The following is a 115343-nucleotide window of genomic DNA, read 5'->3' as shown; positions in this document are numbered from 1 at the left end:
GGCGGCGTTTGCGGCGTTTTTGATTCTCGGTACCGGCCCATCGGCCGCGCGCGATTATCCGTTTTGCAGGAAGGCTGAGGCGGGGCCGGGCGATTGCCGGTATGATACATACGAGCAGTGTCTGGCTGCGGTCTCCGGCACGGCTGGTTACTGCCAGCAGAATTTCTGGCTCGCGCCCGCAGGGCAGGGAAGTCAGCCGCGCCGCGCGCGCCCCGTGCCCCGATAGCAATACCGCTATCTTGCCAAAGGAGACGGCGAGGCGTGTAAACGATGCGCCTTGTTGATGCGTCCGCCCGTTATACATGTCACGGCCGGTTAAGCTGAATTTTCCCCTAACGCGCTCGAACCATGCGTGAAGACACGGCGCTGTTGCCGGTGTTTGCGCAGCTTTTCCCCGTACGCTCAACCGGCGCTCGGGTGCAGCCAGCTGTGGGTCCAATCTTAACTGTGTCATTTTACTCAAATGAAATCTCCGCATGTGCTTATGGCGGCAGATGCAGAAGCGCCGTGATGAAGGACCAGCAAGAACGATGACCTCGCGGTCCATCAACCATTTCGGAGCGAGCCTGCAACGGATGAAAAGCCGGTTCGTGCGCAGCATGCCGTGCGGCAGCGACCACAGCCTGCGCCGCAAGCTGCTGATCGGCACCGGCGTTGCTCTCATCTGCACCGCGATCCTTGCCGTCAGCGTGATCGGTCAATCGCTCGATGATTATCGCCACGCCCGGCAGAATCTTCGCGGGCTGGAAAGTTTCCGGCTGATCCTCGATACCGCCAATCTTCTGTCGGCCGAGCGGGGGCCGTCGAACAGCGTGCTGGGCGCGACCGCCGCGGAGCATGGTGTGCTCCGCGAACGCCTGACCGCATTCCGCGCCCGCTCGGACGCGATTCTCGATCAGCTATCCACGGAGGCCGGTGTTCCGCCGGAATTGCTCGATGCGACAAGGGCGCAGCTTCGGAAGGGTCGGCAGGAGGTAGACCGGGTCGCAGCCATTCCGCGCGATCGCCGCCGGCTCGAAGACGTGCAGTCGGTCATCGAGAACATGTTCGAGGTGGTCGATATCTTTCAATCCGTGGTCACATGGAAAGCCGGCGACCTGACGACGCAGAATCCCGAACTGGCGGCGCCTGTCATGGTCGGGCGGATTTTCGGAGAGCTGCGGGAGTATGGCGGCAGGATCGCGTCGCAGATCATGGCGCCGATCGCCGTCAGTCAGCCCTTGCAGTTGAAACACCTCGTGGACAGCAACCGGACGCGTGGCCGCATTCTGGAGCTGTGGCGGCTGGCCGGGAATCAGAAAGTTATCGGCATCCACGATCCGCGCCTTGCGTCTGATCTGGGCGATGCGGAACTGATGTTTTTCGGTGAAGGCTTGGGCATACTCGACGGGCTGATTGTGGAGGGCCGGAAATCGGGCAACTACTCCATGACAGCCGACGAGTTCACCGTCCGCTTCGTGAAAACCCTGAAGCCGCTGGAACGTCTGCGCGGAGATTTCCTCGACGTCACCATTGAGCGTTTGACCGAACTCCGCAACGGCGCTCTCGCGATCCTTGCGGTGACGATCACGATCACGATGGTTATCCTGGCCATTCTCGCCGGACTGCTGATCGCGGCCCAGCGCTTTGTGTTCGGTCCGTTGATGCGGGCGCGGGAAGCCGTGATCGTGCTGGCGGAAGATCGGCCCACCGTGCCGTATCAGGAGCCGCCTCATCACGCCACCGAAATGCGACGGCTGTTCGACGCCATCGCGATCCTGCGCGACAGTCTGGCCGAGCGCGCCTCGCTGACAAAGAAGCTCAAGCAGCAGGCGGAGACAGACGGCCTGACCGGTCTGATGAATCGCCGCGCAATCGATATGATCGGCGAAAGTCACACCAGCAGTCAGGTGATGGCAGACGGCGCCTGCCTGATTCTGATGGATATCGATCACTTCAAGTCGATCAACGACCGTTACGGTCATCTCGAAGGCGATCACGTTTTGAAGGAGAGCGTGCGGCTGGTGCGCGCGATGCTTGGCCCGAACGATATCTTCGCCCGGTTTGGCGGCGAGGAATTTGTCATCCTGATTCCAGGGCATGATCTTGGCGAGGCGAATGCGCTGGCGAAGCGGATTCGCGCCGCGCTGGAAACGCACGAGATTATCCTGTCCAACGGCGCCGCACTGAGCGTGACGGCGAGCTTCGGCGTTGCCAGAGGCAATCTCGGTCAGCTCGCATGGCGGCGGCTGGTCGAGGCCGCCGATGCCGCGCTCTACCGTGCAAAATCCGACGGCCGCAACTGCGTGCGTCATGCCCTGACATCGCAGCCGACATTGGTGCCGGATCTGCCGGAAGAAGGCGCTCTGAATTTGTCGCGTGAAAATGCGCCGCAGACGCTTGCCATCGTTGGAGGAGCGCCTGCGGCGAAGCGTTCGTAGCGAGCCGTCAGCACATCACGGCGCGTTCGGCGCCCAGATCTTGACGGCGGCAGTGTCCAGCTTTTTCGGAATCAGACCCTCGCCGAGGAACGCATCGGCGATTTTCTGCTGCTCGCTGAGGCCCGCAGGCGTGACCGCACCAACGCCGTAGCTGCGGTGGCTGTTGGCTTCCTCGACGGTCGCGGCGTCGATGCCCCACAGTCCGGCCAGCAGCGTGGCAGCTTCCTTCGGATTGGCCTTCACCCATTTGCCGGTATCGCGCAGCTTGGCGAACACGATGTTCAGCACGTCGCTGCGGCGGTCTGCGAAGCTTTCCGAGGCGAGATAGTAGCGCTTGTAGCTCGCAAGGCCGCCGCTGCCGTCGGTGAGAATGCTCGCGCCGGACTGCCGCTGCGCGCTGGTGAGGAAGGGATCCCATGCCACCCAGGCATCGACATTGTTGCTGACGAACGCCGCGCGGCCGTCCGCCGGTGCAAGATAGGCGGGCGTGATGTCCTTGAAGTTCAGTCCAGCCTTGCCGAGTGCTGCGAGCAGCAGATAGTGGCTGCCGGCGCCCTTGGTCACCGCGATCTTCTTGCCCTTCAGATCCGTCAGCGTCTTGATCGGCGAATCCTTGGTGACGAGGATCGCCTGTGCTGCGGGGGACGCGCTTTCTTCGGCCACATAGGCGAGTTTCGATCCCGCCGCCTGCGCGAAGATCGGGACGGTGTCGGCGACATCCGCACCGAAGTCGAGATTGCCGACGCCGAGCGATTCCAGCAGCGGAAGACCGCTGGAGAATTCATGCCATGAGACCTTCACGTTGAGCGGGGCGAGCGCCTTGTCGAGTTCGCCGTTGGCACGCAGAACCGCAATCAGCGTCGATGATTTCTGCAAGCCAATGCGGATCTGATCGGCGGGCTTGTCCTGCGCGAGCGATGCCGTCGCTGCGAGCATGATCGATGCGGCAGTGAGCGCACCGGAAAGCAATCTGGAACCGGATAATCTGAAGCGTTGCGTCATCGTTTCTTGATCCTTGGCATGGGTTGATCCGCTGATCTTGCTTGGGAAGCGCAATCATGACGGCCTCTGGCGAGAGACTGTAGAAAACAAGCCGGACAATGAGTTGCCAAAGTTCCGATACCCGCCGCGCGTTTCATTCTCAATTTCAACGGCGGCGTGAAATGAATGCGCGACGACAAATTGTTGTTTGTTGTGCGCGCATGAGGGATCAGGGGCTTCAAGGCTGTGTCTTGTTCGGCTCACCCCGGCGTGATGAAAATCGATGCAGAAAAATCAATCTGCGTTCTGTGTGCTTTCTGAAACATTCGTGTTGAGCGCGCGCATAACGGCAGCGCAGGCATCGCTATTTTTGTGGAGCACTCGACACCCCCAATTCGCATGATCATCATTCCAGACAGCGAATGCAGGTATGTGCGGGAGATCTGGAATGAAGCGGCGAGAATTTCTGAAACTGTCGACGGCGGTCATCGCCGCTGCGGCGTCGCCGGTGGCGACGTTCGCGCAGTCAGCGCCGAGAGAAGTTCGCATTGGCTATCAGAAGACCGGCGTTCTGGTGATCGCGCGCCAGCAGGGAACTATCGAGAAGCGATTTGCCGCCAGCGGTGTGTCGGTCAAGTGGATCGAGTTTACATCGGGCCCGCCATTGCTCGAAGCCATCAGCAACGGTGCGGCGGATTTCGGCGCGGTGGGGGATTCGCCGCCGATTTTCGCGCAGGCCGCGAATGCCAATATCGTCTATGCGGCGGCATCGCCGATCAGCAACGGGCAGGGCATTCTGGTTCCGCCCGGCTCGTCCATCCGCACCATCGCCGATCTGAAGGGCAGGCGTGTCGGCTTTACCAAGGGTTCAAGCGCACACAACATTGTCGTACAGACCCTCGAGAAGGCAGGGCTTACCTATGAAGACATCACTCCTGTCTATCTGACGCCGCCGGACGCGGGACCCGCGTTTGCCAATGGCAGCATCGATGCATGGGCGGTGTGGGACCCTTACTTCGCGATCGGCGAGAAGAAGCAGAATGCCCGCATTCTCATCAACGCGTATGAGGTCGCGAAAACCAATGCCTTCTTCATCGCCAATCGTGACTTTGCCAGCAAGCAGCCGGGACTGCTGCGCGAAGTGATAGCGGGCCTGGCGGTGGCCGCGGATTGGGCGGAGAGCAATCGCGACGCAGTGGCAAAATCCCTGCATGAAATCACCGGCGTGCCGCTCGATATTCAAGCGCTTGCTGCGAGCCGCGCGTCGTTCGCCATCGGTCCCGTGACCGACGGCATCATCGAAACCCAGCAGGGTGTTGCCGATCGCTTCCACAAGCTCGGACTGATCCCGAAGAAGATCGCCGTCCGGGACATCGTCTGGAAGCCGGCGCAGACCTGATGCGTCATCACCATTCTCCTTCAAAGGATATTTCCATGCACACCCGTCGCGCGTTTACGAAGCTTGGCCTGATGGCCTCTGCCACGGCAGCGTTGGTGCTTACGGCGCTCCTGCCGGCTGCTCCGGCTCAGGCGCAGGACAAGGTCGTCCGTATCGGTTTTCAGAAGTACGGCAAATTGGTGCTGCTGAAGAGCAAGGGCTCGCTCGAAGCCAAGCTGAAGGCGCTTGGTTATAACGTCGTCTGGACCGAATTTCCGTCCGGTCCTCCGCTGCTCGAAGCGCTCAACGTCGGCGCGATTGATTTCGGCAACACCGGGGAGGCGCCGCCGATTTTCGCGCAGGCGGCCGGCGCACCGATCCAGTACGTCGCCTATGAGCCGCCCGCGCCGCAAGGCGAGGCCATCCTTGTTCCAAAAGACAGTCCGCTGAAATCGATCGCCGATCTGAAAGGCAAGAAGGTCGCGCTGAACAAGGGTTCCAATGTTCACTACCTTCTGGTGAAGGCGCTGGAAAAGGCCGGGGTCAAGTACAGCGAGATCACACCGGTGTTCCTTGCGCCGGCTGACGCCCGCGCAGCCTTCGAGAAGGGCGCGGTCGATGCCTGGGTGATCTGGGACCCGTTCCAGGCAGCGGCGGAAGTGGCGACGCAGGCGCGCACGCTCGCGGACGGCACCGGCATCGTCTCCAACTATCAGTTTTATTTTTCATCGCAGAAATTTCTCAATGCCGACCCGAAGGTCGTCGATCTGGTTCTCGCGCAACTGAGCGAAGTCGACGACTGGGCGAAAGGCGACATCAAGGCGGTTGCCGAGCAGCTCAGTCCCTCGGTGGGATTGCCGGTGCCAGTGCTCGAACTGGCGCTGAAACGTCAGTCCTACGGCATCAAGCCGATCAGCGACAACGTGATTGCCGAGCAGCAGCAGGTTGCAGACACGTTCTTCTCGCTTGGCCTGATCCCGAAGGCCATCAAGATTTCCGACGTTGCAAGAAAGTCCGGATCATGAGTGCGAATACGACTCCCGCCAACGTTCTCTGGTTTCTGCCGACGCACGGCGACAGCCGCTATCTCGGCACCACCACCGGCGGACGCGAAGTGAATTTCAACTATCTGCGCCAGATCGCGCAGGCTGCCGATCAACTCGGTTACTTCGGCGTCCTGCTGCCGACCGGGCGAAGCTGCGAGGATTCGTGGGTCGTGGCATCGGCAGTTGCGCCATGGACAGAGCGACTGCGCTATCTCGTCGCCGTGCGTCCCGGTCTGCAGTCGCCGAGCGTGGCGGCGCGCATGACCGCGACACTGGATCGCGTCTCGAACGGACGGCTGCTGATCAATGTCGTGACCGGCGGCGATCCGGTCGAGAACAAGGGGGATGGCATCTTCCTGGGTCACGATGAACGCTACGCCGTGACGCGCGAGTTCCTGAACGTCTACAGCGATCTGCTCGCGGGCAAGACCGTCAACGTGAAAGGCAAGCATATCTCGATCGAGGACGGGCGGCTGCTGTTCGAACCGATCCAGTCGCCGCGTCCGCCGCTCTATTTCGGCGGTTCGTCGGACGCCGGCATCGACGTCGCCGTCGATACCGTCGACAAGTATCTCACCTGGGGCGAGCCTCCGGCGCAGGTCGCCGAGAAGATTGCGCGGGTGAAGGCCGCTGCCGACAGGAAGGGCCGCAAGCTCTCCTTTGGCATTCGCCTGCATGTGATTGTGCGCGAGACCAACGAAGAGGCGTGGCGCGCAGCGGACGAGCTCATTCAGTACGTTACGGACGACACTATCGCCGCGGCCCAGAAGATTTTCTCGCGGATGGATTCCGTCGGCCAGCAGCGCATGGCGCAGCTTCACGGCGGGCGCCGCGACAAGCTCGAGATCAGCCCAAATCTTTGGGCTGGTGTCGGTCTCGTTCGCGGCGGCGCGGGCACCGCGCTGGTCGGCGATCCGCAGACGGTGGCGGCGCGGATCAAGGAATATCAGGACGTCGGTGTCGATACCTTTATCCTCTCCGGTTATCCGCATCTCGAAGAGGCCTATCGCTTTGCCGAGCTGGTGTTCCCGCTGCTCAACCTGAACCGGTCCAACGTTGCGCACCTGCGCGTCAACACCGGACCGTTCGGAGAGACCATCGGCAACGATTTCCGCCCTCAGAAACAGGCCTCGTCGTCATGAGTCTCGCCGAATCCCTGTCACAGGCGCGGTCGCGCAGCTTTCGCATTCCACGGGCCGATGGCCTGACGCAGTGGATCGTCCCGCTGGTCATTCTGCTGGTCTGGCAGGTGGCCTGCGTCACCGGTTTCGTATCCGCACGTGTCCTGCCTGCGCCCTCTGATGTTGCGGTGGCGGGGTGGAAGCTGCTGCTGTCCGGCGAACTCGTCCGTAACATCTGGGTCAGCTTCTGGCGCGCGAGCGTCGGCTTTCTGATTGGCGGCGGCATTGGATTCATCTTCGGCTTGGCCAACGGGCTCTCGGAGCTCAGCAGCAAGCTTACCGACACCACCTTGCAGATGGTGCGCAATGTCCCGCATCTCGCGCTGATCCCGCTGGTGATCCTGTGGTTCGGGATCGACGAGTCGGCCAAGCTGTTCCTGGTCGCCCTCGGGGTGTTCTTCCCGATCTATCTCAACACGCTGCACGGCATCCGCACGGTCGATCCGCAACTGATCGAAATGGGCCGGATTTACGGGATGGGCAACGGCGAGCTGTTTCGCCGCGTGATCTTTCCGGGTGCGCTGCCGTCGATCTTTGTGGGCCTGCGCTTTGCGCTCGGCATCATGTGGCTGACATTGATCGTGGCGGAAACCATCGCGGCGTCGTCCGGGCTCGGTTACATGGCGATGCAGGCGCGCGAGTTCATGCTGATCGATGTCGTTGTCCTGAGCATCCTGATTTACGCCTTGCTCGGCAAGGTGGCGGACTCAACCGCGCGCGTGCTGGAGCGGTTTACGCTGTCCTGGCACCCGGCGTTTCAGAAACATTGAGGCTCTCATGCAGCAACTTGTCCGGCTTGTGCCCTCGAGCGCCGAAAGTTTGCAGGCTGCGGAACTGATCCGCCGCGCGGCATTCGTTCGGGAAGACCGGCGGGAGCCCGTCGCGTCCCGCGCGTTATCGTTGACCATTCGCGGTGTTCGCAAATCCTTCGGCGACAACGAAGTGCTGCGCGGCATCGATCTCGATATTCCGGCGGGGCAGTTTGTCGCCATCGTGGGAAAGTCCGGTTGCGGCAAGAGCACGTTGCTGCGTCTGATCGCGGGACTGGACAAGCCGACGGCGGGCAAAATCGAGTTCGGCGATCATGAGGGCAATCCCGGCGATCATGTTCGCGTCATGTTTCAGGAGCCGCGGCTGCTGCCGTGGGCGCGGGTATTGTCGAATGTCGAGGTCGGGCTCGGGCGCGACCGCGACACCACCGACGCGAAGACGCGGGCGGATGAGGCGCTGATCGAGGTCGGACTCGATGACAAGCGGGAGCAGTGGCCGGCTGTTCTGTCGGGCGGGCAGAAGCAGCGGGTGGCGCTGGCGCGTGCGCTGGTCAGCCATCCGCGGGTTCTGGCCTTTGACGAGCCGCTCGGCGCGCTTGACGCACTGACGCGCATCTCCATGCAGCGGCTGCTCGAACGCGTCTGGCGCGATCAGGGGTTCACCGCGATCCTGGTAACGCACGACGTGTCGGAAGCCGTGGCCCTGGCCGATCGTGTGCTGGTCATCGACGACGGCCGCATTGCACAGGATATCGATGTCGATCTGGCGCGCCCGCGCGAGCGCGGCTCGGCGGAGCTCGCCGCGCTCGAAGGCACTATCCTTCGCGAGTTGCTCAGGGAAACCGGCGAACCTGCCGGCGCATGAGGCTGTCATGAATTCGGTGGTCCGGAATATTCGCGAAAGCAGGATCGAAGCGTCGGCCGATAATTTCCGGAGCGCGATGCGCTCGCTGGCGGGCGGCGTCAGCGTTATCACGGCGGGGCGGGGGAACGATCTCTCCGGCATGACCGTGACGTCGGTGTCGTCGCTGTCGGTTGAACCGGCGACGCTGATCGTCAGCATCAACCGCAAGGCGTCGTCATGGCCGTTGCTTCAGCGGCATGGCGTGTTCGGCGTCAACATCCTCAGCTCCGATCATATCGACATCGCGGAGCGGTTTTCCGGAATCGGCGGGCTGAAGGGCGCGGAGCGCTTTGCCGGCGCCGAGTGGATCAGCCTCGTTTCCGGCGTGCCGTTGCTGGCCGGCGCGCTGGCTGCGTTCGATTGCGAAGTCGAGCATGTCGTCGAGCGTCATTCGCATGCCATTGTGATCGGGCGTGTGCTCGATCTGAGAGTCTCGCCGGGTAAACCCGCGCTGACCTACTGGCAGGGCCAGTATGTCGCTCTCGACCAGAATGAGGACGCGGCGCGGCTCGCGGAAGTGAGTTTCCCGACGTCGCGGGCACTCTGGCAGATCTGACGGCCGCGCGCCTGTCGATGAGCCGCCTATATCGAGCGCCTGCAAATCCTATGAAATGGCTATATTCGCGGCAGCGCTTCCCTCTCGAATTCCAATGACGTTTCGCTCATCTGGATAGCGTGACCATGCGTGGTCGCTATCGAGAGGAGGCCGCCATGTTATTCCATCTCACGCACGCCGAACGGCTGGACAGAGCCGCGGATCGCTTGCAGTCCACCGATGTGGTGACGGCCGCTCTTGTGTCGGAGATCATCGCGGAATGCTGCGATCGCCTTCCGGTTTCGGGTCAGGGCCGCGCCGCTGCGCACCTTCGCGAGCTGATAGAGGCCGGCGCCTGGACTGACGCGGTCGTGATGCTCATGGAGACAGAACTGCCGCGATGGAGGCTGCGTCGCCTGGTGTATGACGAGGGCGAATGGCACTGCGCGCTCTCCCTCCAGCGCGATCTTCCTGATTGGCTGGATCAGGCAGTCGAGACCAGCCATTCCGAGTTGCCGCTGGCTTTGCTCAAGGCATTCGTCGAAGCGAAGAGGCGCGATGGCGAAACTGCCGAAGACGCGCGCCGTGCCACCGGTCTCGGTGTCTCGCCGCAGCAGCCTTCAGTTTCCTGCGAGAATTTCACCTGAATCGCGGTAGCTGCGTGAAGGTGTTCGGGCTGGATCCAAAGAAACGCTTCCAAGACATGGCGCAGTCACCCAACACGCCGAACGGCGCGATATCCGTGCAAGTGTTTGTCCGGTTCTGTTTGCGGATCGTCGTCCTCTGCGTCTTCGCGACGCTGGGAAGTGTCGGTTTCGGCAGGAGCCTTGCGGCGCTGTTGTGGTTCTCGACGATCCTGTGCACCCTCGCTGCGATAGTGCGCAGAGAATTGCCGTTGGGTTCCACGCTGACGCACTGGGATGAGGGCGCCGCTTATGGCGCCCTCTACTGCCTGACGCTGACCATCAATCAGGCGAGCGGCACCTGACCCGCAACTCGCAACCCCCATCCTCCATTACTTTACTTTCCCTATGAGACAGCCATGGCTCTGTTCTCGAATTCATATGCCGGTGATCGGATATTGGCGGAGTGAAACTCCACGGGATTGCCCTCAGGCAGTCCTCCATCTCTCCAACAAGGCTCTCATCAGGAGACGAATCGTGAAGCAGACTGAACCTCCGTCGTGTCGCTCCGGACTTGTATTTGTCGGTAAAAACAGTCGCGGCAACTGGGTTGCCCAGGAAGAGCACGGTCTTTTCGGCGGCCTTTTCATTAACCGCGCCGAGGCGATTCGATATGCACTGTTCGAGAATGGCCACCGGCCCGAGGCCGTGGTGACGGCACCAAATGGACTCGAGATCGACATGGGCCGGACGCCACACCCCTCTGATCTCGCGCCGGCACGCGCCAACGACGAAAGCGCCGCTCAGCGGCGGGCCGCGTGAGGCATCGTTTCAACCCTGCCAGTCAGGACATGACAATGCTTAAGCCAGTATCAGATCCCGCGCGCGAGCAGATCATCCGAACCATGATCGAACTCACACGCCCGTCCAGCCTTCACCGGATTGCCGTCGCCGGCAGCGAGAGTGCGGAAATCGATCTTGAACTGCGGCGCCGGGGCTATTTCCGGGTCGCGACGACACTCACCTGTGTGCCACGGGCGCAGTATTCGATTGGCCTCGTCGTCGGTCAACATTCGCTTCACGCCCTTGAAACCGCGTTGACCCAGATTTCTCATTTTCTGAGTGCCAACGCGACGATCGCCGTCGTGATCGATTCCTGTGAGAAAGGCCTTGGCCTGAAGGTTCGGGACAGGCTGGAGCAGCTCGGCTTTCGAATCCAGGCCGGTGTGAAATGCCATCGGCAATTCGTGCTCGCGGCGCACCGGCACGGTTTCAGCCACATGGCCAAAGCGGCGTAAAAAATGCCTTCGATGATGAACCATCCGGCTCCCTGGTTAGCCGGCTACATCGCCGATCTGCCGACACCGTTCGACGACAACGACGAAATCGACGCGGCCGCGTTCAGGCAATTGTGCGAGCGTCAGATCGCGGCCGGCGCGAAAGCGCTTGTGGTCGGAGAAACGACCGGCGAAGACTCGACGCTGTCGCCGCCGGAGCATTCGGCCCTTGTTCGTATCGCAGTCCGGGCTTCACGCGGCCGTGCGGCGGTCATTGCCGGCGCGGGCTCCAACTCAACGAGCCAGGCCATTGAGTTGTCCAGGCGGGCCGAGGCGGACGGCGCCGACGCCGTGCTGTCCGTGGTGCCTTACTACAACAAGCCGACGCAGGCGGGCATCTATGCCCACTTCCGGACCATCGCGGATTCGACGCGGCTGCCGATCATTCTGCATGATGTTCCATCCCGAACGGTCCGCGAGTTGGCGGATGACACTCTCGTACGGCTGGCTGAGTCGGATCAGTTCATCGGCGTGAGAGATGCAACCGGCGATGTTGCGCGCCCGTTGCGTTTGCGGCCGCTGGTTCGGCCGGATTTCCGGCTGCTGTCGGGAGACGACAGGACCGCGCCGGCCTTCCTGGTTCACGGAGGCGACGGATGCATGTCGGTGACATCGAACGTCGTGCCGGAACTCTGCCGGCAACTGTATCTCAATTGCAAGCAGGGTGAATTGCGATTTGCGCGGCATTCCGCATTCCGGATCGGGCAACTGACGGATGCATTGCTGCGGGAGGCTACTCCCGCTCCGCTGAAGTATGCGCTCAGCCTGTTTGGCCTGATGTCGCCCCGTCTCCGTCTGCCGCTTGTTGAACTGACAGAGCCGGCAAAAGCGGAGGTTGCGCGGGCCGTAGCGCTTGTCTGCAACGGCGCGAGGCCTGTGTCGTTGAACTGCGGCTGAAGCGTATGACAGACACCGGCGAGCACAATGAGAAGCTGGTACAGTCCTGGCTGTTGGCGGTGCTGCGATTTGCGGTCACGCTGGATAACAACGACAGGCTGGCGGTCCATGCAATCGCGACCGAGATCGACGGGCGGGACGCGCGATCAACCGGCTTCAGTTTCTTCCGCAAGACCAGTGCGGAACTCTGTAATGCGATCGCCGATCCGCAGCACGCATCCAGTCCTGCCATTCTGCAGCGTCATCTCGACCGGATGGGGAGCGGCCGCCTGAAACAGGCTTTCGCCGCTACCGTTGGGCTTTGTGGTCCACAGCCAGGATCGAAGCTGAAGCCGGCTGGACCGGACGGGCGGCATGATTTGTGGAAAGGGCTTCCGGCGCGATCCCGGTCACCACGACAAGCAATGGTCCCGGCAAAGTCATAGAGCAATTCCGGCCAAATCCAGAGCAATCGGGACGCAGCTTATTGCTGTTCGGAGTATATACGGCCTTTGCGGTGCCGGCCGGCCGATACAGCAGTGGGGCAACGGAACCCACGGAACCTTTATAAGATTCCTATAACGTCGCGTTCCCGCCCATCTCGAAACTCTATGGCGCAGATGCCATTCCATCCCGTGCAGAAGCTGCGGGATGTGCTCGTGCTTCGGTTGAGACACATGAGACAGCGCCGGCATCGATGGTGCCGTCGCACCGCAAGGAGCATTCAATGTTGGACGTCATCATGCTGGCCCTCGGACTGGGCTTCTTCGTGTTGTCGGTGGGCTACGCCTACGCCTGCGACAGACTCTGAGGGAGAACGATCATGATCTTCGATTACGCACTCGCCGGCGTCGTTTCCGCCGGGCTGCTGTTTTACCTGACCTACGCGCTGCTGCGGCCTGAACGGTTCTAAGCGCCGCTTCCTCGAGCGAACAGGCGCGCAATTTCACGAAAGCACACGACCATGACTGTCATTGGCTGGATTCAAATTCTGTTGTTCTGCGCGATTATCGTCGCGCTGGCGAAGCCGCTCGGCGGCTATATGACGCGCGTCTTCAATGGCGAGCGTACGTTTCTCTCGCCGATCCTGCGCCCTGTTGAGGCAGGGCTCTACTGGATCGGCGGCGTCGATGAGAAGCGTGAGCAGCATTGGCTGACCTACACGGTCGCGATGCTGTTCTTTCACGTCGGCGGTTTCGTGATTCTCTATGCGCTGATGCGCTTCCAGGCTGTTCTGCCCTTCAATCCGATGGAGCAGTCCGCCGTCGCGCCGGACCTGTCGTTCAACACCGCCGTCAGCTTCATCACCAACACCAACTGGCAGAACTACGGCGGCGAGACCACGCTGTCGTATCTGACCCAGATGCTCGGCCTAACCCATCAGAACTTCCTGTCGGCCGCGACAGGCATCGCGATCGCCGTGGCGCTGATCCGCGGCTTCGCCCGCTCGTCCGTGCGCACCGTCGGAAATTTCTGGGTCGATGTCACCCGCACCACGCTGTACGTGCTGCTGCCGATCTGCGTTGTGTACGCGCTGTTTCTCGTCTGGCAGGGCATTCCGCAAACGCTCGGCGCCTATGTCGACGCGACCACGCTCGAGGGCGCCAAACAGACCATCGCGGTCGGTCCGGTCGCGTCGCAAATTGCGATCAAGATGCTGGGCACCAACGGCGGCGGCTTCTTCAACGTCAATGCCTCGCATCCGTTCGAGAATCCGACGGCCTTGTCAAACTTCGTGCAGATGCTTTCGATCTTCACGATCGGCGCGGCGCTCACCAACGTATTCGGCCGCATGGTCGGCAACCAGCGCCAGGGCTGGGCCATTCTGGCCGCCATGGGCGTGCTCTTCATTGCCGGCGTCGCCGTCACCTACTGGGCGGAGGCCTCGGGCACGTCGATCATGCACGCGCTCGGCCTGACCGGCGGCAACATGGAAGGCAAGGAAGTCCGCTTCGGCATCGTTGCATCGTCGCTGTTCGCCGTCATCACCACTGCGGCCTCCTGCGGCGCGGTAAACGCCATGCACGATTCGTTCACCGCGCTCGGCGGCATGATCCCGCTGATCAACATGCAGCTCGGCGAACTGATCATCGGCGGTGTCGGCGCCGGTCTCTACGGCATGCTGCTGTTTGTCGTGCTGGCCATCTTCGTTGCCGGTCTGATGGTCGGGCGCACGCCGGAATATGTCGGCAAGAAGATCGAGGCGCGTGAGGTCAAGATGGCGATGCTCGCCATTCTGATCCTGCCGCTGATGTATCTGGGCTGGACCGCGGTCGCCGTCGTTCTGCCGTCGGCCGTCGCCTCGATGGCCAATGCAGGGCCGCACGGTTTCAGCGAGGTGCTCTATGCCTTCACATCCGCGACCGGCAACAACGGCTCGGCGTTCGGCGGCCTCACCGGCAACACGCTGTTCTACAATCTGACGCTGGCGTGCTCGATGCTGGTCGGCCGCTTCTTCATGATCGTGCCCGCCATGGCGCTGGCCGGATCGCTCGCACAGAAGAAGTCGATCCCGCCGTCCGCCGGCACGCTTCCCACAACAGGCGGTCTGTTCGTTGGGCTCGTTGTCGGCGTGATCCTCATCGTTGGAGGCCTCACGTTCTTCCCGGCGCTCGCGCTCGGGCCGATCGTCGAGCATCTGGCGATGACCGCGAACACCCTGTTCTGATCGATCCCTTTTGGAGTGACACTCATGGAAACCTTGAAACTGCAAAAGCGGACGACGGGATCGGCAATGCTCGATCCGAAGATTGTCCTTCCCGCGATCTGGTCGGCTTTCGCCAAGCTCGATCCGAGGGCGATGGTCAGAAATCCGGTGATGTTCGTGGTGGAAGTCGTCGCCGCGCTGACGACGGTTATCTTTCTGCGCGCGCTGCTGACCGGCGGCGACGACCTCGGCTTCACCTTCCAGATCATTCTGTGGCTCTGGTTCACGGTGCTGTTCGCCAACTTCGCGGAAGCCGTCGCCGAGGGCCGCGGCAAGGCCCAGGCCGAGTCGCTCAAGAAGACCCGCACCGAAAGTCAGGCCAAGCTGCTGACCGGCTCGGGATCGGACCGGACTTATCACCTGGTGCCCGGCACCAGCCTGAAGGTCGGCGACATCGTGCTGGTGGAGGCGGGTGACAACATCCCGTCCGACGGCGAAGTCATCGAAGGCGTTGCCTCGGTCAACGAGGCGGCGATCACCGGCGAATCGGCTCCGGTGATCCGCGAGTCGGGCGGCGATCGCTCGGCGGTGACCGGCGGCACGCAGGTTCTGTCCGACTGGATTCGCGTCCGCATCACCGCGGCGCAGGGTTCGACCTTCATCGATCGCATGATCAAGCTGGTCGAAGGCGCCGAGCGGCAGAAGACGCCGAACGAGATCGCGCTGAACATCCTGCTTGCGGGTCTGACCATCATCTTCGTGTTCGCGACGGTCACGATCCCAAGCTATGCCGCCTATGCCGGCGGATCGGTGTCGGTCGTCGTGCTGGTGGCATTGTTCGTCACCCTGATCCCGACCACCATCGGTGCGCTTCTGTCCGCCATCGGTATTGCCGGCATGGATCGGCTGGTGCGCTTCAACGTGCTGGCCATGTCGGGTCGTGCGGTCGAGGCCGCGGGCGACGTTGACACGCTGCTGCTCGACAAGACCGGAACCATCACCCTCGGCAATCGCCAGGCGACGGCGTTCCGTCCCGTGCACGGCGTGACCGAGCAGGAGCTTGCGGATGCTGCGCAGCTTGCGTCGCTCGCCGACGAGACGCCGGAAGGCCGCTCCATCGTTGTTCTCGCCAAGGAGAAGTATGGCATCCGTGGCCGCGACATGGGCGAGCTTGGTGCCACCTTCGTTCCGTTCACGGCGCAGACCCGCATGAGCGGCGTCGATGCCGGCGGCTCAGCCGTGCGCAAGGGCGCAGTTGATGCGATTTTGAACTATATCAACGGCGGCTCGCGCGCGGCAGTTGCCTCGGGCGGCGCGGTTCGTGCGATTTCTCCCGCGGTTGGCGCCGACGCCGTCCGGGAAATCCAGACGATTGCCGATGAGATCGCGAAATCGGGCGGCACACCGCTGGCGGTCGCGCGTGACGGCAGGCTGCTGGGCGTGATTCACCTCAAGGATATCATCAAGGGCGGCATTCGTGAGCGGTTTGCCGAATTGCGCCGCATGGGTATCCGCACCGTGATGATCACCGGCGACAACCCGATGACCGCGGCGGCCATCGCTGCCGAAGCGGGCGTGGATGATTTCCTCGCCCAGGCGACACCCGAGGACAAGCTGAAGCTCATTCGCGACGAGCAGGCCAAGGGCAAGCTGGTGGCCATGTGCGGCGACGGCACCAATGACGCGCCGGCTCTGGCGCAGGCCGATGTCGGCGTGGCGATGAACACCGGCACGCAGGCGGCCCGCGAGGCCGGCAACATGGTCGATCTCGATTCGAACCCGACCAAGCTGATCGAGGTCGTGGAAATCGGCAAGCAGTTGCTGATGACGCGCGGCGCGCTGACCACGTTCTCGATTGCCAACGACGTGGCGAAGTATTTCGCCATCATCCCGGCGATCTTCCTTGCGTTCTATCCGCAGCTGCAGGCGCTCAACATCATGAACCTGTCGAGCCCGCAAAGCGCGATCCTGTCGGCGATCATCTTCAACGCGATCATCATCATCGCGCTGATCCCGCTCGCGCTGAAAGGCGTCGCCTACAAGCCGATCGGGGCTGGCGCGCTGCTCAGCCGCAACCTGCTGATTTACGGCGTCGGCGGCATCATCATTCCGTTCATTGGCATCAAGGCGATCGATCTGATCGTGACCGCCCTGCATCTCGCCTAGCGCATGATCCCGAAAGCCGGACCACCGGCTTTCGGGAGCACCGTGCGCAAGAATCTCGAAGGAGAGACACCATGTTGAAAGAAATCCGGCCCGCATTCTTTATTCTCGTCGGCCTCACGCTCATCACCGGCCTGGCCTATCCGCTCGCCATCACCGGCATTGCCGGCACGATCTTTCCATATCAGGCGCAGGGCAGCCTGATCGAGAAGGATGGCAAGACGATCGGCTCGGCGCTGATCGGGCAGGAGTTCAAGGAAGACAAGTATTTCCACGGTCGTCCGTCCGTGACGACGGCGGCGGACCCCGCGGATTCGACCAAGACCGTTCCGGCGCCCTATAACGCCGCGAATTCGTCGGGATCGAATCTCGGCCCGACCAGCAAGGCGCTCAGCGACCGCATGAGCGAGGATGTCGCCAAGCTGAAGGCCGAGAACCCGTCGATGCCGGTCCCGGCCGATCTGGTCATGAGTACGGGCAGCGGCCTTGATCCCCACATCACGCCGGAAGCCGCGCTGTTTCAGGTCCCCAGGGTCGCGACCGCGCGCAAACTGCCGGAGGATGCGGTGCGCAAACTGGTTAACGACAACGTGGAGGGCCGTTTTGCAGGGCTGCTCGGCGAGCCGCGCGTGAATGTGCTTGCGCTCAATCTGGCGCTGGATCGCGCGGCGAAGTAACCTGCATGTCTGATGGCAACCATCCGCGATCCTGAACAACGGCCCTCACCGGAAGCGCTGCTTGAGGCGGCCCGCCGTGAAAACGGCGGCGGCCGTCTCAAGATCTTTCTTGGCGCGGCTCCCGGTGTCGGCAAGACCTACGAGATGCTGCAAAGCGCGCATGCCAAGGTGAAGGCCGGCGTGGACGTGGTGGTCGGGGTTGTCGAGACCCATGGCCGGCTGGAAACGCAGGCGCTGCTGCACGGTCTTGAAATTCTTCCCCGCAAGGCGCTGGCCTACAAGGGCCAGACCCTCGACGAGATGGATCTCGATGGATTGCTGGCACGGCGGCCGAAGCTCGCCATCGTCGACGAGCTCGCGCATACCAATGCGCCGGGTAGCCGCCATCCGAAGCGCTACATGGATGTCGAGGAACTGCTGGACAACGGCATCGATGTCTACACCGCCGTCAATATCCAGCACATCGAAAGCCTGAACGATGTCGTGGCGCAGATCACGCGCGTGCGCGTGCGCGAGACCGTCCCGGATTCCATCATCGACCGCGCCGACGACATCGAACTGGTCGATCTGACGCCGGGCGACCTGATCCAGCGGCTCAAGGAAGGCAAGGTCTACGTTCCCAGGCAGGCCGAGCGCGCGCTCGAGCATTACTTTTCGCCGGGCAATCTGACCGCGCTGCGCGAACTGGCGCTGCGGCGGACCGCCGAGCGCGTCGACGAGCAGCTGCTCAATCACATGCAGGCCAATGCGATTTCAGGGCCATGGGCCGCGGGCGAGCGGATTCTGGTTTGCGTCAGCGAAGACCCGCGGGCCGCCGGCCTGATCCGTTACACCAAGCGCCTCGCGGACCGGCTGCATGCGCCGTGGACGGCCATCTGCATCGAAACCCGGCGGAGCCTGCAGCTCAGCGATGCCGAGCGCGACCGGATTGCGACCACGCTGCGGCTTGCGGAGGCGCTGGGTGCCGATGCCCTGACGATCCCGGCCGTCGAACGCCGGATTGCCGACGACATTCTCACCTTCGCGCGTGCCAACAATGTCACCCAGATCGTGATCGGGAAAGCTACCCGTTCCTGGTGGTTCGAACTGGTGCGCGGTTCGGTGGTTCACGATCTGGTGCGGCGCGCCGGCAATATCAGCATCCATGTCATCGCCGGTGACAAGCTCGATCCGGAGACATTCGCGGCTAAGGGCGTGCGGACGGCGGAGCGCGCGGAAGTCGCCGACCCGGTGCCGTATATCTGGTCTTTGGGGCTTGTTGCAGTCGCCCTCGGAATCAGCGAACTGATCTTTCCGTTTCTCGGCATCGAGAACGTCGACCTCGTGTTCCTGACTGTCGTTGTCACCGTGGCGGTCCGGTTCGGTCTGTTCCCGTCGCTGGTCGCCAGTGTCGCGGCGTCGCTGTGTTACAATTTCTTTTTTCTTCCGCCGGTTTATACGTTCACCATCACCGATCCGACCAATGTTGCGGCGTTCTTCTTCTTCATGCTGATCGCAGTGATTGTTTCCAACGTCGCGGCGCGGGTGCGGACCCAGGCCGTGATGGCGACGGGCAGGGCGCGCACGACCGAGTATCTTTATTCGTTCAGCCGAAAGCTCGCCGGAACGGCGACGCTGGACGATGTGCTGTGGGCGACGGCGTACCAGACAGCGCTGATGCTGAAGGTGCGCGTTGTGCTGCTGCTGCCCGAGCACGGTCTGATCACGGTCAAGGCGGGGTATCCGCCGGAGGACGAACTCGATCAGGCCGATCTCGCGGCGGCCAACTGGGCGTGGAGCAATGATCGTCCGGCGGGGCGCGGCTCGGACACCTTGCCCGGCGCGAAGCGGCTGTTTCTGCCAATGCGGACGGGCCGTGGGCCGATCGGCGTCATCGGAATCGACGACGATCGTACTGGCCCCATCCTCACGCCGGACCAGACCCGCCTGCTGGACGCATTGATGGATCAGGGCGCGCTCGCGATCGAGCGCGTGCGGCTCGTGGAAGATATCGATCACGTCAAGCGCGTGGTGGAGACCGACCGCCTGCGGTCGGCGCTGCTGACCTCGATCTCACACGATCTCAAGACACCGCTGTCGTCTGTGCTCGGGTCCGCGAGCACCCTGCGCGATCTGTCGGGTCAGTTGACCGATGCAGAGAAGGGCGATCTGCTCGCAACGATCATCGATGAGTCCGAGCGCCTCAACCGCTTTATCGCCAACCTGCTCGACATGACCAAGCTGGAGTCCGGTGCGATTGTTCCGAATTCAGCGCCACACGATCTCGGCGAGGTGGTCGGCAGCGCATTGCGGCGGGCGAGCAAGATTCTGATCCGGCATCGCGTCGATCTGGAACTGCAGGCCGATCTGCCGATGCTCGATCTCGATGCGGTGCTGTTTGAACAGGTGCTGTTCAATTTGCTGGACAATGCGGCGAAGTATGCGCCTGCCGGCAGCTTGATCCGGATTCAAAGCTGGCGTGAGAGCGATTCCGTCTGTCTCCAGATTTTGGACGAGGGCGACGGCATTCCGCCGGACGAACTGGAGACCATCTTCGACAAGTTCTACCGCGTGCAGAAGGGCGATCATGTCAGGCCGGGCACCGGCCTCGGCCTTGCCATCTCGCGCGGATTTGTGGAGGCCATGCACGGCACCATCTCGGCGGCGAACCGGTCGGACCGCAGCGGCGCCGTTCTGACGATCCGGCTGCCGATTCCGAAAATCACCGAAACACTGGATACCGCCGCATGAGCCCCGCGCCGCTGAAGATTCTGGTGGTCGACGACGAGCCGCCGATCCGCAAGCTGTTGCGGATGGGCCTGAGCACGCAGGGCTATGACATCCTCGATGCGCCCAACGGCAAGACCGCGCTTGAGCTTCTGGACAACAAGCCGGACCTCGTGATCCTCGATCTCGGCCTGCCCGATATTCAGGGTCACGATCTCCTGCGCATGATCCGTGCGCGCAATGAAAGCGTGCCGATTGTTGTTCTGTCCAGCCGGGGCGACGAGGCCGGCAAGGTTCAGGCGCTCGATCTCGGCGCCGACGATTATGTCACCAAGCCGTTCGGCATGGATGAACTGCTCGCGCGCATCCGGGCGGCGCTGCGTCACCAATTACAGGTTCATGGCGAACGTCCGGTTTTTCGCACCGGCGATCTGTCGGTCGATCTGGTCCGGCGCATCGTCAAGGTCGGCGACAGGGACATCAAACTGTCACCGAAGGAGTATGATCTGTTGCGCGTGCTGGTTCAGCATGCCGGCAAGGTGCTCACCCACAAGTTTCTTCTGCACGAATTGTGGGACGAACTGACCGACGCGCAGTATCTGCGCGTCTACGTGCGGCAGCTCAGGCAGAAGATCGAAGGCGATGCGGAACGGCCGCAATATGTCCTGACCGAAACGGGCATCGGCTACCGGCTGCGTGCACCGGACTGAAAGAGCGTCACATCCCGGCGCACGTCGTACATTCCTGGATCACTTATGAAGATTTCCGACTTTCTCGCTCCGGCCGACGTCGTTATCGACATGCGGGCGCCAAACAAGCAGCAGCTCTTGCAGGATCTGGCGCGCAAGGCAGCCGCGAGCCTCGGCCTGCAGGCGGACTATGTCGCGTCCGAGCTGCTGAAACGCGAACAACTCGGGTCAACCGGGATGGGCAATGGCGTGGCGATTCCGCACGCGCGGTTGCCGGTGGTGAAACGGCCTTACGGCCTCGTCGCGCGGCTGAAACCGCCGGTCGATTTCGACGCGATCGATGGCCGGCCGGTGGATCTGGTGTTTCTGCTGCTGCTTCCGCCTCCGCCCGAGGCCGATCAACTGACAGCACTGGCCCTTGTCGCCCGGACATTGAAGGCGGCCGGCATGCTCGAACGCATGCGGCGCGCCAAAAGCGCGTCCGACTTTTTCGCGACGGTGACCGGATAGGTCTGGGTCTGATGAAGAATGGCGCACCCGACACGATTCGAACGTGTGACCTTTGCCTTCGGAGCAATTTAAGCTGCCCTACGAAGAAAATCGATGGGTTACGTAATGGCGCGCTATACTACTGAAGTAATTGATAAAATTGAAATCCTGGCCCCCTCGATATATCCTGCGCTACGCCCTGATTTCGCTCCAACTGCTTACGTGGTGCTTACGCGAGAGAGGGGCATCAAGTCGGAGAATCCCCGTGGCTAAGCTCACCAAGAGAGTGATCGACGCTGCTGAATTGCGCGTGAAAGATTACGTCATCTGGGATGATGATCTACCCGGATTCGGTCTTCGCGTGTTCGCGTCAGGCAAGCGCAGCTATCTGATTCAATATCGATCCGCTGGTCGTTCACGTCGCTATACCATTGGGCTGCATGGCGTCTGGACGGCGGAGCTTGCAAGGAAAGAGGCCAAGGTTCAGTTGGGCAGAGTTGCGCAGGGGGACAATCCTGCCGAGGAACGACAACTTGATCACAAGGCGATCACCGTCAAGGAACTGTGCGATCTCTATCTCACCGACCTGAAAGCGGGCCTCATCCTCGGAAAGGGTGGACGCCCTAAGAAGGCGACCACCATTGTGACCGACACCGGACGCATCCACCGTCATATCGTGCCGCTAGTTGGCACGCGTCGAGTGAAGGATCTCAGCAAAGCCGACGTCAACAAAGTACTCAAGGACATCATGGCCGGGAAGACGCGCGTCAGCGTTAAGACCAAGAAGCTTCGCGGCAAGGCGATTGTGCGGGGCGGGGCCGGAACGGCGACGCGCACCGTTGGTCTACTCGGCGGCATCCTCACCTATGCTGTCGAAGCCGGCATCATTGAACGAAATCCCGCCCATGGAATCCGAAAGCCGAAAGATAACGTTCGCAATCGTCGTTTGACCGAAGCTGAGTATCGCACGCTTGGAAAAATCCTGCGCAACGCGGCGAATGACGACAAGTACCAAATGACTGTCGACATCATCCGCCAAATCGCGCTCAGTGGATGCCGTCGCACGGAGATGATCAAGCTGCAGTGGGTCGAGGCTGATACCGACGCGAGTTGCCTGCGGCTGGTCGACAGCAAGGAGGGGGCCTCAACCCGGCCGATTGGCTTACCCGTCGTCGAGTATCTGGAAAGCAGGAAGGCTGCTGGCATCGGTACCTACGTCTTCCCCGGTCAGGGCGACGATAATGCATTCGGCAGCTTTCCCAACTATTGGGAAAAGATTTTCGACGATACGCCGCTCGCCGACATCACCCCGCATGTGCTGCGCCACAGCTTTGCAAGCATCGCGAACGACCTTGGATTCACTGAGGTCACGATCGCGGCACTTGTCGGTCACGCGAAGGGATCGGTCACGAGCAAGTATATCCACACACTGGATACCGCCCTCATCATGGCTGCCGATACTATCTCGGGCCACATCCAGGGGCTGCTCGACGGAATCGAGTTTAGGCAAACTACCTACGCTCTCGATCGCGATTCCCGTAAAGCGGCACTTGCCCGCTTCCTCAGCAAAGCAGCCGGCGAGCAGGATGGAGCGATCGAAAGAGAGGAGCGCCTTGCGGCTTAGACGCATTCGGGACCTCCTTGCGCTCTGCTGACCTGCAGTATTTCTGCACGGCGCTCTGCACCTTTATCGTGGCACTACCCTCGGCGCGGCATTACCGTTCCGTATGGTCCTGTGCGCCCGAATCATTTCCGAACCGCCGCCTCGCTTCCCGCCCTCTCGCGGCTGGAAGTGCCATTGCACGACTGTTATCGGGCGAGACCCACAGGCTGCCGAGATGCCGCTGCCCAATGACGACGATATGGTCTGAGAGTGCTCATGTCGTTATTGGCCGCCACTCAAATTCCAAAACCAACTGACGAGCAGGCCTTCGAGCGAGCGAGCGTGCCGCTCTGGCGGAGCCTTCTCAAGGATCCCAATGTCCAACGAAATGCAAGGCGCGGACAGGGTCAGGACGGCGTTGATCTGTATGGGATGCGGGATCGCGATCCCGATCAGTATGTCGGCATCCAATGCAAACTGAAGGGAGAAGGCAAAGAGCTTTCGGAGAAGGAGGTCCGGACCGAGGTTGAGAAAGCGGTCAAGTTCAGGCCCGCGTTGCGCGAATACTTCATCGTCACCACGGCAGCTGACGATGGCGAGATGCATGAGCTTGCGCGGGTCATCACCGCCGAGCTTCGCGCCAAGGGCCACCAGATGTTAGTTTACATCTGGGGTTGGAACACCTTGGAAGAGAAGATCAGCGAAGACGACGCCGCCCGTAAAGCCTTCGATCCCAGCTTTGGGCCGTTTACCGGGCAGATTCTCGAAAACACGCAGGAGCTTCTCCTCGGTCAGACAGAGACACAATCTGGTCTGGCCCAAGTTCAGGCGACGCTGACGCAGATAACCGCCACACTCAGCCTCCCTCCGGGCGACACGACAACAGCCGGTAATGCGTTCGAAACCCACCTCGACGCCGACATCGACACATATCGCGAGCTTGCGAACTCAGGAAAGCCAAGAACGGCGCTCCCCCTTCTGGAAGGTCTACTGGCCCGCATCGGCTCGAAAGCTTCGGGACGCATTCTCTTCCGCGTCAAGGCCAATATCGGCTCCTGCCTACTCGCCCTCGGCGAGCAGGAGCGGGCAGCCGCGATGCTCGCCGAGGCTTATGCCCATGCGCCAACCGAACCGAAGGCGATCGCAAACAAGGCGTTTTCGCTCTTGCTTCAGGGCAGGTGGCAGGAGCTACTGCCCTGGGGCCGTGAGGCGCTCGTTGCCGATCCCACCAATGAAGGGCTGGCGGGCTATGTCGTTCAGGCCGCTCGCTTCGATCCAGAGATCGCGGAACCCCTCGATATTATACCAGACGGCCTGAAGGGGTCGGCCGCAGTCGCTATCGGCCGTGTCGACGTTCTACGGCATCGCGGGCTGATGCCGGCATGGTGGCAAGCTGCCCATGCTGCGCTCGCCACCCATCCCGGCGATCGTCACGCCCGCCAGTTCGCGGCGGAGGCTGATCTCGATGAGATACTGCGAGACCCGGCATTCCAGCGCACGCACAGACTCGCGCAGAAGCAGCGCGAGCGGATTACCGCAGCAGCCGAACTGCTGCGCAGTCAATGGGATGAAGCGCGAGCGAGTGAAGGGGTGATCAAGCCCGAGGACGCCGCGATCTGCAGCAACATCATCGTCGCCTATCATGCGCTTGATGATCTGCCCGTGGCAATCGAGGTGGCGCGCCAAGGTCTCGCTCTTGCGCCGAGCGATGTCGAAATCGCCAACCGCGCGGCCGTCGCAGCGATCGACGGTAATGACGAAAAATTCGCTGAACAGCTGCTTCACTGTCTCCCCGCTGGGCCCGACGCCACAGTGCTCGGCTTTCGCTTTTACTCCGCCCGCGCCGACTGGAAGGAAGTCGCCCGAATTTACCGTGATCAGGCCGACCATATCCCCCTTGTCGAACGCTCGCTCATCGTCACGGCGGGTCGGCTTGCCGAGATCAAGGTGGCGCAACCCGATGATCTTGAGAAGCGGATTGCGGCGATCGCTGAGGAGGTTATCGACGACCCCCGCGCCAGCATTGTCGTCGCGGATTTTGCTCGCACGGAAGGCTTCGAAAATCTCTCCGAGGCTCCCTATCGGGCGGCCCTGAAGTGCATCGACGCTAATAGCCACATTGCGCCGCGTATGATGGTAGCGATGCACGCGTCCCGGCGCGGAGAGGCAAACGTTGTAGCAGACCTGCTCGATGGTTATGTCGCTGATGACCACGATAACGAAGCGCTTCGTGTACTGGCGCGCGCCTTCGTTAATGATAGCCCGATCCGCCGGCGCGCAATCCGATTCTTTGAACGATTGCCAGCATCGATCAGGACGTTGTCGTTCTATCTCCATGCTGAAGGCCTGCTTCACTTCAATCGCGGGGCTCTGAAACAAGCCGAGACCTGTTTGCGAAACGCGGTCGTGGTCAGCCCTGATCTGACCAACTATCTCGCTCTGTTCTCGACCTTGCGGCGCAGCGACCGTCGTGACGAAGTCAAACCCATCCTCGAAACCCTCGATCTTGCGACCGTGCAAGGTACACCGGCGCAGAAGATGTATCTCGCGCAGGAACTCCTCGCCGCAGACCTGCCAAAGATTGCATTCGCGTTTGCTTACGATGTGCTGCAGGCCGCCAGGAATGACCCCGACGCCGCGCTGCGTTACTTCGGGCTGATGATGCTCGATCCCAATGGCCGGAAGACGCCGCGATCACGGGTCGTGGGCCTGGACGCCTGGTTCAGGCTTGAGGGATCGCACGGCGAAACTCAGAGCTTCCTTATTGCTGATGGGCCTGATCGGCCGGCTGACGGTCAGGTCAGCGTCAGCCATCCGCTCGCCGCTGCGGCGATGGGCCTGAAGGTCGGTGACGAATTCACGATCAAGGCGGCGCTTGGTGACGACACAACTTGGCGCGTGGTGGAGATCAAGCACAAATATCTCCACGCTCTCCACGACGTGATGGCGAATTTCCAGACCCGGTTTCCGGATGCAAAGAGCTTCTACACGATCAAAATGAAGGAGGGCGACGTCCAGCCAGCCCTCGATCAGGTCAAGAAGGTATCCGAAAGCAACCGCAAGCTCGCGGACCTCTATTTGCTTCAGCATCTGCCGATGACAATGGTCGCATCACGCCTCGGACGTGATGCTGTCGGCTTTTCCGAATACGTGCGGTCCCTCGATCATGACATCGAGACGTGTATCGGCAACGCGCCAGAACGGGATGCTGCGCGCGAAATTATCAACCGTCACCGCGCAGCGGGTGCCGTGTTAGACACTTACACCGCATGGACCGTTGCGACGATGGACGCTTTCGACGTCCTTCTCGCTGTCTTTGGCAAGCTGGTGATACCGCGCTCCAGTATCGACGAGCTGCGAAGTTTGCGCGACAAGGACGATCTTGGCGGCAATGGGCGATCAATGACGATCGCCTGGCACAATGGACAGTACATTCGCCAGGAGTTCACGCGTGAGGATATGCAGGCACGCGATCGCTTCATCGCCGATCAGATCGAGAAGATCGAGAAAGCCTGCGAGATCGTTCCAGGCGCCGCACCCGACATGCCGTCTGAACTGGCGGCGATGCTCACGGAGACCTTCGGGTCTGATGTACTCGATCCGCCATACCTCGGTAGCGAGGGCTACGTCCTCGTATCGGAGGATCTCTATTACCGTCAGATCGCGTCAGCGACGGTTGGCCCCGGGCTCAGGAGTGTATGGCTTCAACCCGTCATCGCGTTTGCGCGCGACCTGGGACTCATTGATCACGCGCGCCAAGCGGAGATTACGGTCAGACTGGCGTGGCGTCGGCATAGCCATGTGTCAATCGACGCTGAAACACTCTGGCAAACGTGGCAGGCGGACGGCAGTGACGATCTTCGTGATTTCCGTGCCCTCACGGTATTCATCGGAACCCGGAACGCTGAACTTATGTCGCATCTTTCGGTCGTTTTCGCATTTTTCGCCCGCATCTGGGCTGAAAGCGGCTCAGTGGACCTACGAACCATGAAAATCACCGGCATCGTCCTGGAACAACTCATCCGATTCAGGGAAAAGGACTGGGCCATGGTTCTGGCGTTGGTGGCCGACGGCACCTCTTGGAGACTTCGCGAATATATTGACCAATGGGTGGTCGGCCATTTTCTGAGCTTGTCGCAACTTCGTGAAGCCGAACAACAAGTGATCGCGATTCGCGCGCGCAATCACATGACCGCGACGTCAAGAGGGCGACGCAGAGCGCGAGGCATGACGGCGATTCTGGGCGGACCACGATCTCAATGAGAACGAGCGAGAATATGTTCGCTGTCAGTCGTTCCGTCGCGGGCCGCAGGATAGCCGTTCGCGATGCGTCACCAGTAAGCGCTCGAAAGTACTGGTGATCTCCATGACCGCCCGTCTCCAACATCGACCGAGATCTAAGCTGGGAGGACCTCATGGTTACGCCAGACATCGAACTGAACCATAGCGAGGGCGCGCTCCTGGCGCAGATCGAATTCGACTGGGACCGCCACACTCCGGAAGATTACAAGAGAAATAGTGAGGTCGCCGCCGCGTTGACCAAAAGCCTGCTCGCGCGCAAGGCCGTACCCGAACAACGCATGAAGTATTTCACCGACCCAGCCTACAAGCCAGGAAGACTCAAGGGATCACACCGCGACCTGTTTCACCGTAATAACAACACCGACGAAGAAATGATTCGGCATGTGCACTTCCTGCCGTATCTCTACTACTTTATTTTCGGCCCGAAATTGCCGGAAAGCGCGAAAGGTCGCTTTCGCGAACAGGTGAGGCGATGCGGCCAAGTATCCTCAGGTGACGCGATTCCCTTAGCAAAGTTTGCACGAGCTGAGACCCGCGCTATGGGCTTAGTGCCACATGAAGCAGCTGAGGAGTATTTCAAGCTGGCGCTCGATTGCGGACTCTGGATTAGCTACGCGCTCCACATTCGGGACTATGTGAACAAGACACGCTGACTCCAGAACTACACTATTGCGAAGACGAGTCGTCGCAATTGAAATGGGCTAGTCATTCGCATTCGGACCAATCATGAGTCGCATCGACGCCATCGCCTTGATGACGTCCTTCGTGATGACGACCCGCTTTATCATGGCAGCTGCTGAAGCCGAGGATCCGGTGGCGTAAATAGCTCGCGTATCGTGCAGGTTACGAGCTCGAAGGGGGCTAGAAACATCGCAGGATTCAATACAGCGTCACTGCCGTGTGCGAACATATTGCGAAGTGTGCTTAGACCATTTACCTCCGCCGTGATGAGGCCTTGGGCCTTAGCGGCTCTAAGCAATTCGTCGAGCATAGGCGGCTTCCGTGCTTTGCCCTTCCTGTCCACCCTACCAGAAAATTGCACGCCAACGCGCTCTCGTAATGCCAATTCAAGGCATGGGAATGTCTGGGCTGCGGCGAGGGTCAACAAGTCGTATGAGAAATATGAGTAGATATAGGCATGGCGCAGCGCATCGTGGCTGCGTCGGATACCCTCTGGAACGCTCGTCGGAAGCTCAAGTTTGCTCATGTCAGCATGAAGGGCTTCGAGTGTGCTGCCGACAAAGCCCGCGGCGGCGGAAAAATAAGGGTCGGGCGCTCGCAGCTCACTCGCATGTTTGAGCATATGGTGGGTTCCGTTCGCTGCCCAAGTTCGTCGAGAGATGCTTCATTGTACGCACTTGCGCGGCGTAGCGGGCAGCGCAACGAAACCGGCCGCCACCGAAGCATAGAATCGATGGACGCCGTTTAGAACGCGATGTGAAAACGGCGCCTTCGATATGTCCGACAATGATGGAAGGATGAGAAGCGGTACCGGCGGCAAAGCTGCGCCCACAGAGATGCCAGACAGTATGTCGATCATCCGTTTACGATCGAACCCACGGAAATCTTTCTGGACCTCCGGCCACCGAAACGGCGGCTCTATATCCCGCAGGGCAACGGTGTGTGTTGCCTCGCCTGTCGATCGGTAAGTTGGCCCATCAGGCGAGAAGTTCGACATGCCGGCTTCAATCCACCAATCGTCGGGGATCTCGAATTCGGCCGGCAAGAGCGGATAGGCGAATCTCATTGTTACTCCAATTGGTGATGGGCCGATCTTCCTGCGGCCCCTGCAACCGCGGTATGGATAGCCGCAGTTAGGGATCAGCAAGGAGTGCAGTTGTCCAAGCCGACGACAGCTCCATCTCCGTGCATTGCAAACGTTCAAAGCCGCTGCGTTTGGGTTCCATTAGCTTCAACACACGCTGTTCCATATCGTAGGCGTCGATCGACGTCTTCCAAGGCTGCTTCAAGTAGATTGACCATTGCTCGTTAAGCACCTCGACGGGCACATGCTGGTTTACCGCTGCGAGGCGGGCCTTAATGTCCTCGGCGTGACCAATCTTGAAGACATTCCGCTTGCCGAACCGCAGTGCGTAGGTCGAGGCGGCATTTTGCGCGGAGCGTTCAACGCTATATGCCGCGTCATTGGGCCTTGGCCCGGTCGTCGGGCGGAGGATCTCATTCAGCCGACGCATACGCGCCAGCGAGGGAAGCTCAGGCAACACGAGCCGCTCTGCTGTCAGCGCCAACACGCGCTGGACATCCGAAGCATCGAGCTCCTCAACGCCCGGCGTCGCGAGCATGGTGAGCTGGTCAGATAGCGTCTCGGTGAGGAGCGGCTGAGTAACGAAGCGCCACGCTTCGGTAAGGGCGACAGCGTGCGGGAATTTGTAGTTTCCGCGCTCATCGAAATCGCGCTCGTCCAGTTCGGCATGTCCCACAATCTCGAGAGTGCGCAGTGGTTCAAAACCGATCTCTCCCATCCCAAGCAGCCGTCCTTGAAGCGCAGGCGGCGTTCTATCGGTCTTGGTGCCCACGAACACAAGGCGGTCACCCCGCTGTGCGAGCTTGAGCAGACGATTAAGGTGCCCTTCGGATCCGAAGGTTGCGATTGGAATCCGCTCGAACCCAAGGCCCCAGACGCGGGTTGCGAAGATTTTCATGACGTCGTGTCCAAGGCGCGTCTCCCTTTCTAGCCCCTCGGTGTCAGCCGCCGCCGGATCTGGCTGCGGCGGTCGAGTAGGAGCATTCCGTCGCGGCCCGGCGATAGCTCGGCGCCGCGTTTGCTCTCATAAAATTCGGCACGGCCCGCCAGAATTCCGAACACCTCGTCGAGCCGCTGCCGCCGCATCGTCACATCATCGGGCCGATCGCGCATAATGTTGAAGACCTTCCGGTCGAGGGCGAAGAATACATCTTCATCAATCTCTCGGCCGACAAATCCTTCGCCGACTTCGTCGGACAAGTCTCTCGGCTCAATGTCGAGGAAGAAGGAATACGCCTTTGAGAGTGCGTCGAATTGATCAAACGTCACGGAGACGCCGTCGCCCGTGCCGGGCGGATCGATGACGCGACCCTCGGTACCCGCATCCCGCAGCATGAAAAAGGTGGCGCAGCGTGTCGTTGGCGCTACGCCATTGGCCAGTTGAAGCTTCGACACCTGGCCAAGTCCTTTGCTCACGGTGGCATTGCTTGGCTTCCTGATCCGTCCCTTGCTCTCGAACACATGACGCTCTGTGCGCCGGATTCCGATAAAGTCCGGCCGGCTCTTGTCTGAAGGAGGCATGGCTCCAGCTTTCAGCGGAGCCGGCACGCTCACGCTTGACCATATGCAACTCGTAAGGCCGGCGACGTGGACGAGAAATTCGATGTGCATTCGATCCTGCGCGTACCAATGAGTGAATGCCTCGCCTAGGAGAAACGAAACTCCGACCTTCTCGGATTGCTCAAGATTGCGAAAATACCGAGTAGTGCCCAGCTTGCCGTCGAGATAGCCGGTCGCCATGGCGACCAGAAGCCTTTCACGCCACTTCCCGACTAACTTTATTGCCGCCTTGCGGCTGGGATACCCGACCGTCAGGAGTGATCGAATGATATCGACCCTGGTCGCCGCGATGGGAGCCGATCCGTTGAGACTCGCAAACAACCCTGAAAAGCCCTCAGAGGCAACATTGCCCGCCATTCTCCAATCTACCTTTCCCTCATCTTATTATCGGCGCCGAAGTTGCCTGAGTTGGGCGACTACACCTACTTTAGGTCTCGTGATAACACGTGACCATGAGCATGCAGTGGCTATTGGCTAGGGCCCCCGGCTTCGCCAACTTAACGGACGAGGAACGGAGTGCCATTATCGATTTCTCGTTGCTTTGGAGCTTGTTCGAGGCTCGGATACTTCACAACGCAGGGACCGCCAACAGCATTCGTACGGCAGTCGGCGCATGGCATCAGGCGGGGACCCTTCAGGCCGAGGCATACGATCAGCAATTAGCTTATTTCCGACAGCGCTATTTCGCGGATAATGCTTTCACTTATCACTTCGATCATCTGCACTTGCGGCCAAACGATCGACCGCCGATGATCCGATCGATTATTGATGGAAGTAGCAATGATCCAAGCGACCGGGTCGCGGCGGTCTTCACAATCATCCTTCGTTACAGGAACAATCTTTTCCACGGCATGAAATGGCAGTATGAGATCGCTGGTCAGCGAGACAATTTCACGAACGCCAACAACGCTCTCATGATAGCTCTTGAACATCACGGCCAGCTACAAGGCTAAGCAGCTCGGAACCAGAATATTGCGGCGCCATAAACAGCCCGGCTGGAAGCCACCATTTTCCCGAAGTGCCCTACGTCAAATCAAATCTTGCAATAGCACATCAGCCAGACTCTCTTCGGCGATCGACAACTGATGCCCTTGCATAGCGACGGTCAGGCCTCCATCCCATGATGCGCCGGCTTCCGGACCAGACAATGCAAGTCCCGGGCGGGGCGCTCGCGCAACCGCGTCCAGATAGTCGGCAGTGTAAAAGCGCCATGGTCGTGCACCGCATTCGCGCATGACGTAGTTGCCAATGCGCACACCAGCCCAATCAAAGTCTCCATGATAGCGCAATCGAGCACCGGCAGTCGCCAGTTGCCGCAATATAACGCGTTGCGCGGCGGCCGGCATTCCATCGGTGCACACCATCGGCGCGCAGTTGCTTCCTCCCCTATCAGCTGCAATGCCCAGGAGGTTTGCGTTCTCGCAGACATAAATGTCCTGTCCGGTTACATCCCAGGAAGGGCTTGATCGTAGCAAGAAGCGAAGTGAGGCGTAGGTTGGCTCGCCAGTGACAATCGGCAGCGTCGAGCGGCCCTTGATATTGAGATTCAGGAATAGAGCTGGCCGCGCAAGTTCGTTAACCAGTATGCCGACCCTTGCCCATACGTCACGAACTCGCTCGTCACCGATTTCGCTGTCGACGCTGAGTGGGTCGTCATCATGAGCGGCGTGCGTCGAGGCCGTCTTCTCTCGCCACACAGCAAGAACCAGTGCGGCCGCGGCTCGCCCGGTATCGAGCGCATGCGCGTCGCCCAGAGTCGTCGCCGCTAGTTGGGCGCGGGTCATACCTTCAGCCGGTAGCGCATGGAGCACAACGCTAGCGCTGCGGCACAATTGGGCGGCAGCATCGGGTTTTCCGTTCGACAGGCGCTTCAAAAGACCGAGCCCGGAAGGTACCTGAAGAAACGCTGAAAGGTCTGCGTCGCTAACGACGGAAACAGCTCTTGACCACGCTGCCTGCATTTCGGTGCGAGCGGTCTCCGCATGAACAATAGGGCCGTCGATGAACTCGAGTGCCTCTCGAAGCGATGTAGCAATGCCTGCTCTATTCAAGGCCTCATCAATCAACGGAATATCAATCTGCATGGAGCTTGAGAAACGCACGCTTCGACCCATGAGCCCCGCAAGAGCCGCGTGCTCGTCCATCCCGAGATTGGCAAGACGTACGCTTTCCAGCTTTCCATCTGCGGGCCCTCGCTCAAAGCGCTGACGAAGCCGTTTTCTGAGTGAAGAAAGCGACGCTCCGCCAAGAAGACGCTGAAGACGACCATCGTCATGCATCATGCGTCAGCAAACCTTCGATTCGGATCGCTCTCGCGCCGCTTGGCACGGCCATCCCATGTCCAACGGGACACGTGTATGGCGTCGATGTTTTCAAGCCTTTGCAGATGGCAGATGGACACGCCCGGTAATTCAGCATAGCAGCCCCACTCGCGTTCGCTTGTTACGACGAAGTCGAGATCGAACTCGCGGATCAATGCCATGCAATGAGCCCGCGCAGCATCGTCGATGCCTGCGAATACCTCGTCCAGCAACACCAGGCGTGGCGAGTGTGGATTACCGCTCTGGCTGTAGAAGCTCGCGACTGCCGCGAACAGGGGTACGGTGAGACCCAGCGCCCGCTCCCCGCTCGAAGCGGGACCCGATAATTTTACCCATTGCTTGTCTTGCCAGCGCTGCACCGTGAACCGATGCCAGTGACGATAGTCAAGAGCCCGGCTTAACTGTTCAAGCAGGCTTCCGCCCGTGGCGGCATCGGCATTTACTCGTTCAATGTTTATCCGCTCCTGCAACATCGCGCCGACAACGCTGCGATCCTCGGGGCTCCAAAGATCGGCGTTGGTATTTAGTAGGCGCTTGCGCGCGGCTGCGAGTCCGATCGGCGCCCCGCCGATCCCCTCGGGAAGTGGCTGCCAATCCAGACGAAAGCGAACGCCCGTCGAAGTTGGACGCTTGTACAATTCCGCATTGATCGCCTCGACCTTCCGGTCCGCGTCCTGGAGCAGTCTTTGAATGGCAGCGGCAATTTCCGCCTGAAGATGATTCTCCAAAACCTCTCTTTCACGCGCCGTCAGCAATTCGCGGCGCTGCGCAATTTCCGCTTCGAGCCGTTCGGTCAGGCGATCAGGGCGTTCTGCGCGATTCTGATAAATAACCGTTACGACCAGACCGTAATCGGCCGTCTGGTCCATTTGGGCTTGATGACCGAGGGCGGTGAGAGCCCGACCGAGGTCAGTATAGTCTTGCGAAAGTTGCCCCTGAATCTTCCTCCATGCCTCATCGTCGTGTGGGGTATCTGAAAGCAGCTGCTCGGCACGGCGCGCAAGCGTCAGCGCCGGCTCGATGGTCCATGTGATGCGCAGATCGGGAAGGTCAGTCTCGGGTAATGCAACGGAGAGCAAGTCCGTCGCGGCGAAGCCCTGAAGCCGAGCTATCGCTTGCTGCCGCGCTACCGCTCGTTCTTGCAGGGTATCATCCGCAGAAGTCACCTTTTGTTCGGCCCGCGCACGCTGCTCGCCGGCAAGATTTGCTGCCTTTTCCTTTGTCTCTAGGTCCGCGTCGCTAAGCTTGACTGCGGCCCGGGCCGCAGCAAGCTTCTCCTGCAATTCCGCCACCTTCGCGCCGACCGATTCCTGTAGTGTTTCCAGCCGGACCTTCGCTTCGCTAGCCTGCCGGGCTCGCTCGAACGCGTGCGCGACACTTCTTTCCATGTCAGCTTGAGCATCCTGCTCGCGTTGTCGTTGACGCACCAGCTCGGATTGCGCCTGTCGCAGATCTCGCCCGGCGTGGACAAGCGCCAAGACTTTCTCGATCAGTTGCGACAGCGCTGCATCGACCACGTCCAATGCCGTATTGGAATCTGGCAGGCGCAAGTCTTGTGCATCACGAGCAAGTACCGACCGTGCCTCGTTGACGGTTTCAACGGCATTCGCCAACTGTTGTGCGGCCTGCTCAAGGCGATCTGATGCCGTACGAAACTCACGCGCGGCTGCTGCTGCGTCAGCATGCGATGCGCGTAGGCGGTCATCGGCAGGCGCGTTGCGCCACTCTGCGGCGGCGCGCTCCTGGTTGCGCGCATGTCCCGCGAAGCGGGCGTCGAGATTTTCATGCGCTTCCGCCAGCTCGGCGATCCGAGCCGAAATAGCCTTGAGCCTACGCGCGCGGGCATCAGCGCGAGCGGCATAGCCGATATAGACCGCAACTGGCTTAGCCCACGCGCCGGCGAGCGCGCCAATTCGAAACTCGCCAGCCGGCGACAGCCAGGTTTCTGCTTGGCCTCCATCTTTGGCGGTGCAACTCATACCTTCGAGTAGCTTGGCAACAATGGCACCTGCAACTTGGCTGCCCGAAGGCTTCAGCCACCCTGCTAAGGTCTCCGACTGAGGCGCTCGTTCAACCAGCTTCGCATCATGAAGCGGTGGAGCGCCTTCAGGCATTTGCATCCGCCCATCTGGATCAACCCACGCGTCAAGCAAGCCAGACGCCTCGAGGGCGGCTTCCAGACCGGCACGTTGAGCTGCGTCAAGTCCGTCGTGAAATTCGACAAGTTGCCATAGCGGTGCGCCGACACGATCGACGCGGGCGTCGGGCGCTCGGAATGGCGGGACTGGTGGAGTACCATCCTCACCTTTCTCAAGACGCTGTCGTTCAGCCGTTAAATCTGCTTCTTCTGCCGCGAGTGCCTCTCGCTCGAATACAAGCGAAGATTGCTGTCGTGCGAGACGTTCGCTGGCTAGCTGTTGTGCGATCTGCAACGAACTACGCGCTGGATTTTCTCCTTGTAGCGTTACCACCCATGACGCCAATTCACGCAGAGGCTGTTCCGTATCTGGCAGGTTTAACTGCTGCAACGACTCAAAATGCGCTTCCCAGCCTTCGAGGAGCGCTCTTCCTTCCTGTTCGACTGCCAGATCCGCAGCGTCGCGACGCGTTCGTGCCGCTTTCGCTTCGTCATGCCGCTCTTGATGCGCGCGAACTTTGATATCATGCACTCGTTCAGCTTCGTCCATCGCTTTGCGTCGTTGTCGCACGAGTGCGGCTTGCTCACGGCGCCGTTCGATTAGGGAGCGTAAATTGTCTTTTGCGGAATCGAAACTCTTCTCATCAAGTGCGACGAGCTCAGAAGCGCCTGCTGCGATGAGTGGGCTATCGCTCCATTGGCGATCGAGTCCGCTTGCCTCGGAGAGAGGAGCGGCGGCCATTCTGATGCCGAGCAGCGAACGTTCAGCCTCCGCAACCCGCTTTCCGCGTTCGATTGTCGCGCTCGATTCTCTGGACAATCGGTTCCGCGAGTCGGTCGCACTGGTCTCGGCTTGTTCGGCATCGCGCCGCCTATCGTCAGCATCCTTGGATGCGATGTCTAATCGGTTCGCATCCTTATTAACCGGATCGGATTGTAGAACCTCAAGACGAGTGCGGGCCGTCCCCAAGGTCTCCTTAGCCGCAAGCTGAGCTATCTTCGCTTCTTCTTCGACCGCTTGCGATTTCTCAAGCTCTGAATGTGCGTCATTCAAGGCCCGACTGGCACTATCAAAACCGGTCTGCGCACCGCGAAGCCCTCGAGCCTGCCGTCGCGTCTGAGTTTTCGCATAAAGTTTGTAGCGATCGGAGAAATGGCCAACACTTCGGGCGAGAGCTTGATATTCTTGCAGTTGACGACGGTCTTCCTCAAGCTGGTTAAATGCATCGGCCACGTCGGTAAGTAGGTCGGTCGAAAGTGGCGGGAGCGCCTCAGTCAGCGCGGCGGACAAGCTGGCCTCATCCGGCTTCTTCGAAAGCTGCGGCTGCCGAAGCTGAATCAGCGTGTCCATCAAAGCCGAGTAACGCGCACTTCCCAGTTGAAAAAGGTGCTCGTCTATGGCGCGACGGTAGCTCGCAGCGGTCTCAAAAACCTGACCATGGTCCGCCAGCGCTTCTTTCAGCTTCTCCTTTGAGAGCACCATCCTTTGTTGGTTCGTGAGCCATACGTCTTCGCCGACACGCCAGCCTTCAAGAATAAAGAACCAACTATCGACGTTGTTGCGGGCTGCGGCGGCCGACAAACCGCTGCCTAAGGTCAGAAACTGAGGTTGCCCGTCGGCCCCGAGGCGACCGAGCTCGATCCACGCGTATCCCATCCGGCGATCATGTTTGCCGAGCAACAAATTCCAAGACATTTTCTTCGAAGCATCGCCGTCGGGTTCTATCCGCGATGATTTGAGCTGCGCATCAAAGAGAAATGGCAGCGTTAAGGACAGAACCTTGGACTTCCCGGTCCCGTTGTTTCCACGAAGCAACAGATGACCATCTCTAAACCAAAACTCCTCGCTGTCGTAGTGGAACAGGTCAACCAAGCCCAGGCGAAGCGGCTGCCATCGTTCGCGACTTGGAGCAGGCAAATCTGGCTTTCGTCCATTAACGCGCATCGGAACTCCGCCCAGACCTCAGCTTGCGCGCACTTCCTGCTTCACGGACTTCTGCCGGCCCAACGGCGAAGCGACTAATTGCTGGTAAAGGCCGAATTCCGTCCGGCGATAGCGTGATCAATCGAAGCTTACGCAATCGTTCTAATGCGATCTGAGCCAGCTCACGCTGTGTACCAGGCTCTCGTGCAGATCGGCGCCAATAGCGACCATATCGCTCCCGGGCTTGATCAATGAAGCGCGCGATATCAGTCTCAAACAATCTTTCGATAGGCTCTCCGCCTACCTGCAGCTTGCTGGAGAGAAGTTCGGCGACCAACAGCGTGATATGCGCCTCGGTGCCTTCGGCTGGCATCGAAACATCGGTGAGCGTTCCCGTCTCGTCGACGAGCGCCAAACCTTCTGCGCGTTGCTCGGCAACAAGTCCAGCCGCCTCCGAGAGACGGGCCGCCATTGTGCCGCGTTGGTTCAGAAAGTAGGCGCGGGTGCTTGCATCGAGCGAATCGGCATAAACGACTGGGTCGTCAAGCAGACGACGCGATAAATCCCGGCGCACCCCAGCCCGATGACCGTCTTCGCTGTCTGGAACATGTTCGGCGGTGAGGGCTTGTAGCTGCCGCTCTATGTCGGCCGGCGCTTCGTCTGCGGCCCAAGTGGACGGTCCTCGTACCGCCGCAAGGACTCCTGCAAGCACGCGGCGTTGAACGTCATACAATGCGTCATGCAGGTGTTCACCATTCTCTGATGCATGATGAACGAAACCTTCCTCCTCTCCCGCAACTCGAACCAGAATGCCGAGGTCGAGAAGATGATGGCAAACAGCGACGAGCTCGCGCCTCTCGTGATGTGATTCAAGCTTGAAACTGAACCCAAGCGCATTCAATGTAGGTTCGGTAGCCAGGGCCAGCAGCCGGTCGCCCAGAACGCGAAGCGTGATCTGCGGGTCGGCGCGTTCAAGTACGGCGCACGCCAAGCAGAACAGTATATAGCGGCGCCGATCGTAATCAGGAAATCCTCGGGTCGAATCGAGAAGATCGGCGGGGCGCTTGAAAAGCCGCGCACAATCCCGTTCCACGTGAAGGACCCATCCGGTCTCACGGGCGAACCATTCCCTGAGATTCTCGGCGTGGCGCCGCACTGCGGCGAATTCAGAATGCACGGAGGTCATCAACGGGGTCATCAAGAGCGCACGCAAGGCGGTCGAGAATTCCTCCCGGAGGTGCTGAGCCTGATGCAATCCAATGTTTTGTGCACCAACGCGTGGGGACCGTCCGTCGATCTTTTCGCCTCGTGCCGTTTCGTCACCGCGCACACCGAGCACGCTATTCATCTCTCATCTCCATCGAGGTCACGGTGAGAAGATGATCACGACCAGTGAACAAACCAGTGTCCGTCAGGATCTCAGCAGTAGAGTCGGCACCAAGCGGCTCCAGGCGCACGCGGAGTAGGCCATCGCCAGTTTGCCGCTCAACGGCATCATCAGGATTTGTCTGTGCGGGAAGCGTTTCACCCAGCAAATGCAGAAATAGCTGAAATCCATGTCGATCGAGTTGGCCGAGATCGGACAGACGCCTCGGCTCGCCGTTCGCAAGCCGCGCGCGAGCGGCTTGAATTTCACGATCTTCCTCCGTCAACTGTGCTTCGAGCCGTTCTCGTTCAGCTTGGCGATCCTGTACACGAGGGAGCGGACCACGTGGAGCTGCCTCGCCGTATTCACGCAAGCGTGGATGAATCCGGACCGGCGGAGCATCCGCCCACCGCGTCGTCGCTGGCAGCTCCGGTATCTCCTCCCCAACTAGGAAATGGCGAGCAGGATTGAGGGCGAAGGCAGCGCGCGCAAGACGGTGCGCGTCGGCGTCGTTCTGACAACCAGCAAACCAGTGGGCAAGTGTCCGAAAGTCGGCGGAACGATCGCTACGGCCGCTACGCCGTTCATTCAACGCAGCAATAACCGCAAGCAGGTGCGGGATAGCGGATCGGGCTCTTGATCTTAGAACTTCGGCCTGTGGCGGCTCATGCCCGGCACTGACAAACCAACCCCGCAAACCCTTCCAACGCTCGGTCCAAGCCTGATGAGACCTAGAGAGCGCATCATCCTGCTCGCTTTTTTGATCGGGCGCTGCGTCGCGTGATTCGCGGTGTGAGGCCTGCAATAGAAGCGGCTGAATGACAGGCTCAAGCGCCACAATATGCTGCGCAATGCCGCCCGAGCGACTGACGAGATCACCGATGAATCGGTCCAGGTAGTCGATCAATCGTCTTTTGTAGGCAATGATCGAAGTCGTGTCTGAGTGCTGAAGCTCGATGCTGCGGCCAATGTTCACCATGAATGCCTGAGCGTTCTCCGCCAAGCCTTCGAATACGCGTACCAAATCTCTCAGAGTTTCGTGAATCTTCGCTGCATCGGAAATGGGCTCTTCCGCGAGATTGCGGAGAACCTGAAGCTGCTTCGCGATGTCTTCGAGCGCAACACTCTGCAGCTCGGCACGTCGCTTCAATGCCTGAGTGAACACGCTGAGTGCGGATTCGACCGCTTCTCCACCCTCGGAAAGGCGATAAAGGAAGCGCGCACGATAGAAGTCGCTGATGCTCGCAACGCGTGCCGTATCGGGTTGTGATTGAAGGTTGCCCCACTCGCTCAGTTGCGCAAGAGCAGCTTGCAGCTCTTCTATCTTTGGCGGAGAGCCTTCCCACTGCGCTTCGGCCAATACTTCATCTGGCCTTAGGTGGAGGCGGAACTGGCGCTTGGCTGCGGCGAACGCATCCATGATGTCGCGGTACAGGCCAGATTTCTCGGCGCTGACATGCCGGAAGAGTTCACGCGCATCAATTCGCATGGGGTCCCCAAGTGTAAAAGGCTAGTCCGTTTAAGCTAGCCCCGGAACAATTAGTGAACAACTGCAACTTTGCGGCGTATCGTGTGCCAAGACTGCCCTAATTTTGGCCAAAAGTGCATCGCTGCGTCCGGGGATTGTGCCTTTTGAAGCTTCTCTTCCGCTTACAATTCTCTCTGCGCGCCAAATCATATTGAGGTTATCATTTTTGATAACTAGTATGAGACATATATGAAGAGAAGCGACCTCATCAAGAAGCTGATGCAGGCTGACGCGGCAGGCGTCTGGGCCTTTACGGCTCCGAGTTTTTCGGCGCTGATGGGCGTCGCTGACCCAGCTTATCTGAAGCTCATGATGAAGCGGCTCTCGGACCAGGGCGTGCTGATCCGCGCAGCGCGCGGCGTGTACGTTAATCCCACGGCCCGTTCGAGCCCGGCGGATATTCGTCGCGGCCTCCTGCGGTTCCTCCGGCCCCGCGAGATCAACTACATCAGTCTGGAATCGAAGCTGTCAGAGGCAGGGGTCATCTCGCAGATTACGACCGCGCTGACCTGCATGACGACCGGATCGCCTGGACGATTCGATACGCCCTGGGGCGCCGTGGAGTTCACCCATACAGATCGTAAGATCGAGATTGGGACCGACGTCGTCCTGAACGACGGAACGCTGGAAGCCACGGTCCGTACGGCCATTCGTGACCTGCGCCGTGTCGGCAGAAATCTCGACCTGATTGACGAAGAAATTCTTGCGGACGCTATTTCGGAGGAAGAGAGCCTAGATGAGCAACAAAGCGAGCGGGCTTAAAAGCGCAATCGATGCCTTTATCCAGCGCCGCGGCATCGAAGCGGGCATGGACCAGAATTTGATGAAGGAAGCCATCCACCTTCATCTTCTGTCCGCGCTATCCGAAGCTGGCGTCCTGCAACACGTCATTTTTCAGGGTGGGACCGCTCTGCGTCTATGTTATGGTGGCGAGCGATACAGCGAGGATCTCGACTTCGTCTGCGGCAAGGCGGGCGCATATCTGAAAGACGTCGAGTTCGACGACCTCGTTGATAAGGCGCTCGAAACCACGAAGCGAACTCTGCAGCGTGACTTCGACATCGATGCTGCGCAGATTGCTCTGAAGCGTCCAGCACAACCGGAACTCGTTAAAGGAAGCGACGTCAACGTCGCCGCATGGCAAATCGTAGTGCCAGTCAATCCGACTCCCAAGACGCCGAAGTCACGCATCAAGATCGAGTTCGCGAACGTCCCATCCTACGACTCAAAGCCATTAACGGTCAGTGCAACGCCGGGGTTGGTGCAGATTCAAGATGTGATTCTCAATGCCGAAACCCCGAACGAGATTCTTGCAGACAAAGCCGTCGCGTTGACCGCAAGGGCGGCTCTCAAATTTCGCGATGTGTGGGACGTCTGGTTCCTCTTCAACAAGCTCAGTGCGACACCTGATCGCGAGATGGTTCTGAAGAAATTTGCCGATTACGGCACACTCGATATTGCGGTGAAGGCAGCGGCCCGTCTCGATGAACTGGCAAAAGATGCGACAGCGACAGCATTCTACGCCGAGATGAAACGCTTCCTCCCGTCGGCGCGGGTCGCGCAGATGGCACAAATGAATTTGCAGCGCACGATGCTTTCGGATAGCGCCGATCTTATTCGGAAGACTGTTGTGTAAAGATCAACGACTTCATGCTGGATAACGTCGCCTCTGCAGGTGACACGGAATTCGGTCTGATTCTGGGGTAAACACCGGCGGCGGACTTGACACAACAGATATGTTGTGTCGAACTGCCGGAAATGATTGCTGGAACTTTCATATCTACGGAACGTCAGGCCCGCGAAGCGGAAGACGCAATCGCTGAGCTCGATCGGGCGCTGTCTTCAGAGCAGGTGCTGAAATCCATCGTGGAAGGGCTTCCGCGGGAAGTCGTCGACGGCGTGCGACGGTCCTTGGCAACCGAACGTAGAGAACGAGCTGAACTCCTTGTCGCGTATCAAAAAGCGCGTGCAGGTGATTTCTCTCTTCTCAGAGAGCAGGCCGGCAACGATCCGGGCGCTTTCCTAATCGTTGCCCGAATCATCCGAGGATTCTCGCAAAAAGATCTGGCCCGCAAACTTGGATTGCGCGAGCAGGCCATCCAGCGATGGGAAATCGAGAAATACCGCTCGATCAGTCTATCGAACTATCAAAAAGTGGCCCAGACCTTGGGCGTCCGCTGGAAGATGAGCGACATCGCTCTGATCGACGGCCAAAGCCCCCCCATCTACGATGTCGCGCGGGATGACCTCACGAAAGTGCTCAGGCATGCTCGCGACAACGGATGGCTCGAAACTGCCGAAACGTCCGACGAAAATGCCATCGCAACGCTCGTTCGGCACGTGGGCGATCACGTCATTCGCTACGGTACGCCCTCTCTTCTTAGGACAGGATTGAACGTCGTAGATCATTCTCACGACTGGTCGCTCCTCTCCTGGAAGGCGCAAGTCACTCGTCGCGCCGAGGCCATTATCGCAGAGGCCAAGCCCAAGTACCGGCCGATCAACGTTTCGTGGCTCATCGAACTGGTCCACCTCAGTCAGCTTGACGACGGTCCGAAGCGTGCTCGTGATCTCCTGCTGCAGAATGGGATTGTCCTGATCGCTGAACCTCAAATTTCTGGGATGTCAGTGGACGGCGCCGCCTTTCTCGCCGACGAAGTGCCGGTGATTGGCATGACGCTTTTGCGCGATACGCTGGACAATTTTTGGTTCACGCTGTTTCACGAGATCGCACACATCGTGCTGCATTATCGGACAGGTTTGTCATCGGGCTTTTTTGATGACGTCACCTCCCCGGAGGTCGACGAGTTCGAGAATGAAGCCAATCAATTTGCGGCAAATCTACTGATCCCAGAAGAAGTTTGGGTCCGCTCTCCCGCCAGAATCGCGAGGGCAGCCGAACCTGTCGAAAAGCTGGCAAATCAGCTCAAGATCAGTCCGGCCATCGTGTTTGGCCGAATCCGCATGGAGCGTAATGACTACCGCATTTTCTCAAACAAGCTGGGCAGAGGCACGGTACGCAAGCAGCTTCTGATCAATGGTTAGGAGCCCCACATGATCGTCCGCGCCAAGCCCTTATATGTCTGTGCCCTTCGCATGAAATCCGGGGAGCTCATGGGAGTGCGCGATCTCGCCCCCGATGTAGCTGATCGCATCACGCCTCGCTTCATCGTCCCACCTCAGAGCGAACGTGATAGCGAACTGGAGCCACGTCTCATCGTCGGAGAGAGATTTCCCGACGTCAGCCGGGCCCTCTCCCTCCATTGGCCTCAGCGAGATGCGCTCATTGAGGCGACCTATCTTCTGGATGAGTTCGGCCGCGATCGTATGGGCCTTTGGCTGCCAAAGATGTTCGAGAACGCCCGCAAGGCGAACGCGCGACCCATTCCGCTTGTAGCTGTCGATGATCTCCTGCGTGATGATCTCAACGGTTACAAGGCATGCATCGACACTGCTGCGTCCCTGAAATTCGGTGTCGTTTTCTCATCCGGCGACCTCGCCGACGCAGAGATTGGCCATCAAGCACTGGCTGCCATCGAAAAACTTGGTCTTGCCGCCAGCGATTGTATGGTCATCGCTGATTTCCACGACGCGGACTTCACGAATCCCGATCACGTAGCACCAGTCATTGCCGGAGTCCTCGACACGCTGCAGTCGTTGGCCTCCTGGCAGCAGATCGTCTTTCAAGGCACCAATTTCCCGGAGAAAAATCCGGCCGATCCTGGTCTCCACGCTATCGTCCCGCGAAACGAATGGATCGCCTGGAAGAAAGCCGTCGGATTTGCCCCGGAAACCGCTGATCATATGATTTTCGGCGATTACGCAGCCGATTGCGCGAAGATCGTTTTCAAAGGTGGTGGCGGTGCCCCAGCTATCCGGCACTACCGCTATGCAACTCCAAATGCGTGGCTCGTTCAACGCGGTTTGGACACGGGTACCCACGCCGCGATCATGCAAGCCATTTGCCAAGGCATTTTGGCAAGTGGCGAGTTTGCAGGTCGTAATTTTTCGTCGGGGGACGACTACATCTTCCGGACAGCCAAGAACGCTGGAGGACCGGGCGCGGCGAGGGAATGGCGCGCAGTCAATACCAACCACCATATCACGCGCGTTGTTACAGATGTCGGCGGCGTCCGCGGAGTCAAATTCAAGGAAGCTGATTCCGAGCCGTTGACTGACCAAATGGTGATGTTTCATTGAACATCGTCTCTAAACTCGTCAGTTATGAGCCGACGGTGAAAGCAATTCTCCAGGATAAAAGATGGCGAAGCAGATCAATTTGCCGAATGGCCGGTCCTGGCGGACGCAGATAGCGGCGCTAGCACATTTCAAGGACATGCTTCGGCGTCATTCCGATAATCAGATTGTGGAAGGTCGCTCGGATCATGATGATCTGGTTGCCCTCCTGGAGCGCTATGACGCCGTCATCAGTAATGGCCCCTCCAAGATTGGAGCCGGTATCGGGCATTTTTTTCGCCGACTAAATGTCGGGGAGAGTTACTCGACACCTGGCTTTTGGGTCCACAGGACCGACGGAACCGATACCGACTTCAGTTATATCGACGCGGTAAAGGGCCAGCCGAAGTCGAACGCGCAGGAATTCTATGATGCCTGCAGAGGGGCGGTCGCGGTCGACCTTCTTGCGGCGAAGAAGCGCCACTTCGAAACGTATGGCGATAGTGCTGGCCGTGTACCGTGCGACCTGTCAGATGAGTTGATCACGTTTGCCGAAGCTCATTTAGACCATGCGTATCCCACGTTCGGGCATTTGGTTGTGAGCTTCCGGGCCGCCCGTGGATGGCAGCATGGCGTGCCCGCTGGACTTCTAACACAACCGGCAGATGCGCAGACAACGACCTGCTTCCTCGATGCGTCCGTGGCGGAAGCGTTTCGGCAATTTCATCGAGGCGCCGCGACTTTGCGGATCATCGCACGAGCACGCAACCTAGCAATGTCAGCAGGCCAACGGAGGCCAAAGATAAAACGGCCCGTACGGTTCGATCCGTAACGCGAAGAATTAATGAGATGAAGGGGCTTAGAGGGAAGGGCCCGACATAGAGGCTTCGGGGCGGTTTCACAGCCGGAGGGTTCGGCTGTCGGGAATCGAATTGAGATATAAGGGAGGGGAATATCGCATCGTATCGCTTCGTCCACGCAGCGGATGTCCATCTCGACTCTCCGCTTCGTTCGCTTGCCCTGCGCAATCCCGATCTTGCCGATCTGATTGGGAACGCGACGCGGCGGGCTTTCGTGCGTATCATCGATCTGTGCCTGGAAGAACGCGTCGACGCGCTGGTTCTGGCAGGCGATCTTTATGATGGCGATCAGACATCGATGAAGACGGCCCGTTTTCTGGCCGAGCAGGTCCGGCGGCTACACCAGGCCGGAATTCGCGTCTTCATCATTCGCGGCAATCATGACGCGCTTTCACGAATAACAAAGGAGCTGACGTTTCCAGACTCTGTGAAGGTCTTCGGTGGTCGCGCCGAAGCAGTGGCCATCGACCGGGATGCAGGCCATTTCCCAGTCGCAATCCATGGCCTGAGTTTTGCGCAACCGCACGCGCCTGAAAGCTTGGTCCCAAAGTATAAGCCTGCCGTCGCGGGAGCCGTGAACATCGGTATCATGCACACGAGCCTTGCAGGTGCGCCGGGCCACGATCCTTACGCGCCATGCAGTCATGCTGACCTACACGCCACCGGATTCCAATATTGGGCTCTGGGTCATGTGCATAAAAGAGCGATTGTGGAAGGCGACTGTGCGATCGTAATGCCGGGCATGCCGCAAGGACGCGACATCAATGAGTCCGGCCCGAAATCGGTAACTCTCGTCACTATTCTGAACAATCATTCGATCCACATTGAGGAGCGTGTCACCAGTATCGCACAATTCGAACGCGTCTCAGTCGATGCCACCGGCCTCGATGACTGGGGCGATCTTATCGCTGCTGTTACGCGCGCGCTGGAGCAGGCGCGTGACGCCGTCGCTTCCGAACATCTCGTCGCCCGGCTGCGGGTCACCGGCGCGACTCCATTGTCCTGGCGCATTCGGCGCGACCTCGACCTCCTGAAGACCGAGGCGGATGATCGTGGATCCCTCATCGGTGCCTGCTGGATCGAAAAGTTCGAAGTGGCAACCCATTCCGCACCGGAGACAGCCGAGTCCGCTGCCGATCCGCTCGTGGAACTCCGACGTCTCATCGAGGAAGAAGTGCTTCAATCGGAGGGCTTTCGGACGGAGCTCGTCGCGGTCGCCGACGAACTGAGATCGCAGCTCCCTCAGGAATGCCGCGACAGCCTCGGCGTTGACGAAACATCTTTCAAGGCCGGCCTTGCGCTTCTGGCGAGCGAGGGCACTGAAGATATTCTTGCGAGGCTCCATGCATCTGAGAAGGATGCATAGTTCATGCGCCTTAAACGCCTCGATCTCACCCGTTTCGGAAGCTTCACCGGTCAGAGCATTGATTTCGGTGAAAAGACACAGGGCCTGCCCGACCTGCACATCGTCTATGGTCCGAACGAGGCGGGGAAGTCGACTGCTCTCGCGGCTTTTCTCGATCTGTTGTTCGGAATGGGAACGCAGAATCCATTCGGCTTCCTTCATCCCTACCCAACCATGAGGATAGGCGGCCTTTTGGAGTTCGCCGCTGAAACCCGAGAGCTTGTCCGTATCAAGCGACCGCAGAACAGCCTCCTTGATTCTGACGATCGACCGATTGCCGAACACGTTATCCGTAACGAACTGGGCGGCATCGATCGCGAGTCATATCGCACCATGTTTTCGCTCGATGAAGAAACCCTCGAGAAAGGGGGCGAGAGTATTCTCGCCAGCAAAGGCGATCTGGGAGAGTTGCTGTTTTCGGCCAGCGCGGGCCTGTCCGATCTTAGCCGCAAGTTGCTCGACCTGAGGGCAGAGGCCGACGGCTTCTATAAACATCGCTCGCGAAGCGGGACCCTCGCCGACCTCAAAGCACGCCTCGCCGAATTGAAGGCCGAACGGGAGCGGTTCGATACGCTGGCGTCTGACTATGCGCGGCTCATCGACATTCGTGATCGCGCCTCTTCACAATATGACGATGCCATTGGTGAACGAACACGCGTCCAGGCGCGGATCGAGGAGATTCAGCGTCATCTTGCGGCTCTGCCGCGGCTCACCGCGCTCCGAGCGTTCCGCGAACGCCTTCAGCCGCTCGCCGAGTTGCCCGTTCCGCCTCCAGCCTGGAGCGAGGACCTGCCTAAGCTCCAGAAGGAAGAGATAGAGCTCGGTGTGCAAACGCGGGTAGTTTCCGAAGAAATCGAACGACTGGGCATTGAAGTCGAGTCGATCATCGTTGACGAACCAGCCTTACAGCTGCAGAGCAGAGTGGAACGGCTCGCTGACTTGCGCGCCCGTCATATGACGGCTGAAAAGGATATTCCCGAGCGGCGATTGCAATTGCACGCCGCAGAGTTAGCCATCTCCGGCATCTTGACCCGCATGGAACGGGACGGGGAAACAGACCCCCGACGCCTCCTGCTCGGCGCTTCAACGGTCGGTCACCTGCGTGAGTTGGTCGAATCTCGCTCCGGCGTTGACAATGCCATCTTGAATGCCACGAGGGAACTTGCTGACGCCCGTCGCCGCGTCGCGGACGCCGAGGAAGCACTGAGCGGCGCAGGAACGGACGCGGAGTCCGAACATGTCAGAGATAACGCGCTCGTCCGATTGACGACGGCTGTCGCCGCTTCGCGCGATGCCGACCACGCTGCGCGTCGCCGATTGGCCGAGAAGGACCGTGAAGCAGCGATCGCTACACTGACCGACCAGCTCCGCACGCTTCATCCTTGGCAGGGTAAGGCTGAGGATCTCCTCGGGATGCGATGCCCGACCGCCGACACGATTCGCCAATGGAAGACAGCGATTGATGACGCACAGCGGGAGCTCAGACAGCATGTTGGCGATGTCGAGCGGCTAACAAGCGAGACACGCCGGCTTGAAGCCGAACGTGATGCCGTTGCCGGCATGACGGGTATCGTCTCCGACAAGGAGGCGGCCGCCATCCGGACACGGCGTGAGCAGGCGTGGTCAGCACACCGCCTTGACCTCGCATCTACGTCAGCCGACGCGTTCGAGCGCGCGCTGCGGCACGACGATATCGTCACATCGAGCCGCCAGGCGCACATGTCAGACTTGGCAAAACTGCATCAGACCGGACAATCTCTCACGATTGCCACAGCCGAGTTGACGCGGGCCTGCGAACTCAGGGACGCCGCCGCCACTGCCGTGCAGTCAATCCGCGATGAGGTCGCTGCTGCAGCTCAGGCGATGGCGCTGCCATTCGCTGACGATGTCGCACTGACGGATATCGAAGCGTGGCTCGCGCGGCGTGAGAAGGTGCTCGAAATACGAGAAGATGTTCTTACGGCTGAACGCGAACTACGCGAAGCTAAGGCAGATGCGCAGGAGACTTATGACCGGTTGAAAGCTGCACTCGACGCTGTTGGTATCTCCTACCACCCTGAGCACGGTTTCGAAGGCCTTCTCGGCGTGGCTCAAGAATTTCTAGATCGCGAAGGTGAGACCCGGGCGTTGCGTGCTGCGGTGGTCGAGCGCAGACGCGAGCTGATGCAACGCGAACGCGCCGCGGAACAGGCAAACACAGATGCGCAGACATGGTCCCAGTCCTGGGCTACGGCGTGCAAAGGGTGCTGGCTCGGCGATGCGTCCGAAATACCAACGCTTGCAACCGTGCGCGAGATTCTGTCAGCCGTCGCCGATCTCGGGCCCGCTCTCGAAAAGAAGGCAGGCTTAGTCGATCGCATCGATAAGATGGAGAAGGACCAGACCGCATTTCGCGATGAGGTTGCTGCTATTTGCGACGAAATAGGGATTCCTGTCGACTCAAGCGCGGTCCTCGATTTGGCGCAGCGTATCGGTGATCGCGTTCGGGACGCAGCCACAGATCGCGCACGTCGCGCGAAGGCCGAGGCTGAATGCGAAGACGCACAAAGGAGGGAACGCTCGCTTGCCGAGACGCTGGCAATTCACGACGAGCAGAAAAGGAGGATGACATTTTTCTTTGGCGTTTCCTCTCTGGCCGAGGTCGCCGGAAAGCTCCTCGACGTTACCAAACGAAATGAGCTGCAGGCGGATGTCGAGGCTGCGGAGATTGAAATCTGCGAAGCACTGCGGCTCTCCGATGTAACCGAGGCGGAACGCATTCTCGATACTGCTGATCGACCGGGGCTCGAGGCTGAGGCTATCGAACTCAAGTCTCGTTTCGATGATCAGGATAAGCGCTGTCGCGAGCTATTTGCCACGCGAAGCCAGGCGATCGATCAAGTCGAGGCGATCGGAGGAGATTCAAAGGTCGCGGAAATCGAGGAACGTCGTCGCACGACACTTCTCGAAATCCAGGAAGGTGCAGGACGCTACCTGCAATTCCGTGCGGGAATGATCGCCATGGATCAGGCCTTGCGTTTTTATCGTGAGCAACATCGCAGCTCGATGATGACGCGTGCATCGGCGGCATTTCGGACGGTCAGCCGTGGCAAGTATAGCGGGCTCGTAGCCCAGCCCGCCAAGGACGGCGAAACTTTGATCGCCTTGTCGGCGGCAGGCGGCTCGAAGTCTGCCCACGAATTATCGAAAGGCACACGCTTTCAGCTCTATTTGGCGTTACGCGTGGCTGGCTACTACGAATTCATTCGGGCGCGCACCCCGGTGCCGTTCGTTGCCGACGACATCATGGAGACGTTTGACGATTTTCGTGCCGAAGAGGCATTCAGGCTGTTCGCCGACATGGCCGGCGTGGGACAGGTCATTTACCTGACGCATCACAGGCACCTGTGCGACATCGCCAAGAAAGTCTGCCCCGACGCGCGAATCCACAAGATCGGAACAGAACAACAATTATGATGACGAGAAAACTGGGGGATGGGAAATGGCCGAAGCTGGACTGCTGGAATGGGCGGACAAACAACATGATTGGATCAGGGATGCTCTGCGACGGCATGCCGGGCAACCTGGCTTCGTCCTCGATGAGGACAACAAGAACGCTGTAGCCGCACGGGTTCGACATGTGGGCGGATTTGTGTCGGATGAGCCGCCGGCATGCTCGCCACTTACAACAGAGCATTTAAAGGCAAGCAATCCGAACGAGCCGCGCGCGGTGCTTTGCTCGCTCGGTCCAGTCAAGCATCTGAATCGCCTGGCGGAGGAGCAGCAACTGCGTTTCGCTATCGATGGCGTCACTGTCATCTACGGCGATAATGGAAGCGGCAAAAGTGGCTATTGCCGGATCGCCAAGAAACTTTGCCGCAGCCTGACGGCGGACGACCTTCTCGGCAACGTTTTTGAGACCGGCGTCAAGCCGCCGGCCGAAGTGCTTGTCCGGTTTCTCGAAGAAGGCGCCACCGAGCCGACTCCCATCACCTGGACCGATGGAACACATCCGCCTGCGCCAATTGCGCGAATCTCCGTCTTCGATTCTGCAAATGCCCGCCTCTACGTCGACAAGCAAAGCCGGATCGGATTTCTGCCGACTGCCATCGCACTCCTCGAACGTCACGGTCTTATCCGCGGTGAGCTGGAGGCGGGATTTCGGGAAGAAATCAAGATTATCGAGAAGAAACTGAAGACGCCGCTTCCCGGCGGATACACGATAGCGGGCGCGGTCGCAAAACTACTCGCTCGTCTCGAAATAAAGTCCAAGGAAGCATTACCCTCCGCCGATGAGATCAGCAAGCTAGCGGCAGTGTCAGAGCAGGAGACGGCCGAGCTTGCCAGTCTTGAGCAGACCTTAGCTAGCGACCCTTCAACGATGGCCGCGAAGCGTCGACGTGCCAAGGCAGCTTTACAGAAGCTTCTGACAGCGTCCGAACAGGTCGAAGAGGCGCTCTCAGTCGCCGCTGTCGAGATCTACCGCGATTTGTATACCACTGCCGAATCGACAGCTCAGGCCGCCAAGCTCGCCGCTTCCGGCGCCTTCACGACGATGCCGCTGTCCGGTGTCGGACTCTCTCCGTGGCGGCTCATGTTCGATCATGCACGCGCTTACGCAGCGAGCGTTACTGGAACTGATCATCAGCATTTGCCCGACCAAGAAGGCGATCGTTGTATGCTCTGCCAGGAGCCGATGACAGCGGACGCTGCCGCGCGCATTCGGGCATTCAACGATTTTGTTACGGGCGCCGCTAACACGGCGGCGCTTGCCGCGTCTGCTGCCCATGGCGAAGCCCTGCGCCGGTTCAAAGATCTTGTGATCGCGTCCAGCGAGGCGGTCGAGGCAGCGCTCGGCGAATTCGCCGATCTGGCGGCCAAGCGCAAGGAAATGGTGCCGCTGATCGCCGGCTATTGCGCAGCCGCCAGCAAGAGGCGCGACGCGATTGTCGGCGTTGCCGGGCTGGACGATTTCACCACACTCCCTCCGCTCGCCGACTCTATTGCGACGAAAGTGGGGATCGAAATAGAAGCACTAGAGGCAGAGGCGCTGGCAGACGACAAGGCGGCTGCCAACGATGGCAATCGTGCCGCCGAGCGGGCGCGACGCGATGCGCTCAAGGATCGCAAGAAGCTGTCCGACGACCTTGCCGTGGTTCTGGCGCGTCTGGCGGATTTGGAAGAACGCCGCAAACTTCTCGGATGCTGCGATGTCGTCGAGACCGGTTCAGTGTCTCGCCAGATGACATCATTGCGGCGTAGTCTCGTCATGGAGAATCTTGAGAAGCGCATCGTCGCTGAGATCGAGGCCTTGGCGCTGACGCACATTCCTTTTGCCGTTAATGATCGAAGTCAGGACGGACAAAGTTACTTCGAGGTTGGGCTCAACGCGGCCAAAGCAACCCCGAACAGCAAGGTTTTAAGTGAAGGTGAGCAGCGTGCGCTGGCGCTTGCTTGTTTTCTTGCCGAGGTCGGTGGCGACACATCTCGCCAAGGCATGATCATCGACGATCCGGTCTCATCACTCGACCATGTCCGCATTAGGCGAGTAGCCGCAAGACTCGTGAAAGAAGCGGCTGCCGGACGGCAGGTCATCATCTTCACGCACAATCTTTTGTTCTTCAATGAGGTGATTGACGCTGCTGCACAGGCCAATCCGTCGGTCCCTCTTGTCCGAAACTACATCAACAAGTCTGAATCCGCGGGCTTTGGCTTGATCAGCGAAACTGATGAACCATGGATTGCTCAATCTGTGACGAAGCGGGTTGAAACTCTCAGAGCGCGGCTGAAGGGCTTTGACGGAATCACGGATTTCACGACGGACACATGGCGGCGGACTGCGAAAGACTTCTACACCGACCTTAGGGAAACCTGGGAAAGACTCGTCGAAGAGGTCCTGCTCGGCAAAGTCGTGGAACGATTTAATAGCGACGTCAAAACACAGAGCTTGCGGATGGTCGTTGTCGAAGATGAAGACCACAAGCAGGTCTATTGGGCGATGAAGCGGGTCTCGGAACGCTCTGGACATGACATGGCGGCGGGCAAGGCCATCCCGGTTCCGACGCCGGCCGAAATGAAGAGCGATCTCGATGTGATCGACCAATATCGTATTGACGCCAACAAACGAAAGAAAGATGCGGAAAAGCGGCGAGCCGCGCTGGAACAGCCGCCCAAAGCGGCGGTGCTATAGCTGCAATAGTTTCTATCGTGTCATGACAAAAACGCCGATCAGCACGACACGTCGATGTGCGACAACTGTCGACAGTGACGTGGGAAACCAGTCTGCCTAAGAGGTCAAGTATTATGAAAAGCCAGGAATGACAGACTTGGACGCGCATCGACATCCCGGCTCGACGCCGGGCCAAGTCCATTTGCCATTCAAAAACATTCCCTTGCTGACATCGAATGGCTCCCCGTTCGCCGCCTTGTGGGCGGCATCCTGTCCGGTCGGTGCTTTTGGATTTACTTCACACGGTGCACCAGAGTAGAGCCAAACCGCTTGTGTTATACCGACCGCTTTCTGACGCTCCTGAGTCATTAGGGCCGTCGCTTTGTTATTCAACACGTGCGCAATCTCTGACGCTCGTCTTTTCGTCATGCCGGCAACGTTTAGTCGCATCAGCGCATTGTAAAGTATGCTCAGGTCGCGACCTGCGGTGATGGAACGTAACGCTGCTTCATAGACCTGATCGAAGTGGCGTTTTTTGACGTCCTCGAGAAGGAGGATATTATTTCGAAGGTCAGCCTTGACAGCGTCGCTCACGGCCGAAGCGTCAAACGCGACCGTTGGAATTTTGTCGCTGGGGATTCTAGGAATTGGGGCTTTATCGCCGAAGGTTGCGAGCCATTTTCGAAGCATTGACATAAAGTTCTTATCCCCTCTGCCACATGTCATGCATTCGCGCACCCACCTCGATCCGCATCCGTGTATTGTAGTTCTACGATGCCGCCGTTACGAGGCGCGAATGGGCGTCTCCCTGCGGGCCGGGCTGTTGGCTTCGCTGAAGCCCCGGCATGCCGGGTCTTCACCCTTCGGGCATCCATCCCTGACGCAGCGCTTGCGGGTTCGTTTCGTGGTCCCAAAAAAGGAGCCGCGCGCGCTGAAGGATCACGGCGGGAGAGCGAGAGTGAGGACGGGTTTTCGTGACGGGTTCCAGGCTGCGAGAGAGGCTCGCGGCTCCCGTCGCGGAGAACCGCGATGTCCAGATCCACCGCTCGCGCCCGTATCGGTCAAGACCGCCCCGGGCTTTATGAGGAAATCACCGACAAGATCATCGCCGAACTGGAAGCAGGCCGCGTGCCCTGGGTTCAGCCGTGGAGGACCGCGGCGGCGAACGCGCCGCTCGCGATGCCGAAAAACGCCTCGACCGAGCGCCGCTATTCCGGAATCAATGTGCTGATCCTGTGGGGCGCCGTCATTGAGCGCGGCTTCTCCGGCCAGAGTTGGCTCACGTTCCGCCAGGCGCTCGGTCTTGGCGGTAACGTCCGGAAGGGCGAGCGAGGCACGACCGTTGTCTATGCCGATCGCTTTGTGCCGGAAGATGAGAAGAAGCGCGCTGTCGAAGCCGGCGATGACGTCCAAGCCATCCCATTCCTCAAGCGGTTCACGGTCTTCAATACGGATCAATGCGACGGTCTGCCGGAACAGGTGACGAAGGCTGCGCCGCCGCCACCACCCGGCATGGTCGAGCCGGAGGCCGAGAGGCTGATCGCGGCGACGGGCGCGGATTTCCGCATCGGCGGCGCACGTGCCTTCTATAGTCCGTCAGGCGATTTCGTGCAGGTGCCACCTCCGCAAGCTTACTTCGAGCCGATCAACTGGCACCGTACGGCCTTCCATGAACTCGGCCATTGGACCGGTCATCTGTCCCGCCTCGGTCGCGACCATTCCGGCTCGTTCCGCTCGAAATCTTACGCGCGCGAAGAACTCGTGGCCGAGATGGCCGGCGCGTTCGTGTGTGCGTCGCTCGGCATCGTGCCCACGGTTCGCCATGCCGATTACATCGGTTCGTGGCTCGAGGTGCTGTGCGAGGACAACCGCGCCATCGTTCGCGCCGCAAGTGCGGCATCCAAGGCGGCCGACTATCTGCTCGCGAGCGCTCAGACCGCGTCGGCTGCGGCGTCGTCGGCCGCTTAGGCCGGATCAACCGGCCGAATTTCGACGATGACGTTCTGAACCAACAGGGCATTTCCCTCAGCGTCCTGCTTGACGTAATAAGGATTGGTTGTTTCTGAGTGCTTCAGTTCCACATCCCTGATTTCGTGGAGCGAGCACATGGTCAACGCGGCTGCGTCGAGATCGAACAGTGCAACGTTGAATTGGTCAGTGCCGAATGCGCTGCGATAGGCAAGCCCATCGAATCCTTCGTTGCGAAAGACTTCGGCGATGATCTGCGTCGCCGCATAACTGGCGACATCGTCATCGCGCGTCACCGGTTCGCGGAACGCCCGTGCGATATGGCTCCAGACCGCCTCAATCCGCTTCTCGGCCGAGGGTTCACCCTCGATATAAATCGGATGCCGTTCCGCGCCCTTGGTGCAGTCAACGATCCGCAATGGTTTCCGCGTTTGAAGCAGCCCAAGCGATACCAATGAGCCGATCCATGGCCGCACCTCGGCCATGGCGGTGTGCTTGTCGCTGGCCATGTAGAGGCAGGGAATCCCTTTAGGATTGACCCGACCTTCCGTGGCGCGGTCGCGAAACGGAAACATGCGCTGCGGCAGCGCCGGGCCGGGAAGTTCCTCACCGACATTTTCGTCGAGTACATCGTGGTGGGCGACTTGTGCGCGATAGAACCGGCGGCCCTCCTTGATCTCGGCTGTTCGCGCGTGACATCCGGCGGCGACGGCCGAAAGAAATCGCTGGGCTTCCGGCGACCGGACATAACGCCAGTTACGCGTGACCTCGCGCTGAAAGTCCCAAAAGCTGCGCCACGACGCAAACTCTTCCGGCGGCGTTGTCTTTCCGCTCTCGTTGGCCTCCATGTGGCGGTCTCCTCCCAGCAATACTGGCCCCACTCTATCAAACAATATTGCCCGCTGGTGTGGACGGTTCGCCAACAACGCATCATGAGAGACGAAGAGTGAGAGGCCGGTCGAATTTTCGTGACGGGTTGGAGGTCGAGAGAGAGTCTCCGGCCGCCCGTCGTGGAGAATCCGACATGGCTACCGCTGTTCAGAAGATCAAGCTCAGTCCCTCCCGCGATATTCCCTTCAACAAGCTGGTGCTCAGCCAGTCCAACGTTCGGCGCGTGAAGGCCGGCGTCTCGGTCGAGCAACTCGCGGAGAGTATCGCTCAGCGCACCTTGCTGCAAGGCCTCAACGTCCGGGCGGTCGTCGACGCTGAGGGTCATGAGACCGGCATGTTCGAGGTGCCCGCCGGCGGCCGGCGCTATCGCGCGCTCGAGTTGCTAGTGAAGCAGAAGCGGATGGCGAAGACGCAACCTGTCCCTTGCGTCGTGCGGGATGGCGGCATCGCCGAGGATGATTCCCTCGCCGAGAATGACGAGCGGGTCGGCCTGCACCCGCTCGATCAGTTCCGTACGTTCAAGCTTCTGCGCGACGGGGGCATGAGCGAAGAGGATATCGCTGCGCGGCACTTCGTGACGCCGGCGATCGTCAAGCAGCGGCTTCGTCTCGCGTCCGTATCGCCGAAGCTGCACGACGTCTATGCCGCCGACGACATGACGCTGGAGCAACTGATGGCCTTCTCCGTCGTCGCCGACCATGCGCGCCAGGAGCAGGTCTGGGATAGTGTGAGTAGCTCCCAACTCGATGAGCCCTACCAGATCCGCCGGATGCTCACGGAGAATACCGTGCGCGCATCCGATCGGCGCGCCCAGTTCATCGGGCTTGATGCTTACGAGCAGGCCGGCGGCGCCGTAATGCGCGATCTGTTCGAGCATGACGACGGCGGCTGGCTGCAGGACGTGCCGCTGCTCGACCGGCTCGTCACCGACAAGTTGAGGGCGGAAGCCGAGACCATCGCAGCCGAGGGCTGGAAATGGGTCGCGGTGGCGGTCGACTTCCCTTATGGCCACACCAACGGCCTGCGCGAGCTTGACGGCGAGCCCGTCGATCTCACGCCCGAGGAGCAGGCGACTCTTGACGCCCTCAACGTCGAGTACGCCAAGATCGAGCAGGACTACCAGGATGCGGACGAACTGCCCAACGAGATCGATCAGCGTCTCGGCGAGATCGAAGCAGCGCGTGCTGCTTTCGATGCCCGGTCGCTTCGCTACGATCAGGCCGCCATTGCTCGCGCCGGCGTGTTCATCAGCATCGACGCGGAAGGGTTTCTGCTGGTCGATCGTGGTTACGTCCGGCCCGAGGATGAAGCGCCGGTGGTCGACGATCCGGAAACCGAGGCTGATACCGCCGAAGGACGGACGGGCGACGGACAAGCAGCCGCGGGCGGCATCCAGCGTGCGGTCATTACCATTGGGGGCGCGCCGGTCGAACCCGTCGACGAAGACGATGACGATGACGACACCATCAAGCCGCTGCCTGATCGGCTCATCACCGAACTGACGGCCCATCGTACGCTGGCGTTGCGCGACGCGCTGGCGAATGCACCGGCGATCGCCTTCCAGGCCGTGCTGCATAACTTCGTGCTGGCGACCTTCTACCGCTTCGCATCGTCGAGCGGCTGTCTGGAGATCGCGATCCGGACGCCGACGTTCCCGCCTCAGGCTCCTGGCCTGAAGGAGAGCATATCGGCCGCAGGCGGTGCGGTCATGGCGGGCGGCGCGGCAGCCGGCATGGCCGTGAGGGGAGCAGGGGCGGCGATGGGTGCGACCGCCGCGGCCGCGCGCGGCGGTGCCGCGCTCGCCGGCGGCGCGTCAACATCCTACGGCCTCGCGTCGGCTGGACAGAGCGGCGCTTCCGGTGTCGCGTCCGGTCTATCCGGAGTTGCCCGCGCAGGTGCCGCGGCCGCGACGCGCCCCGTCAGCCGCGCAGCGAGTCGTGCGGCGGGCGCAATGGCCGAGAGCTATCGCGGTGGCGCGCGCAGCGCCGCCGCCGCGACCGGCGGTTCATCGACGATGGGCACGATCGGCGGCGTGAACGCCGGTGATGCTGCTGCGAGTCCGTCTTCGCCGCCCGCCTGGGCGCAACGCATGAAGCGCCACCAGACCATGAGCCACGGCGCAACCGCCGCCGCTCATGCCGTCCGCTCCGGCGACAGCCACGGCGGCGGCGCCTCCATCTCCCTCCGACAGGATGAACGCTGATGAATGTCTTCCGCAGACCGTCCGTGCGCTACGGCGCAACGCCTGAACCCGAAACACCCTATCAGCGCGCCGCACAGGTCTGGGAGGACCGCATCGGCTCCGCACGGGTGCAAGCGAAGAATTGGAGGCTGATGGCGTTCGGCTCGCTGTTCCTCTCGGCGGGCCTTGCCTTTGGCTTGGTCTGGCAGTCGGCGCGGGGCTCAATCGTGCCGTGGGTGGTGCAAATCGACATGATCGGCGAAGCGCAGGCGGTCGGTCCCGCGATCGCCGACTACAAGCCGACCGATCCGCAGATCGCCTGGCATCTCGCACGTTTCATCGAGCAGGTCCGCGCGATCCCGGCCGATGCCGTGATCGTGCGCCAGAACTGGCTGCGCGCCTACGAGTTCACGACCGATCGCGGCGCGTCGGCGCTCAATGACTACGCGCGCGTCAACGATCCCTTCGCCAAGGTCGGCAAGCGCCAGATCGCGATCGAGGTCTCCAGCGTCATCCGCGCCTTGCCGGACTCGTTCCGCGTCGCCTGGTTCGAGCGCGCTTATGAGAACGGGCAACTCGCCGGCATCGAACGCTGGACCGCGATCCTCACCATCGCCCTGCAGCCGCCGCGCGACGCCGATCGCCTGAAACAGAATCCACTCGGCATCTACGTCAACGCCATTAACTGGTCGAAGGAGCTCTCGCAATGAAGCAGCCGATCCATAAACAAAAACTGCTCAAGACTCTTCTTCTGATCAGCACTGCGGGACTCGGGGGGTGCGCGCAAAAGCTCTTTCCGCCCGACATCACTTATGATGATTTTGTGCCGGCGGTGCAGGCGGCCGAACCGCCTGCCCCGGTGCAAGTGGTCGAGCTTCCGAAACCGCTGCCGTTACCCGGTCAGTTGAAGCCGGTGCCGGGTGCCAAGGCGCCGCCGGAGGCGAAGGATCCGAAGGACCGTATCACCCAGGCGAACAAGGCCGCGCGCGTCCAGCCGGTGCGTAACGGCTTCATCAATGCCGTGCAGGTCTATCCGTTCTCGCCCGGTGCGCTCTATCAGGTCTATGCCGCGCCGGGTCAGGTGACGGACGTCGCCTTGCAGCCAGGCGAGCAGCTCGTCGGCTCCGGTCCCGTCGCTGCAGGCGACACCGTGCGCTGGATAATCGGCGACACCGAGAGCGGCACCGCCGAAAGCAAGCAGGTACATATCCTGGTCAAGCCCACGCGGCCGGACCTGCAAACCAATCTCGTCATCAACACCGACCGTCGTACCTACCTTCTCGAGCTGAACTCGACCGAGAAGACCTACATGGCCTCGGTGTCCTGGCAGTACCCGCACGACCAGCTCATCGCGCTGCGCCGCCAGAATGCGGCGGCGCTCACGGCCCAGCCGGTTGCGACCGGCGTTGACATCTCATCGCTGAACTTCCGCTACGAGATCGAAGGCGACACGCCGGCGTGGCGGCCGCTGCGTGCCTTCGACGACGGCATCAAGGTCTATATCGAGTTCCCCTCGGGCATCCGGCAGGGCGAGATGCCGCCTCTCTTTATTATAGGGGCCGGCGGCGACACAGAGCTCGTCAACTACCGCGCTCGCCAGAACTACTACATCGTCGATCGTCTGTTCGGCGCGGCCGAATTGCGCCTCGGCGACAGCAATAGTGAACGCCGTGTCCGCATCACCCGCACCGACGGAAGGCGCCGGTCATGACTGATGGAACGCAGAATGCACCGGACGTCACGCCCGACTTGCGTCTGCGGCCTGAGCGACCGCAGGTCACGCGGTTGTCGCGCAAGGTGCTGATCAGCCTTGGTGCCATCTCCGGTCTCGCGATTGCGGCCTCGCTGATCTACGCCCTTCAGACACGACGCGCCGGCCAGGACAACAAAGAGCTCTACTCGACCGAGAACCGCTCGACCGCCGATGGCCTGACAGGTCTGCCGCGCGACTACACCGGCGTCCCGAAACTCGGACCGCCGTTGCCGGGTGACCTCGGCCGGCCGATTCTGAGCGCGCAGAATCAGGGACAACCGATCCCACCGGGCGGCCCGCTGCCGCAGCCCGGCATCACGCCCGAGGAACAACGCCGCCTGCAGGAGATCGAGGCCGCGCGTCTGAGCAAACTCTTCGCAGCGACCGCGATACGCATCGCGTCACCTGTCACGCCGGCAAACGCGACTGCAGCGCCAAGCACCACGCTCGCAGTACCGGCGGAGGCCCCGCCGCTCGATCCCAATGCCATGCAGAACATGCAGGATCGCAAACTTGCCTTCGTCAATGGCCCGATCGATCGCCGCACCGTCAGCCAGGATCGCTTGGCGAACCCGGCCTCGCCCTACGTCGTGCAAGCCGGCACCATCATTCCGGCGGCGCTTCTCACCGGCATCCAATCCGATCTGCCCGGACAGGTCACGGCGCAAGTCACTGAGCACGTCTACGATACGCCAACCGGAAAATTCCTGCTCATCCCACAGGGATCGCGATTGATCGGACAATACGACAGCCAGATCTCGTTCGGGCAGAAGCGCGTGTTGCTCGTCTGGAATCGCATCATGTTGCCGGATGGCAAGTCCATCGTGCTCGAGCGTCAGCAGGATGCCGATGCACGGGGCTTCTCGGGTCTTGAGGACGAGGTCGACTACCACTGGTGGGATCTGATCAAGGCCGCCGCGCTCTCCACCTTGCTCAGCGTCGGCGCGGAAGTCGGCTCGGACAGCGAGGAAAGTGACCTCGTCCGCGCCTTGCGGCGTGGCTCACAGGATTCGGTCAACAACACCGGTCAACAGCTGGTGCGTCGTCAGCTCAACATCCAGCCGACGCTCACCATCCGCCAAGGGTTTCCCGTGCGCGTGATCGTCAACCGTGATCTCGTGATGGCGCCGTACGGCCAGCAGGAGGCAAGCCGATGAGCAGGCTCAAGTTAGGCACGATTGAGGACGATAAGCCGGTCAAGCTGACGATCGAGATGCCTGCGCCGGTTCATCGCAATCTGGTCGCTTACGCCGAGGCTATCGGGCGCGAGAGCGGACAGCCCGCGCCCGATCCGAGCAAGATCGTCGTGCCGATGATCGAACGGTTCATGGCGACAGATCGGGCGTTCGGGAAAGTACGAAAAGAGGGTCAGCGCAGATCGAAGTTCATCCCTTGAGTTAGTCCGCAACGGCATCACGTGATGTGATTCTGGCATAATCTTGCAGCATCGGGCTCGAAAGTGATAACGCCACGGCCGACTCCCTAGCGGGGTTTCCTCCCAAGACTAGGCTGCTCGCTTCGGCGAGCAGCCTTTTTTGTGTTCTCGCTTCCATGGAACGCGATTAGGAATGCTCTTCATGTGGGCGGCGTTTCGCTGGACCAAATGGGAGCACCTGGCAAAGCCGTCCTCAAAGCTGCAAACGCAACGTGAGCGATTGCTTCTGCGATGTCGGACGACGGTTTCATAAGCGCATGAACTGCGCTAATCCGGCTCTGGACGGAGGGGTGGCTTTCTGAGGCATCCCATTTGTCCTTCGCGAGTAGTGCGACGGCAAACAAGCCGAAGTAGATTCCAAGTTGGCGTTTTTGACGGACCGACTCAGCGGCCTCGCGCGTGTGATGGCAATGAGCATCGATCTGCTCAAGCAGGAACGTTGTGCCAAACGCGTCGCAGGAGAACTCTTCATTGTGCTTGGCCTTGGTGTCAGGGCCCTGAGGATCGGCTCCCGTCCCTTCGCGCTGGTGACGGATGTGCCGCAACTCATGCAGGAGAGCCCAGCCTACGGCTATAGTTGCGAGTTCACTTGCGGCACGGCCCTGAGGGTCGCGCTGTTTGTCCGGGTATTGTCCCGGCTCGGCGACGCCGGACGGCAACGGCTCCAATTCCGGATTGTCGCTCACAATTACACTATCGAAAGCCGCGATAAGTTCTTTGAAGCGGCTGAGGTCAACAGCGTCAAGAGAGGCAGCTTCTGCAACCGCGCGGTAGCCTTCCCATGCCGCAAATCCAGCGATCCAGAATGCCCTCATTACACGATGGTTAAAGCGGACATACCGGTAAGCACCCGCATCCATGATGACGCGGTCGCCTTCATGAAAGTCCGGGGCAAGCTGAAATCTCGGATCCAACTCCCTCCACATATTGTCTAAATCGGCGTTGCGCTCTGGGGCTGCGCCCATCAGGACGTTACGCGCCGCTACTTGGATGCTGTCATCATCGCGGAGACTATCGGCCGTCATTTCTGGCTCCTCGCATGCAGTATATCGACAGGTATCGAATCCCGGTAGCATGGTGGGATGATAGACCTCACGAGTGTCCCGGTTTCTTCGCTTTTAGAATTGCATGGCGATTTACTTGCCGAACTGCGGCGACGGTCGGTCGTCCGGAGTGCGAACAATCCAACGGGAGATTATGGAGAATTGCTGTTCGCAACCGCGTTTGGCTGGACCCTGAATGGAAATTCCTCAGCGGATGCGGACGCGCTCGATTCAGAGGGTCTTCGCTACCAGATCAAATGCCGAAGACTGGTGACGCCCCAAGGATCGCGCCAACTCGGTTTTATCAGACGGTTGCCGGAAAGACCCTTCGACCGACTTGCCGCGGTGCTGCTCGATGGAAAATTTAGGGTTTTGCGGGCCGCAATCATTCCGTATGAGGTGGTGTCGCCGCGAGCCGCATACGTCGATAGCGTGAAGGGCTGGAAGTTCATCTTGCGCGACTCAGTTTGGGATATTGATGGCGTCGCGGACGTGACCGCAACTCTCAAGGCCGCTGAGCTCAAGATTTAGCTTTTTTCGCCGGACTTCTAGCAGCTAGGCCCTGCACGAAGTGGCGCGCCCGACACGATTCGAACGTGTGACCTCCACCTTCGGAGGGTGGCGCTCTATCCAGCTGAGCTACGGGCGCTTCGCAATCTTGCTAGCCTGACTGCATCATGAAGGTCAACGAAGTTTGGCCAGCGTCGGATTCGTTTCCATCAGACGATCGCCTCCGAAACGTTTCGTCTTGTTCGCCTGTCTACGCTGCGCCTCGCCTTCAGTTGCTTACGCGCTGCTTACGCGAAGATGGCGCGAAGCTTGGTCGGCACATGCAGACAGGACAAGTCCTTGGTTTGCTTGCTTCTTCTAGGCTCCTTCAATCCTACAAACAGCTTGACATGTGCCTTCGGAGGGCAACGCTCTATCCAGCTGAGCTACGGGTGCGGCGCATTCCATTTAGCCGATTGGCTCCTCGCGGGCAACGGCTGGCGAGGGTTTTCTGGGCCTTCCGCCAACGGCAGCGCTTCTCTGTCAGGCGACAGATCATCAGGGGCGTTCAGGGATTTCTGATATAAGCGGAGCCCCATATCTGGGGACCTGCGCGGAACAGGCTCTTTCGTCCGGATGTCCGGTCGATTGAAGATGGCGCTGAGCCGTGCCGAAAATGAAGAGAAACGAGAGCAACAATGCCCGATGACGTTAAGGCCTCAACCGGAATATTCGACATCCCCGCAATCGCGAAATCGCTGCCGGATACCGCGAAGACGCTGCTGGTCGACAAATATCTGACCGACCGCGAACAGGCGAGCGCGCGCGTCTTCCGGGTTTATCGTCCGACGCCGCCGCATTATCACGCGACCTGCGACGAATACCTTTATGTCGTGTCGGGCCGGGGCACCTTCTGGATGAAGGATGCTGCAACGAAATCCGAATTCGGTCCCGGACAGCTCCTGTTCTTTGAGCGCGGAACGGTGCATGCGATGCCGGAGCTTTATGAAGAGCCGGTCGTGTTCCTGTCGATCGATACGCCGCGACGAAATCCGACCGATATCATCTTCGTGGACCCGCGCGACGGATCGCCTGAGACATTCATGGCCCGCAACGCAGGCGGCGCGGAATAGGACGGCTGAAGTCGAGAGTTGAGGCGCCTGCCTCAGCTCTCGACTCTGAACTGAAGTCCGGCATTGTCTTCCAGCCGCTTGATCAGGCGATCACCCAGCGCTGCGCCCGGCGTCCAGATGCCGCCAGGGACGTCCTGCGCATCGCGCACGAGGCAGACGGCACACTCGGCGATCATCTTGGAGGTGGATCCGTAGCCCGGATCGCGATCGCCCTTGACCGAGACGCGGACCTGCCGGCCGTCCAGCGACACGCCGACGAAGAGGATGTCGTAGAGTCCTGTCTCGCGCTCTTCCTTTGAGGGGCCTTCGCCGGGCTTCGGTCCACCCGGTCCGCCCATCGCGGCATTGGCCGCGACGATAGCCTTGGCGGTCGCCTCGCCCTTCTCGCCGGGGCCGGCCAGCATCATCTCGTCGTAGATAAAGTCCTGGCCGTACGGGAAGCCCATCAGAAGATTCGACCGGTGCACATTGCGGGTGTTGATCGTCGCCATCACGAACGGCGCGACCCACATGCCGAGTTCGTCATCGTGAAGCGGCTTGTTGCCCGGCGGCTGTTTCGGGCCTTCGAAGCCCGGCGTCAGCGCAAACGGATTCTTGAGCAGCGGCACGATGCTGAGATCCTTCGCGGCGGCGGCATATGTCGCCTTCAGGCTTGCTGCGGTGCCTCCGGAGAAAGTGCCCTTCATCTTGCGGACGCGGCCTTTCACTCTGTGCACGGCAGCGCCGAGCTGTTTCTTCGCCGCGTTCTGCAAGAAGAATACGCCGAGCTCGAATGGAATCGAATCGAACCCGCACGAAAACAGAATGCGGGCGCCGGTGGATTGCGCCTTTGCGTGATGCGCGTCGATCATCTGGCGCATCCATGCAGGTTCACCGCAGAGATCGAGGTAATCGGTGCCGGATGCGGCGCAGGCTGCGACAAGCTCGGAGCCGTAAAGCTGATACGGCCCGACGGTGGTGAGCACCGCTTTGGTCTGGCCGACAAGCGCCTTGAGCGAAGCGGGATCGCTCGCGTCGGCCTCGATCAGCGGCGTGTCTTTCGGCGCGTGGATCTCGTCACGGACGGCGGCGAGCTTGTCGCGGCTGCGGCCTGCCATCGCCCATTTGAGATTGCTGCCGGGACCATAATGCGCGGCGAAATACTCAGCGACGAGCTTGCCCGTGAAGCCGCTTGCGCCATAAACCACGACATCGAATTTTGGCTGGGTCATCGTTGTGTCCTCAAATCTCCGCTGGTTGCACAGGGCTTATGCCAGCAATTTCCGTAATTCCGCCTTTGCCACTTTCTCAAGCGTCGAGCGCGGCATGTCATCGACCAGCCGCACCTCGCGCGGCACCTTGAAGTCGGCCAGCGCTGCTTTGCAGGCATTCAGAATATCATCGTGCAGCGTGGGCGACGCGCCGTCGAGACCCTTGGTCGGAATCACGAACACCACCGGCACCTCATCCAGCATCGGATGCTTCTTCGCAACCACTGCCGCCTCCCGCACGCCGGCAACGGTGATGACGACCTGTTCGATTTCGGAAGCGGCGACATTCTCGCCGCCGACCTTCAGCATGTCCTTGGCGCGGTCGCCAAACCGCATGAAGCCGTTTTCCAGAATCTTCACACGGTCGCCGGTGATGAAATAGCCGTGCCCGTCGAAGCTGTCGCGCGTGGCGGTTTCGTTGTGCAGATACTCCTTGAACAGCGAGAGGCCGGGAATACCGCGGATCAGAAGATCGCCGGTCTCGCCGACTTGCGTCGGCGCGCCGTGCTCATCGACGACACGGATGTCATATTCCGGCGCGGCGCGGCCGATGGCCAGCGGAATGTTGGGCTGATAAGGCTCGCCGACGATGCCATGGGTGATGGTTTCGGTCATGCCCCACCAGCCGATGGTCTTTACGCCGAAGATCGCGTCGGTCGGCGGCTCACAAATCGCGCTGCCCCACAGCCGGAAGTGATGGTTCTTGGGCGCCTCTCGCTCCATCAGCGCCTTGACGCAGAACGGCACCAGCGAGGTCCAGGTGCTGCGATGCTCCAGCGCCGTCGTCCAGAACCGGCTTGCGGAGAAGCGCGGCTGGATCACGGCAGTGCCGCCGACCCACAGCGTCGACAGCATGGAATAGGCCAGCGCATTGGTGTGGAACAGCGGCAGATAGATCTGGTGAATGTCCTGCGGCCGCAGGTCCTGATGCACGGCGTTGATCTTCGCGCCCCACAGCGCATTGGCGTGTGTCCAAAGCACCGCCTTCGGCCGTGATGTGGTGCCGGAGGTGTATTGCACGCTGCACGATGCATCAGGATCGGCGGGACGGCGCGGCCTGTCCGCGCTGTCAGCAAATAGCGCCTCAAAGCTCTCGCTCTTTGGCGGTTTGTATCCTTGCGCGGGTGGTGCGCCTGCGTCATGCGAGGTCACGGCAAGCCAGCGCAGGCTACGGCAGTTGGCTGCAACCAGTTCGGCATAGGCGGGCTGGGTAATGGCTGCGACGGCGCCGCAATGGCCGGCGAAATACTCCATCTCTGCAGGCGCGGAGCGGGTGTTGGTCGTTACGGCAATGGCGCCGAGTTCGACGCAGGCAAACCACGCCAGCAGCATCTCGATGCAGTTGTCGAGATGGATCAGCACGCATTCGCCGGGCTTGACGTTGCGTTTCGCAAGGCCCGCGGCCAGTGCGCCGACGCGGTCGTGGATTTCACCGTAGGTCCATGGACGCGACGGTGCGTCGAACGGCGCCCAGATCAAGAATGGATGGTCGTACCGCGTCTCGGCACGCAGCCGCAGCAGCCACGGCACATCCAGTCCGGCGAAGGGGCCGACATGACCCGGCGCGAGATCGATCTTAGGCATGTTTTCTCCCGTCCCGCTTGTCCGTTGCGGGTTGCCAATTGCTGAAGGACGGGGCGGGCGGAGTCAACGGGGCAGCCGCGCAAAGCCTCATGCCGCGGAGAGCGTCACGCGCAGCCCGTCCTTGGGCTTGGGGATCGGCCACATCTGCCACGACGGCACATAGCCCGGCGCCATGCTCACCCTGAGGTTTTGCAGGAAGTGGAACGCGAAGCATTTGGCCTGCATGTAAGCGAAGTGAAGTCCGATGCACATATGCGCGCCGCCGCTGAAGGGGATGAACGCAAAGCGATGACGCGCACGCTGGGCTTCGTCGGTGAAGCGCAGCGGGTCGAATGTCTCGGGATCGGGCCAGTGTTCGCTCATGTGGTGCGTGAACAGCGGGTTCATGCTGACCAGCGTTCCAGCGGGAATATCAAAGCCCTTGAAGCTGAAATCGCGTGTCGCCCGGCGCGGGATCGACGGCACCGGCGGCTTCATTCGCATGGCTTCCTTGAATGCCATTTCGGTGAGCGGCATCGCGTCGAGTTTCTCGAACGGCAGCGGCGCGCCGGGTGCGATCCCAAGCGACGCGACCTCATCGCGCAGCCGCGACTGCCAGTCCGGATGCGCCGCGAGCAGCGCCACGAACGACGTCAGCGACGATGTCAGCGTGTCGTGCGCCGCCATGATCAGGAAGCTCATGTGATCGACGATGTCCTGGGTCGAGAGCAGGGCGCCGTCTTCATGGGTGGCGTGGCAGAGTTGCGAGAACAGATCGTCGCCGCCGTTCTCGCGCCGCAGGGGTATCTGCTGCGAGAAATAGGCAACGATACGCTGACGCCCCTTGACGCCGCGCGCCATCTGCGTGCCGGGCCATGGCTGGCGGATCACCGCGACCGACGCGGCGATCATGTCGACAAAGGCGCGCGTGACGTCATCGACCTCGGGGCCGATGCCGGTGCCGAGAAACGACGTCGCGGCGAGATCGAGCGTGAGCTGCTTCATGGCTGGGTAGAACAGCATCGGACCCGGCGCCTCGCGCCACTGATCGACGCGTGCCGCGATCCCCGTATCGAGCTGCGCGAGATAGTTTTTCATCGGCCCGGCCTTGAACGCGACGGACATGGCGCGGCGATGCAGCCGGTGTTCCTCGAAATCGAGCAACATCAGTCCACGGGGAAACAGGCGCCCAAGAATTGTTTCCCATCCGTTGGTCGACGAGAACAGCTTGGTCTGGTCGAGCAGCATGAATTCGTTGGCGTCCGGACCGAGCAGCGAGACGCTGGTCTCGCCGAGCACGCGCGAGCGATAGATCAGCCCGTATTTCCGGGCCATCGCATCGACTTCGCCTTTCGGATCGGCGAGGACGCTGAGCGTTCGTCCAATAAATGGCCAGCCTTCGTCGCCGGGAATGTGAGCAAGCTTGCTGCGGTCCACCATGAGGGGGGCTTTGATCGCAGCCGGTGACGTCAGGCTTTGCATCGACATGGCGTTTCCCTGAAAAGGATGCGGGAATTATCGCCGAGTTGGCGATGGCCGACAACTCCGATCGCGGCTGGTCGGTGAGTTGTAATGCTGCGGTGCATTGCGCCGTGAGCCCGGAGATGCCTGTGGATCAAGGGGACTCCGCGGCTGCTTCCGCCAGGGCCTCGATGCGTTTGCGGAATGACCGCGGCGATTCTGCAAACACCCGGCCGGACAGCGATCGCGCGCGGCTAAGGTGAAACTGTTGCCGGGTGTCGATCCGCGGCGTCAGGCGTGACCGCCAGGGCGCCAGCGGTTGCTTCGGTTGAATCAAGCCGCGGAGAGCAACGAGATCGTTGCTCCTGCCAAGCTGCGTGCGCAGCTTCTGCACCTCGTCGATGAAGGTATTCCACATTTTTGGCCACAGCGGCGCAATGAGGTCGAGCTGATAGCGAAAAGCTACGACAGCCTTGCGGAAATCATGAACCTCCTCCGGCCTGGCCGTGTCCCATTCGCGTGGACGGCGCCGGCGGGCCCGGCGATAGGATTTTGCGAGAGCGGTCACGATGTCGTCGAAGCGGATGTGTTCAAGCGGCCAGTTTGCTGCGCAGGCGGACGCCCGGGCAAGGCCGTCGCGCAGGTGTTGAATGGCTGCCGGATGAAGATGCTCGGCCTCTATGGCCTTTCGCGCGTCTTCAAGCCGCTGGGTGAGAGTGGCTTTGGTTCGTTCCGACAGCGGCGGGATCTTGGCATCTTTCGGTTTTACAACGTCGGCCAGCGCATCGAGAACGGTCTGTGCGTCGCGGCTGCGGCCGAGCTCGCGTGCGAGGCTGCTGGCCTCATGACGCAGAGCCACTGTCTCGTCGCCGATCGAGTCCTCGAGCAACCGCAACAAGGCTCTCCAGCGCTTGAGCGCGACGCGCAGTTCATGAATGGTGGTGCTGGTTTCGTTGCTGGCGAGCTTTTCTTGCGCGGCCCTGGCCATAGCCAGAGTGTCATCCGCGACATCGCGCAGCCAATGGGCATTTGGCTCAGCTTGAGGGACCGCCATCATCGGCGTCTGTCCAGAACCGGTTCGCGCCAAATTTACAGTTTCTCCGCGCCCATGGAAGTTGTCTCTTCAGTCATACTGCGAATGCGGGATGGTGTAGTTTTGGTGAGCGGGCCGGCAGGCACCCTCATGCCGGGACGATGGTCTTGCCGATCGGCCACAACGCGATGGCGCCGAGCTTCAGATGCGCCCAGGCGAACGGAATACCGATGATCGTGATGGCGAGCAGAAGCGCCGTAAAAAGATGGCCAAGCGCCAGCCACCATCCGGCCAGGACGAGCCAGATCAGATTGCCGATAAACCCGAAAATGCCGGTCCCGAAGTCGCGCTCGCCGATATAGATCTCGCGCGAGACGGCTTTCTGGCCGAACGGAAACAGCGTGTAGATGGCGATATTCCAGGCACCGCGCGCCCATGGAATTCCGATGATGGTGATGGCCATGATCACGGCGGCGACGGCCCAGCCGAGCGCCATCCAGAAACCGCCGAGGACGACCCACAAGATGTTGAGCATAAAAGAGACGGGGGACATCGGAACCCATTCAATGGACATCACGTGCCGCAATCTAGCATATCCCGGCGTTGCCGTCGCGGAAACCGGCACGGCAGGAGTAGCCAATCTCGATGCACTGCCCATATAAAGCCGGACGTCAGGGAGGGCACGATGCTGAAATTCAATTTTGCGGTGGCGGCTGGCGTCGCGGCACTTGCCGTGCTTGGCGCCGCCGCGCCCGCCAAAGCCGATGCGCCGTTCTGTTCGGAAAATTACAGCCGCACCGGGATGGGCCGGGTCTGCGCCTATTACACCTACGACCAGTGCCGGGCGGCCACCAGCGGGGTCGGCGGCTCGTGCAGTGCGAATGCCTGGTATCAGCCTTATGAACCCGCACCGCGCCGCTATCGCAGGCACCGGCATCGTCACTGATACCGTCCGCGAGTTTACCGTCTCATATCCTCGGCGCGGCGTGTCCGCGCCGATATTTGTTTGCGGGGAAGGCTGAACCCGTATTGCTGGGCAGCCGTATTTTTGGAACGCTGGCCTGACAAAGGTCGCGCTGGGAAATGGCATCGCAACGGTCATGAGCGTATCGCACGAACAGGGTGCAGCGGACACCGGCGGCAGGGACGATTTTTACAGCGCCATGCCGGTGTTTCGCGGCTTCGCCAATCTGATGGACCCGTCGCTGTACCGGCCGGTGCCGGACGGATGGCTGATCGGTGTCGCCGACATCGTGCAGTCCACCAAGGCGATCGCGGACAATCGCTATAAGGCGGTGAACATGGCCGGCGCTGCGGTGATCGCGTCGGTGACCAATGCGCTGGAGAGCCGCGATTTCCCGTTCGCCTTTGGCGGCGACGGTGCGAGCTTCGCGGTTTCGCCGCGGGACGCCGGTCCGGCGCGGGATGCCCTGGCTGCGACGGCGACCTGGGTCAAGGAAGATCTCGATCTGTCGCTGCGCGTTGCGCTGGTGCCGATCGAGGCTATTCGCGCACAAGGTCTCGATGTGCGGGTGGCGCGTTATGCGGCTTCTCCGCATGTGTCCTACGCGATGTTCTCCGGCGGCGGGCTGGCGTGGGCGGAAGCCGCCATGAAGCGCGGCGAGTTCACCATGGCCCCTGCGCCGTCCGGCGCGCATCCCGACCTCACCGGATTGTCGTGCCGGTTTTCCGAAATGCCGGCAGAGCGCGGCCTCATCCTGTCGATGCTGATCGTGCCGGGCATGTCGTCGGACAGCGCCGGATTTCGCCGCCTGATCGAGGATGTGGTGACACTGGTCGAGCGAAGTCCCGGCGCGGGACGGCCAGTGCCATCCTCGGGTCCGCGCATGCGCTGGCCAACACCGGGGGCGAATTTCGAGGCGCTGGCGCAGCGCGGAGGATCGCTGTTCAGGCGCCGCCTCGGCGTTCATGCCATGACACTGTTCGTGTATGTGCTGTTTCGCCTCAATATTTCCGCGGGCGGTTTCGTGCCGAAGATTTACATGCAGCAGGTGGTGGAAAACTCGGATTTCCGGAAATACGACGACGGCCTGCGCATGGTGCTCGATTGCAGGCCTGAGCTTGCCGATGCGCTGGAGAGCCGTCTCGCGGCGGCAGCCGCTTCCGGCACGGCACGTTACGGTCTGCACCGTCAGGATGCGGCGATGATGACGTGTTTCACGCTGTCGGCATCGCGGCCGGATCATTTCCATTTTGTGGATGGTGCGCGGGGCGGTTATGCCTCGGCCGCCACCGCGCTGAAAGCCACACTGAACTAAATCAGGTCGCGGTTCACATGACCGGTCATTGAAAAGCGACGTGGAAAGCGGCACCATCGCTCCGTTTTTCCGCGCGCGTCTCATCTTCTCAACGAGTGAACAATGGCCAGAGTCAAATCCAGGGAGGCGGGCGTGCGCGGCCGAATCTCTCGTGGAATCGGGATGGCGCGCCAGCTCGGCCGCTTCGCGCTCGGTCTGCTTGTTGTTCTTGGCGCCTTCGATATCGCCCGCGCCGCCGACGAAGATGACGACGAGTCGGTAAAAACAGGTCCGAAGCAGCCCAACATCTATCTGGATTACAATACGCAATACACGACCGTGCCGCCGGGCGTCCTCGCGATCGGGTTCAGGAACTTCGTTTCTCCGATCCCGGCGGCGGCGCAGGTCGTGACGCTGAACGCGCCGTTGACGGTGGATATCACCGAACGGTTTTCGCTGTACGGCGGCGTCAGCGCCAGCACGGCGCGCAGCGATGCCGCGCCCTGGTCATCGATGACGCTCGACAGCTGGAACATTGGTTTCAATGCCGATGTCATTCAGCAGGACAGCAAGACGGTCACAGTAATTTCGACTCTGACGCGGTCGATCACCAGCGCGCCGGGGCTGGCCTCGACATCGAACCAGACGGTGGTCGAACTGGATTATGGCCTCAACGAGGATCAAACCCAGGGTCTGCTGTTCGGGACGCGATTGACCGCCGTCTGGGTGGATTCGGGTCTTGCAAAGGTCGAGCCGGCGTTCGTCGGCTATCTCGGCGGTTATTATCAATGGCCGAACAACTGGAAGGTGTCCGCGCGGATGGGCGTCCAGACCTTCGGCGGCGCCCAGATCGGCGCCGGTATCCTCAGGGCCAAAGCGTTCACCCAGCCGTTGCTCAGGTTTGATCTCGAGCGGATGGATGACAACGACAACCGGCTGTTCGGCGCTTCGGTCGAAGTGGCCTGGACCCCCGAGCCGCTTGTCCAGTTCACGTTACGGACGCCGCTGTACGCGGTGCGGAACTGAGCGTGCAATCGCCGAAACGAGAAACCGGAGGAACAGGCATGGACATTCACGGCGGCAGGCAGCGTCTCGATGTAAAAGGGGCGGACGTTTCAGGTTCGACCTTCGAGGACGTCAACATGTCGGGCTGCACGATGCACGACATCAATCTCAGCGGCCTGCGGATCGACTACACCAACCTGGCCGGCCTGCACATTAACAATGCCAATATGTCGGGGGCCTGCCTCACGGACTGCCGGATCGAGGGCATGACCATCAACGGGATCAAGGTCGAGGATATGCTGGCGGCCTACGAGAAGCAGAAATAGAGAGCCCCGGCCCCTGTTCGACTTTGGGCGAAGTCCTCAAATTTAGGTGGAACTTTACCGGTCCGGCGGCGTTTGGCCCTGTTGGTACGGGGTTACATTGAATGGCCTTTGAGAGCACCGCCTTGCAGCGATCGAACCGGTTCGAGGATGCCCTGACCCCGGAAGGGCGATACCGGCTTCTGGTGGAAGCGGTTACCGATTACGCCATTTACATGCTCGACCCGGAAGGACGGGTCACGAGCTGGAATGCGGGCGCGCAGCGTTTCAAGGGCTACACCCACGACGAGATCATCGGGCGTCATTTTTCGCAGTTCTATGGCGAGGAGGACCGCAAGGCCGGGCTTCCGGCGCGCGCCCTGGAAATTTCTGCCCGCGAAGGCAAATTCGAAAACGAAGGGTGGCGCATCCGAAAGGACGGCAGCCGGTTCTGGGCTCATGTGGTGATCGACCCGATCCGTTCGCCTGACGGCCGGCTCGTCGGCTTTGCCAAGATCACGCGCGACCTTACGGAGCGCAAGGCGGCCCAGGATCGTTTGCGGCAGAAGGAAGAACAGTTCCGGCTGCTGGTGCAGAGTGTGACCGACTACGCCCTCTATATGATCGACCCGGAAGGTTACGTCAGCAGCTGGAATCTGGGCGCGGAACGCATCAAGCAATATCGCGCCGAGGAAATCATCGGCCAGCATTTCTCGAAGTTCTACACCGAGGGCGACCGGCTGAAGGGCGAGCCGCAAAACGCGCTCGCCACCGCGCGGCGCGAAGGACGTTTCGAGAAGGAAGGCTGGCGTGTGCGCAAGGACGGCACGCAGTTCTGGGCCAACATCATCATCGATCCGATCCGCGACGAGACTGGCGCCATCATCGGCTTCGCCAAGATCACTCGCGACATCACCGAGCGCAGGGAAACACAGAAAGCGCTCGAGCAGGCGCGCGAGGCGCTGGCCCATTCGCAGAAGATGGATGCCATTGGCCAACTGACCGGCGGCATCGCGCACGATTTCAACAATCTGCTGATGGTCATTCTCGGCAGCCTTGAGTTGGCCGGCAAGCGGCTCCCGGATGATGCGCGGGTGGCGACGCTGATTTCCAATGCGACACAGGCGGCGCAGCGCGGCGCGGCGCTGACCCAGCGCATGCTGGCTTTCGCGCGGCGTCAGGATCTCGATCTCAAGCCGATCGATATTCCCGCGCTTGTGCGCGGCATGACCGATCTGTTGCAGAGTTCGCTCGGACCGTCGGTGCAGATCGAGACGCGCTTTCCGCTCAAGCTCGACCTCGTCCATGCCGACGCCAATCAGCTTGAAATGGCGCTGCTGAATCTGGCGGTGAATGCGCGCGATGCGATGCCGGACGGCGGCAGTATCGTCATCGCGGCGCGTGAGGAAACCGTCAAGCCTCGCTCGCGGAGCAAGCTGAAAGCCGGCCGTTATGTGCGTCTTTCGGTGAAGGACACAGGCGAGGGAATGGACAAGGCGACGCTGAGGCGCGCCATGGAGCCGTTCTTCACCACGAAAGGTGTGGGCCGCGGCACCGGCCTCGGACTGTCGATGGTCCACGGCATGACCGAACAGTCCGGCGGGCGGTTCTTCCTGAAGAGCCAAAAAGGCGAGGGCACGACGGCGGAAATCTGGCTGCCTGCCGCGAAAGCGACCCGGCCCGCGCAGGGCGGGCGTTTCATCAAGGACGGCGTGACCGGCACCCGTCCGCTGGTGGTGCTTGCCGTCGATGACGATGGTCTTGTGCTGATGAACACCGCGGTGATGCTGCAGGACATGGGACACACGGTGTTCGAGGCGACGTCAGGCAACCAGGCGCTGGAGATCTTGCGGCGCGAGCCCTCGGTCGATCTCGTCATCACCGATCATGCCATGCCGCGGATGACCGGCGCGCAACTCGCAGCCGCGATCAAGGCCGAGCGGCCGGAGCTTCCGGTCATTCTTGCGACTGGTTATGCGGAATTGCCGCCAGACGTGGATGCCCGCCTGCCGAAGCTCGGCAAGCCGTTTCGCCAGCAGGAGCTGATGCAGGCTGTCACGGCGGCCATCGCGAACTAGTCTCTTTTACAAATACAATTTGAGAGTTTGTGCGCCGCATGACGCAGGTGCGGCGCTGTGCATGTGCCCTGCGTGGCGCCCCGGTCAGCTTGACGCCCCCAGCCGCGGGCCTAAGCTGCCGGTGCTCAAAGTGCCGAATGGATTTTACGTCTTGATTCCTGTCAGGAGAAAATCATGTCAGTTGCACGCGTGACCGAGCTTATTGCCGCTTCCCCGAAAAGTTTTGAAGATGCCATCCAGAATGGCGTCAAGCGCGCCGTCAAGACATTGAAGAATGTCGAAGGCGTCTGGGTCGCGAATCAGAAATGCGTCATCAAGAACGGCAAGATCGCGGAATACCGCGTCAACCTGAAGGTGACGTTCATTCTCAAGGACTGACGCGCGAAGAACCGGCGCGTCTGCATATCACATCTTGCTGCGGCGATGATCCTGCTCTCGACACGTCGAGGCGGGCAGGACTATCCTTTGTTCCATGAGCGGACCCGATCACGACGACCATCACCACGGCCATGGTGACCATCATCACGGCCACCACCATCACCACGATCACGATCATTCCGAATTGTCGGAGACGGAATTGCGTGTCCGCGCGCTGGAGACGGTCCTCACCGAGAAGGGCTACGTCGATCCGGCGGCGCTCGATCTTCTGATTGAAACCTATGAGACCAAGGTCGGGCCGCGCAACGGCGCGCGCGTGATCGCCAGGGCGTGGTCAGATCCTGCGTATCGCGCACGTTTGCTGAAGGACGCGACGTCTGCGATCGCCGAACTCGGTTATGCCGGGCGGCAGGGCGAGCACATTGTCGCGGTGGAGAACACCGGGCAGCGGCACAACATGGTCGTGTGCACCCTGTGCTCCTGTTATCCGTGGTCGGTGCTCGGGCTTCCGCCGGTCTGGTACAAGGCCGCGCCGTATCGCTCGCGCGCGGTGATCGATCCGCGCGGCGTATTGCGCGATTTCGGAGTCGAGCTTCCGCCTGAGACGGAAATCCGCGTGTGGGATTCCACCGCCGAGATTCGCTATCTGGTCGTGCCGCAGCGTCCAGCGGGGACCGAGGGCTGGAGCGAAGAGCAACTCGCCGAGCTCGTCACCCGCGACAGCATGATCGGCACCGGCTTTCCGAAATCGCCCGAACAGGCTGCATCATGAATGGCGCACACGATATGGGCGGGGTCGATGGCTTCGGCCCGGTGATGCCGGAGCTGAACGAGCCTGTGTTTCATGCCGAATGGGAGCGGCGGGTGCTGGCGCTGACGCTGGCAATGGCCCGGCCCGGCGGCTGGAATATCGATATGTCCCGCTTCGCCCGCGAGGACCGCTCGCCTGCGGATTATCTTGGCAAGAGCTACTACCAGATCTGGCTTGCGGGTCTTGAACGGCTGATGCAGGAGCGCGGGCTTGTGCTGCCGGATGAAATCGAGGCCGGCCATGTGCTGCATCCTCCGAAGGCCGGTGTGCCTGTTCTGGCGCCCGGCGATGTCGAGGGCATGCTGCGCCGTGGCGCGCCGACGGAGCGCGAAGCAACCTCGAAGCCGCTGTTTGCTGTCGGCGACCGGGTGCGCGCGAAAAATATTCACCCGCAAGGCCACGTCCGGCTGCCGCGCTATGTGCGTGGTCATGTTGGCGTGGTGGAGTTGCTTCATGGCGCGCATGTCTTTGCGGACAGCAACGCGCGCGGTGAGGGCGAGAATCCGCAGCAGCTTTACACCGTGCGCTTCACCGGGCGCGAGTTGTGGGGCGATCGTGCCGATCCGGCAAGTTCTGTATCGGTAGATGCCTGGGAATCCTATCTGGAGCGCGCCGAATGACCATCGACCGGCAGGCAGCAATGCAGGCGGCAGCCAGCATTCCCGGACTTCCGCGCGACAGCGAGGGTCCGGTCTTTCGCGAGCCATGGGAGGCGCGCGCCTTTGCCATGGCGCTGGCGCTGCATGCGCGGGGTCTGTTCACCTGGCCGGAATGGGCGGACGCACTGGCCAGGCAGATCAGGCGTGCGCAGGCCGAAGGCGATGCCGATACCGGCGAGACCTACTACCGGCACTGGCTCGCGACACTGGAGCAACTGGTGACGGCGAAGAACGTCGCGCCCGCGGCTGAACTGCATCGCTACCGCGATGCCTGGGACCATGCAGCGGATCGCACGCCACATGGTCAGCCGATCGAATTGACGCCGGAGGATTTCGGCTAGCTAGCCCAGTCCGCCGTTGAGGAACGGATTAGTCGCGCGCTCATGGCCGAAGTTCGAGCCGGGGCCATGGCCGCAGATAAAGCCGACATCGTCGCCGAGCGGCAGCAGCTTGTCGTGGATGGAGCGGATCAGGGTGGCGTGATCGCCGCCGGGCAGATCGGTGCGGCCGACCGAGCCGTTGAACAACACATCGCCCACGATTGCAAAGCGCATGTCCTTGTTGAAGAACACCACGCTGCCCGGTGAATGTCCGGGGGCGTGATAGACGTCGAACACGAGATCGCCGATCCTGAGCTGATCGCCTTCGTTCAGCCAGCGGTCGGGTGCGAAGTTGCGCACGCCGGTCATGCCGAAATTGGCGCCGCTCGCCACCACGTTGTCGAGCAGATATTTGTCGGCGACATGCGGCCCGATGATCGGCACTTTCAGTTCGTCGCGCAATTCCGCCGCGCCGCCGACATGATCGATATGGCCGTGCGTGATCCAGATCTCGTCGACCGTGATGCCGGCCTGCTTGATTCCGGCGAGGATTTGCGGAACGTCCCCGCCCGGATCGATCACGACTCCGTGCATGGTCGCGGCGTTCCACAGCAGGGTGCAGTTCTGCTGAAACGGGGAGACCGGCACGATCAGGGCGCCAGCCTTTGCCGGTTCCTTGGCGGCTTGCTTCGATTCATTTGTCATGCGGCCACAATGCTGATTTTTTGCGCCGCGCCAAGCGGATTCCGCGCGGGGGCAGGCCTGCGGTGGCAGGTCAGAGTTTCGCTCTGCAGTCAGGCTACCCGCAGGTTTGGCTGTCCGGCGATGGCTGGGCCGGCGATCTCGAACGGTTCCGGCCGGCCGACGCCATAGCCTTGCGCATAATCGACGCCGATTTCGCGCAGCGCCTGAACGGTGGCGTCGTTTTCGACGAACTCGGCGATCGTCTGCTTGCCCATGACCTTGCCGATGCGGCAGATCATTTCGACCATGGCGCGGTCGATCGGATCGTCGAGCATATCCTTCACAAAGCTGCCGTCGATCTTGAGGTAGTTCACCGGCAGATTCTTCAGGTAGCCGAACGAGGACATGCCGCTGCCGAAATCGTCGAGCGAGAACCGGCAGCCCAGCCGCTGCAGCACGGTGATGAAGCGGGCAGCATTGTCGAGATTGCCGATGGCGCTGGTCTCGGTGATCTCGAAGCAGATCATCGTCGGCGGAATGTTGTGAAGCTCGAGTTGCTCGCGAACGTAGTCGATGAAGCCCTCGTCGCTGAAGGTCGCGCCGGACAGGTTGATCGCGCATGTAGCGATGGTCGCCGATGCGGCGCGGCCAAGCCGTGTCGCGATGGTCTCGAAAGCATGACGCACCACCCAGCGGTCGATCAGCGGCATCAGGCCGTAGCGCTCGGCGGCGGGAATGAAGTCGCCGGGCGGCACCAGATTGCCGTCCCTGTCGCGCAGGCGGAGCAAAAGCTCGATATGCGCGCCGTTCTGGCTTGCGCCATGCAATCCGACGATGCGTTGCGCATACAGGCAGAAACGGTGCTCATCCAAGGCATCGTGAATCCGCTGGACCCACGCCATTTCGCCGAACCGGTGCAGCAATTCGCTGTCGCTCGGATTGTGGATCTGGATACGGTTGCGGCCCTTCTCCTTGGCGAGATAGCAGGCGAGGTCGGCCGTGCGCAAGGTTTCGTCCTTGGTCGCACCGCCCCGGATCTGCACCAGACCGATGCTTGTGGTGATCGTGAACGGACGTCCATTCCAGACGAAGTTGAGGTCGTGAATCGCCTGCCGCAAACGTTCGGCGACGATCGCAGCGCGTTCGAGACCACCATTCTCGAGCAGGATCGCGAATTCGTCACCTCCGAGACGCGCCAGCAGATCGTCCACGCGCAGATGCTGCTGCAGTGAGTCCGAGACTTCGCACAGCAGCTTGTCGCCGGCGGCGTGACCGCAGGTGTCGTTGATGATCTTGAACTGGTCGAGGTCGAGGAACATCAGCGCATGCGGGCCGTCCTGGTCTCGGTCCATCCGCTGCAGGGCCTTTTCCAGCCGGTGTTCGAACTCGCGGCGGTTGGCCAGCTTGGTCAGGCTGTCATGCGACGCCTGCCATGACAGGCGGGCGATGTATTTCTTTTCGCTGGTCATGTCGTGCAGCACCAGCACCGCCCCCGCGACGGCACCGCCCTTGTAGACCGGCGTACCGACCATCGAGATCGCCACCGACGTGGAATCGGGCCGTTGCAACAGTTGAGGGCGAGTGTTGGCAGCAAGATCGTGTCCGTTCAGGATTTGCGCAATCTGGCCCTCGCGCGGCTGACCGCTTTCCTCATCCAAAATCCGGAACAGCGAGGTCAGTGGCAACCCTCTGGCTGCAGTCGCCCGGCAATTCACGAGGCGTTCGGCGGCCGAATTCATGTAGTCGACACGGCCCTGAGCGTCGGTGCTGATGACGGCATCGCCGATCGAAGCCAGCGTAATCTGTGCGCGTTCCTTCTCGGCTTGCAGCGCGTGCACGAATCTGCGGCGCTGCGCCAGGAAATAGCGGGTCAGCATCATCAGCAGCAGCACCAGCAAGCCTGCGGTGAACAGATTGGCGATCGTGAGCACGAGCTTGACCTGCCGCGATCCATTGCCGAGGCTTTCGGCGAACGCCATCGCTTCGGGTGCGAAGCGCGCATTGAACTGGTCGATCCGGTCGCGGAGCGATTCGAGCTGCTGCGGCGAAATCGGCGTGCCGTTCTGTTCGATCTGGATTTCCCGCGCGAGGGAGGCGAGGTCGTCCAGCAACGGATCGGTATTGATCCAGTGCACGATCGCCTTCTTGAAAGGCGGAAGCTGACGAAAATGCTGGTACAGCCAGATGATGCCTTCGATGTCGTCGGCGTGAATGCCGCCTTGCAGGAAGCCGCTATGAGCCGTTGCGAGGTCCGGCGGATTTCGCTCCAGCGCGATGCGCGCTGCGCGGTCGCCGAGCGGTCCGGCGATGGCATTTTGATATCGCTCGTAATGCCTGTCGTCGCCGGTTTCGCCGTAGAGATAAAGGTGGTGGACCGCGTCCTTCTGTCCTTTCGACCACAGGCTCTCGCCGCCGACATAAGCCCGCACCGAGGAGAGGATGTTCAGGCTCATCCCCGCAAGAAATGCCTGCAGCAAGACGATGGCAATGAAGGGCGAGACCAGCCGCAGCAGCCGCATATTCACGGACACAAGATTAAGCTTCATCGGACGCGTACGCCCCCTGCCTGCTGCTCGACGCGGAATCCCTGCTTCCAATTCCCAGTACCAGTCGCGGCCGGACTGCTTCGGGCAGTCACGATGCGCGTCCCGACATTGGCGGCATCTGATTAAAGGCACGCCAATGTTGCGCTTCCCGGTTGCAGAACCGGAGAGTTGCGTGAATCGCGGGTAAACGATCGGATAAGGTTTGAAGGTAATTTTCGGAAGGCGGGAAGAAGTTAAATGAAAACAGTATCTTCCGGGATCCGTGGGAGCCGGCCCAATGCCGGACCGGCCCCTTGCGCGGGCTCTTGCGCCGGATCGTGCGCTGCGCCGGATGACTTAGCTATCGCCTGGTCTGGGCTTTCAGCGTGTCGGCAACCACCTGGTCGAACGACGAGGCCTTGGCAGGGGCAGCAGACCGGCGCTTTTCGGCTACGAACGCATCACGCTTCTGCACCAGCGCCGCGAGCTTTTCGTTCAGGTTTTTGCGAGCCGCCGTTTTCTTGTCGATCTCGGCCTTGCGCTGCTCCGGCGAGAGCTTGCGCAACTCGTCGGGCAGTTCGTCCTCCTTGACGCCTTCGACCTTGGTGCGGCCCGACGCCACGGCACTCACCAGATCGCCGTCGCCGGTGACGGCTTCGGAGGAAAATTTCGAACGCTTGTTGAGATAGCTCGCCATGTCGGACGCCGAAGCGGGGGCCGCGGCGGCGACCTGGGACAGTTGCCGGGTTTTTTCTTCGACGCGCTTTTGCACCTTCTGCGGGCCGTACGGAATGACCGTGCCGTTGATCTCCTTCTGCAGGATGATGATCTCGTCGTCGTAAGGCGTTTCGATCACGACGACCTCGCCGCCATCCTGCGGAATCGGAATGAATCGGCCGTCACCGAGCTGCGCAATGTCCTGCCAGACCCGTGCGGTGTCGCGAGCGTCTCCGGCCAGAACCGCGTTGACCACGATGTCACGCTGCTTGGCGACTGCAAGCGTCTTCGGATATTTGGTGTCCTGCGCGTAATCCATGTGCGGCGGCGCGTCGCCGACAAGAAACACGATGCGCTTTGTATCGCTGCCTTTGGTCCACTGCAGTTTGTTGACCGCCACATCGAGCGCTTCGTTCACGCTCTCGGGCCAGTCGCCGCCGCCGCGCGCCTTCAGATCGAGCAGGTTGGCGTAGATGTCCTGAATGTCGGTGGTGAGATCGAATGTTCTGGTGACATATTCATCGCCGATGTCGCGATAGGCGACGAGGCCGATCCGGATGTCGGCATCGGGATTGGTGTCCACAACGCTCGTTGCGATGGACCAGATCTTTCGCTTGGCGCCGTCGAGCAGACCGCCCATTGAGCCTGTCGTGTCGAGGACGAACGCGACTTCGACGGTGGGTTTGGCAACGGCTTGTGAGAACGTGGACATGATCGGCAACGAGAGAACGGCAAGTGCGAATGCAGTGCCGCCGAATTTAAATCTGTCGGTGATGCGTGAGTACATTTCCCCCTCCAAGGGCTCAAACGAGTGTTCGCTCCCAGCGGAACCGATGGTTCCCCCGCTTCGCGACCGCTCGGGGTCCGAATTGTGTCGGGCCGCGTACGCTTTTGAGGCTGAGGGGTTTTGGCTTTTCTGCTACGCTTCCCGGAATCATGCATTCACCGTTTCGCCCCATCGAGCCGAGTTTGCCGCCGGATCGCCGCCAGTCCGACACAGCGCTGGCCATTGCGCGCGGTACTTCCAGGTTTTTGAAATCGCTGGGATTTTTCTGCGTCAGCGAATTGACCCTGCCGTCAGGCCGCCGTGCCGATCTGGTGGCGATGAACGCGCGCGGCGAGATCTGGATTGTCGAGATCAAATCGTCGGTCGAGGATCTGCGCGCCGATCAAAAATGGCAGGACTACCGGATGCATTGCGACCGGCTGTTCTTTGCCTTCACCCAGGACATGCCGTGCGATCTGTTTCCGGCAGATACCGGCTTGATCGTCGCCGACGCATACGGCGCGCATCTGCATTGCGATGCGCCTGAACACCGGCTGCCGGCCGCGACACGTAAATCGATGATTGTAAGTTTTGGATTGCTGGCGGCGCAGCGCATCAGCCGGCTCGTCGATCCGCAGGGGCATCACGAAGTCTAGAGATTGGCCTGTGTGAACTGGTTCACGGCAACGTTCGCCACCGGGATCAGGGCATCCTCAAACATCGCAAACGCAATCTCCGCGCCGTGCACGACGCCTGCCGGATCGGCCAGCGCCGCGGGATGGTTTTCCAGCAGCGTGAGAAAGCTCGGCCAGAACCGCTTGCCGAAGCCGTGCCGCAGATACGCCGTCGCGTTCATCGTCTCGGAGTCGGGATTTTCCGCCAGACGCGCCAGCATCACCCGCTCGCCCATGCGCGATGCTTCAAGCACATAAACAGCGCCGAGCATCTCCGCGGCCGATTTGAACTCAGGCGCGGACAGCGGCCGGCAGGGGATGCCCAGTGTGGCGAGATCGCGTTCAAGTGCGGGCGTGCGCACGCGCAGCGTCCAGTCGGGAATGAGATTTTCAATCCCGCCCGTTTCTAGAGCGGCTTCGAGCGGGAAGAGCGCTTCGGCCTGACTTCTTAGAAAGGCCTCGTAATAAAGCGGGATTGCGATATCGAGTCTGGACAGCGCGACATCGAGACGGCTGTGCGACGTCCGTGTCGCCTCGCGGATGATGTCCCAGATTGCGGCGCCCATGACGGTTTCGCCTTTCGATTGAAACTTATGTCACCACGATTTCGCGGGAGGGAACAAACGGCTCAAGCAGCGTCGTGACGTAGTTGCGCGTCAGTTGAGCAGGGTAAGCCGAACGCCTGCGGATCGTGACACGCGGAGCGCGGAGGGGCGATCCCTGAGGCCAATCGATCCGGTAATCCTCGACGAGACCAAACTGTTTGGTGACTTCGAGGCGGGACGAGATTTCGATATGCCGGGCCTTTCGCATCTACCGTACGGCGGAGCCGCTCCCTGTGACAGTCCTGCGCCGATAACGCAGTCCTGCTCACAAAGGTTCCGCGCCGGAACAGCGCTCAGCGCGGGGCGCGCTTGGCCAGGATGCGCTGCAGGGTCCGGCGGTGCATGTTCAGGCGGCGCGCCGTCTCGGAGACATTGCGGTTGCACATCTCATAGATGCGCTGAATGTGTTCCCAGCGGACGCGGTCGGCCGACATCGGATTCTGCGGAAGCTGCGATTTATCGTCACCGCTTGCGAGCAGCGCGGCGACCACATCATCAGCATCAGCCGGCTTGGAAAGATAGTCGACCGCGCCCATCTTCACCGCAGTAACTGCGGTTGCGATATTGCCGTAGCCGGTCAGCACGATGGCGCGTGCATCGGGCCGCTGCCGCTTCAGCGCGGACACCACGTCAAGACCGTTGCCATCGCCGAGCCGCAGATCGACCACAGCGAAAGCAGGTGGCGTCTGATCGATGTGATGGAGTCCGTCGGACACATTGTCGCAGGTGCTCACAGCGAAGCCGCGAGTCTCCATGGCGCGCGCCAGCCGCTCCAAGAATGCCTTGTCATCCTCGACAATCAGCAAGGAACGGTCGGCAATTTCGGTCAAATCGGCAGTTGCGGTCACGGTTTTGCGCCTCCTGGGTACTCTGTGAGTGTGTCCTATAGATATGGCGCGTCAATCGGGCGATGCCAAGGCCGCCAGTTCGGGCTTCTCCAGAACACGCTTGCATGGAGGTGGTTAAGACAGCGCCCCCGATGGAACTTCCGCAGTTTCGAAGCTGTCGCGCGGCCAGGTAATTGTGACAATTGCACCATGATCCGGAAAGGTCCGGTTGGTGAAAGACACGCGAGCGCCGGTACGCTCGAGCAAGGTGCGCGCGATAAATACCCCAAGGCCAAGCCCGCTTCGCTCGCCTCCCGTTTCGCCGGCGCGCCGCCGCGTCAGGTAGGGCTCGCCGATTCGCTTGAGAATGTCCGGCGGAATCCCGGGGCCGTCGTCGGACACGACGATCTCGACAGTATGCGCATTCCACCACGCATTCACCTCGACGCGCTCGCGCGCGAAATCGACGGCGTTCTCCAGAATGTTGCCGACGCCGTAGAGGATCGCAGGATTACGCATGCCGACGGGCTCGGCGTCCTGCGCCAGCGCGATACGCACCTTGATGGCGATGCCGAAGTCGCGATGCGGGGCGACCGTCTCCTCGATCAGCGTCGACAGCGGCATGCGGTCGAACGGTGCGCCATGCGAGGAGAGCTGTGTGATCTTGGCGAGAATTTCCCGGCAACGCTGCGCCTGTTCGCGCAGCGTCTTCAGATCGCCGCGGGCATGATCGTCGAGGCCGTTGGTCTGGATAGCCTGCTCCAGTTCGCGCGAAATCAGAAAGATGGTGGAGAGCGGCGTTCCGAGTTCATGGGCGGCGGCGGCGGCGAGTCCGTCGATTTGCGTCAGATGCTGCTCCCGCGTCAGCACGAGTTCGGTGGCGGCCAGCGCATCGGAGAGCTTGCGGGCCTCCTCGGTGACCTGAAACGCGTAAAGGCTGGTGACACCAATCGCGAGCACGATCGAAATCCACACGGCGATCATGTAGGTGCGCGGCAGCACAAGAGGCTCTTCGCCGTTCCACGGCAGTGGCAGATGGAAGAAGCCGAGCGCGGTGGCGCAGGTGGCCGCGAAGATGCCGAGCGCGATGGTGATCCGTGTCGGCAGAGCGGTCGCCGAGATCAGAACCGGTGCGAGGAAAAGAAATGAAAATGGATTCTGCAAACCGCCGGTCAGGAACAGCAGAGCGGCAAGCTCCGCGATGTTGATCGCGAGAAGCCCCGCCGCATAACGGGGCGCCAGCCGGTGGACCGGGTTGAACCTGATCTGCAGCACCAGATTGAGGAGCGACGACAGCCCGATGATGACCACGCAGGGGATCACCGGGACCTCGAAATCGAGCCCTTCCGAAACGATAAAAATCGTCGCCAATTGCCCGAGCGCGGCCAGCCAGCGCAGCCGCAGGATGGTGTCGAGACGCACGTAACGGCGCGGGTGGCGGAAATCGGAGGTCGCGATGTCGCTCATGCCATACTCTTAGCGTCCGGCAACGCCGATCACAAACCGGCCCTGCGTATCCGGCCCTTGCGGATGCCCTCCCGTTGGCTCAATGAACGGATATTATGACCGTGCAGCTCTCACCCTCCCGTGCCGCGTCTCATTCCGGTCCGGCCTCCGCCGCCGCCGCGATCGAGCTTGAGCGGCTGGTGAAGGTTTACAAGACCACCCGCGCTGTCGACGACATCTCGTTCACGATTCCGCGCGGTTCGGTGACCGGGTTGCTGGGTGGCAATGGCGCCGGGAAGACCACGACCATCTCCATGATCATGGGGCTGGTATCGCCGACTTCGGGCCGTGTCAGTGTGCTCGGTTGCGCGATGCCCGAGCAGAGCGCGCAGGTGCTCGGCCGGATGAATTTCGAGAGCCCCTATGTCGACATGCCGGGCCGTCTCACCGTGCGGCAGAATCTCACCGTGTTCGGCCGGCTCTACGGCGTGACACATCTGAAGGACCGGATTCTTTCGCTCGCCGCCGATCTCGATCTTGGCGAGTTTCTCGACCGCCCGAGCGGAAAGCTCTCCGCAGGTCAGAAAACACGTGTCGCACTGGCAAAGGCCTTGATCAACGAGCCGGAACTTCTGCTGCTCGATGAGCCGACCGCGTCGCTCGATCCCGACACCGCGGACTGGATCCGAAGTCATCTCGAAAGTTACCGCAAGGAGCGCGGAGCCACGATCCTGCTGGCCTCGCACAACATGCTGGAAGTCGAGCGGCTGTGCGACCGGGTGATCATCATGAAGCGCGGGCGGATTGAAGACGACGATAGCCCGGCCGCTATTCTGGCGCGCTACAACCGCACAACGCTCGAAGAAGTGTTCCTCGATGTGGCGCGCGGCCGCGTGCAACAGGCGGCGTCATGAGCGGCATCGAGCTTCATCACGGCAATCCGCAGATGATCGCGCCACATCGCATCGGCGCGATGATCCTGCGCCACTGGTATCTTCTCACGTCATCCTGGCCGCGGCTGCTCGAACTGATTTACTGGCCGGTGCTGCAATTGATCACATGGGGCTTCTCGCAGGCCTATATCTCGCAGAATGCCGGATTCTTCGCCAAGGCTGGCGGCACCTTTATCGGCGCCGTGATCCTGTGGGACATCCTGTTCCGCGGCCAGCTCGGCTTTTCAATGTCGTTTCTGGAAGAGATGTGGTCGAAGAATCTCGGCAATCTGCTGATGAGCCCGCTCAAGGTCAGCGAATATCTGATCTCGCTGATGGTGATGAGCGTGGTGCGGCTGGCGGTCGGCGTGATTCCGATGACGATACTCGCCATCGCGTTCTTCGGCTTCAACCTGTTCGGTTTCGGCCTCGCGCTGGTGGCATTCTTCTGCAACCTGATTTTCACGAGCTGGTCGTTCGGGCTGATCTCGTCCGGGCTGGTGCTTCGCAATGGCATGGGCGCGGAAGGGTTGGCGTGGACGCTGATGTTCGCGCTGCTGCCATTGTCATGCGTGTACTACCCGGTCTCGGTCCTGCCGGACTGGCTTCAGGTCGTGGCCTGGATGCTGCCGCCGACCTACGTATTTGAGGGGATGCGGGCGCTGCTGATTGACCATGTCTTCCGGGCCGATCTGATGATCCAGGCACTGGCCATCAATGTGGCTTTATTCGCCATATCGACTGTTGCCTTTTTGCTGTTGCTGAAAAGCGCCCGAAAAAACGGTTCCTTGGTCCAGAGCGGTGAATAACCATCGCTAGCGGCCTCCGCCGGTTAATTAATCACCTGATCTGTAAAATGGGCGGATTGACGCTTTGTCGCAGGCCCGACAGTATGTTGCGCCGCGAAACTAGTGATCCGGTTCTGACATTCGTATCATTTCCCGGCCGACACCTTTTACGAATGTCAGAACCAAAGGATCACTAGAATCACAACGCAGTGTCCTTTCGTATCCGACGTTCGTTCGGAAGGTGCTGCAGAGTGAGGGCGAACGTCGGATACGGGACACTAGGATCGAGGAATCATTATGCCGATAGGCGAATTTGGCAGGCCGCCTGGCTTGCCGTCCGAGGTCAGCCCTGCGCTGACCACGCCCATGTACTGGATGTACGAGATGGGTCAGGCCTCGCTCAATCCGGCGCGGGCGATGGCGGACATGATGAAGCTGTGGTTCGAGAACCCCTTCAATCCGGTTGCCAGCACCGAGTTCGGAAAATCCATCGCCGCCGGCTGCGAACTGTTCGAGCGCACAACGCGCCGTTACGGCAAGCCCGAATGGGGCCTGCACGATACTGAAGTCAACGGCATGCGCGTGCCGGTCGAGATCAAGACGGTTTGGGAAAAGCCGTTCTGCCGGCTGCTGCACTTCGAACGCAAGCTGACCCAGCCGCTGCGGACGCCGCATCCGCGCGTGCTGATCGTGGCGCCGATGTCGGGACATTACGCGACGCTGTTGCGCGGCACGGTCGAAGCTTTCTTGCCTGGTCATGATGTCTACATCACCGACTGGGCTGACGCCCGGATGGTGCCGGTGGCGCAGGGCCGATTCGATCTCGACGACTATGTCGATTACGTCATCGAGATGATCCATGCGCTGAAGGGCGATGTGCATGTTGTGGCTGTGTGCCAGCCTTCCGTGCCTGTCCTGGCTGCGGTGTCCATCATGGAGGCCGAGAAGGATCCGTATTACCCGACGTCGATGACGCTGATGGGCGGGCCGATCGATACGCGGCGCAATCCGACCGGTGTGAACGATCTCGCCGAGCAAAAGGGAATCGACTGGTTCCGCAACAACGTCATCACCAAGGTGCCGTTCCCGCATCCCGGCTTCATGCGCGACGTTTATCCGGGCTTTCTCCAGCTCACGGGCTTTGTGAGCATGAACCTCGATCGCCACGTCGACGCGCACAAGCGGTTGTTCGCTAATCTCGTCAAGGGCGACGGCGACCTCGTCGACAAGCATGTCGAATTCTACGACGAGTATCTGGCCGTAATGGATCTCACCGCCGAATTTTATCTGCAGACCGTCGATCTGGTGTTCGTGAAGCACGCCTTGCCGAAGGGCGAGATGAAACACCGCGGCAAGCCTGTCGATCCGTCGAAGATTCGGCGCGTTGCGCTGATGACGGTGGAGGGCGAGAACGACGACATCTCGGGTTTGGGCCAGACCGAAGCGACACACGGGCTGTGCAGTTCGATTCCGGACGCGCGGCGTGTGCATTATGTGCAGAAGGGCGTCGGCCATTACGGTGTGTTCAACGGCTCCCGCTTTAAGTCGGAAATCGTGCCTCGAATTTCCGATTTCATGCACTCGTCGGCTCATAGCAAGCGGGTTCTGGCGGCTGCCGAGTAGGCCTTTTTCGGTCCCTTGGGGCCGGAAAAGCCCATTTTATTGGGGCTTCCGGAGCTTTGCGCTGCCGGATCTTCTCCAGGTCGTCTAACTATTTGGATTCGCTTCCTATTTTGCCTCTTTCAATTGAGGCGACGGAGTGAATTTCGCGAACTGTTTCCGGTCGGGGCTCCAGCTAAAAAATGAATCTTTATTTCAGGTTTCATCCCCCTGGATATGGGAGGCGAACTCCCTAAAACCACGATATATTGGGCAAATGATTTGTTTTTGCGCCGATGAATTTCACTGGCGGCGGATATGGCAGAATCCCGGCGAATTCCTGCTGTCCGGACCTGCTGACATGGCTTTTCGTGCTCTCCTTTATCGCCGCCCGACCGAACCGCGCACGCTCGCGGTCAAAATTGGCTCATCGATCTACACGATTCAGCTCAGGCGTCATCGGCGCGCGCGCCGATACACGCTGCGCATTCATCCGAGCAGGCGCGAAGCCATTCTCACCATGCCTCCGCGCGGAAATCTGTATGAAGCCAAGGACTTCGCGCAACGTCACGGTGCCTGGATCGCTGCACGTCTCGGTGGTTTGCCGAAGGCCGCGCCGTTTTCGCCGGGCACTTCGGTACCTTTGCGTGGCGTTCCGCACCGGATTGTGCATCGTGCCGGTGTGCGTGGAACCGTGTGGCCGGAGACGCGTGACAGCGGCGACAAGATTCTGTGTGTCGCGGGTGATTCCGAATTCATTGATCGTCGCGTTCACGATTTTCTCAAGCGTGAAGCCCGTCGCGCGCTGACGGATGCTTCACATCGTTATGCCGAGGAACTCGGCGTCAAGGTGAAGCGGATTACAATCCGCGATCAGTCGAGCCGATGGGGGTCGTGTACCTCCGCGGGCGCGCTGTCGTTCTCATGGCGGCTGATTCTCGCGCCGCCTTATGTGCTGGATTATCTTGCGGCACATGAGGTTGCGCATCTCGTCGAGATGAACCACTCGCCGCGATTCTGGAAAGTTGTAGCCAAGATTTGTCCGGCGACCGAGCGCGCCAAGCGATGGCTCGATACCCACGGCAATGATCTTCATCGCTACGGGATTGAAGAATAACATCTGATTTTGAGAATGAGCGGTGAGTCTGATTCAGTAGAGTTGAATCAGACTTCAGTTGCGCCGCGCGTTAGCGCCGGCCACCGAAAACCCGATCGATCAGCCAGCCATCGAGCCCTGCGGCTGCTTCAGGACGCGCAGATGTCTGCGTGACCGGCGGACGAGACTGCTGCTGCGGCGGATAAGGCGCAGGTGCGTTCGGCGGCGGGAAGTCCTGATTGTTGGACGTCTGCGGATAAGGCTGCTGCGGATAGGGGGCGCGCGAAGGCGTGCGTGAACTTCCGGGAAACAGATTAGAGAGGAAGCCGCCCGACGGCTGCATCGAGCCCGGCAACGGCGCAGGCGCGACGTTCTGGTGCGCGGCCTTCATAAAGCGGGTCCAGACCTCGACAGGCAAGCCACCGCCGGTGGCTTTCCTGGTCGGCGAGTTGTCGTCATTGCCGAGCCAGATGCCGGTGACGAGATTGGCGGTATAGCCGATGAACCAGGCGTCACGGAAATCCTGACTGGTGCCGGTCTTGCCTGCGGCCGACCAGCCCGGAATGTCCGCCTTCTTTGCGGTGCCGGTGACCAGCGTCTCGTGCATCATGACGTTCATCATGCCCACCGCGTTGGCGTCGATCACGCGTGCCGGGGGATCGTTGCGGCGTGCGTACAGCACCTTGCCCTCGGGGGTACGAATCCGGTTCACCACATGAGGCGAGGCGGTAAATCCGCCATTGGCGAACGGTGCGTAAGCGCCCACCAGTTCGTTGAGGGAAACTTCCGACGTGCCGAGCGAGATGGTCGCGTTGGGCTCGAGCTTTGAGGCGATGCCAAGCCGATGTGCAGTTCGCACCACATTGGCCGGGCCGACTTCAAGGCCGAGCCGGACCGCCACGGTATTCAGTGACATCGACAACGCCTGCGTCAGCGTCACCGGGCCGAAATACTCCCGGCTGTAGTTCTCCGGCCGCCAGCCTTTGACGTCGAGCGGCGCATCCTGGCGCATGGTGTCGGGCGTCATGCCCCCTTCGATGGCGGTGAGATAGACAAATGGCTTGAAGGCCGAGCCAGGCTGGCGTTTGGCGGTGACCGCGCGGTTGAACTGGCTTTCGGCATAGTTGCGGCCGCCGACCATGGCACGCACCGCGCCGCTCGGTGTCATCGCCACCAGCGCGCCCTGCGTAACGTTGAATTTCACGCTTTTGGTGGCGAGTTCGTCGATGATCGCGGCTTCCGCGACGCTTTGCAGCTTCGGATCGATCGATGTTTCCACCACGATGTTCTGGTCGATCTGGCCGACAAGATCGTCGAGCACTTCGCCGATCCAGTCGGCGACATAGTTGATGGTCCCGGCGCCGACCGGCCTGACGGCATAGGAGGGCTTCTCGATCGCGGCCTTGGCCTGCGCGTCGGTGATGAAGCTGACGTCGGCCATCGCGCTCAGCACGATCTGCGCGCGCTTCTCCGCGCCTTCCGGGTTGCGGTTCGGGGCAAGCCGCGACGGCGACTTGACGAGACCGGCAAGCATCGCAGCCTCGGAGAGCGAGACGTTCTTTGCCGACTTGCCGAAATATTTCTGCGCCGCCGCCTCGACGCCATATGCGCCGGAGCCGAAATAGACCCGGTTGAGATAGAGCTCCAGAATTTCGTTCTTCGAGTACTTCCGCTCCAGCCACAGCGCCAGTTCGACTTCCTGCAGCTTGCGCTGGAAGGTGCGCTCCTGGGTCAGGAACAGGTTCTTGGCGAGCTGCTGGCTCAGGGTCGAGCCGCCCTGCGAGACGCCGCGATGCAGAAGGTTGGTGACGGCCGCGCGCATGATGCCGGTCGGATCGATGCCGAAATGCGAGTAGAAGCGGCGGTCTTCGATGGCGATGAACGCCTTTGGCAGATAGGGCGGCAGATCCTTCAGCGACACATTGGCGCCCGGCATTTCGCCGCGCGTTGCAATGACGCTGCCGTCCATCCCGGTGATCTGGATGGTCGGTGGACGTTTGGGAATTTCCAGTGACTGGATCGCGGGCAGATGCGCGCCGACCCAGATGATGACGCCGGCGCCGGCGATGATCGCCCACAGGCCGAGCACGGCGCCCCAATACACAAGACGGCCGAGGCCGGAGCGCGAACGGCCTCTCGCCTTCGACTTGTTTTCTTTGCGCTCGGCAGCGCGGGTCTTGCGAGGGCGCTCGCGAGGCATGTCATCTTCCTCGTCGTATTCGACGGGACGGCTTTTCGCCGCGCGGCGCTTCGGTGGGACATTGTCGTCCACACCGCCGATACGATCTCGCGGATTGAGGCGGACGCCATCCAGCGACGCGGCGCCGTCGAATTTCGGCTCCTTGCGACCGCTGTTCTTTTTACGCCCCAGTGCCATCCAAATCCGTGTCGCAATGCTGATGATGCAAGGCGTGCAGGCTAGCGATGGCGGTTTAAAGGCGCGTTACGCAAAGGTTAACGAGCGTTTAGAGGTTCCGCTTCCCGGCCGGGTTACGCAGGTCGAAACAGAACTTGAACAAGCTGTGCAGCCGTCTGCTTCAACCGTTTCCGGTTGTGATGGACCCGTTCCATGACGGCCAGTCCACGGGTGAACGTGACAATCAGGTCCGCCGCGGCGTCGGGTGCAACGGTAAGTTCTGCTTTTGCGTCGGCATGCGAGAGGGCCGCGGTGAGCAGCGCTGTCAGGTCGCCGATCAGTCGTTTGACGCGCGCCTCGATGGCGGGCCCGGCGGTATCGAGATCAAGGGCGGTTTTTGTTGTGAGGCATCCTCGCGGCGGGGAGCCGCTGGTCATGTTGGCGATCGCGGTTTCGAAGAACGCATTCAGAGCAGTTCGCGCGTCGGAGGCGGAAAGGGCCTGCTCGGCAGATTCGAGGAAACGCTGTGTGTATCGGTCGAATGCCAGCAGGAACAACTGCTCCTTGTCGCCATAGGCGTTGTAGAGGCTGCCGCGCTGGATTCCGGTCGCCTCCGCAAGGTCGATCATCGACGTGCCGGTAAATCCCTTGCGCCAAAAGACCTCCAGCGCGCCGGCCAGCATCTCGTCTTCGTCGAATTGTCGCGTTCCGACCATGCAACAGCACTAGGTCATCATTGACACCTATGTCAAGAATGACTTAGCTGCAGAAAATCAAAGATCCGTGGGAGAAGCAAATGACCGGCCATATCGATCCGACCAAGGAAGTCTTCGCGGCGTTCCGCGACAACAATCGTCCCGGTCCCATCCACATGCTGAACCTGGTGCGGCTGCACGCGCAGGCGAAGTATCCCGATGGCCGCAAGGCCACTGGCGCGGAAGCCTATGCCAGCTACGGCCGCGAAAGCGGACTGGTGTTCACGCGGCTCGGTGGCCGGATCGTCTGGCAGGGTAAGTTTGAACTGATGCTGATCGGTCCGTCAGAAGAACGCTGGGATCATTGCTTCATCGCCGAATATCCGAGTGTTGCCGCGTTCGTGGAAATGATCCGCGACCCGGCATACCGCGAAGCGGTCAAGCACCGGCAGGCTGCGGTCGAGGACTCGCGGCTCATCCGCACCGCACCGATGCAGGTCGGCACAACGTTCGGCGAAATTCCCGGCTAGCGGGCCAGCCAGAGCAGGATCAATGCAACGGCGGCGGGAAGCGCCTGCACGATCATGATTTTCTTGCTGACCGAGTAGCCGCCATAGAGCCCCGCGACGATCACGCACAGCAGGAAGAACACCTTGATCTGGAAGCCGAAAGCTAGGCTCGGATGGAGCAGGCCCCAGATCAGGCCCGCAGCAAGGAAACCATTATAGAGTCCCTGATTGGCTGCAAGCACCGCCGATGCCTGCGCCTTTTCGATGGTGTTGCCGAATGTCGCGAGGCCTTTCGGCTTGGTCCAGAGAAACATCTCCAGCACCAGGAAATAGATGTGCAGCGCCGCGACCAGTGCGACGAGCCCGTTGGCAATCAAATTCATGGCAATGCCCCCCATACGAGGGGGAACGTAGCAGCAAGCGCGGCGATTGCCGAGACCCCGATGTTGTCGGAAAACGGAAAGACTTCCCGTGTCATCACGGCCAGGATGGCCGAAACTCGTGATGACGGATATCGGACATGACTGCAAAACAATCTCACCGATTTCAGATCGGCCGGCTCGAAACACCGATCGGCACCGCCTTGCTCGTCACCGACGATCAGGGTTTCCTGCGCGCGCTCGACTGGAGCGATTACGAGACACGGCTGCATCGGCTGCTGCGGCGGCATTACGGCGACTATGTTCTGGAAAAGGCGCAGGCTCCCGCGAACATCACTGCTGCCTTGACCCGTTACTTTGCGGGGGATCTCGGCGAACTGAAAGCCATCAAATGGCGGACCAACGGCACGCCGTTCCAGCGCAAGGTGTGGGCTGAACTTCAGAAAATTCGCGCGGGCAAGACCTCGAGCTACGGTGCGTTCGCGGCACGCCTGAATGTGCCCAAGGCGGCGCGCGCGGTCGGCCTCGCCAACGGTTCGAATCCGGTCAGCGTCGTTGTGCCGTGCCATCGGCTGATCGGCGCGGATGGTTCGCTGACCGGCTATGGCGGCGGGCTCGCGCGCAAGGAATGGCTGCTCGCGCATGAAGGCGCGGCGCTCGGAAAGCGAGCACGCAGCTAGGCTGCGGGTTTTTCCGCCGCGTCGCCATTGGCGAGCAGATGGATCAGGGCGCGCTTGATGGCGGCCTGTCGCGTCGGCGCAGTAATCTGCGCGCCGAGCAGGTCCGTGACATAGAACACGTCGCGTGCGCGCTCGCCAAAGGTGGCGACGTGAGCCGATGCGATGTTGAGGTTCAGTTTCGAAATCGCGGTGGTGAGCTGGAACAGCAGGCCTGGACGATCGAGGCCGGAGACCTCGATCACGGTGTAGCGATCCGACCACTGATTGTTGATGCTGACTTCCGGCTCGACGCTGAACGGCTTGAGCCGCGTCTTGGAGGCCGTGCGGCGCGCCATCATGTCCGGCAGGCGCAGCTTGCCCTCCAGTACCTGTTCGATGGTGTCGCCGATGCGGGTCGCGCGCCGGCCCTCATCGTCATCGCGGTCATATTCGCGGGTAATTGCGATGGTATCGAGCGCGATGCCGTCGGTGGTGGTGTAGATCTGGGCGTCGACGATGTTGGCGCCGGCGGAGGCACAGGCGCCCGCGATGATCGACAGCAGCCAGGGATGATCGGGCGCCATGATCGTCAGTTCGGTGACGCCGCGTCCCTCATCAAAGCCGACATTGACCGCCAGCTTGTGGCCGCCGGCCTCGCTGGCCTTGACGAAGCGCGCGTGGCGAATCTTGCGCGGCAGTTCCACCTTCAGCCAGTAAGCAGGATAGTGCCGTGAGATATAGGCCTCGAGTTCGGCGGTAGGCCACTCGGTGAAGGTTGCACGGAATTCCGCCTGCGCCGCGTCGATGCGCTGGGCCCGATTGACCTCGGAGAAGCCGCCGGTCAGCACCGGTTCGGTTTCATAATACAGCGTGCGGATGAGCTGTGCTTTCCAGCCGTTCCAGACGCCGGGGCCGACGCCCCGAATGTCGGCCGTGGTCAGGATGGTCAGCAGCTTCATCTGCTCCACTGATTGAACAACCGCTGCGAAGTTCTCGATGGTCTTGCGGTCCGACAGGTCGCGCGATTGCGCCACCGTGGACATGGTGAGGTGTTCCTCGATCAGCCAGGCGATCAGCTCGGTGTCGGCGGCGTTGAATCCGAAGCGCGGGCAAAGCCGCCGCGCGACCTTGGCGCCGGCGATGGAGTGATCCTCGGGACGGCCCTTGGCGATGTCGTGCAGGAACACCGCCATGTAGATCACGGCGCGATGCTCGGGATGGATTTTCCGCATCAGGTCGCTGGCGACAACGAATTCGTCGTTCCCGCCGCGCTCGATGTCCTGAAGGATGCCGATACAGCGCAGCAGATGCTCATCGACCGTATAGTGATGATACATGTTGAACTGCATCATCGACACGATCCGTCCGAATGCGCGAATAAAGCGGCCGAGCACGCCGGCCTCGTTCATCCGCCGCAGCACGGTTTCCGCGTCGTTCGACGTCAGGATTTCGATGAACAGTTTGTTGGCTTCGGGATTCTCGCGGAGCTTCGGCGTGATCAGGCCGAGCGAGCGCGTCGCCGCGCGCATGGCGTCGGGATGGAAAGCGAGATTGTTCTTCTGTGCGAGCCGGAAAATGCGGATCAGGTTGACCGGGTCCGCCTTGAACACGTCGGGCGCGGCAAGGTTGATGCGGTTGTTGTCGATGACGAAATCTTCGCCGCCGGGGACGCGGCCGCGTTTGCGGCCCGGCCGGAGCCTTGCCATCATCCGGCTCAGCACCGGCGCGGGCTTGGCCTCCTGATCTTCCAGCTTGGCGCACAGGATCGCGGTGAGATCGCCGACTTCCTTTGCGATCAGGAAGTAGTGCTTCATGAAGCGCTCGACGTCCTGCATGCCGGGATGCGAGGTGTAGCCAAGCCGCTGTGCGATCTCGCGCTGCATCTCGAACGACAGCCGCTCCTCGGGACGGCCGGTGAAGAAGTGCATGTTGCATCGGACCGACCACAGGAAGTCCTCGCAGCGGCGGAATGTACGGTATTCCTGCGGGTCGAACACGCCACGCTGCACAAGATCCTCGGTCTCCCGAACGCGGTAGACGTATTTGGCAATCCAGAACAGCGTGTGCAGATCGCGAAGGCCGCCCTTGCCGTCCTTGACGTTGGGCTCGACCAGATAGCGTGACTGGCCTGCGCGCCGGTGCCGCTCTTCGCGTTCTGCGAGTTTCGCGGCGACGAATTCAGTCGCGGTCCCTTGCACGACCTCCTTGTCGAAGCGGGTGACCAACTCCTCGTAAAGCGCGGTGTCGCCAGTGAGGAATCTGGTTTCCAGCACCGAGGTGCGGATCGTCATGTCGGCGCGTGCCTGCCGGATCGATTCATCGATGGAGCGGGTGGCGTGACCGACCTTCAGGCCCATGTCCCACAGGCAATAGAGGATCGCTTCGGCGACCTGCTCGCCCCAGGCGGTCTGCTTGTAGGGAAGGATGAACAGGAGATCGATGTCGGACTCGGGCGCCATCAGGCCGCGGCCATAACCACCGGTGGCGATCACCGCCATGCGTTCGGAATCCGAAGGGGTCGGTGAGTGATAGAGGTGACGGGTCGCCGCGTTGAACAGGATGCGGATGATCTCGTCCTGCACGAAGCAAAGCCGCTCGGCGCATCGCCGCCCGTGCCGGTCCTTGAGTAGTTCTGCCTGCGCAACGGCGCGGGCCTTGGCAAGTTCACCCTTCAGTAACTGCGTAATGGCCGCCCGGAGCAGGTCGTCCTTTCCTGCGTGTTTGTCCGCGAGCGCATCGATCTCGCCCGCGACGCGCGCGGTGTCGAACATCACTTCGTCTTGCTGAGGAGGCTTCGGCGTCACGCTGTCCATTCCATTCGGATAACGGACCGCGGCAACGGTGTCATCAGCGGATTGCGGCAAGAGGAGCCGTCCGTTCTGATTTCCCTTCCGCTGGTGAAAGGCGGTTCTCCCGCAGCGTGCATTTGCGGAGTTATTTTCTCGTTGACGATTGACGGTAACTCATTGAAAAACATAGTAATTTTTCGCGTATCGAGTGATGGTGAACGTTCGCCGGATGCTCGAGGTCGCACCAATTCAACCGCATTCCGATCCCGATCACCAGATGGAGACCTCGATGTTCCGACCGACCCGACGCGCTGTTGCCGCCCTGATTGCAGGCACCGTATTCGCTCCTGGCGCGGCCTTCGCTGCCGACGCGCCGAAGCAGATTGCGATCGACTGGGCGACCTACAATCCGGTTTCGATCATCCTGAAAGAGAAGGGCCTGCTCGAAAAGGAATTCGAGAAGGACGGCATCAAGATTGTCTGGGTGCAATCGGCGGGCTCGAACAAGGCGCTCGAATTCCTCAACGCCGGATCGATCGATTTCGGCTCGACGGCAGGCTCGGCCGCCTTGGTCGCAAAGATCAACGGCAATCCGATCAAGTCGGTCTATGTCTATTCGCGTCCCGAATGGACTGCGCTGGTGACGGGCAAGGACTCCAGGATTGCGAAGGTCGCCGATCTAAAAGGCAAGCGCGTTGCGGTGACGCGTGGCACAGACCCGCACATCTTCCTCGTCCGTGCATTGCTGGAAGCCGGCCTGACCGACAAGGACATCACCCCCGTTCTGCTGCAGCACGCCGACGGCAAGGCCGCGCTGATCCGTGGCGACGTCGATGCGTGGGCGGGGCTCGATCCGATGATGGCGCAGGCCGAGATCGAGGACGGCGCAAGGCTGTTCTTCCGCAAGCCCGAAGCCAACACCTGGGGCATCCTCAACGTCCGCGAGCAGTTCCTGAAGGACAATCCGAAGATCGTGCAGCGCCTACTCGCGGTCTATGAGGAAGCGCGCAAGTATTCGCTCGCCAACTACGATGAATTGAAGAAGGGTTTCATCGCCGTGACCAAGCTGCCGGAGACTGTGGTCGACAAGCAGCTCAAGGAGCGTACGGAACTGACACACAATCGCATCGGCGCGCCGCAGCGCGAATCGATTCTGGCCGCTGGCCTTGCACTTCAGCAGGCCGGCGTGATTCAGCCGGGTGTGGACGTGAAGGCGACGGTGGACGCGCTGATCGACGATCAGGTGCCGCTGCCGACGAATTGACGATATGCCGCAGGCGGCACGTCTCAAGGCCGCATGCCGCAAGCTTGCAGGCCTTCGCTCTGAGCACCCTTGCAATCGTTTGCGATAAGCAGTCTTTGCTATGACCATGACACTCGATACCCCAGCGCCGGACGTCATCGCAGAGCAGCCGGCATCGCGTCCCGCCGCCCGCCTGCGCCGTGTTGTGCGTCCTGCAATCGGCTTGCTGCTGCCGCTCGTCGTTGCCCTGGCATGGGAATTCGCCGTGCGTCTCGGCTACTCCAACGGGCGGCTGGTGCCGCCGCCGAGCCGTATCTGGCAGACGCTGATCGAACTCACTGCGAGCGGTGAATTGAGCCGGCACATCACCGCGACGTTGAGTCGCGTCGGCGCGGGTTTCGGACTCGGCATTGCGGCGGGAACAATCCTTGGCGCGATCTGCGGTTACTGGGCATTGGCGCGGCGTTTGCTCGATCCGACTTTTCAGGCCTTGCGCGCGATCCCGTCGATTGCCTGGGTGCCGCTGTTCATCCTGTGGCTAGGAATCTTTGAAACCTCCAAGGTGGCCCTGATCGCGGTCGGCGTTTTCTTTCCGATCTATCTCGGTGTGATGGGCGCCATCCTCGCCGTTGACCGCAAGATCGTCGAGGTCGGCTGCATCTTTCGCCTTAGCGGCGTTGCGATGATCCGCCGCATCATGCTGCCGGCGGTGCTGCCGGCCTATATTGTGTCGCTTCGCTCGGGCCTCGGTCTTGGCTGGATGTTCGTGGTCGCCGCTGAATTCATGGGCGCGTCGGAGGGACTCGGCTATCTGCTTACAGACGGCCAGCAACTGGGCAAGCCGGCGCAAATCGTTGCCGCCATCATCGTGTTTGCAATCCTCGGCAAGGTCACCGACTGGCTGATCCAACTGGCTGCGGTGCCGTTCTTGCGCTGGCAGGATTCCTTCGGCGCGCATGCGGGAGGGGCCTGATGCTTGTTCTCGATCATGTCAGCAAGACCTATCCGAATGGCGTCCGTGCGCTGGAGAATTTCTCTGCGCGCATCAAGCCCGGTGAGATCGTCGCCATCATCGGCGGTTCAGGCTGCGGGAAATCCACACTGCTGCGCGCGATATCCGGGCTCGACCGGGCGACGACAGGGGCCGTCACGCTCGACGCCATCTCGATCACAGCGCCGCACGAAAAGGTCGGCATCATTTTTCAGGAACCGCGCCTGCTACCATGGCTCAGCGTCGCGGATAACATCGGGTTTGGATTGAGCCACGCGCCTGCGCCGGAGCGAAAGCAGCGCGCTGCCCGCGCACTCGCGCGAGTCGGACTTGCCGACAAGGCCGATGCATGGCCGCGCGAGTTGTCTGGCGGTCAGGCGCAGCGGGTTGCCATCGCGCGGGCGCTGGTGCCATCTCCGGAAGTGCTGCTGCTGGACGAACCGTTTTCGGCGCTAGACGCCTTCACGCGTGCCGACTTGCAGGATCATCTGCTCGATCTGTGGGCCGACACCAAGCCGACGCTTGTCCTTGTGACCCATGATGTCGATGAGGCGGTGATGCTGGCGGATCGCGTGATGGTCATGCGGCCGCTGCCGGGGCGGCTGTTCGAGGAGATCCGGGTGGAACTCAGCCGTCCACGCGACAGGAATTCGTCCGCCTTCGAGGCGGTCAAGCATCAGGTGCTGGCGTCGCTGGATCGCTCGCTCAACCGTGCCATGCGTCCCGCAGACGTTTCGCTGACGGTCGGCGAGGGAATATAAGGCGGAATAAGCTGCACGCGGCGTTGTTGATGCCGAAGGAAACGGAGAACGTAAAATGGATTCAACCGCCCTCCGCGCCATGCAGGCGCCGATCAAGGATCGCTACAAATCCGACCCGCAGGCAGCTTTCATTACCTTGAAGGCGAAGGGATCGCTCGACAGCGAAGGTCTGTCCTGCAAGGTGGAAACCGGCAAGGCGGCAGCCGCGATCGCAGGGCTACATCCGGCCACCGGCGGCTCCGGACTTGAACTCTGTTCGGGCGACATGCTGCTCGAAGCGCTGGTGGCTTGCGCCGGCGTGACACTGAAATCGGTTGCGACCGCGCTCGACGCACCGCTGAAGTCCGGCAACGTGACGGCCGAAGGCGATCTCGATTTTCGCGGCACGCTCGGCGTCGACAAGGAGGCGCCGGTCGGGTTTGCTGAAATTCGCCTGCGGTTCGACGTCGACACCGATGCGCCACAGGAAAAGCTCGATCAGCTCCTGAAACTCACCGAACGTTACTGCGTGGTCTATCAGACCATCAAGAACGGCCCGAAGACCAGTGTGTCGATTAATCGGGTTTGACGTTCGTCACTTCGGCAGCTTCGCCTTCAGTGCATAGAGCGCGTCCAGCGCCTCACGCGGCGACATCTCGTCGGGATGCAATGCGCTGAGCGCCTCTGCCACCTGATCGGCGGCGCTTGGCGGTTGAGGTTCGGCCGCTGCACGCGACGGGACTGCGAACAGCGGCAGATCGTCGGCCAGCGCACGTGCCGTGGTGCCGCGATCCTGCGCTTCGAGTTTCGCCAGCACCGATTTCGCGCGTGCGACGACTGCGGCGGGAAGACCCGCGAGCTTCGCGACCTGAATGCCGTAAGAACGATCCGCCGACCCCGGCAGCACCTCGTGCAGGAACACCACATCGCCCTGCCATTCCTTGACGCGTACGGTGGCGTTGAACAGCCGCGGCAGGTTGGCCGAGAGCGCGGTGAGTTCATGATAATGCGTGGCGAACAATGCCCGGCAGCGATTGCTCTCATGCAAATGTTCGATCGAGGCCCACGCGATCGAGAGACCGTCGAAGGTCGAGGTACCGCGGCCGATCTCGTCGAGGATCACCAGCGCACGCTCGCCGGCCTGATTGAGGATCGCGGCTGTCTCCACCATCTCGACCATGAAGGTCGAACGGCCGCGTGCAAGATCGTCCGCCGCGCCGACGCGCGAGAACAGCCGGTCGACGATACCGATATGCGCAAGTTTTGCGGGCACGAAACTGCCGATCTGCGCCATCAGCGCAATCAGCGCATTCTGCCGCAGGAAGGTCGATTTGCCGGCCATGTTCGGTCCGGTCAGCAGCCAGATCTGTCCTGACGCCTGCGACGGTCCGGGTGACAGGTCACAGGCGTTGGCGATGAAAGGCTGGCCATCGCGCTTCAGCGCCTGTTCGACCACGGGATGACGGCCGCCTTCGATGGAAAATTTTAGAGAATTATCGACCACGGGCCGCACGTAATTCTCGTCAATCGCAAGCTTCGCGAGCGCGGAGGTGACATCAAGCAGCGCGAACGCATGTGCTGCGGCGCGCAGATCATCGCCTGCCGCAACCGCCATCCCGCACAGCTTTTCGAAAATCTCGAGTTCGAGCCCGAGGGCGCGGTCGCCCGCATTGGCGATCTTGGCCTCGACCTCGCCCAGTTCGGTTGTCGTGAAACGCACCTGTCCCGCAAGGGTTTGGCGATGGATGAACGTCGCATTCAGTGGCGCTGCCATCAGCTTGTCGCCGTGCTGCGCGGTGACCTCGACGAAATAGCCGAGCACGTTGTTATGCCGGATCTTGAGGCCTTTGATGCCAGTGTCGTCGGCGTAACGTGCCTGCATCGCGGCGACCACCAGCCGCGAGGCGTCGCGCAGGTTGCGTGTTTCATCCAGTGCCGATTCGTAGCCTGCGCGGACGAAGCCGCCATCGCGTTTGAACAGCGGCAGTTCGTCGGCGAGGCCCCGCGCGAATTCCCGCGCGAGATCACGGGACGGGCGGCGCAGCGCATCGACGGCAAGCGTGATGTCGCGTGGAAGTTTTTCGATCCGCACCAGCCGCTCGACAGCCTTGTCGGCAGCCAGAATTCCGTCGCGCAGGGCGGCGAGATCACGCGGGCCGCCGCGTCCGACGGACAATCGCGCCAGTGCACGTGAAATGTCCGGCGCCGCGCGCAGGATGCCGCGCAGATCGTCGCGTGTCGCACTGTCGCTTGCGAACAGGGCCGCGGCGTCGAGCCGATGCGAGATGGTTGCGCTGTCCGTCAGCGGCGCGGAGAGGCGTTGTGCCAGCAGCCGCGAGCCGGCTGCGGTCACCGTGCAGTCGATGGCATCTAACAGCGACCCGCGCCGCTCGCCTGCCAGCGTCCGTGTCAGCTCGAGGTTGGCGCGGGTGGCGGGATCGATCGCCATGGTTGTGCCGGCGGCCTCGCGCGCCGGTGGCGACAGCGGCAGGTGCTGGCCGACCTGCGTACGGTCCACATATGTCACCGCCGCTGCGGCGGCAGTCGCCTCTAGACGCGACATCGCGCCGAAGCCGTCCATGGTCGCGACGGCGAAATAGTCGCACAGCCGCCGCTCGGCGGTGGCGGCGTCGAACACATCGCGCGTCACTGGGGTCACGGCGGCCAGCGTGCGAAACAGCGCAGACAATTCCGGATCGGAGTACAGCGCGTCGGTGACGATCACTTCATTGGGATTGATCCGCGCCAGCGTCGCGCCAAGTTCAGCGGCGCTGCATTCGGTGACACTGAACTCTGCTGTTGAGATGTCGATCCATGCGAGGCCGATGCGGTCGGCGGCGGTCGAGGATCCGCGCGTTCGCGCAATCGCCAGCAGATAGTTATTGGTCTTGGCGTCGAGCAGCGTGTCTTCAGTCAGCGTGCCCGGCGTCACCAGCCGCACCACATCGCGGCGGACCACACTCTTGTTGCCGCGCTTCTTGGCTTCGGCGGGATTCTCTGTCTGCTCGCAAACTGCGACGCGATGACCCAGCGCAATCAGCCTGTGCAGGTAGTCGTCGGAGCGCTCCACCGGCACGCCGCACATCGGGATGTCTTCGCCCATGTGCTTGCCGCGCTTGGTCAGCGTGATGCCGAGCGCGCGCGAGGCGGTTTCCGCGTCCTCGAAGAACAATTCGTAGAAATCGCCCATCCTGTAGAACAGCAGCAGCCCCGGATTGGCCGCCTTGATCTCCAGATATTGTTCCATCATCGGCGTCACGCGTCCGGCGGCCTCCGGGGCGGGGGCTTCGGCGTTCGGCGGTGCGGGGGGCGTGGAATGGATGGTCATGGAGCGAACACTAGCAAAGTTCTTTCGCATGGTGGAATTGCACGGGACGTTTTCCACGCCTTGAGGCGGCCGGTGCATGGCCGCTCTGCCGGGCAATCAGGCTGTTCCGGGTATCGATCATTTGACGCCCCGCGCCATGCTTCCTAAAACTCGCGGCAGCCGAGGACTTTGTCCGGACCAACTTCAGGGAGAACGACCATGCGTGATGTTTACATCTGTGATGCGGTGCGGACGCCAATCGGCCGGTTCGGCGGATCGCTGGCCAAGGTGCGTGCGGACGATCTGGCCGCGGCTCCGATCAAGGCGCTGATGGAGCGCAATCCCAAGGCGGACTGGGGTGCGCTGGATGAAGTCTCCTATGGCTGTGCCAATCAGGCCGGCGAAGACAACCGTAACGTCGCTCGCATGGCGCTGTTGCTGGCCGGATTGCCGGAGACGGTGCCGGGCATGACGGTCAACCGGCTCTGCGCTTCGGGTCTCGATGCGGTCGGTGGTATGGCGCGGGCAATCCGCGCCGGCGAGATTGATTTCGCCATTGCGGGCGGCGTTGAGTCCATGACGCGTGCGCCGTTTGTCACCGGCAAGGCCAATGAAGCCTATCAGCGCGCGGTCGAGACCTACGACACCACCATCGGGTGGCGATTCGTCAATCCGTTGATGAAGAAGATGTACGGCGTCGATTCCATGCCGGAAACCGGTGAGAACGTGGCGACCGATTACCAGATCTCGCGCGCGGATCAGGACGCTTTCGCGATCCGTTCGCAGCAGCGCGCGGGCAAGGCAATCGCCGCAGGTTACTTCGCGGAGGAAATTACCCCGGTTACGGTTGCCGGCGGCAAGGCCGGTCCTGTGATCGTGGACAAGGACGAACATCCACGTCCCGAAACCACACTCGAACAGCTTGCCAAGCTGAAGCCGGTCACGCGGCCTGATGGCACGGTGACGGCCGGAAACGCCTCGGGCGTCAATGACGGTGCGGCTGCCCTGATCCTCGCCTCGGAAGAAGCCGTGAAGAAGCACGGCCTGACGCCGCGCGCAAAGCTCCTCGGTCATGCGTCGGCTGGTGTCGCGCCGCGTGTAATGGGCATGGGCCCCGTGCCGGCGGTGCGCAAGCTGCTCGAGAAGCTTGGCCTCAAGATTGGTGACATCGATCTGATCGAGCTCAACGAAGCGTTCGCGTCGCAGGGCATCGCCGTGCTGCGCCAGCTTGGCGTTCAGGAAGATGCTGATTTCGTGAACCCGCATGGCGGCGCGATCGCACTCGGTCATCCGCTCGGCATGAGCGGCGCACGCCTGGTGCTGACGGCGGTGCATGGTCTCGAAAAGCGCGGCGGCAAGTACGCGCTGGCGACCATGTGTGTCGGCGTCGGGCAGGGCGCCGCGGCGGCCATCGAAAAGTTGAACTGAGTTTTTCTAATACTTGGACGAAACGGGGAGCCAAGGCTCCCCGTTTTTGCTTGTAATCCATCTGAGAGCGGATCAATCCATCACTGCGGCATGATCGGACGCCTGCGACTGCTTGCGCAGTGCGGCCTTGCTCGATCCGACCATCATTGCCAGCGGAATGGCGCACAGGGTGACGATCATCACCATCTGGTAGTCGTGCGAGAATGCGATGATTTGAGCCTGCGTCTTGATCAGGACATCCATGATCGCGCGGCCTGAGTCCGTGTTCATGCTGAGGATGCTGGCGACGTCCGGCATCTGCATGGCGTGATTGAACGGCGTGACGTGCTCATTGAGGATGGCGTAGCTCTCCCGTCCGCCTGATGTCAGCTTGGCGATCACCACGGAAATGCCGATCGAGCTGGCAACATTGCGCATCAGGGTCAGCATCGATGTGCCGTCGGTGCGCAGTTCATTGGGTAGCGTCAAGAAGGAGACCGTGCTGAGAGGCACGAACACCAGCCCGAGGCCGAAGCCCTGTGCGACGCTGACCACGATGATGGTCGGAACGCCGGTCTGGTCGGTCCATTGTGTCATGAAATAGAGCGACACCGACATCAGCAGCATGCCGCTTGCGATCAGCGTGCGGGCCTCGATGTATTTCATCATCCGCCCGACCAGCATCATGGCTATGAACGTGCCGCCGCCGCGCGTGGCCAGCAGCAGACCTGCGGTCATGATCGGATAGCCGATCACGTTTTGCAGATACGGCGAAGCGAGCGCCATGGTGCTGTAGAGCACGAGGCCCATCACCGACATGAAGACGCAGCCGCTGATGAAGTTGCGGTCCTTGAAGATCGCGAACTGAATGAAGGGCCGCTTCGTGGTCAGCGAATGTGCGAAGAAATAGTAGAAACCGATCACCGAGATGATCGCTTCCGCAACGATCTCAGGCGACTCCAGCCAGCCGAGTTGTTCGCCGCGATCGAGTGCAAGCTGCATCGATCCGATGCCGACGGCGAGCGCCGCAAAGCCGAACCAGTCGAAGCGAAGCTCACGGTTCTGCTTGGTTTCATCCATGAAGGCGATCAGCCCGAGTACGGTAGCGATGCCAAACGGCAGGTTGACGAAGAACACCCAGTGCCAGGAGTAGGTTTCCGTCAGCCAGGCGCCGAGTGAAGGGCCCATGATGGGGCCAAGCATCACACCCATGCCCCAGATCGACATCGCCTTGGCGCGCTCGTGCAGCGCGTAGGAGTCGAGCATGACAGCTTGTGACAATGGCACCAGTGCCGCCCCGAACACGCCCTGCAGCAAGCGGAACAGCACCATCTGCGTGATGTCCTGCGCGAGGCCGCACATCACCGATGCGGCGGTGAAGCCGGCGGAGCAGACAATAAAGACTTTCTTTCGCCCGAAGCGGTTGGCGATCCAGCCGACCGGTGCGGTCATGATGGCTGCGGCGACGATGTAGGACGTCAGCACCCAGTTGATCTGGTCCTGCGAGGCGGACAGCGTGCCCTGCATGTAGGGCAGCGCCACGTTCGCGATGGTGGTGTCGAGCGCCTGCATGATCGTTGCCGTCATGGCGCAGATCGTCACCATGTTGCGGCGAAGTCCCGGGACCGCCGCCGTGGAGGCGGGGGCAGCGGCGGTCACCGGGTTTTCTCCTGAGCCGAGGCAGAGGAGAATCCGAGCAATCCGGCGAGCGTCCGTTTATGTCCGGTGTCGACCCAGACAAACGTGCTCATGCCGGCCTTGAGTTTCCGAACGGCTGCGTCATTGGCATCGAAATAGATGCGCACCGGCACGCGTTGCACGACCTTGACGAAATTGCCGGTCGAGTTCTGCGGCGGCAGGATCGCGAACTGGGCGCCGGTGCCGGGGCTCAGCGAGCCCACGGTGCCCCTGAACGTGTGGTCGGGGAACGCGTCGATCGACATGGTGACGGGCTGGCCCTTGGCCACATAGGTGAGATCCGACTCCTTCAGATTGGCATCGACCCACGGATTGGCGTCATCGATCACGCTGAACACAGGTGATCCTGCCGCAACGAAGCGGCCGAGCTGAATGCTGTCGACCTGTGTCGCGGTCCCGTCGATCGGTGCGCGCAGCACGGTGTGATCGAGGTTGCGTTGGGCCTGATCGAGCGCGGCCTTGGCCTGGAAATAGGGCGGGAATTCCTCGAGCGGCAGATTGGGATTGCCGAGCAGCTGATTGTTGGCGGTGGCGAGCTGCTGTTGCAGCAGTTCGAGCTGCGCCCGCGCCAGCACGAGATTGGTGGTCGAGGTATCGAGATCAAGCTGCGAGCCGGACTGCGACTTCACCAGCGAGGCCTTGCGTTCCACGTCGCGCTGCTTCAGGTCGACGCCCTGCTTCGCAAGATCGAGCATCTGCGCGTAGATCTTCACGTTGTCGCGCAGATTATTGTAATTTGTTCTCGCCGTTTCGAGTGCGGCCTTCGCTTGCTGAAGCGCGAAGCGGAACGGCACTGGATCGATTTCAAACAGTTCGTCGCCGGCCTTGACCTTCTGCCCTTCCTTGATGAGCACCTTCTCGATCTTGCCGGAGATATCCGGCGTGATGAGAACCTTTTGCGCGCCGACATAGGCATCATCGGTGGTCGCGTAGCGTCCGCCGGACAGATAGAACGCAACGCCGCCGATCAGTGCAATGACCGGCACCACTACGAGCAGGAGCGTGCGCCGCTTTTCGCGCGCCAACTGGCCCCAGCTTTTACGTGAGGACCCGGCGGCGGGCAGAGGCGTGTCTGTCTGTTTTTGCTCGGTGGGAAATTTGACGATGGGATCAGCCATAGCGCGGCTCCTTCGCTTTAGCGTCGCTGGCGGCCTGAAGCGCGTCGCGCACGTTGTTCTTGATGGATTCGAGTTGACCGGCGAGCGCATCGGCCTCGTCAGAATTGAGATGATTGAGCGCGGTCTGCGTGATTTCGGCGCGCAGTTTGGCAAGCCGCGCCAGCATCGGGCGCGCTGCGGGGCGCAGATAGAGACGATTGACGCGGCGATCTTTCGGATCTTCGCGGCGCTCGATGAGGTCGTTATCGCAGAGGCGATCGATCAGCCGCGTCAGTGTGATCGGCTGCATCTCCATCATTTCGGCGAGTTCGGACTGCTTCAGGCCTTCGGTGCGCTCAAGTTTGGCCAGCACCGCCCATTGGGCGCGGGTGATGCCGTGACGTACCGCCAGCTTGTCGGCGTAGAGCCGCAGCATGCGCTGGGTCTCGAACAGCGCGAACAGAAAGTCGGTATTGCCCTTCGGCATCGGAGCATCCTCGATAAGCCTTGGCTATAATAAGCTTGCTTATTAACTCGGGAAGCCGACGAAACCAAATGCGGGCCATGCGATTCCGCATGGATTTGAATTTATTCCAATTAATCAGTGCATTAGGCGGTTACGCCCATTCCACGCCGGATTCGGCGGCGAGATCGATCGTGCTCCGGCGGCCGATATCGTCGAAATGATTGTCGAGAAACTTCTTGGCGGCGCGCATGCCCGCGCGGTGCAGCAATTCAAAGAAATCGTAGTCGGTTTTCATCTTGCTGGAGGCGGCGAGGCGCGTGCCGAGACCGCCAAGATCGATGCGATGGATGTTGAGCCGGCGGTACTGATCCTTGCCCGTGCCGCGCGGCAACCGGCCGTCGTCGATCAGCTGGTTGACGAAATCCATCGTGCGCAATTCGGAGATCAGCGCCGAGTTGAAGGTGATTTCGTTCAGCCGGTTGATGATCTCACCGGATGTCTTGGGCGTGGTGTCGCGCGACACCGGATTGATCTGCACCACCAGCACGTCTTCGGCGTCGGTTGCTTGCAGGAACGGAAAGATAGCGGGATTGCCCATGTAGCCGCCATCCCAATACGGCACGCCGTCGATCTCGACCGCGCGAAACATGAAAGGCAGTGCTGCGGACGCCATCACCACGTCGGCGGTGATTTTCTCGTTTGCAAAAATGCGCAGCCGGCCCGTATGAACGTTGGTCGCCGAGATGTAGAGCGCAAGGTCGGTGTTGGCGCGCAGCGCATCGAAATCGACGAAACGTTCAATCAGCTGGCTGAGCGGATTGATGTTGAGGGGATTCAGCTCGTAGGGCGAGAAGTAGCGCGCCATCGCCTCGAACCAGTTCTGCATCGGTGTGGCTGCGAACGGCATCAATGAAAACATCCGGTCGGTCATCGCGCGCTGGACCGGGGGAAGATCGCCGCCGGTGCTGGTCGCGCGCCAGAATTCGGCGAGGCGCTTGCGCGCTTCTTCCGGGCCGCCTCGGGTGAGGCCGTCCGCGACCATCACTGCATTCAGGGCGCCCGCCGACGCACCGGAGATGCCGGTGATTTCCAGCCGTCCGTCGCCGAGAAACTGATCCAGCACCCCCCAGGTGAAGGCCCCGTGCGATCCCCCGCCCTGAAGCGCCAGATTGATTTTCTTGGCGGCGCTTGCCTTGCGCACGCCGGAAAAGTTCCAGGGCGTCAGATTGTCGAGATAGGTCTTGAGAGTGGTCGCCATGAGCTCTTTCTCTCTGAAATGGTTCAGTTATTGGGTTCCCTGGAGACCCGCGGAGTTGCTTTGTATGCCGATGATTTGGGGCTTTTATGATGCAATGCAATAAAAATGATGCGTTGCAAAATCTTGTGTCAACTTATGCCGCTGAAATTATGAGCGGAATCACGCTAACCGCATTACATATTGGGCGAATGAAACAAGCGAAGCCCGTTTTCCCTGAGCCAAACCATGACCACGGCCGTTGCGCCGAGGATGCGTTCTCGCATGCCGAAAAGGTTTGCAGGGGACGCGGCCAGAAATTCACGCCGATCCGGCGCCAGGTGCTTGGCGCGTTACTGTCGAGCCATCGGCCACTTGGCGCGTATGAAGTGATCGATGAACTCGCCAAAACCATGCCGCGCCCGGCGCCGATCACCGTCTATCGCGCACTGGATTTTCTGATGGAGAACGGTCTCGTTCACCGCATCGAAAGCCGCAACGCGTTTCTGGCCTGCGCGCATAATCACGACGAGGCGGCGGTAGTGGCGTTCCTGATCTGCGAGACATGCGGATCGGTCGGCGAGATTCCGGCCGCGCCGCTTGCACAAAGTTTCAACGAAGCCGCGCGCGGTACGGGCTTCGCACCAAAATTATCGGTGGTGGAAATCACCGGCACCTGCGCACATTGTCAACGGACTGCATAAATCAGAACAACACGGCGGTAAGCCGGACACGGGGTGCCATGCCATCAGACAATTTGAAGGTTGTGCCAGCGGGGCGTCCGTTGAACGCGACGGCTATCGCCCTGATGGTGATGCTGTGCCTGAGCTGGGGCTTCAATCAGATCACGGTCAAGCTTGCGCTGCCGGATATCCCGCCGCTGTTGCAGGCCACGATCCGTTCCGCAGGCGGCCTGATCATCATTCTCTTGGTGGCATGGTTTCGCGGCGTGCCGTTGTTCCGCCGTGATGGCACTCTCAAGGCGGGCGTGCTTGCCGGAATTTTCTTCGGCGTCGAGTTCATCCTGATCTATCGCGGGCTGGTCTACACCACGGCTTCCCGCGCTGTCGTGTTTCTCTACATCGCGCCGTTCGTCGTTGCGCTCGGATCGAAACGCTACCTCGGCGAATCCTTGAGCAGGCTGCAATGGGGCGGTCTTGCGCTTTCCTTTGTGGGCGTGGCGCTGGCCATCGGGGTGCCGCAGCCGTCGGTGGATGCCAAGGTGATTATGGGAGACCTGCTGGTGATGGGCGGCGGCATTCTCTGGGCCGTCACCACGCTGGTCGTGAAGGCGACGCCGCTGTTGCACGCTCCCGCCGAAAAGACCCTAGCCTATCAGGTGGCAATCTCGGTCCCGATTCTGGCGCTCGGGGCAGCGATCTCGGGAGAGAGCATCAGCCACATGCCGGGGCCGCTGGCCCTAGGATTGATGGCCTATCAGACGATCTGGATCGTTGGGATCACATTCCTGATCTGGGTCTCTCTGGTCAAAACCTATTCGGCGAGCAAACTGTCGTCATTTACCTTTATGACGCCTTTGTTTGGGGTCATTGGGGGCTATTTCGTGATGCACGACACCCTGACATTGGCGTTTGCGGGGGCTGCCCTTCTGGTCATGGCGGGCCTATATCTGGTAAACCGCCCCGGCGAACCGGCGGGGAACCCCCTGCTTCCGGCCACCGAAAACGACACCTGAGCGCAAAGAGATTTTCACGTGAGCGATCTGAAAGAGCGGACCAAGGAAATCCATGCCGGCCCCAAGGGGCGCCATCGGACGGTTCAGGTGACAGTCGGCAACGTCAAGGTCGGGGGCGGCGCACCGATCGTGGTGCAGTCGATGACCAACACCGACACCGCGGACATCGAGGGCACCGTCAAGCAGGTCGCAGCGCTTGCACGCGCCGGCTCCGAAATGGTGCGCATCACGGTGGATCGTGACGAAGCCGCTGCTGCCGTCCCGCACATCCGCGAGAAACTCGACAAGCTCGGCGTCGATGTGCCGCTGATCGGCGACTTCCATTACATCGGCCACAAGCTGCTGGCCGATCATCCGGCCTGCGCCGCGGCGCTGTCGAAGTACCGCATCAATCCCGGCAACGTTGGCTTCAAGAACAAGCGCGACACGCAGTTCACCGACATTGTCGAAATGGCGCTCAAGCACGGCAAGACCATCCGGATCGGCGCGAACTGGGGTTCGCTCGATCAGGAATTGCTGACCAAGCTGATGGAAGAGAACGCCAAGTCACCCGACCCGATCGATGCCCGCGCGGTGACGCGCGAGGCGATGGTGCAGTCGGCGCTGCTGTCCGCAAAGCGCGCCGAGGAAATCGGACTGCCGAAGAACCGCATGATCCTGTCGGCCAAGGTGTCCAACGTGCAGGATCTGATCGCGGTCTATCGCGAACTGGCGGCGCGTTCTGACTATGCCATCCATCTCGGACTGACCGAGGCCGGCATGGGCTCGAAGGGCATCGTCGCATCGTCGGCAGCGCTCGGCATTCTGCTTCAGGACGGCATCGGCGACACCATCCGCGTCTCGCTGACCCCCGAGCCGGGCGGCGACCGGACGCTGGAAGTGAAGGTCGGTCAGGAAATCCTGCAGACCATGGGCTTCCGCACCTTCGTGCCGCTGGTGGCGGCGTGCCCCGGCTGCGGCCGCACGACCTCGACGGTATTCCAGGAACTGGCGCGGGACATCCAGAGCTTCATCGTTGAGGAAATGCCGGAGTGGAAGACGCGCTATCCGGGCGTTGAGCAGCTCAACGTCGCGGTGATGGGCTGCATCGTGAACGGCCCCGGCGAATCCAAGCATGCCGATATCGGCATCTCGCTGCCGGGCACCGGTGAAACGCCGGCGGCGCCGGTGTTCGTCGATGGCGAGAAGTTCCGCACGCTGCGCGGGCCGACCATCGCTGCCGACTTCAAGGCGCTGGTGATCGACTACATCGAGCAGCGCTACGGCGGTGCAGGCGCCAAGGCTCCGGCCGTTACTGCGGCGGAATAGTTTTAGCGCGCATCGCGCGACGCATGGCGGCCCGCTGTTACAGCGGGCCGTTTTTTTCGCGGTTGTCGACGACAGCTTCCTCGAGATCGAGATCGCGCTCGATACGCCGGCGCGTCTCGTCGGTGATCTTTCCCTCACGCAGCAGCCTGTGAAGGCACGTCCGCTCGATCGTGATGATCTCCCGGACCAGCGAGGCGCCCTGAGTCGCCGGCGTGAACTGGCCTTCTTCCCTCGGAGGCTCCGGCAGCGCGCGCATGCGCGTTTCGTGACGGGCTTCGAGGAATCTTGCGAGCCCTTCGGGCAGATTGCGCTCCTTGATGATCCGGTCGAGGGACCCGCGGGCCGATTCAAGAATTTCACGCCGCGCAGCGATCTCCGCTTCCCGTTCGCGGATCGCTTCTAGTTGTCCATGCTCGGACAGGCCAAGAAGCTTGACCAGGATCGGAAGGGCCAATCCGATCCCGATCAGCGTGAAGACGATCACGCCGAAGGTGATGAGCAGGATGAGATCGCGATACGGGAAGTCCTGTCCGTTCGGCAGCGTCAGCGGCAAAGCCAGCGCAACGGCAAGTGACACCACGCCGCGAATGCCGGTGAAGCCGATGACGACGACATATTTCCACGACGGCTTCTCTTCGCGGGCCGCGATCCTCTTGCTGGCGAGGCGCGGCAGGTAAGAGCCGGGAAAGACCCAGAGGAACCGGGCCAGCACGACAATCGCGCAAACGATGCCGATAGCGACGAGGATTTCGCCTACCGGCACCGCCTTTGATTTCTCCATCAGGAGCCGCAACTGGAATCCGATCATCAGGAACAGCACGCCCTCGATCAGCCAGATCACGAAGTCCCAGAAGAAGATGCCCTGCAATCGGGTTTTCGATGAGATCAGCAGCGGTCCGTTCCAGCTCACATAGAGTCCGCTCACGACGGTGGCGATGACGCCCGAGCCGCCGAGATGCTCCGGGACCCAGAAAGCGAGATAGGGGGTCAGCAGCGACAATGAAATCTCGACACGTGGGTCGTGTGCCCATTGCCGCAAGCGCAGGCTGAGCCAGCCGACCAGGATGCCGAACATGATTTCGCAGACGATGATCGCAACGAACGTTCCTGCCGCGGGCGGCAGCGAGAACGCGCCTGTGCTGACGGCAAGCACCGCAAACCGGTACAGGATAAGCGCGGTGGCGTCGTTTGCGAGTCCTTCACCTTCGAGGATGACGAGAATGCGATGGGGCAGCTTCAACCGTCTGGCGATGGCAAGTGGCGCGACCACGTCCGGCGGCGACACGATCGCGCCGAGGACGAATCCGACGCTCCACGGCAGCCCAAGCGCATAATGCGCGGCCGCGGCAACCAGCACCGTCGTGAAGATCACGCAGCCGATCGCCAGCGCGCCAATCGGGCGGAGGTTGGCCCTGAATTCGCGCCAGCTCATCGCCACGCCGGATGAATAAATCAGCGGCGGCAGCACCAGCAGCAGGACGCCTTCCGGCTTCAGTTCGATGCGCGGAAATCCGGGCAGGAACGCCAGGATGATGCCGACAATCAGAAAGACAATAGCCGGCGCAATGGCAAGCCGTTTCGCGAGCGTCGCGGAAACGCCGAGCGCGGCGAGTATCAGAAGGAAGGTCAGAAAACCAGTTATCATCGAAGGATCATATCGCGCTGGCCGCGATATTGACCATCAGGGCCACCAGCGCGGTATTGAAGATAAAGGAAACGACGCCGTGGGCCGTTGCGGTCCGGCGGATGATCTTGTCGGTGATGCCGACATCCGACACCTGGGCCGTCATGCCGATCACGAAAGAGAAGTAGACGAAGTCCCAGTAATCAGGATCTTCGCCGCCCGGAAACGAAAGTCCGCCGGTCTTGGCGCTGCGATAGAAGTCGTGGGCGTAATGCAGCGCAAAGGTCGTGTGGATCATTGCCCACGAGAGCACGATGGTCACGGCCGCGAGCACGAGCTGCGGAGCTCCCTGCGGCTTGATGGCAAGCTCCATGACGATGGCTGCGATGCTCGCGAAAGCGCCGAGGCCGGTCATGGCGAGGATGAAGAAGCGCCCGTCGTCCTGGATCGCCGCCTGACGGCGGATATGCGCCGTGTCGCACGTGAACACCGTCACGTAGGCGAGGATCATGTAGATCGCGACAAAGATATCCCATGCCACGAGAAGCCGGCTCGCGGGCCGCCACGACATTGGCGTGACCAGAAGCGACGCAAGACCGATCGCCAGCGCGATGAACGTGCGCGGGCGTCCGTAGATGATGCGGAGCGGCTTTGGCATGCCTTTGAGGCGAAGAAGATACGGATCGCCGTCCTTCTTGCCTGGCATGCTGCTGTGCCCTTCTACTTCTGTCGCTCTGCGACGAAGCGCGAGGTCGCGCGCAGGACATCGCCTTTCGCGCCGAACGGAGCGAGCGCGGCATCGGCCTGCTTCAGGAGGTCGCGCACGCGCGCCTTGGCGCCATCGATGCCGAGCAGCGTGACGAATGTGGTTTTGCCGGCCGCGGCATCCTGTCCGGCGGGCTTGCCGAGCGCGGCGGCATCGCCTTCGACGTCCAGAAGATCGTCGGCGATCTGGAACGCTTCACCGAGCGCGTGACCATAGGTGTCGAGCGCGTCGTACTGGTCCCTCGGAGCCTGGCCGAGCAGTGCACCCGCGATGCAGCCATACTTGAGCAGTGCGCCGGTTTTCATTTGCTGCAGCTTGGCGACATCCGGCGGCTCGGGATCGCCGAAGCGGCCTTCGCCGGCGAGATCCATGATCTGTCCGCCCACCATGCCGCCGACACCGGCGGCGCGCGCGAGCGCACGGGTCAGCAGCAGGCGCACCGTCGGGTCCTTGTGAACCTCGTCACGGGTGATGATGTCGAACGCGATGGTCAGAAGCCCGTCGCCCGCGAGGATCGCGGTGGCGTCATCGAACTTCTTGTGCGAGGTCGGGCGCCCGCGCCGCAGATCGCTGTTGTCCATCGACGGAAGGTCGTCATGGATCAGCGAGTAACAGTGGATGCATTCGAGCGCGGCGCCGGCTAGCAGCGCGGCGTCGCGCGGCACGCCGAACACCGCAGCGCTTTCCACCACCAGAAACGGGCGCAGCCGCTTGCCGCCATTGAGGCTCGAATAGCGCATCGCTTCCATCAGCCGATGCGGGCGCACGATTTCGCCTGACAGCGGCGCGTCGGACAGAAGGCGCGTCAACAGCGCCTCGGTGTCGGCCGCTGTGGCGTCCAGCCGTTTCATGAAATCCTGTGGTGAAGTGCCGGTGGTCATCAAAAACTCCAAGAGAACGTCAGGCGAACGCAAATTTCGGCGGACAATCGGTTATGGCATCGCCCGCGTCAATTCCGCAAAGCCCGGCTTTGCCGGGGATTGGAAAAAACCGAAAGGCATGGTTTCTGCTGGCTGGGGGCCGCTGGAATAGACCCCTCCCGGACATGAGGCGTGATGCGAAGATTGATCCGTGCGGTGGTGTTGGTTGCGCTGGGGCTGGTGCTTTTGCCCTATGTGCTGACCCCGCTCTACAGCAGCGGGCATCCCGTCTCCACACTGATGATCGGGCGTTATCTCACAGGTGAAACC

101 protein-coding genes and 1 tRNA gene (2 of these 102 only partly in view) are annotated in these 115343 nt (G+C 61.1%); 65 read left to right on the top strand and 37 right to left on the bottom strand.

All coding sequences use genetic code 11. The features are described 5' to 3' along the window. Together AC1Q67_RS09985 and AC1Q67_RS09980 are read left to right on the top strand one after the other, a co-directional pair. Positions 1–226: the 3' portion of a DUF3551 domain-containing protein gene (locus AC1Q67_RS09985; RefSeq protein WP_492234235.1), read on the top strand. The gene continues 29 nt to the left of window position 1, outside the view; the window shows 226 of its 255 coding nt (coding positions 30–255); its start codon lies off the left edge, out of view; its stop codon occupies positions 224–226. Positions 227–530: 304 nt separating this feature from the next. Further along, entirely contained in the window at positions 531–2420 is a 1890-nt protein-coding gene (locus AC1Q67_RS09980; protein WP_492234236.1) for a GGDEF domain-containing protein, read from the top strand. A 15-nt stretch (positions 2421–2435) separates the two neighbouring features. Here AC1Q67_RS09980 and AC1Q67_RS09975 read toward each other — a convergent pair whose 3' ends face one another. After that, positions 2436–3422, bottom strand: a complete 987-nt coding sequence (locus AC1Q67_RS09975) for an aliphatic sulfonate ABC transporter substrate-binding protein (protein WP_492234237.1) — start codon at positions 3420–3422, stop codon at positions 2436–2438. A 427-nt stretch (positions 3423–3849) separates the two neighbouring features. Between AC1Q67_RS09975 and AC1Q67_RS09970 the strand changes: the two genes are divergently transcribed. The 9 genes from AC1Q67_RS09970 (at position 3850) to AC1Q67_RS09930 (ending at position 10660) form a co-directional block, all read left to right on the top strand. Then, the gene (locus AC1Q67_RS09970; RefSeq protein ID WP_492234238.1) at positions 3850–4800 is read left to right on the top strand and encodes a sulfonate ABC transporter substrate-binding protein; all 951 of its coding nucleotides are present in this window, start codon (positions 3850–3852) and stop codon (positions 4798–4800) included. A gap of 35 nt (positions 4801–4835) precedes the next feature. After that, the gene (locus AC1Q67_RS09965; RefSeq protein WP_492234239.1) at positions 4836–5804 is read left to right on the top strand and encodes a sulfonate ABC transporter substrate-binding protein; all 969 of its coding nucleotides are present in this window, start codon (positions 4836–4838) and stop codon (positions 5802–5804) included. Beyond that, the gene (gene ssuD, locus AC1Q67_RS09960; RefSeq protein ID WP_492234240.1) at positions 5801–6967 is read left to right on the top strand and encodes an FMNH2-dependent alkanesulfonate monooxygenase; all 1167 of its coding nucleotides are present in this window, start codon (positions 5801–5803) and stop codon (positions 6965–6967) included. The genes AC1Q67_RS09965 and ssuD overlap by 4 nt, the downstream gene beginning before the upstream one ends. Further along, on the top strand, positions 6964–7776 hold the full coding sequence (locus AC1Q67_RS09955; protein WP_024575718.1) for an ABC transporter permease subunit: 813 nt from the start codon (positions 6964–6966) through the stop codon (positions 7774–7776). Before ssuD ends, AC1Q67_RS09955 begins: the two co-directional genes overlap by 4 nt. 7 nt (positions 7777–7783) lie before the next feature. After that, positions 7784–8641 carry an ABC transporter ATP-binding protein gene (locus AC1Q67_RS09950; protein ID WP_492234241.1) on the top strand — a complete coding sequence of 286 codons (858 nt, stop codon included), beginning with the start codon at positions 7784–7786 and terminating at the stop codon, positions 8639–8641. Positions 8642–8648: 7 nt separating this feature from the next. Next, entirely contained in the window at positions 8649–9236 is a 588-nt protein-coding gene (locus AC1Q67_RS09945; RefSeq protein WP_492234242.1) for a flavin reductase family protein, read from the top strand. A gap of 155 nt (positions 9237–9391) precedes the next feature. Continuing rightward, positions 9392–9862 (top strand): hypothetical protein, encoded by a 471-nt coding sequence (locus AC1Q67_RS09940; RefSeq protein WP_492234243.1) that lies wholly within the window; start codon positions 9392–9394, stop codon positions 9860–9862. Positions 9863–9876: 14 nt separating this feature from the next. Beyond that, positions 9877–10203, top strand: a complete 327-nt coding sequence (locus tag AC1Q67_RS09935; protein WP_492234244.1) for a hypothetical protein — start codon at positions 9877–9879, stop codon at positions 10201–10203. Positions 10204–10375: 172 nt separating this feature from the next. Then, positions 10376–10660 carry a hypothetical protein gene (locus AC1Q67_RS09930; protein ID WP_024575723.1) on the top strand — a complete coding sequence of 95 codons (285 nt, stop codon included), beginning with the start codon at positions 10376–10378 and terminating at the stop codon, positions 10658–10660. 50 nt (positions 10661–10710) lie between these two features. On the opposite strand, the gene AC1Q67_RS09925 is transcribed toward AC1Q67_RS09930, so the two are convergent. Next, positions 10711–11160, bottom strand: coding sequence for a hypothetical protein (locus tag AC1Q67_RS09925; protein ID WP_492238151.1), 450 nt, complete (start codon positions 11158–11160; stop codon positions 10711–10713). On the opposite strand from AC1Q67_RS09925, the gene dapA reads away from it, so the two are divergent. The 12 genes from dapA to AC1Q67_RS09865 all read left to right on the top strand — a co-directional run bounded on the left by dapA (position 11140) and on the right by AC1Q67_RS09865 (position 27980). Continuing rightward, positions 11140–12072, top strand: coding sequence for a 4-hydroxy-tetrahydrodipicolinate synthase (gene dapA, locus AC1Q67_RS09920; RefSeq protein ID WP_492234245.1), 933 nt, complete (start codon positions 11140–11142; stop codon positions 12070–12072). The two genes, AC1Q67_RS09925 and dapA, sit on opposite strands and share 21 nt — an antisense overlap. 5 nt (positions 12073–12077) lie before the next feature. Next, positions 12078–12497 (top strand): hypothetical protein, encoded by a 420-nt coding sequence (locus tag AC1Q67_RS09915; RefSeq protein WP_024575726.1) that lies wholly within the window; start codon positions 12078–12080, stop codon positions 12495–12497. Between the two features lie 377 nt (positions 12498–12874). Further along, entirely contained in the window at positions 12875–12964 is a 90-nt protein-coding gene (locus tag AC1Q67_RS09910; protein WP_034461992.1) for a K(+)-transporting ATPase subunit F, read from the top strand. Positions 12965–13015: 51 nt separating this feature from the next. After that, positions 13016–14719 carry a potassium-transporting ATPase subunit KdpA gene (gene kdpA / locus AC1Q67_RS09905; RefSeq protein ID WP_492234246.1) on the top strand — a complete coding sequence of 568 codons (1704 nt, stop codon included), beginning with the start codon at positions 13016–13018 and terminating at the stop codon, positions 14717–14719. Positions 14720–14743: 24 nt separating this feature from the next. Further along, positions 14744–16864, top strand: a complete 2121-nt coding sequence (gene kdpB / locus AC1Q67_RS09900; protein ID WP_492234247.1) for a potassium-transporting ATPase subunit KdpB — start codon at positions 14744–14746, stop codon at positions 16862–16864. A gap of 71 nt (positions 16865–16935) precedes the next feature. Beyond that, complete coding sequence (locus tag AC1Q67_RS09895) at positions 16936–17538, top strand: K(+)-transporting ATPase subunit C (RefSeq protein WP_492234248.1); 603 nt, start codon at positions 16936–16938, stop codon at positions 17536–17538. Positions 17539–17550: 12 nt separating this feature from the next. Continuing rightward, entirely contained in the window at positions 17551–20268 is a 2718-nt protein-coding gene (locus AC1Q67_RS09890; RefSeq protein WP_492234249.1) for a DUF4118 domain-containing protein, read from the top strand. Beyond that, positions 20265–20954, top strand: coding sequence for a response regulator transcription factor (locus AC1Q67_RS09885; protein WP_492234250.1), 690 nt, complete (start codon positions 20265–20267; stop codon positions 20952–20954). Before AC1Q67_RS09890 ends, AC1Q67_RS09885 begins: the two co-directional genes overlap by 4 nt. A 45-nt stretch (positions 20955–20999) precedes the next feature. Beyond that, positions 21000–21443, top strand: coding sequence for a PTS sugar transporter subunit IIA (locus AC1Q67_RS09880; RefSeq protein WP_492234251.1), 444 nt, complete (start codon positions 21000–21002; stop codon positions 21441–21443). A gap of 244 nt (positions 21444–21687) precedes the next feature. After that, positions 21688–23046 carry a tyrosine-type recombinase/integrase gene (locus AC1Q67_RS09875; protein WP_492234252.1) on the top strand — a complete coding sequence of 453 codons (1359 nt, stop codon included), beginning with the start codon at positions 21688–21690 and terminating at the stop codon, positions 23044–23046. 255 nt (positions 23047–23301) lie between these two features. Further along, entirely contained in the window at positions 23302–27288 is a 3987-nt protein-coding gene (locus AC1Q67_RS09870) for a PIN domain-containing protein (protein WP_492234253.1), read from the top strand. Between the two features lie 152 nt (positions 27289–27440). Further along, positions 27441–27980 carry a hypothetical protein gene (locus AC1Q67_RS09865; protein WP_492234254.1) on the top strand — a complete coding sequence of 180 codons (540 nt, stop codon included), beginning with the start codon at positions 27441–27443 and terminating at the stop codon, positions 27978–27980. A 692-nt stretch (positions 27981–28672) separates the two neighbouring features. Here AC1Q67_RS09865 and AC1Q67_RS09860 read toward each other — a convergent pair. From AC1Q67_RS09860 to AC1Q67_RS09850, 3 genes are all read right to left on the bottom strand, one after another. Continuing rightward, positions 28673–29074, bottom strand: a complete 402-nt coding sequence (locus AC1Q67_RS09860; RefSeq protein WP_492234255.1) for a hypothetical protein — start codon at positions 29072–29074, stop codon at positions 28673–28675. A 67-nt stretch (positions 29075–29141) separates the two neighbouring features. Next, on the bottom strand, positions 29142–29990 hold the full coding sequence (locus AC1Q67_RS09855) for a hypothetical protein (RefSeq protein WP_492234256.1): 849 nt from the start codon (positions 29988–29990) through the stop codon (positions 29142–29144). Positions 29991–30019: 29 nt separating this feature from the next. Then, positions 30020–31009 carry a hypothetical protein gene (locus tag AC1Q67_RS09850; protein ID WP_492234257.1) on the bottom strand — a complete coding sequence of 330 codons (990 nt, stop codon included), beginning with the start codon at positions 31007–31009 and terminating at the stop codon, positions 30020–30022. Between the two features lie 95 nt (positions 31010–31104). Between AC1Q67_RS09850 and AC1Q67_RS09845 the strand changes: the two genes are divergently transcribed. Beyond that, entirely contained in the window at positions 31105–31605 is a 501-nt protein-coding gene (locus AC1Q67_RS09845) for a hypothetical protein (protein WP_492235673.1), read from the top strand. A gap of 75 nt (positions 31606–31680) precedes the next feature. Here AC1Q67_RS09845 and AC1Q67_RS09840 read toward each other — a convergent pair whose 3' ends face one another. The 4 genes from AC1Q67_RS09840 to AC1Q67_RS09825 are packed head-to-tail and all read right to left on the bottom strand — an operon-like array spanning position 31681 to position 39889. Beyond that, positions 31681–32934 carry a TIGR02679 family protein gene (locus AC1Q67_RS09840; protein WP_492234258.1) on the bottom strand — a complete coding sequence of 418 codons (1254 nt, stop codon included), beginning with the start codon at positions 32932–32934 and terminating at the stop codon, positions 31681–31683. Next, complete coding sequence (locus AC1Q67_RS09835) at positions 32931–37055, bottom strand: TIGR02680 family protein (RefSeq protein ID WP_492234259.1); 4125 nt, start codon at positions 37053–37055, stop codon at positions 32931–32933. The genes AC1Q67_RS09840 and AC1Q67_RS09835 overlap by 4 nt, the downstream gene beginning before the upstream one ends. Beyond that, positions 37045–38382, bottom strand: coding sequence for a TIGR02678 family protein (locus AC1Q67_RS09830; RefSeq protein WP_492234260.1), 1338 nt, complete (start codon positions 38380–38382; stop codon positions 37045–37047). Before AC1Q67_RS09830 ends, AC1Q67_RS09835 begins: the two co-directional genes overlap by 11 nt. Then, positions 38375–39889, bottom strand: a complete 1515-nt coding sequence (locus AC1Q67_RS09825) for a TIGR02677 family protein (RefSeq protein WP_492234261.1) — start codon at positions 39887–39889, stop codon at positions 38375–38377. Before AC1Q67_RS09825 ends, AC1Q67_RS09830 begins: the two co-directional genes overlap by 8 nt. A gap of 228 nt (positions 39890–40117) precedes the next feature. Here AC1Q67_RS09825 and abiEi point away from each other — a divergent pair, with 228 nt between their 5' ends. The 8 genes from abiEi to AC1Q67_RS09785 all read left to right on the top strand — a co-directional run bounded on the left by abiEi (position 40118) and on the right by AC1Q67_RS09785 (position 52538). Continuing rightward, positions 40118–40690, top strand: a complete 573-nt coding sequence (abiEi, locus tag AC1Q67_RS09820) for a type IV toxin-antitoxin system AbiEi family antitoxin (protein WP_492234262.1) — start codon at positions 40118–40120, stop codon at positions 40688–40690. Further along, positions 40665–41564, top strand: coding sequence for a nucleotidyl transferase AbiEii/AbiGii toxin family protein (locus tag AC1Q67_RS09815; RefSeq protein WP_492234264.1), 900 nt, complete (start codon positions 40665–40667; stop codon positions 41562–41564). Before abiEi ends, AC1Q67_RS09815 begins: the two co-directional genes overlap by 26 nt. Positions 41565–41650: 86 nt before the next feature. Next, positions 41651–42973, top strand: coding sequence for an ImmA/IrrE family metallo-endopeptidase (locus AC1Q67_RS09810; protein ID WP_492234265.1), 1323 nt, complete (start codon positions 41651–41653; stop codon positions 42971–42973). A 9-nt stretch (positions 42974–42982) separates the two neighbouring features. Further along, a complete protein-coding gene (locus AC1Q67_RS09805; protein WP_492234267.1) occupies positions 42983–44128 on the top strand; it encodes a beta family protein in 1146 nt (381 codons plus the stop codon). Positions 44129–44189: 61 nt separating this feature from the next. Further along, positions 44190–44936 carry a DCL family protein gene (locus AC1Q67_RS09800; RefSeq protein WP_492234268.1) on the top strand — a complete coding sequence of 249 codons (747 nt, stop codon included), beginning with the start codon at positions 44190–44192 and terminating at the stop codon, positions 44934–44936. A 122-nt stretch (positions 44937–45058) separates the two neighbouring features. Next, positions 45059–46330, top strand: coding sequence for a metallophosphoesterase family protein (locus AC1Q67_RS09795; protein WP_492235674.1), 1272 nt, complete (start codon positions 45059–45061; stop codon positions 46328–46330). A 3-nt stretch (positions 46331–46333) separates the two neighbouring features. Continuing rightward, positions 46334–49825: an AAA family ATPase gene (locus AC1Q67_RS09790; protein WP_492234269.1), complete on the top strand. Its 3492-nt coding sequence runs from the start codon at positions 46334–46336 to the stop codon at positions 49823–49825. Positions 49826–49850: 25 nt separating this feature from the next. Next, positions 49851–52538, top strand: a complete 2688-nt coding sequence (locus AC1Q67_RS09785; RefSeq protein ID WP_492234270.1) for an AAA family ATPase — start codon at positions 49851–49853, stop codon at positions 52536–52538. Positions 52539–52649: 111 nt separating this feature from the next. Here AC1Q67_RS09785 and AC1Q67_RS09780 read toward each other — a convergent pair whose 3' ends face one another. Then, positions 52650–53213, bottom strand: coding sequence for a putative phage head morphogenesis protein (locus AC1Q67_RS09780; RefSeq protein WP_492234271.1), 564 nt, complete (start codon positions 53211–53213; stop codon positions 52650–52652). A gap of 333 nt (positions 53214–53546) precedes the next feature. Between AC1Q67_RS09780 and AC1Q67_RS09775 the strand changes: the two genes are divergently transcribed. After that, positions 53547–54485 carry an ArdC family protein gene (locus AC1Q67_RS09775; protein WP_492234273.1) on the top strand — a complete coding sequence of 313 codons (939 nt, stop codon included), beginning with the start codon at positions 53547–53549 and terminating at the stop codon, positions 54483–54485. Here the strand turns inward: AC1Q67_RS09775 and AC1Q67_RS09770 are convergent. Next, on the bottom strand, positions 54482–55333 hold the full coding sequence (locus AC1Q67_RS09770) for an RES family NAD+ phosphorylase (RefSeq protein WP_492234274.1): 852 nt from the start codon (positions 55331–55333) through the stop codon (positions 54482–54484). The genes AC1Q67_RS09775 and AC1Q67_RS09770 overlap by 4 nt on opposite strands. A 176-nt stretch (positions 55334–55509) precedes the next feature. Between AC1Q67_RS09770 and AC1Q67_RS09765 the strand changes: the two genes are divergently transcribed. From AC1Q67_RS09765 to AC1Q67_RS09745, 5 genes are read left to right on the top strand one after another with little or no spacing between them, the layout of a single operon-like run. After that, complete coding sequence (locus AC1Q67_RS09765) at positions 55510–57579, top strand: ParB/RepB/Spo0J family partition protein (protein ID WP_492234275.1); 2070 nt, start codon at positions 55510–55512, stop codon at positions 57577–57579. Beyond that, on the top strand, positions 57579–58268 hold the full coding sequence (trbF, locus tag AC1Q67_RS09760; protein ID WP_492234276.1) for a conjugal transfer protein TrbF: 690 nt from the start codon (positions 57579–57581) through the stop codon (positions 58266–58268). The genes AC1Q67_RS09765 and trbF overlap by 1 nt, the downstream gene beginning before the upstream one ends. Beyond that, entirely contained in the window at positions 58265–59269 is a 1005-nt protein-coding gene (gene trbG, locus AC1Q67_RS09755) for a P-type conjugative transfer protein TrbG (protein ID WP_492234278.1), read from the top strand. The genes trbF and trbG overlap by 4 nt, the downstream gene beginning before the upstream one ends. Further along, positions 59266–60468 carry a TraB/TrbI/VirB10 family type IV secretion system protein gene (locus tag AC1Q67_RS09750; RefSeq protein WP_492234280.1) on the top strand — a complete coding sequence of 401 codons (1203 nt, stop codon included), beginning with the start codon at positions 59266–59268 and terminating at the stop codon, positions 60466–60468. Before trbG ends, AC1Q67_RS09750 begins: the two co-directional genes overlap by 4 nt. Next, positions 60465–60707: a DUF2274 domain-containing protein gene (locus tag AC1Q67_RS09745; RefSeq protein ID WP_492234282.1), complete on the top strand. Its 243-nt coding sequence runs from the start codon at positions 60465–60467 to the stop codon at positions 60705–60707. Before AC1Q67_RS09750 ends, AC1Q67_RS09745 begins: the two co-directional genes overlap by 4 nt. Positions 60708–60886: 179 nt before the next feature. On the opposite strand, the gene AC1Q67_RS09740 is transcribed toward AC1Q67_RS09745, so the two are convergent. Next, positions 60887–61771, bottom strand: a complete 885-nt coding sequence (locus AC1Q67_RS09740) for a phage exclusion protein Lit family protein (protein WP_492234283.1) — start codon at positions 61769–61771, stop codon at positions 60887–60889. 57 nt (positions 61772–61828) lie between these two features. Here AC1Q67_RS09740 and AC1Q67_RS09735 point away from each other — a divergent pair, with 57 nt between their 5' ends. Next, on the top strand, positions 61829–62320 hold the full coding sequence (locus AC1Q67_RS09735) for a hypothetical protein (protein WP_492234284.1): 492 nt from the start codon (positions 61829–61831) through the stop codon (positions 62318–62320). Positions 62321–62361: 41 nt separating this feature from the next. On the opposite strand, the gene AC1Q67_RS09730 is transcribed toward AC1Q67_RS09735, so the two are convergent. Beyond that, positions 62362–62438 (bottom strand) — tRNA-Arg (locus AC1Q67_RS09730). Positions 62439–62976: 538 nt separating this feature from the next. On the opposite strand from AC1Q67_RS09730, the gene AC1Q67_RS09725 reads away from it, so the two are divergent. After that, a complete protein-coding gene (locus AC1Q67_RS09725; protein WP_492234285.1) occupies positions 62977–63411 on the top strand; it encodes a cupin domain-containing protein in 435 nt (144 codons plus the stop codon). Positions 63412–63443: 32 nt separating this feature from the next. On the opposite strand, the gene AC1Q67_RS09720 is transcribed toward AC1Q67_RS09725, so the two are convergent. The 5 genes from AC1Q67_RS09720 to AC1Q67_RS09700 form a co-directional block, all read right to left on the bottom strand. Beyond that, positions 63444–64622 (bottom strand): saccharopine dehydrogenase family protein, encoded by a 1179-nt coding sequence (locus tag AC1Q67_RS09720; RefSeq protein WP_492234286.1) that lies wholly within the window; start codon positions 64620–64622, stop codon positions 63444–63446. Between the two features lie 36 nt (positions 64623–64658). Further along, the gene (locus AC1Q67_RS09715) at positions 64659–66245 is read right to left on the bottom strand and encodes an AMP-binding protein (RefSeq protein WP_492234287.1); all 1587 of its coding nucleotides are present in this window, start codon (positions 66243–66245) and stop codon (positions 64659–64661) included. Between the two features lie 87 nt (positions 66246–66332). Continuing rightward, positions 66333–67712, bottom strand: a complete 1380-nt coding sequence (locus AC1Q67_RS09710; RefSeq protein ID WP_492234288.1) for a cytochrome P450 — start codon at positions 67710–67712, stop codon at positions 66333–66335. A gap of 127 nt (positions 67713–67839) precedes the next feature. After that, entirely contained in the window at positions 67840–68673 is an 834-nt protein-coding gene (locus AC1Q67_RS09705; protein WP_492238150.1) for a CHAD domain-containing protein, read from the bottom strand. Between the two features lie 193 nt (positions 68674–68866). After that, complete coding sequence (locus AC1Q67_RS09700; RefSeq protein ID WP_024574127.1) at positions 68867–69271, bottom strand: YccF domain-containing protein; 405 nt, start codon at positions 69269–69271, stop codon at positions 68867–68869. A gap of 132 nt (positions 69272–69403) precedes the next feature. On the opposite strand from AC1Q67_RS09700, the gene AC1Q67_RS09695 reads away from it, so the two are divergent. From AC1Q67_RS09695 to AC1Q67_RS09655, 9 genes are all read left to right on the top strand, one after another. Then, positions 69404–69664 (top strand): DUF3551 domain-containing protein, encoded by a 261-nt coding sequence (locus AC1Q67_RS09695; RefSeq protein WP_492234290.1) that lies wholly within the window; start codon positions 69404–69406, stop codon positions 69662–69664. Positions 69665–69818: 154 nt separating this feature from the next. Next, positions 69819–70997, top strand: coding sequence for a DUF3095 domain-containing protein (locus AC1Q67_RS09690; RefSeq protein WP_492234291.1), 1179 nt, complete (start codon positions 69819–69821; stop codon positions 70995–70997). 102 nt (positions 70998–71099) lie between these two features. Further along, positions 71100–72002 carry a hypothetical protein gene (locus AC1Q67_RS09685; protein ID WP_244432862.1) on the top strand — a complete coding sequence of 301 codons (903 nt, stop codon included), beginning with the start codon at positions 71100–71102 and terminating at the stop codon, positions 72000–72002. Positions 72003–72040: 38 nt separating this feature from the next. Then, positions 72041–72307 carry a pentapeptide repeat-containing protein gene (locus tag AC1Q67_RS09680; RefSeq protein WP_024574123.1) on the top strand — a complete coding sequence of 89 codons (267 nt, stop codon included), beginning with the start codon at positions 72041–72043 and terminating at the stop codon, positions 72305–72307. 122 nt (positions 72308–72429) lie between these two features. Further along, positions 72430–74361: a hybrid sensor histidine kinase/response regulator gene (locus tag AC1Q67_RS09675; RefSeq protein ID WP_492235675.1), complete on the top strand. Its 1932-nt coding sequence runs from the start codon at positions 72430–72432 to the stop codon at positions 74359–74361. Positions 74362–74535: 174 nt separating this feature from the next. After that, entirely contained in the window at positions 74536–74739 is a 204-nt protein-coding gene (locus tag AC1Q67_RS09670) for a dodecin family protein (protein ID WP_024574122.1), read from the top strand. Between the two features lie 94 nt (positions 74740–74833). Then, positions 74834–75511, top strand: a complete 678-nt coding sequence (gene nthA / locus AC1Q67_RS09665; protein WP_492234293.1) for a nitrile hydratase subunit alpha — start codon at positions 74834–74836, stop codon at positions 75509–75511. Next, positions 75508–76170, top strand: coding sequence for a nitrile hydratase subunit beta (nthB, locus tag AC1Q67_RS09660; protein ID WP_492234294.1), 663 nt, complete (start codon positions 75508–75510; stop codon positions 76168–76170). Before nthA ends, nthB begins: the two co-directional genes overlap by 4 nt. Next, complete coding sequence (locus AC1Q67_RS09655; RefSeq protein WP_492234295.1) at positions 76167–76550, top strand: nitrile hydratase accessory protein; 384 nt, start codon at positions 76167–76169, stop codon at positions 76548–76550. Before nthB ends, AC1Q67_RS09655 begins: the two co-directional genes overlap by 4 nt. On the opposite strand, the gene AC1Q67_RS09650 is transcribed toward AC1Q67_RS09655, so the two are convergent. From AC1Q67_RS09650 to AC1Q67_RS09640, 3 genes are all read right to left on the bottom strand, one after another. Beyond that, the gene (locus tag AC1Q67_RS09650) at positions 76551–77234 is read right to left on the bottom strand and encodes an MBL fold metallo-hydrolase (RefSeq protein ID WP_024574118.1); all 684 of its coding nucleotides are present in this window, start codon (positions 77232–77234) and stop codon (positions 76551–76553) included. A gap of 89 nt (positions 77235–77323) precedes the next feature. Then, the gene (locus AC1Q67_RS09645) at positions 77324–79759 is read right to left on the bottom strand and encodes an EAL domain-containing protein (protein WP_492234296.1); all 2436 of its coding nucleotides are present in this window, start codon (positions 79757–79759) and stop codon (positions 77324–77326) included. Between the two features lie 340 nt (positions 79760–80099). Then, entirely contained in the window at positions 80100–81242 is a 1143-nt protein-coding gene (locus AC1Q67_RS09640; protein ID WP_492234297.1) for a vWA domain-containing protein, read from the bottom strand. A 149-nt stretch (positions 81243–81391) separates the two neighbouring features. Between AC1Q67_RS09640 and AC1Q67_RS09635 the strand changes: the two genes are divergently transcribed. Continuing rightward, entirely contained in the window at positions 81392–81877 is a 486-nt protein-coding gene (locus AC1Q67_RS09635) for an MmcB family DNA repair protein (protein ID WP_024575559.1), read from the top strand. On the opposite strand, the gene AC1Q67_RS09630 is transcribed toward AC1Q67_RS09635, so the two are convergent. The 4 genes from AC1Q67_RS09630 to AC1Q67_RS09615 form a co-directional block, all read right to left on the bottom strand. Continuing rightward, the gene (locus AC1Q67_RS09630) at positions 81874–82461 is read right to left on the bottom strand and encodes a biliverdin-producing heme oxygenase (protein WP_492234298.1); all 588 of its coding nucleotides are present in this window, start codon (positions 82459–82461) and stop codon (positions 81874–81876) included. The two genes, AC1Q67_RS09635 and AC1Q67_RS09630, sit on opposite strands and share 4 nt — an antisense overlap. Before the next feature lie 25 nt (positions 82462–82486). After that, complete coding sequence (locus tag AC1Q67_RS09625; RefSeq protein ID WP_024575557.1) at positions 82487–82708, bottom strand: hypothetical protein; 222 nt, start codon at positions 82706–82708, stop codon at positions 82487–82489. An 85-nt stretch (positions 82709–82793) separates the two neighbouring features. Next, a complete protein-coding gene (locus tag AC1Q67_RS09620) occupies positions 82794–83348 on the bottom strand; it encodes an ActR/PrrA/RegA family redox response regulator transcription factor (protein WP_024575556.1) in 555 nt (184 codons plus the stop codon). Between the two features lie 114 nt (positions 83349–83462). After that, complete coding sequence (locus AC1Q67_RS09615) at positions 83463–84794, bottom strand: ActS/PrrB/RegB family redox-sensitive histidine kinase (RefSeq protein WP_492234299.1); 1332 nt, start codon at positions 84792–84794, stop codon at positions 83463–83465. A gap of 95 nt (positions 84795–84889) precedes the next feature. On the opposite strand from AC1Q67_RS09615, the gene AC1Q67_RS09610 reads away from it, so the two are divergent. From AC1Q67_RS09610 to AC1Q67_RS09595, 4 genes are all read left to right on the top strand, one after another. Further along, positions 84890–85687, top strand: a complete 798-nt coding sequence (locus AC1Q67_RS09610) for an ABC transporter ATP-binding protein (RefSeq protein WP_492234300.1) — start codon at positions 84890–84892, stop codon at positions 85685–85687. Beyond that, complete coding sequence (locus tag AC1Q67_RS09605; RefSeq protein ID WP_024575553.1) at positions 85684–86514, top strand: ABC transporter permease; 831 nt, start codon at positions 85684–85686, stop codon at positions 86512–86514. Before AC1Q67_RS09610 ends, AC1Q67_RS09605 begins: the two co-directional genes overlap by 4 nt. Before the next feature lie 276 nt (positions 86515–86790). Next, positions 86791–88116 carry a polyhydroxyalkanoate depolymerase gene (locus AC1Q67_RS09600; protein ID WP_492234301.1) on the top strand — a complete coding sequence of 442 codons (1326 nt, stop codon included), beginning with the start codon at positions 86791–86793 and terminating at the stop codon, positions 88114–88116. Positions 88117–88369: 253 nt separating this feature from the next. Further along, on the top strand, positions 88370–89209 hold the full coding sequence (locus AC1Q67_RS09595; RefSeq protein ID WP_024575551.1) for a M48 family metallopeptidase: 840 nt from the start codon (positions 88370–88372) through the stop codon (positions 89207–89209). A gap of 70 nt (positions 89210–89279) precedes the next feature. On the opposite strand, the gene AC1Q67_RS09590 is transcribed toward AC1Q67_RS09595, so the two are convergent. Both AC1Q67_RS09590 and AC1Q67_RS09585 read right to left on the bottom strand, forming a co-directional pair. Continuing rightward, positions 89280–91565, bottom strand: a complete 2286-nt coding sequence (locus tag AC1Q67_RS09590; protein ID WP_492234302.1) for a transglycosylase domain-containing protein — start codon at positions 91563–91565, stop codon at positions 89280–89282. A 113-nt stretch (positions 91566–91678) separates the two neighbouring features. Next, positions 91679–92227 (bottom strand): TetR/AcrR family transcriptional regulator, encoded by a 549-nt coding sequence (locus AC1Q67_RS09585; protein ID WP_196812811.1) that lies wholly within the window; start codon positions 92225–92227, stop codon positions 91679–91681. Between the two features lie 113 nt (positions 92228–92340). Here AC1Q67_RS09585 and AC1Q67_RS09580 point away from each other — a divergent pair, with 113 nt between their 5' ends. Continuing rightward, on the top strand, positions 92341–92769 hold the full coding sequence (locus AC1Q67_RS09580) for a DUF1330 domain-containing protein (RefSeq protein WP_492234303.1): 429 nt from the start codon (positions 92341–92343) through the stop codon (positions 92767–92769). Here AC1Q67_RS09580 and AC1Q67_RS09575 read toward each other — a convergent pair. Further along, complete coding sequence (locus tag AC1Q67_RS09575; protein WP_492234304.1) at positions 92766–93131, bottom strand: DUF1304 domain-containing protein; 366 nt, start codon at positions 93129–93131, stop codon at positions 92766–92768. The genes AC1Q67_RS09580 and AC1Q67_RS09575 overlap by 4 nt on opposite strands. A 137-nt stretch (positions 93132–93268) precedes the next feature. Between AC1Q67_RS09575 and AC1Q67_RS09570 the strand changes: the two genes are divergently transcribed. Beyond that, entirely contained in the window at positions 93269–93808 is a 540-nt protein-coding gene (locus AC1Q67_RS09570) for a methylated-DNA--[protein]-cysteine S-methyltransferase (RefSeq protein ID WP_492234305.1), read from the top strand. On the opposite strand, the gene AC1Q67_RS09565 is transcribed toward AC1Q67_RS09570, so the two are convergent. Next, positions 93805–96600, bottom strand: coding sequence for a [protein-PII] uridylyltransferase (locus AC1Q67_RS09565; protein WP_492235676.1), 2796 nt, complete (start codon positions 96598–96600; stop codon positions 93805–93807). The genes AC1Q67_RS09570 and AC1Q67_RS09565 overlap by 4 nt on opposite strands. A 265-nt stretch (positions 96601–96865) precedes the next feature. Between AC1Q67_RS09565 and AC1Q67_RS09560 the strand changes: the two genes are divergently transcribed. The 4 genes from AC1Q67_RS09560 to AC1Q67_RS09545 all read left to right on the top strand — a co-directional run bounded on the left by AC1Q67_RS09560 (position 96866) and on the right by AC1Q67_RS09545 (position 100139). After that, the gene (locus AC1Q67_RS09560) at positions 96866–97840 is read left to right on the top strand and encodes an aliphatic sulfonate ABC transporter substrate-binding protein (RefSeq protein ID WP_492234306.1); all 975 of its coding nucleotides are present in this window, start codon (positions 96866–96868) and stop codon (positions 97838–97840) included. A 100-nt stretch (positions 97841–97940) separates the two neighbouring features. Next, positions 97941–98792, top strand: a complete 852-nt coding sequence (locus tag AC1Q67_RS09555) for an ABC transporter permease (RefSeq protein WP_492234307.1) — start codon at positions 97941–97943, stop codon at positions 98790–98792. Then, positions 98792–99571 carry an ABC transporter ATP-binding protein gene (locus tag AC1Q67_RS09550; protein ID WP_492234308.1) on the top strand — a complete coding sequence of 260 codons (780 nt, stop codon included), beginning with the start codon at positions 98792–98794 and terminating at the stop codon, positions 99569–99571. The genes AC1Q67_RS09555 and AC1Q67_RS09550 overlap by 1 nt, the downstream gene beginning before the upstream one ends. 55 nt (positions 99572–99626) lie before the next feature. Beyond that, on the top strand, positions 99627–100139 hold the full coding sequence (locus AC1Q67_RS09545) for an OsmC family protein (protein WP_024575541.1): 513 nt from the start codon (positions 99627–99629) through the stop codon (positions 100137–100139). Between the two features lie 6 nt (positions 100140–100145). On the opposite strand, the gene mutS is transcribed toward AC1Q67_RS09545, so the two are convergent. Then, on the bottom strand, positions 100146–102878 hold the full coding sequence (gene mutS / locus AC1Q67_RS09540) for a DNA mismatch repair protein MutS (RefSeq protein ID WP_492234309.1): 2733 nt from the start codon (positions 102876–102878) through the stop codon (positions 100146–100148). Positions 102879–103076: 198 nt separating this feature from the next. On the opposite strand from mutS, the gene pcaF reads away from it, so the two are divergent. Beyond that, positions 103077–104285: a 3-oxoadipyl-CoA thiolase gene (gene pcaF / locus AC1Q67_RS09535; protein ID WP_492234310.1), complete on the top strand. Its 1209-nt coding sequence runs from the start codon at positions 103077–103079 to the stop codon at positions 104283–104285. Positions 104286–104357: 72 nt separating this feature from the next. Here the strand turns inward: pcaF and AC1Q67_RS09530 are convergent, their stop codons facing one another. The 4 genes from AC1Q67_RS09530 to AC1Q67_RS09515 all read right to left on the bottom strand — a co-directional run bounded on the left by AC1Q67_RS09530 (position 104358) and on the right by AC1Q67_RS09515 (position 108783). Continuing rightward, positions 104358–105869 (bottom strand): MDR family MFS transporter, encoded by a 1512-nt coding sequence (locus AC1Q67_RS09530; protein ID WP_492235677.1) that lies wholly within the window; start codon positions 105867–105869, stop codon positions 104358–104360. Between the two features lie 50 nt (positions 105870–105919). Further along, positions 105920–107080: an HlyD family secretion protein gene (locus AC1Q67_RS09525; protein ID WP_492234311.1), complete on the bottom strand. Its 1161-nt coding sequence runs from the start codon at positions 107078–107080 to the stop codon at positions 105920–105922. Next, positions 107073–107546 (bottom strand): MarR family winged helix-turn-helix transcriptional regulator, encoded by a 474-nt coding sequence (locus AC1Q67_RS09520; protein ID WP_492234312.1) that lies wholly within the window; start codon positions 107544–107546, stop codon positions 107073–107075. The genes AC1Q67_RS09525 and AC1Q67_RS09520 overlap by 8 nt, the downstream gene beginning before the upstream one ends. Before the next feature lie 130 nt (positions 107547–107676). Then, positions 107677–108783, bottom strand: coding sequence for a patatin-like phospholipase family protein (locus AC1Q67_RS09515; RefSeq protein ID WP_492234313.1), 1107 nt, complete (start codon positions 108781–108783; stop codon positions 107677–107679). Between the two features lie 188 nt (positions 108784–108971). Between AC1Q67_RS09515 and AC1Q67_RS09510 the strand changes: the two genes are divergently transcribed. From AC1Q67_RS09510 to ispG, 3 genes are read left to right on the top strand one after another with little or no spacing between them, the layout of a single operon-like run. Then, positions 108972–109463 carry a Fur family transcriptional regulator gene (locus AC1Q67_RS09510; protein ID WP_492234314.1) on the top strand — a complete coding sequence of 164 codons (492 nt, stop codon included), beginning with the start codon at positions 108972–108974 and terminating at the stop codon, positions 109461–109463. Between the two features lie 38 nt (positions 109464–109501). Beyond that, positions 109502–110455: a DMT family transporter gene (locus AC1Q67_RS09505; protein ID WP_492234315.1), complete on the top strand. Its 954-nt coding sequence runs from the start codon at positions 109502–109504 to the stop codon at positions 110453–110455. Between the two features lie 18 nt (positions 110456–110473). Then, positions 110474–111763, top strand: coding sequence for a flavodoxin-dependent (E)-4-hydroxy-3-methylbut-2-enyl-diphosphate synthase (ispG, locus tag AC1Q67_RS09500; RefSeq protein ID WP_492234316.1), 1290 nt, complete (start codon positions 110474–110476; stop codon positions 111761–111763). 37 nt (positions 111764–111800) lie between these two features. On the opposite strand, the gene AC1Q67_RS09495 is transcribed toward ispG, so the two are convergent. From AC1Q67_RS09495 to AC1Q67_RS09485, 3 genes are read right to left on the bottom strand one after another with little or no spacing between them, the layout of a single operon-like run. Continuing rightward, positions 111801–113408, bottom strand: coding sequence for a Na+/H+ antiporter (locus AC1Q67_RS09495; RefSeq protein WP_492234317.1), 1608 nt, complete (start codon positions 113406–113408; stop codon positions 111801–111803). 7 nt (positions 113409–113415) lie between these two features. Continuing rightward, the gene (locus AC1Q67_RS09490) at positions 113416–114093 is read right to left on the bottom strand and encodes a DUF1345 domain-containing protein (protein WP_492234318.1); all 678 of its coding nucleotides are present in this window, start codon (positions 114091–114093) and stop codon (positions 113416–113418) included. A gap of 14 nt (positions 114094–114107) precedes the next feature. Further along, a complete protein-coding gene (locus tag AC1Q67_RS09485) occupies positions 114108–115034 on the bottom strand; it encodes a polyprenyl synthetase family protein (protein ID WP_492234319.1) in 927 nt (308 codons plus the stop codon). Between the two features lie 174 nt (positions 115035–115208). On the opposite strand from AC1Q67_RS09485, the gene mtgA reads away from it, so the two are divergent. Then, a protein-coding gene (gene mtgA, locus AC1Q67_RS09480) for a monofunctional biosynthetic peptidoglycan transglycosylase (protein WP_492234320.1) crosses the window boundary here: on the top strand, positions 115209–115343 show its start. The gene runs 540 nt beyond the window's last position; only the first 135 of its 675 coding nucleotides appear in the window; the start codon lies at positions 115209–115211; its stop codon lies off the right edge, out of view.

This window comes from Afipia sp. GW823-FHT06G09 (genome assembly GCF_058794875.1).
The sequence above is the reverse complement of the archived record's forward strand: the minus strand, read 5'-3'. Positions and strand labels throughout refer to the sequence as shown.

Excerpts from the sequence above, each read along its gene's own strand:
- AC1Q67_RS09890 (WP_492234249.1), top strand. The coding sequence starts at position 17,551 with ATGGCAACCATCCGCGATCCTGAACAACGGCCCTCACCGGAAGCGCTG.
- AC1Q67_RS09610 (WP_492234300.1), top strand. The coding sequence starts at position 84,890 with ATGACCGTGCAGCTCTCACCCTCCCGTGCCGCGTCTCATTCCGGTCCG.
- AC1Q67_RS09770 (WP_492234274.1), bottom strand. The coding sequence starts at position 55,333 with ATGGAGGCCAACGAGAGCGGAAAGACAACGCCGCCGGAAGAGTTTGCG.
- AC1Q67_RS09710 (WP_492234288.1), bottom strand. The coding sequence starts at position 67,712 with ATGTCGATGCAAAGCCTGACGTCACCGGCTGCGATCAAAGCCCCCCTC.
- AC1Q67_RS09545 (WP_024575541.1), top strand. The coding sequence starts at position 99,627 with ATGGATTCAACCGCCCTCCGCGCCATGCAGGCGCCGATCAAGGATCGC.
- AC1Q67_RS09505 (WP_492234315.1), top strand. The coding sequence starts at position 109,502 with ATGCCATCAGACAATTTGAAGGTTGTGCCAGCGGGGCGTCCGTTGAAC.
- AC1Q67_RS09690 (WP_492234291.1), top strand. The coding sequence starts at position 69,819 with ATGAGCGTATCGCACGAACAGGGTGCAGCGGACACCGGCGGCAGGGAC.
- AC1Q67_RS09570 (WP_492234305.1), top strand. The coding sequence starts at position 93,269 with ATGACTGCAAAACAATCTCACCGATTTCAGATCGGCCGGCTCGAAACA.
- AC1Q67_RS09650 (WP_024574118.1), bottom strand. The coding sequence starts at position 77,234 with ATGACAAATGAATCGAAGCAAGCCGCCAAGGAACCGGCAAAGGCTGGC.
- AC1Q67_RS09555 (WP_492234307.1), top strand. The coding sequence starts at position 97,941 with ATGACCATGACACTCGATACCCCAGCGCCGGACGTCATCGCAGAGCAG.
- AC1Q67_RS09575 (WP_492234304.1), bottom strand. The coding sequence starts at position 93,131 with ATGAATTTGATTGCCAACGGGCTCGTCGCACTGGTCGCGGCGCTGCAC.
- AC1Q67_RS09560 (WP_492234306.1), top strand. The coding sequence starts at position 96,866 with ATGTTCCGACCGACCCGACGCGCTGTTGCCGCCCTGATTGCAGGCACC.
- AC1Q67_RS09975 (WP_492234237.1), bottom strand. The coding sequence starts at position 3,422 with ATGACGCAACGCTTCAGATTATCCGGTTCCAGATTGCTTTCCGGTGCG.
- AC1Q67_RS09645 (WP_492234296.1), bottom strand. The coding sequence starts at position 79,759 with ATGAAGCTTAATCTTGTGTCCGTGAATATGCGGCTGCTGCGGCTGGTC.
- AC1Q67_RS09895 (WP_492234248.1), top strand. The coding sequence starts at position 16,936 with ATGTTGAAAGAAATCCGGCCCGCATTCTTTATTCTCGTCGGCCTCACG.
- AC1Q67_RS09720 (WP_492234286.1), bottom strand. The coding sequence starts at position 64,622 with ATGACCCAGCCAAAATTCGATGTCGTGGTTTATGGCGCAAGCGGCTTC.
- pcaF (WP_492234310.1), top strand. The coding sequence starts at position 103,077 with ATGCGTGATGTTTACATCTGTGATGCGGTGCGGACGCCAATCGGCCGG.
- AC1Q67_RS09805 (WP_492234267.1), top strand. The coding sequence starts at position 42,983 with ATGATCGTCCGCGCCAAGCCCTTATATGTCTGTGCCCTTCGCATGAAA.
- AC1Q67_RS09725 (WP_492234285.1), top strand. The coding sequence starts at position 62,977 with ATGCCCGATGACGTTAAGGCCTCAACCGGAATATTCGACATCCCCGCA.
- AC1Q67_RS09955 (WP_024575718.1), top strand. The coding sequence starts at position 6,964 with ATGAGTCTCGCCGAATCCCTGTCACAGGCGCGGTCGCGCAGCTTTCGC.
- abiEi (WP_492234262.1), top strand. The coding sequence starts at position 40,118 with ATGAAGAGAAGCGACCTCATCAAGAAGCTGATGCAGGCTGACGCGGCA.
- AC1Q67_RS09605 (WP_024575553.1), top strand. The coding sequence starts at position 85,684 with ATGAGCGGCATCGAGCTTCATCACGGCAATCCGCAGATGATCGCGCCA.
- AC1Q67_RS09800 (WP_492234268.1), top strand. The coding sequence starts at position 44,190 with ATGGCGAAGCAGATCAATTTGCCGAATGGCCGGTCCTGGCGGACGCAG.
- AC1Q67_RS09860 (WP_492234255.1), bottom strand. The coding sequence starts at position 29,074 with ATGAGATTCGCCTATCCGCTCTTGCCGGCCGAATTCGAGATCCCCGAC.
- AC1Q67_RS09735 (WP_492234284.1), top strand. The coding sequence starts at position 61,829 with ATGATAGACCTCACGAGTGTCCCGGTTTCTTCGCTTTTAGAATTGCAT.
- AC1Q67_RS09740 (WP_492234283.1), bottom strand. The coding sequence starts at position 61,771 with ATGACGGCCGATAGTCTCCGCGATGATGACAGCATCCAAGTAGCGGCG.
- AC1Q67_RS09550 (WP_492234308.1), top strand. The coding sequence starts at position 98,792 with ATGCTTGTTCTCGATCATGTCAGCAAGACCTATCCGAATGGCGTCCGT.
- kdpB (WP_492234247.1), top strand. The coding sequence starts at position 14,744 with ATGGAAACCTTGAAACTGCAAAAGCGGACGACGGGATCGGCAATGCTC.
- AC1Q67_RS09855 (WP_492234256.1), bottom strand. The coding sequence starts at position 29,990 with ATGAAAATCTTCGCAACCCGCGTCTGGGGCCTTGGGTTCGAGCGGATT.
- AC1Q67_RS09910 (WP_034461992.1), top strand. The coding sequence starts at position 12,875 with ATGATCTTCGATTACGCACTCGCCGGCGTCGTTTCCGCCGGGCTGCTG.
- AC1Q67_RS09970 (WP_492234238.1), top strand. The coding sequence starts at position 3,850 with ATGAAGCGGCGAGAATTTCTGAAACTGTCGACGGCGGTCATCGCCGCT.
- AC1Q67_RS09495 (WP_492234317.1), bottom strand. The coding sequence starts at position 113,408 with ATGATAACTGGTTTTCTGACCTTCCTTCTGATACTCGCCGCGCTCGGC.
- trbG (WP_492234278.1), top strand. The coding sequence starts at position 58,265 with ATGAAGCAGCCGATCCATAAACAAAAACTGCTCAAGACTCTTCTTCTG.
- AC1Q67_RS09670 (WP_024574122.1), top strand. The coding sequence starts at position 74,536 with ATGTCAGTTGCACGCGTGACCGAGCTTATTGCCGCTTCCCCGAAAAGT.
- AC1Q67_RS09595 (WP_024575551.1), top strand. The coding sequence starts at position 88,370 with ATGATTTGTTTTTGCGCCGATGAATTTCACTGGCGGCGGATATGGCAG.
- AC1Q67_RS09615 (WP_492234299.1), bottom strand. The coding sequence starts at position 84,794 with ATGAGCGACATCGCGACCTCCGATTTCCGCCACCCGCGCCGTTACGTG.
- AC1Q67_RS09510 (WP_492234314.1), top strand. The coding sequence starts at position 108,972 with ATGAAACAAGCGAAGCCCGTTTTCCCTGAGCCAAACCATGACCACGGC.
- AC1Q67_RS09870 (WP_492234253.1), top strand. The coding sequence starts at position 23,302 with ATGTCGTTATTGGCCGCCACTCAAATTCCAAAACCAACTGACGAGCAG.
- AC1Q67_RS09885 (WP_492234250.1), top strand. The coding sequence starts at position 20,265 with ATGAGCCCCGCGCCGCTGAAGATTCTGGTGGTCGACGACGAGCCGCCG.
- AC1Q67_RS09940 (WP_492234243.1), top strand. The coding sequence starts at position 9,392 with ATGTTATTCCATCTCACGCACGCCGAACGGCTGGACAGAGCCGCGGAT.
- dapA (WP_492234245.1), top strand. The coding sequence starts at position 11,140 with ATGCCTTCGATGATGAACCATCCGGCTCCCTGGTTAGCCGGCTACATC.
- AC1Q67_RS09830 (WP_492234260.1), bottom strand. The coding sequence starts at position 38,382 with ATGAATAGCGTGCTCGGTGTGCGCGGTGACGAAACGGCACGAGGCGAA.
- AC1Q67_RS09630 (WP_492234298.1), bottom strand. The coding sequence starts at position 82,461 with ATGGGCGCCGCAATCTGGGACATCATCCGCGAGGCGACACGGACGTCG.
- AC1Q67_RS09585 (WP_196812811.1), bottom strand. The coding sequence starts at position 92,227 with ATGCTGGCCGGCGCGCTGGAGGTCTTTTGGCGCAAGGGATTTACCGGC.
- AC1Q67_RS09695 (WP_492234290.1), top strand. The coding sequence starts at position 69,404 with ATGCTGAAATTCAATTTTGCGGTGGCGGCTGGCGTCGCGGCACTTGCC.
- AC1Q67_RS09565 (WP_492235676.1), bottom strand. The coding sequence starts at position 96,600 with ATGGACAGCGTGACGCCGAAGCCTCCTCAGCAAGACGAAGTGATGTTC.
- AC1Q67_RS09950 (WP_492234241.1), top strand. The coding sequence starts at position 7,784 with ATGCAGCAACTTGTCCGGCTTGTGCCCTCGAGCGCCGAAAGTTTGCAG.
- AC1Q67_RS09785 (WP_492234270.1), top strand. The coding sequence starts at position 49,851 with ATGGCCGAAGCTGGACTGCTGGAATGGGCGGACAAACAACATGATTGG.
- AC1Q67_RS09490 (WP_492234318.1), bottom strand. The coding sequence starts at position 114,093 with ATGCCAGGCAAGAAGGACGGCGATCCGTATCTTCTTCGCCTCAAAGGC.
- AC1Q67_RS09640 (WP_492234297.1), bottom strand. The coding sequence starts at position 81,242 with ATGTACTCACGCATCACCGACAGATTTAAATTCGGCGGCACTGCATTC.
- AC1Q67_RS09850 (WP_492234257.1), bottom strand. The coding sequence starts at position 31,009 with ATGGCGGGCAATGTTGCCTCTGAGGGCTTTTCAGGGTTGTTTGCGAGT.
- AC1Q67_RS09980 (WP_492234236.1), top strand. The coding sequence starts at position 531 with ATGACCTCGCGGTCCATCAACCATTTCGGAGCGAGCCTGCAACGGATG.
- AC1Q67_RS09655 (WP_492234295.1), top strand. The coding sequence starts at position 76,167 with ATGACCATCGACCGGCAGGCAGCAATGCAGGCGGCAGCCAGCATTCCC.
- AC1Q67_RS09705 (WP_492238150.1), bottom strand. The coding sequence starts at position 68,673 with ATGGCCAGGGCCGCGCAAGAAAAGCTCGCCAGCAACGAAACCAGCACC.
- trbF (WP_492234276.1), top strand. The coding sequence starts at position 57,579 with ATGAATGTCTTCCGCAGACCGTCCGTGCGCTACGGCGCAACGCCTGAA.
- AC1Q67_RS09835 (WP_492234259.1), bottom strand. The coding sequence starts at position 37,055 with ATGCGCGTTAATGGACGAAAGCCAGATTTGCCTGCTCCAAGTCGCGAA.
- AC1Q67_RS09590 (WP_492234302.1), bottom strand. The coding sequence starts at position 91,565 with ATGGCACTGGGGCGTAAAAAGAACAGCGGTCGCAAGGAGCCGAAATTC.
- nthB (WP_492234294.1), top strand. The coding sequence starts at position 75,508 with ATGAATGGCGCACACGATATGGGCGGGGTCGATGGCTTCGGCCCGGTG.
- AC1Q67_RS09745 (WP_492234282.1), top strand. The coding sequence starts at position 60,465 with ATGAGCAGGCTCAAGTTAGGCACGATTGAGGACGATAAGCCGGTCAAG.
- AC1Q67_RS09625 (WP_024575557.1), bottom strand. The coding sequence starts at position 82,708 with ATGCGAAAGGCCCGGCATATCGAAATCTCGTCCCGCCTCGAAGTCACC.
- AC1Q67_RS09715 (WP_492234287.1), bottom strand. The coding sequence starts at position 66,245 with ATGCCTAAGATCGATCTCGCGCCGGGTCATGTCGGCCCCTTCGCCGGA.
- AC1Q67_RS09580 (WP_492234303.1), top strand. The coding sequence starts at position 92,341 with ATGACCGGCCATATCGATCCGACCAAGGAAGTCTTCGCGGCGTTCCGC.
- AC1Q67_RS09845 (WP_492235673.1), top strand. The coding sequence starts at position 31,105 with ATGAGCATGCAGTGGCTATTGGCTAGGGCCCCCGGCTTCGCCAACTTA.
- AC1Q67_RS09685 (WP_244432862.1), top strand. The coding sequence starts at position 71,100 with ATGGCCAGAGTCAAATCCAGGGAGGCGGGCGTGCGCGGCCGAATCTCT.
- mutS (WP_492234309.1), bottom strand. The coding sequence starts at position 102,878 with ATGACCATCCATTCCACGCCCCCCGCACCGCCGAACGCCGAAGCCCCC.
- AC1Q67_RS09515 (WP_492234313.1), bottom strand. The coding sequence starts at position 108,783 with ATGGCGACCACTCTCAAGACCTATCTCGACAATCTGACGCCCTGGAAC.
- AC1Q67_RS09965 (WP_492234239.1), top strand. The coding sequence starts at position 4,836 with ATGCACACCCGTCGCGCGTTTACGAAGCTTGGCCTGATGGCCTCTGCC.
- AC1Q67_RS09775 (WP_492234273.1), top strand. The coding sequence starts at position 53,547 with ATGTCCAGATCCACCGCTCGCGCCCGTATCGGTCAAGACCGCCCCGGG.
- AC1Q67_RS09880 (WP_492234251.1), top strand. The coding sequence starts at position 21,000 with ATGAAGATTTCCGACTTTCTCGCTCCGGCCGACGTCGTTATCGACATG.
- AC1Q67_RS09525 (WP_492234311.1), bottom strand. The coding sequence starts at position 107,080 with ATGGCTGATCCCATCGTCAAATTTCCCACCGAGCAAAAACAGACAGAC.
- AC1Q67_RS09945 (WP_492234242.1), top strand. The coding sequence starts at position 8,649 with ATGAATTCGGTGGTCCGGAATATTCGCGAAAGCAGGATCGAAGCGTCG.
- AC1Q67_RS09865 (WP_492234254.1), top strand. The coding sequence starts at position 27,441 with ATGGTTACGCCAGACATCGAACTGAACCATAGCGAGGGCGCGCTCCTG.
- AC1Q67_RS09925 (WP_492238151.1), bottom strand. The coding sequence starts at position 11,160 with ATGGTTCATCATCGAAGGCATTTTTTACGCCGCTTTGGCCATGTGGCT.
- AC1Q67_RS09520 (WP_492234312.1), bottom strand. The coding sequence starts at position 107,546 with ATGCCGAAGGGCAATACCGACTTTCTGTTCGCGCTGTTCGAGACCCAG.
- AC1Q67_RS09750 (WP_492234280.1), top strand. The coding sequence starts at position 59,266 with ATGACTGATGGAACGCAGAATGCACCGGACGTCACGCCCGACTTGCGT.
- AC1Q67_RS09635 (WP_024575559.1), top strand. The coding sequence starts at position 81,392 with ATGCATTCACCGTTTCGCCCCATCGAGCCGAGTTTGCCGCCGGATCGC.
- AC1Q67_RS09815 (WP_492234264.1), top strand. The coding sequence starts at position 40,665 with ATGAGCAACAAAGCGAGCGGGCTTAAAAGCGCAATCGATGCCTTTATC.
- AC1Q67_RS09680 (WP_024574123.1), top strand. The coding sequence starts at position 72,041 with ATGGACATTCACGGCGGCAGGCAGCGTCTCGATGTAAAAGGGGCGGAC.
- AC1Q67_RS09915 (WP_024575726.1), top strand. The coding sequence starts at position 12,078 with ATGACAGACACCGGCGAGCACAATGAGAAGCTGGTACAGTCCTGGCTG.
- kdpA (WP_492234246.1), top strand. The coding sequence starts at position 13,016 with ATGACTGTCATTGGCTGGATTCAAATTCTGTTGTTCTGCGCGATTATC.
- AC1Q67_RS09790 (WP_492234269.1), top strand. The coding sequence starts at position 46,334 with ATGCGCCTTAAACGCCTCGATCTCACCCGTTTCGGAAGCTTCACCGGT.
- AC1Q67_RS09530 (WP_492235677.1), bottom strand. The coding sequence starts at position 105,869 with ATGGTGACGATCTGCGCCATGACGGCAACGATCATGCAGGCGCTCGAC.
- AC1Q67_RS09825 (WP_492234261.1), bottom strand. The coding sequence starts at position 39,889 with ATGCGAATTGATGCGCGTGAACTCTTCCGGCATGTCAGCGCCGAGAAA.
- AC1Q67_RS09765 (WP_492234275.1), top strand. The coding sequence starts at position 55,510 with ATGGCTACCGCTGTTCAGAAGATCAAGCTCAGTCCCTCCCGCGATATT.
- AC1Q67_RS09600 (WP_492234301.1), top strand. The coding sequence starts at position 86,791 with ATGCCGATAGGCGAATTTGGCAGGCCGCCTGGCTTGCCGTCCGAGGTC.
- AC1Q67_RS09485 (WP_492234319.1), bottom strand. The coding sequence starts at position 115,034 with ATGACCACCGGCACTTCACCACAGGATTTCATGAAACGGCTGGACGCC.
- AC1Q67_RS09840 (WP_492234258.1), bottom strand. The coding sequence starts at position 32,934 with ATGATGCATGACGATGGTCGTCTTCAGCGTCTTCTTGGCGGAGCGTCG.
- AC1Q67_RS09780 (WP_492234271.1), bottom strand. The coding sequence starts at position 53,213 with ATGTCAATGCTTCGAAAATGGCTCGCAACCTTCGGCGATAAAGCCCCA.
- AC1Q67_RS09700 (WP_024574127.1), bottom strand. The coding sequence starts at position 69,271 with ATGTCCCCCGTCTCTTTTATGCTCAACATCTTGTGGGTCGTCCTCGGC.
- ssuD (WP_492234240.1), top strand. The coding sequence starts at position 5,801 with ATGAGTGCGAATACGACTCCCGCCAACGTTCTCTGGTTTCTGCCGACG.
- nthA (WP_492234293.1), top strand. The coding sequence starts at position 74,834 with ATGAGCGGACCCGATCACGACGACCATCACCACGGCCATGGTGACCAT.